This window comes from Paenibacillus sp. FSL H7-0350 (genome assembly GCF_038593195.1).
GTDB lineage: Bacteria > Bacillota > Bacilli > Paenibacillales > Paenibacillaceae > Paenibacillus_AQ.
The window spans coordinates 7149808-7263551 of record NZ_CP151972.1 but is presented as its reverse complement, the minus strand read 5'-3'; the positions used below and the strand labels follow the sequence as shown (position 1 = coordinate 7263551).

At 53.7% G+C, this 113744-nt stretch carries 116 protein-coding genes, 1 tRNA gene and 1 other RNA gene (1 of these 118 running past the window's edge); 36 read left to right on the top strand and 82 right to left on the bottom strand.

All coding sequences use genetic code 11. From position 1 onward, the window contains the following. On the top strand, positions 1-934 hold the 3' portion of the coding sequence (locus NYE24_RS32570; RefSeq protein ID WP_342479337.1) for a YqhG family protein. Its footprint begins 137 nt before the window's first position; only the last 934 of its 1071 coding nucleotides appear in the window; the start codon falls outside the window, past its left edge; it ends in the stop codon at positions 932-934. Positions 935-1086: 152 nt separating this feature from the next. Then, on the top strand, positions 1087-2163 hold the full coding sequence (locus tag NYE24_RS32565; RefSeq protein WP_051493597.1) for a hypothetical protein: 1077 nt from the start codon (positions 1087-1089) through the stop codon (positions 2161-2163). A gap of 333 nt (positions 2164-2496) precedes the next feature. Here the strand turns inward: NYE24_RS32565 and NYE24_RS32560 are convergent, their stop codons facing one another. Continuing rightward, positions 2497-2691 (bottom strand): YqzE family protein, encoded by a 195-nt coding sequence (locus tag NYE24_RS32560; RefSeq protein ID WP_036695653.1) that lies wholly within the window; start codon positions 2689-2691, stop codon positions 2497-2499. Positions 2692-2897: 206 nt separating this feature from the next. Between NYE24_RS32560 and NYE24_RS32555 the strand changes: the two genes are divergently transcribed. Then, positions 2898-3701: an N-acetylmuramoyl-L-alanine amidase gene (locus NYE24_RS32555; RefSeq protein WP_342477616.1), complete on the top strand. Its 804-nt coding sequence runs from the start codon at positions 2898-2900 to the stop codon at positions 3699-3701. On the opposite strand, the gene NYE24_RS32550 is transcribed toward NYE24_RS32555, so the two are convergent. From NYE24_RS32550 to NYE24_RS32540, 3 genes are all read right to left on the bottom strand, one after another. After that, positions 3688-4599: a divergent polysaccharide deacetylase family protein gene (locus NYE24_RS32550; protein ID WP_084648951.1), complete on the bottom strand. Its 912-nt coding sequence runs from the start codon at positions 4597-4599 to the stop codon at positions 3688-3690. The genes NYE24_RS32555 and NYE24_RS32550 overlap by 14 nt on opposite strands. Positions 4600-4728: 129 nt before the next feature. After that, positions 4729-5829 carry a glycerol dehydrogenase gene (locus tag NYE24_RS32545; RefSeq protein ID WP_342477615.1) on the bottom strand — a complete coding sequence of 367 codons (1101 nt, stop codon included), beginning with the start codon at positions 5827-5829 and terminating at the stop codon, positions 4729-4731. 30 nt (positions 5830-5859) lie between these two features. Next, positions 5860-6312 carry a MerR family transcriptional regulator gene (locus NYE24_RS32540; RefSeq protein ID WP_341024271.1) on the bottom strand — a complete coding sequence of 151 codons (453 nt, stop codon included), beginning with the start codon at positions 6310-6312 and terminating at the stop codon, positions 5860-5862. A gap of 161 nt (positions 6313-6473) precedes the next feature. On the opposite strand from NYE24_RS32540, the gene NYE24_RS32535 reads away from it, so the two are divergent. Then, positions 6474-7331: an SDR family NAD(P)-dependent oxidoreductase gene (locus NYE24_RS32535; RefSeq protein WP_342477614.1), complete on the top strand. Its 858-nt coding sequence runs from the start codon at positions 6474-6476 to the stop codon at positions 7329-7331. Positions 7332-7460: 129 nt separating this feature from the next. Here NYE24_RS32535 and NYE24_RS32530 read toward each other — a convergent pair whose 3' ends face one another. Together NYE24_RS32530 and NYE24_RS32525 are read right to left on the bottom strand one after the other, a co-directional pair. Beyond that, complete coding sequence (locus NYE24_RS32530; protein ID WP_051493606.1) at positions 7461-8396, bottom strand: hypothetical protein; 936 nt, start codon at positions 8394-8396, stop codon at positions 7461-7463. A gap of 75 nt (positions 8397-8471) precedes the next feature. Beyond that, positions 8472-9350 carry a PhzF family phenazine biosynthesis protein gene (locus tag NYE24_RS32525; protein WP_342477613.1) on the bottom strand — a complete coding sequence of 293 codons (879 nt, stop codon included), beginning with the start codon at positions 9348-9350 and terminating at the stop codon, positions 8472-8474. A 246-nt stretch (positions 9351-9596) separates the two neighbouring features. On the opposite strand from NYE24_RS32525, the gene NYE24_RS32520 reads away from it, so the two are divergent. The 5 genes from NYE24_RS32520 (at position 9597) to NYE24_RS32500 (ending at position 13300) form a co-directional block, all read left to right on the top strand. Then, positions 9597-9926, top strand: a complete 330-nt coding sequence (locus NYE24_RS32520; protein WP_342477612.1) for an HIT domain-containing protein — start codon at positions 9597-9599, stop codon at positions 9924-9926. Between the two features lie 219 nt (positions 9927-10145). After that, positions 10146-11024 carry a YihY/virulence factor BrkB family protein gene (locus NYE24_RS32515; RefSeq protein ID WP_076157514.1) on the top strand — a complete coding sequence of 293 codons (879 nt, stop codon included), beginning with the start codon at positions 10146-10148 and terminating at the stop codon, positions 11022-11024. Continuing rightward, positions 11021-11707 (top strand): hypothetical protein, encoded by a 687-nt coding sequence (locus NYE24_RS32510; RefSeq protein WP_036695659.1) that lies wholly within the window; start codon positions 11021-11023, stop codon positions 11705-11707. Before NYE24_RS32515 ends, NYE24_RS32510 begins: the two co-directional genes overlap by 4 nt. A gap of 76 nt (positions 11708-11783) precedes the next feature. Beyond that, positions 11784-12155 (top strand): PadR family transcriptional regulator, encoded by a 372-nt coding sequence (locus tag NYE24_RS32505; RefSeq protein WP_051493611.1) that lies wholly within the window; start codon positions 11784-11786, stop codon positions 12153-12155. After that, positions 12152-13300, top strand: a complete 1149-nt coding sequence (locus NYE24_RS32500) for a DUF2812 domain-containing protein (RefSeq protein ID WP_342477611.1) — start codon at positions 12152-12154, stop codon at positions 13298-13300. Before NYE24_RS32505 ends, NYE24_RS32500 begins: the two co-directional genes overlap by 4 nt. 103 nt (positions 13301-13403) lie before the next feature. Here the strand turns inward: NYE24_RS32500 and NYE24_RS32495 are convergent, their stop codons facing one another. The 3 genes from NYE24_RS32495 to NYE24_RS32485 all read right to left on the bottom strand — a co-directional run bounded on the left by NYE24_RS32495 (position 13404) and on the right by NYE24_RS32485 (position 15086). Next, on the bottom strand, positions 13404-13613 hold the full coding sequence (locus tag NYE24_RS32495) for a hypothetical protein (RefSeq protein ID WP_342477610.1): 210 nt from the start codon (positions 13611-13613) through the stop codon (positions 13404-13406). 28 nt (positions 13614-13641) lie between these two features. Next, positions 13642-14049: a hypothetical protein gene (locus tag NYE24_RS32490; protein WP_342477609.1), complete on the bottom strand. Its 408-nt coding sequence runs from the start codon at positions 14047-14049 to the stop codon at positions 13642-13644. Between the two features lie 134 nt (positions 14050-14183). Continuing rightward, the gene (locus NYE24_RS32485; RefSeq protein WP_342477608.1) at positions 14184-15086 is read right to left on the bottom strand and encodes a 2-dehydropantoate 2-reductase N-terminal domain-containing protein; all 903 of its coding nucleotides are present in this window, start codon (positions 15084-15086) and stop codon (positions 14184-14186) included. Positions 15087-15233: 147 nt separating this feature from the next. On the opposite strand from NYE24_RS32485, the gene NYE24_RS32480 reads away from it, so the two are divergent. Beyond that, entirely contained in the window at positions 15234-15776 is a 543-nt protein-coding gene (locus tag NYE24_RS32480) for a TetR/AcrR family transcriptional regulator (RefSeq protein ID WP_342477607.1), read from the top strand. A gap of 100 nt (positions 15777-15876) precedes the next feature. Here the strand turns inward: NYE24_RS32480 and NYE24_RS32475 are convergent. Continuing rightward, positions 15877-15960 (bottom strand) — tRNA-Leu (locus tag NYE24_RS32475). Positions 15961-16140: 180 nt separating this feature from the next. On the opposite strand from NYE24_RS32475, the gene NYE24_RS32470 reads away from it, so the two are divergent. Next, entirely contained in the window at positions 16141-16599 is a 459-nt protein-coding gene (locus NYE24_RS32470; RefSeq protein ID WP_342477606.1) for a hypothetical protein, read from the top strand. A 101-nt stretch (positions 16600-16700) separates the two neighbouring features. Here the strand turns inward: NYE24_RS32470 and NYE24_RS32465 are convergent, their stop codons facing one another. From NYE24_RS32465 to NYE24_RS32420, 10 genes are all read right to left on the bottom strand, one after another. Further along, complete coding sequence (locus NYE24_RS32465) at positions 16701-17351, bottom strand: lysozyme inhibitor LprI family protein (RefSeq protein ID WP_342477605.1); 651 nt, start codon at positions 17349-17351, stop codon at positions 16701-16703. A gap of 48 nt (positions 17352-17399) precedes the next feature. Beyond that, positions 17400-18521: a YARHG domain-containing protein gene (locus NYE24_RS32460; RefSeq protein WP_342477604.1), complete on the bottom strand. Its 1122-nt coding sequence runs from the start codon at positions 18519-18521 to the stop codon at positions 17400-17402. A 399-nt stretch (positions 18522-18920) separates the two neighbouring features. Beyond that, on the bottom strand, positions 18921-19598 hold the full coding sequence (locus tag NYE24_RS32455; protein ID WP_342477603.1) for a hypothetical protein: 678 nt from the start codon (positions 19596-19598) through the stop codon (positions 18921-18923). Continuing rightward, a complete protein-coding gene (locus NYE24_RS32450) occupies positions 19595-20194 on the bottom strand; it encodes an SDR family oxidoreductase (RefSeq protein WP_342477602.1) in 600 nt (199 codons plus the stop codon). The genes NYE24_RS32455 and NYE24_RS32450 overlap by 4 nt, the downstream gene beginning before the upstream one ends. Continuing rightward, the gene (locus NYE24_RS32445; protein ID WP_342477601.1) at positions 20191-21054 is read right to left on the bottom strand and encodes an IS3 family transposase; all 864 of its coding nucleotides are present in this window, start codon (positions 21052-21054) and stop codon (positions 20191-20193) included. The genes NYE24_RS32450 and NYE24_RS32445 overlap by 4 nt, the downstream gene beginning before the upstream one ends. 11 nt (positions 21055-21065) lie before the next feature. After that, entirely contained in the window at positions 21066-21383 is a 318-nt protein-coding gene (locus NYE24_RS32440; protein ID WP_342477600.1) for a transposase, read from the bottom strand. 62 nt (positions 21384-21445) lie between these two features. Next, positions 21446-21679 (bottom strand): SDR family NAD(P)-dependent oxidoreductase, encoded by a 234-nt coding sequence (locus NYE24_RS32435; protein ID WP_342477599.1) that lies wholly within the window; start codon positions 21677-21679, stop codon positions 21446-21448. 19 nt (positions 21680-21698) lie between these two features. Further along, the gene (locus NYE24_RS32430; RefSeq protein WP_036695680.1) at positions 21699-21920 is read right to left on the bottom strand and encodes a hypothetical protein; all 222 of its coding nucleotides are present in this window, start codon (positions 21918-21920) and stop codon (positions 21699-21701) included. A gap of 131 nt (positions 21921-22051) precedes the next feature. After that, positions 22052-22369, bottom strand: coding sequence for a hypothetical protein (locus NYE24_RS32425; RefSeq protein WP_036695681.1), 318 nt, complete (start codon positions 22367-22369; stop codon positions 22052-22054). 108 nt (positions 22370-22477) lie between these two features. Then, positions 22478-23047, bottom strand: coding sequence for a xanthine phosphoribosyltransferase (locus NYE24_RS32420; protein WP_036695682.1), 570 nt, complete (start codon positions 23045-23047; stop codon positions 22478-22480). 182 nt (positions 23048-23229) lie between these two features. Here NYE24_RS32420 and NYE24_RS32415 point away from each other — a divergent pair, with 182 nt between their 5' ends. After that, entirely contained in the window at positions 23230-24363 is a 1134-nt protein-coding gene (locus tag NYE24_RS32415) for a membrane protein (RefSeq protein ID WP_036695683.1), read from the top strand. On the opposite strand, the gene NYE24_RS32410 is transcribed toward NYE24_RS32415, so the two are convergent. Genes NYE24_RS32410 through NYE24_RS32400 form a run of 3 tightly spaced genes read right to left on the bottom strand, consistent with a single transcriptional unit; the run spans position 24350 to position 30244 of the window. Next, on the bottom strand, positions 24350-27622 hold the full coding sequence (locus NYE24_RS32410; RefSeq protein ID WP_342477598.1) for an AAA family ATPase: 3273 nt from the start codon (positions 27620-27622) through the stop codon (positions 24350-24352). The genes NYE24_RS32415 and NYE24_RS32410 overlap by 14 nt on opposite strands. Next, on the bottom strand, positions 27619-29103 hold the full coding sequence (locus NYE24_RS32405; protein WP_342477597.1) for a DNA repair exonuclease: 1485 nt from the start codon (positions 29101-29103) through the stop codon (positions 27619-27621). The genes NYE24_RS32410 and NYE24_RS32405 overlap by 4 nt, the downstream gene beginning before the upstream one ends. 4 nt (positions 29104-29107) lie before the next feature. Next, positions 29108-30244 carry a glycosyltransferase family 4 protein gene (locus NYE24_RS32400; RefSeq protein ID WP_076157606.1) on the bottom strand — a complete coding sequence of 379 codons (1137 nt, stop codon included), beginning with the start codon at positions 30242-30244 and terminating at the stop codon, positions 29108-29110. A gap of 210 nt (positions 30245-30454) precedes the next feature. Here NYE24_RS32400 and NYE24_RS32395 point away from each other — a divergent pair, with 210 nt between their 5' ends. The 4 genes from NYE24_RS32395 to NYE24_RS32380 all read left to right on the top strand — a co-directional run bounded on the left by NYE24_RS32395 (position 30455) and on the right by NYE24_RS32380 (position 34283). Next, positions 30455-31861, top strand: coding sequence for an RsmB/NOP family class I SAM-dependent RNA methyltransferase (locus tag NYE24_RS32395; protein ID WP_342477596.1), 1407 nt, complete (start codon positions 30455-30457; stop codon positions 31859-31861). Positions 31862-31977: 116 nt separating this feature from the next. Continuing rightward, the gene (locus NYE24_RS32390) at positions 31978-32067 is read left to right on the top strand and encodes a sporulation protein YjcZ (protein WP_143803672.1); all 90 of its coding nucleotides are present in this window, start codon (positions 31978-31980) and stop codon (positions 32065-32067) included. Positions 32068-32374: 307 nt separating this feature from the next. Next, entirely contained in the window at positions 32375-33040 is a 666-nt protein-coding gene (locus NYE24_RS32385; protein ID WP_342477595.1) for a hypothetical protein, read from the top strand. Between the two features lie 16 nt (positions 33041-33056). Then, positions 33057-34283 carry a hypothetical protein gene (locus NYE24_RS32380; protein ID WP_076157611.1) on the top strand — a complete coding sequence of 409 codons (1227 nt, stop codon included), beginning with the start codon at positions 33057-33059 and terminating at the stop codon, positions 34281-34283. Positions 34284-34438: 155 nt separating this feature from the next. Here the strand turns inward: NYE24_RS32380 and NYE24_RS32375 are convergent, their stop codons facing one another. From NYE24_RS32375 to NYE24_RS32345, 7 genes are all read right to left on the bottom strand, one after another. Continuing rightward, complete coding sequence (locus NYE24_RS32375) at positions 34439-35242, bottom strand: Cof-type HAD-IIB family hydrolase (RefSeq protein WP_076157614.1); 804 nt, start codon at positions 35240-35242, stop codon at positions 34439-34441. 32 nt (positions 35243-35274) lie between these two features. Beyond that, positions 35275-36039, bottom strand: a complete 765-nt coding sequence (locus NYE24_RS32370) for a pseudouridine synthase (RefSeq protein ID WP_342477594.1) — start codon at positions 36037-36039, stop codon at positions 35275-35277. A gap of 3 nt (positions 36040-36042) precedes the next feature. Continuing rightward, positions 36043-37659 (bottom strand): RsmB/NOP family class I SAM-dependent RNA methyltransferase, encoded by a 1617-nt coding sequence (locus tag NYE24_RS32365; RefSeq protein ID WP_076157620.1) that lies wholly within the window; start codon positions 37657-37659, stop codon positions 36043-36045. A 68-nt stretch (positions 37660-37727) separates the two neighbouring features. Further along, the gene (locus NYE24_RS32360) at positions 37728-38192 is read right to left on the bottom strand and encodes a DUF309 domain-containing protein (protein ID WP_036702178.1); all 465 of its coding nucleotides are present in this window, start codon (positions 38190-38192) and stop codon (positions 37728-37730) included. Continuing rightward, on the bottom strand, positions 38182-38994 hold the full coding sequence (locus NYE24_RS32355) for a GTP pyrophosphokinase family protein (RefSeq protein WP_036702180.1): 813 nt from the start codon (positions 38992-38994) through the stop codon (positions 38182-38184). The genes NYE24_RS32360 and NYE24_RS32355 overlap by 11 nt, the downstream gene beginning before the upstream one ends. A 27-nt stretch (positions 38995-39021) precedes the next feature. Further along, complete coding sequence (locus NYE24_RS32350) at positions 39022-40116, bottom strand: quinone-dependent dihydroorotate dehydrogenase (protein ID WP_342477593.1); 1095 nt, start codon at positions 40114-40116, stop codon at positions 39022-39024. 153 nt (positions 40117-40269) lie between these two features. Beyond that, positions 40270-40791 carry a hypothetical protein gene (locus NYE24_RS32345; RefSeq protein ID WP_342477592.1) on the bottom strand — a complete coding sequence of 174 codons (522 nt, stop codon included), beginning with the start codon at positions 40789-40791 and terminating at the stop codon, positions 40270-40272. 127 nt (positions 40792-40918) lie between these two features. Between NYE24_RS32345 and NYE24_RS32340 the strand changes: the two genes are divergently transcribed. Beyond that, complete coding sequence (locus tag NYE24_RS32340; RefSeq protein ID WP_179090444.1) at positions 40919-41056, top strand: hypothetical protein; 138 nt, start codon at positions 40919-40921, stop codon at positions 41054-41056. Here the strand turns inward: NYE24_RS32340 and NYE24_RS32335 are convergent. From NYE24_RS32335 to NYE24_RS32325, 3 genes are all read right to left on the bottom strand, one after another. Next, complete coding sequence (locus NYE24_RS32335; RefSeq protein WP_327196404.1) at positions 41053-42510, bottom strand: L,D-transpeptidase family protein; 1458 nt, start codon at positions 42508-42510, stop codon at positions 41053-41055. The genes NYE24_RS32340 and NYE24_RS32335 overlap by 4 nt on opposite strands. A 197-nt stretch (positions 42511-42707) precedes the next feature. After that, the gene (locus tag NYE24_RS32330; protein ID WP_036702186.1) at positions 42708-42950 is read right to left on the bottom strand and encodes a ferredoxin; all 243 of its coding nucleotides are present in this window, start codon (positions 42948-42950) and stop codon (positions 42708-42710) included. 159 nt (positions 42951-43109) lie between these two features. Next, positions 43110-44402, bottom strand: coding sequence for a DNA polymerase IV (locus NYE24_RS32325; protein WP_342477591.1), 1293 nt, complete (start codon positions 44400-44402; stop codon positions 43110-43112). Between the two features lie 194 nt (positions 44403-44596). On the opposite strand from NYE24_RS32325, the gene cimA reads away from it, so the two are divergent. After that, on the top strand, positions 44597-46216 hold the full coding sequence (cimA, locus tag NYE24_RS32320; protein WP_342477590.1) for a citramalate synthase: 1620 nt from the start codon (positions 44597-44599) through the stop codon (positions 46214-46216). Positions 46217-46311: 95 nt separating this feature from the next. On the opposite strand, the gene NYE24_RS32315 is transcribed toward cimA, so the two are convergent. From NYE24_RS32315 to NYE24_RS32300, 4 genes are all read right to left on the bottom strand, one after another. Then, a complete protein-coding gene (locus NYE24_RS32315) occupies positions 46312-46872 on the bottom strand; it encodes a TlpA disulfide reductase family protein (protein ID WP_076157630.1) in 561 nt (186 codons plus the stop codon). Positions 46873-47246: 374 nt separating this feature from the next. After that, positions 47247-47996: an exonuclease domain-containing protein gene (locus NYE24_RS32310; RefSeq protein ID WP_076157633.1), complete on the bottom strand. Its 750-nt coding sequence runs from the start codon at positions 47994-47996 to the stop codon at positions 47247-47249. After that, positions 47993-49066 carry a DUF294 nucleotidyltransferase-like domain-containing protein gene (locus NYE24_RS32305; RefSeq protein ID WP_342479336.1) on the bottom strand — a complete coding sequence of 358 codons (1074 nt, stop codon included), beginning with the start codon at positions 49064-49066 and terminating at the stop codon, positions 47993-47995. Before NYE24_RS32305 ends, NYE24_RS32310 begins: the two co-directional genes overlap by 4 nt. Positions 49067-49105: 39 nt before the next feature. After that, the gene (locus NYE24_RS32300; RefSeq protein ID WP_036702197.1) at positions 49106-50500 is read right to left on the bottom strand and encodes an ammonium transporter; all 1395 of its coding nucleotides are present in this window, start codon (positions 50498-50500) and stop codon (positions 49106-49108) included. 560 nt (positions 50501-51060) lie between these two features. Here NYE24_RS32300 and NYE24_RS32295 point away from each other — a divergent pair. Next, positions 51061-51492, top strand: a complete 432-nt coding sequence (locus tag NYE24_RS32295) for a MerR family transcriptional regulator (protein ID WP_036702199.1) — start codon at positions 51061-51063, stop codon at positions 51490-51492. Between the two features lie 37 nt (positions 51493-51529). Next, on the top strand, positions 51530-52204 hold the full coding sequence (locus NYE24_RS32290; RefSeq protein WP_342479335.1) for a zinc metallopeptidase: 675 nt from the start codon (positions 51530-51532) through the stop codon (positions 52202-52204). A gap of 35 nt (positions 52205-52239) precedes the next feature. Here the strand turns inward: NYE24_RS32290 and NYE24_RS32285 are convergent, their stop codons facing one another. Then, the gene (locus NYE24_RS32285; protein WP_341024196.1) at positions 52240-53157 is read right to left on the bottom strand and encodes a LysR family transcriptional regulator; all 918 of its coding nucleotides are present in this window, start codon (positions 53155-53157) and stop codon (positions 52240-52242) included. Positions 53158-53174: 17 nt separating this feature from the next. Continuing rightward, a complete protein-coding gene (locus tag NYE24_RS32280; protein WP_341024195.1) occupies positions 53175-53798 on the bottom strand; it encodes a rhomboid family intramembrane serine protease in 624 nt (207 codons plus the stop codon). Between the two features lie 113 nt (positions 53799-53911). Between NYE24_RS32280 and tpx the strand changes: the two genes are divergently transcribed. Next, positions 53912-54430, top strand: a complete 519-nt coding sequence (gene tpx / locus NYE24_RS32275) for a thiol peroxidase (RefSeq protein WP_341024192.1) — start codon at positions 53912-53914, stop codon at positions 54428-54430. A 193-nt stretch (positions 54431-54623) separates the two neighbouring features. On the opposite strand, the gene NYE24_RS32270 is transcribed toward tpx, so the two are convergent. The 3 genes from NYE24_RS32270 to NYE24_RS32260 form a co-directional block, all read right to left on the bottom strand. Beyond that, the gene (locus NYE24_RS32270; protein WP_036702206.1) at positions 54624-55013 is read right to left on the bottom strand and encodes a DUF1499 domain-containing protein; all 390 of its coding nucleotides are present in this window, start codon (positions 55011-55013) and stop codon (positions 54624-54626) included. Between the two features lie 148 nt (positions 55014-55161). After that, positions 55162-55353, bottom strand: a non-coding RNA gene (gene ssrS, locus NYE24_RS32265) — 6S RNA. Between the two features lie 104 nt (positions 55354-55457). Further along, positions 55458-56312 carry a DUF624 domain-containing protein gene (locus NYE24_RS32260; RefSeq protein WP_076157641.1) on the bottom strand — a complete coding sequence of 285 codons (855 nt, stop codon included), beginning with the start codon at positions 56310-56312 and terminating at the stop codon, positions 55458-55460. Positions 56313-56491: 179 nt separating this feature from the next. Between NYE24_RS32260 and NYE24_RS32255 the strand changes: the two genes are divergently transcribed. After that, entirely contained in the window at positions 56492-56587 is a 96-nt protein-coding gene (locus NYE24_RS32255; protein WP_036702210.1) for a hypothetical protein, read from the top strand. A gap of 73 nt (positions 56588-56660) precedes the next feature. On the opposite strand, the gene NYE24_RS32250 is transcribed toward NYE24_RS32255, so the two are convergent. Then, positions 56661-58334 (bottom strand): DEAD/DEAH box helicase, encoded by a 1674-nt coding sequence (locus NYE24_RS32250; RefSeq protein ID WP_036702212.1) that lies wholly within the window; start codon positions 58332-58334, stop codon positions 56661-56663. Between the two features lie 327 nt (positions 58335-58661). Here NYE24_RS32250 and NYE24_RS32245 point away from each other — a divergent pair, with 327 nt between their 5' ends. The 4 genes from NYE24_RS32245 (at position 58662) to NYE24_RS32230 (ending at position 62800) form a co-directional block, all read left to right on the top strand. Continuing rightward, positions 58662-59489, top strand: coding sequence for a YitT family protein (locus NYE24_RS32245; protein ID WP_342477589.1), 828 nt, complete (start codon positions 58662-58664; stop codon positions 59487-59489). Between the two features lie 176 nt (positions 59490-59665). Continuing rightward, complete coding sequence (locus NYE24_RS32240) at positions 59666-59854, top strand: hypothetical protein (protein ID WP_171718441.1); 189 nt, start codon at positions 59666-59668, stop codon at positions 59852-59854. A gap of 241 nt (positions 59855-60095) precedes the next feature. After that, complete coding sequence (locus tag NYE24_RS32235; RefSeq protein WP_036702216.1) at positions 60096-61325, top strand: putative glycoside hydrolase; 1230 nt, start codon at positions 60096-60098, stop codon at positions 61323-61325. A gap of 119 nt (positions 61326-61444) precedes the next feature. Then, positions 61445-62800: an MATE family efflux transporter gene (locus NYE24_RS32230; RefSeq protein ID WP_036702368.1), complete on the top strand. Its 1356-nt coding sequence runs from the start codon at positions 61445-61447 to the stop codon at positions 62798-62800. A gap of 110 nt (positions 62801-62910) precedes the next feature. On the opposite strand, the gene NYE24_RS32225 is transcribed toward NYE24_RS32230, so the two are convergent. The 4 genes from NYE24_RS32225 to NYE24_RS32210 all read right to left on the bottom strand — a co-directional run bounded on the left by NYE24_RS32225 (position 62911) and on the right by NYE24_RS32210 (position 67943). After that, positions 62911-63171, bottom strand: coding sequence for a metal-sensitive transcriptional regulator (locus NYE24_RS32225; RefSeq protein ID WP_036702218.1), 261 nt, complete (start codon positions 63169-63171; stop codon positions 62911-62913). A gap of 16 nt (positions 63172-63187) precedes the next feature. Beyond that, positions 63188-65674, bottom strand: coding sequence for a CoA-disulfide reductase (locus NYE24_RS32220; protein WP_342477588.1), 2487 nt, complete (start codon positions 65672-65674; stop codon positions 63188-63190). Between the two features lie 150 nt (positions 65675-65824). After that, complete coding sequence (gene pfkA, locus NYE24_RS32215; RefSeq protein ID WP_036702222.1) at positions 65825-66796, bottom strand: 6-phosphofructokinase; 972 nt, start codon at positions 66794-66796, stop codon at positions 65825-65827. Positions 66797-66860: 64 nt separating this feature from the next. Next, positions 66861-67943: a tetraprenyl-beta-curcumene synthase family protein gene (locus tag NYE24_RS32210; protein WP_342477587.1), complete on the bottom strand. Its 1083-nt coding sequence runs from the start codon at positions 67941-67943 to the stop codon at positions 66861-66863. 193 nt (positions 67944-68136) lie between these two features. On the opposite strand from NYE24_RS32210, the gene NYE24_RS32205 reads away from it, so the two are divergent. After that, the gene (locus NYE24_RS32205; RefSeq protein ID WP_051494119.1) at positions 68137-69381 is read left to right on the top strand and encodes an MFS transporter; all 1245 of its coding nucleotides are present in this window, start codon (positions 68137-68139) and stop codon (positions 69379-69381) included. Between the two features lie 301 nt (positions 69382-69682). Here NYE24_RS32205 and NYE24_RS32200 read toward each other — a convergent pair whose 3' ends face one another. Then, entirely contained in the window at positions 69683-69880 is a 198-nt protein-coding gene (locus NYE24_RS32200; protein ID WP_036702223.1) for a cold shock domain-containing protein, read from the bottom strand. A 172-nt stretch (positions 69881-70052) separates the two neighbouring features. On the opposite strand from NYE24_RS32200, the gene NYE24_RS32195 reads away from it, so the two are divergent. From NYE24_RS32195 to NYE24_RS32170, 6 genes are all read left to right on the top strand, one after another. Continuing rightward, complete coding sequence (locus NYE24_RS32195) at positions 70053-70286, top strand: hypothetical protein (protein ID WP_036702226.1); 234 nt, start codon at positions 70053-70055, stop codon at positions 70284-70286. 6 nt (positions 70287-70292) lie between these two features. Beyond that, on the top strand, positions 70293-70463 hold the full coding sequence (locus NYE24_RS32190) for a hypothetical protein (RefSeq protein ID WP_341024181.1): 171 nt from the start codon (positions 70293-70295) through the stop codon (positions 70461-70463). 209 nt (positions 70464-70672) lie between these two features. Further along, positions 70673-72463 (top strand): oligoendopeptidase F, encoded by a 1791-nt coding sequence (gene pepF / locus NYE24_RS32185; protein ID WP_076157925.1) that lies wholly within the window; start codon positions 70673-70675, stop codon positions 72461-72463. An 84-nt stretch (positions 72464-72547) separates the two neighbouring features. After that, a complete protein-coding gene (locus NYE24_RS32180; RefSeq protein ID WP_051494120.1) occupies positions 72548-72871 on the top strand; it encodes a lipopolysaccharide assembly protein LapA domain-containing protein in 324 nt (107 codons plus the stop codon). Positions 72872-72898: 27 nt separating this feature from the next. Continuing rightward, on the top strand, positions 72899-73942 hold the full coding sequence (locus NYE24_RS32175; RefSeq protein ID WP_036702228.1) for a M42 family metallopeptidase: 1044 nt from the start codon (positions 72899-72901) through the stop codon (positions 73940-73942). Positions 73943-73985: 43 nt separating this feature from the next. Further along, complete coding sequence (locus NYE24_RS32170) at positions 73986-74729, top strand: hypothetical protein (protein ID WP_256706764.1); 744 nt, start codon at positions 73986-73988, stop codon at positions 74727-74729. A gap of 835 nt (positions 74730-75564) precedes the next feature. Here NYE24_RS32170 and NYE24_RS32165 read toward each other — a convergent pair. The 10 genes from NYE24_RS32165 to hemE form a co-directional block, all read right to left on the bottom strand. Next, the gene (locus NYE24_RS32165) at positions 75565-76059 is read right to left on the bottom strand and encodes a tetratricopeptide repeat protein (RefSeq protein ID WP_342477586.1); all 495 of its coding nucleotides are present in this window, start codon (positions 76057-76059) and stop codon (positions 75565-75567) included. 46 nt (positions 76060-76105) lie between these two features. Continuing rightward, positions 76106-78055, bottom strand: a complete 1950-nt coding sequence (locus NYE24_RS32160) for an ABC-F family ATP-binding cassette domain-containing protein (RefSeq protein ID WP_342477585.1) — start codon at positions 78053-78055, stop codon at positions 76106-76108. 51 nt (positions 78056-78106) lie between these two features. After that, positions 78107-78718, bottom strand: coding sequence for a TetR/AcrR family transcriptional regulator (locus NYE24_RS32155; protein WP_036702235.1), 612 nt, complete (start codon positions 78716-78718; stop codon positions 78107-78109). Between the two features lie 76 nt (positions 78719-78794). Beyond that, the gene (locus NYE24_RS32150; protein WP_342479334.1) at positions 78795-79607 is read right to left on the bottom strand and encodes a DUF92 domain-containing protein; all 813 of its coding nucleotides are present in this window, start codon (positions 79605-79607) and stop codon (positions 78795-78797) included. Positions 79608-79632: 25 nt separating this feature from the next. Then, positions 79633-80256, bottom strand: coding sequence for a fumarylacetoacetate hydrolase family protein (locus tag NYE24_RS32145; protein ID WP_342477584.1), 624 nt, complete (start codon positions 80254-80256; stop codon positions 79633-79635). Positions 80257-80307: 51 nt separating this feature from the next. After that, on the bottom strand, positions 80308-81039 hold the full coding sequence (locus NYE24_RS32140; protein ID WP_342479333.1) for a glycerophosphodiester phosphodiesterase family protein: 732 nt from the start codon (positions 81037-81039) through the stop codon (positions 80308-80310). Between the two features lie 18 nt (positions 81040-81057). Continuing rightward, positions 81058-82464: a CapA family protein gene (locus tag NYE24_RS32135; protein ID WP_342477583.1), complete on the bottom strand. Its 1407-nt coding sequence runs from the start codon at positions 82462-82464 to the stop codon at positions 81058-81060. Between the two features lie 199 nt (positions 82465-82663). Further along, positions 82664-84124: a protoporphyrinogen oxidase gene (gene hemG / locus NYE24_RS32130; RefSeq protein ID WP_342477582.1), complete on the bottom strand. Its 1461-nt coding sequence runs from the start codon at positions 84122-84124 to the stop codon at positions 82664-82666. Continuing rightward, complete coding sequence (gene hemH, locus NYE24_RS32125; protein ID WP_036702241.1) at positions 84121-85065, bottom strand: ferrochelatase; 945 nt, start codon at positions 85063-85065, stop codon at positions 84121-84123. Before hemH ends, hemG begins: the two co-directional genes overlap by 4 nt. An 89-nt stretch (positions 85066-85154) precedes the next feature. Further along, positions 85155-86216 carry a uroporphyrinogen decarboxylase gene (gene hemE / locus NYE24_RS32120; RefSeq protein WP_036702243.1) on the bottom strand — a complete coding sequence of 354 codons (1062 nt, stop codon included), beginning with the start codon at positions 86214-86216 and terminating at the stop codon, positions 85155-85157. A 228-nt stretch (positions 86217-86444) separates the two neighbouring features. Here hemE and NYE24_RS32115 point away from each other — a divergent pair, with 228 nt between their 5' ends. Continuing rightward, entirely contained in the window at positions 86445-87665 is a 1221-nt protein-coding gene (locus NYE24_RS32115) for an MFS transporter (RefSeq protein ID WP_036702244.1), read from the top strand. Positions 87666-87684: 19 nt separating this feature from the next. On the opposite strand, the gene NYE24_RS32110 is transcribed toward NYE24_RS32115, so the two are convergent. Beyond that, positions 87685-88314: an O-methyltransferase gene (locus NYE24_RS32110; RefSeq protein ID WP_076157670.1), complete on the bottom strand. Its 630-nt coding sequence runs from the start codon at positions 88312-88314 to the stop codon at positions 87685-87687. Positions 88315-88484: 170 nt separating this feature from the next. Here NYE24_RS32110 and NYE24_RS32105 point away from each other — a divergent pair, with 170 nt between their 5' ends. Next, positions 88485-89618: a class I SAM-dependent RNA methyltransferase gene (locus NYE24_RS32105; RefSeq protein ID WP_036702248.1), complete on the top strand. Its 1134-nt coding sequence runs from the start codon at positions 88485-88487 to the stop codon at positions 89616-89618. A 700-nt stretch (positions 89619-90318) separates the two neighbouring features. On the opposite strand, the gene NYE24_RS32100 is transcribed toward NYE24_RS32105, so the two are convergent. The 17 genes from NYE24_RS32100 to NYE24_RS32020 form a co-directional block, all read right to left on the bottom strand. Beyond that, on the bottom strand, positions 90319-90558 hold the full coding sequence (locus tag NYE24_RS32100) for a DUF1450 domain-containing protein (RefSeq protein ID WP_036702250.1): 240 nt from the start codon (positions 90556-90558) through the stop codon (positions 90319-90321). Positions 90559-90600: 42 nt separating this feature from the next. Further along, on the bottom strand, positions 90601-90903 hold the full coding sequence (locus tag NYE24_RS32095; RefSeq protein ID WP_036702251.1) for a heme biosynthesis protein HemY: 303 nt from the start codon (positions 90901-90903) through the stop codon (positions 90601-90603). Between the two features lie 125 nt (positions 90904-91028). Further along, positions 91029-91280, bottom strand: a complete 252-nt coding sequence (locus tag NYE24_RS32090) for a hypothetical protein (protein WP_036702253.1) — start codon at positions 91278-91280, stop codon at positions 91029-91031. Between the two features lie 151 nt (positions 91281-91431). Continuing rightward, positions 91432-93573 carry a family 16 glycoside hydrolase gene (locus NYE24_RS32085; RefSeq protein WP_342477581.1) on the bottom strand — a complete coding sequence of 714 codons (2142 nt, stop codon included), beginning with the start codon at positions 93571-93573 and terminating at the stop codon, positions 91432-91434. A 24-nt stretch (positions 93574-93597) separates the two neighbouring features. Continuing rightward, complete coding sequence (locus NYE24_RS32080) at positions 93598-94950, bottom strand: FAD-dependent oxidoreductase (RefSeq protein WP_342477580.1); 1353 nt, start codon at positions 94948-94950, stop codon at positions 93598-93600. A 154-nt stretch (positions 94951-95104) separates the two neighbouring features. Next, on the bottom strand, positions 95105-96709 hold the full coding sequence (locus NYE24_RS32075; protein WP_342479332.1) for a helix-turn-helix domain-containing protein: 1605 nt from the start codon (positions 96707-96709) through the stop codon (positions 95105-95107). Continuing rightward, a complete protein-coding gene (locus NYE24_RS32070; RefSeq protein ID WP_342477579.1) occupies positions 96690-98438 on the bottom strand; it encodes a histidine kinase in 1749 nt (582 codons plus the stop codon). The genes NYE24_RS32075 and NYE24_RS32070 overlap by 20 nt, the downstream gene beginning before the upstream one ends. Positions 98439-98520: 82 nt before the next feature. Continuing rightward, a complete protein-coding gene (locus tag NYE24_RS32065) occupies positions 98521-99900 on the bottom strand; it encodes an extracellular solute-binding protein (protein ID WP_342477578.1) in 1380 nt (459 codons plus the stop codon). Positions 99901-100002: 102 nt separating this feature from the next. Beyond that, the gene (locus NYE24_RS32060; RefSeq protein WP_036702263.1) at positions 100003-100839 is read right to left on the bottom strand and encodes a carbohydrate ABC transporter permease; all 837 of its coding nucleotides are present in this window, start codon (positions 100837-100839) and stop codon (positions 100003-100005) included. Between the two features lie 25 nt (positions 100840-100864). Beyond that, positions 100865-101803 carry a sugar ABC transporter permease gene (locus NYE24_RS32055; protein ID WP_342477577.1) on the bottom strand — a complete coding sequence of 313 codons (939 nt, stop codon included), beginning with the start codon at positions 101801-101803 and terminating at the stop codon, positions 100865-100867. Then, the gene (locus NYE24_RS32050; protein ID WP_342477576.1) at positions 101800-103176 is read right to left on the bottom strand and encodes an FAD-dependent oxidoreductase; all 1377 of its coding nucleotides are present in this window, start codon (positions 103174-103176) and stop codon (positions 101800-101802) included. The genes NYE24_RS32055 and NYE24_RS32050 overlap by 4 nt, the downstream gene beginning before the upstream one ends. Before the next feature lie 466 nt (positions 103177-103642). Beyond that, positions 103643-104851, bottom strand: a complete 1209-nt coding sequence (locus NYE24_RS32045) for a M14 family zinc carboxypeptidase (RefSeq protein ID WP_342477575.1) — start codon at positions 104849-104851, stop codon at positions 103643-103645. 214 nt (positions 104852-105065) lie between these two features. Next, positions 105066-105872 carry a glutamate racemase gene (gene racE, locus NYE24_RS32040; protein ID WP_036702270.1) on the bottom strand — a complete coding sequence of 269 codons (807 nt, stop codon included), beginning with the start codon at positions 105870-105872 and terminating at the stop codon, positions 105066-105068. Positions 105873-106096: 224 nt separating this feature from the next. Further along, positions 106097-106576, bottom strand: a complete 480-nt coding sequence (locus NYE24_RS32035) for a YtxH domain-containing protein (RefSeq protein WP_084649125.1) — start codon at positions 106574-106576, stop codon at positions 106097-106099. A gap of 99 nt (positions 106577-106675) precedes the next feature. After that, positions 106676-107341, bottom strand: a complete 666-nt coding sequence (locus NYE24_RS32030; protein WP_342477574.1) for a metalloregulator ArsR/SmtB family transcription factor — start codon at positions 107339-107341, stop codon at positions 106676-106678. Between the two features lie 44 nt (positions 107342-107385). Further along, positions 107386-107826, bottom strand: a complete 441-nt coding sequence (locus NYE24_RS32025; protein ID WP_036702273.1) for a HepT-like ribonuclease domain-containing protein — start codon at positions 107824-107826, stop codon at positions 107386-107388. 219 nt (positions 107827-108045) lie between these two features. Continuing rightward, positions 108046-108333, bottom strand: coding sequence for a Dabb family protein (locus tag NYE24_RS32020; protein ID WP_036702274.1), 288 nt, complete (start codon positions 108331-108333; stop codon positions 108046-108048). A 199-nt stretch (positions 108334-108532) separates the two neighbouring features. On the opposite strand from NYE24_RS32020, the gene NYE24_RS32015 reads away from it, so the two are divergent. Further along, complete coding sequence (locus tag NYE24_RS32015; RefSeq protein ID WP_036702276.1) at positions 108533-109117, top strand: helix-turn-helix transcriptional regulator; 585 nt, start codon at positions 108533-108535, stop codon at positions 109115-109117. A 115-nt stretch (positions 109118-109232) separates the two neighbouring features. On the opposite strand, the gene NYE24_RS32010 is transcribed toward NYE24_RS32015, so the two are convergent. From NYE24_RS32010 to NYE24_RS31985, 6 genes are all read right to left on the bottom strand, one after another. After that, positions 109233-109856 carry a class I SAM-dependent methyltransferase gene (locus NYE24_RS32010; RefSeq protein WP_342477573.1) on the bottom strand — a complete coding sequence of 208 codons (624 nt, stop codon included), beginning with the start codon at positions 109854-109856 and terminating at the stop codon, positions 109233-109235. Between the two features lie 50 nt (positions 109857-109906). Continuing rightward, entirely contained in the window at positions 109907-110326 is a 420-nt protein-coding gene (locus tag NYE24_RS32005; RefSeq protein WP_342477572.1) for a DUF6157 family protein, read from the bottom strand. Positions 110327-110478: 152 nt separating this feature from the next. Further along, complete coding sequence (gene rpsN / locus NYE24_RS32000; protein WP_036702280.1) at positions 110479-110748, bottom strand: 30S ribosomal protein S14; 270 nt, start codon at positions 110746-110748, stop codon at positions 110479-110481. A 21-nt stretch (positions 110749-110769) separates the two neighbouring features. Next, positions 110770-111954 (bottom strand): metal ABC transporter substrate-binding protein, encoded by a 1185-nt coding sequence (locus NYE24_RS31995; RefSeq protein WP_342477571.1) that lies wholly within the window; start codon positions 111952-111954, stop codon positions 110770-110772. Continuing rightward, positions 111951-112811 (bottom strand): metal ABC transporter permease, encoded by an 861-nt coding sequence (locus NYE24_RS31990; RefSeq protein WP_036702281.1) that lies wholly within the window; start codon positions 112809-112811, stop codon positions 111951-111953. Before NYE24_RS31990 ends, NYE24_RS31995 begins: the two co-directional genes overlap by 4 nt. Then, positions 112757-113464 (bottom strand): metal ABC transporter ATP-binding protein, encoded by a 708-nt coding sequence (locus NYE24_RS31985; protein WP_342477570.1) that lies wholly within the window; start codon positions 113462-113464, stop codon positions 112757-112759. The genes NYE24_RS31990 and NYE24_RS31985 overlap by 55 nt, the downstream gene beginning before the upstream one ends. Positions 113465-113744 lie beyond the last annotated feature (280 nt).

The window sequence follows — 113744 nt, the reverse complement described above, 5'->3', positions numbered from 1 at the left end:
CCCTTATTATTGGGGCTTCGTGGAGCGCACCGGCGTAGATCCCGAGACCCTGAGCTTCAGCTTCGTCTTCGACCCGCAGAAGTACGATGAACTGGCCGCGCAGACCGCTGCGCCAGCGGCCCGCCCGCGCGGCGGGGCCAGCCGCCCGGCAGGGGCGGGAGCACCGCCGGGCCCGGCCGGCGCAGCGGATGCCGAAGCTGCTGCGGAGCCGCTCGGCACAGCGCAGGTGCCGGGAGCGGCGCTGCCGCCCGGGGTCTCGGCTGCCCCGGAGGACAGCATCCTAGCGCGGTACTTCGGCATCGTTCCGGTGCTGCCGCGACTCGGACCGGGGATGATCCGCCGCGAGGATGTAACCTACGGCAGCAAGCGCCTGCGGCAGATCTGGTCGGCGGCGCGGGACGAAGGCCGGTGCCTCCAGCTGTTCGAGGACCCTGGCCTTAGGCAGCGGACGACCTTGTTCTCGGCCGCCTACGAGCCGTGGCTGGCGGTCTGCTACAAGGTCGAGATGACCTGTGACCTGAAGCGCGAGGAGCTGCATTTCATCGCAGTCTCTTTAACCTCCGGGCTGATCGTCCCGGACTTCGAGGCCCGGCTGAGCGGCAAGGAGCTGACGCCACGGTTGCCGGAGAACATTCATGTCCAGCCGTTCGAGCTGGGGATTACGGACGGGGCCGACCGGCTGGAGGGATATCTGACATCGAAGCTGGCACTGCTGGATTACACCTGGGCGGAAGAAGCCCGCACACGGCTGGAGCTGGAGCTTAGCATCGTGGACATCTACTACGCGGAGCTGCTGAAGGAACCGGAAGAAGAGAAGCGGCTAGCCACCCTTGAGCAGTATAACCGCCGCCGCCAGGAGACCTCGTGGCAGTATGAGCCGCAGATTGCAGTTTCTGCCGTAACGTACGGATTGTTTCATCTGCGCAGCACATAGAATGCGACCTGGTCCGCTAAAAGCAGGCAAAAAAACAGCGAAACTCGCGCCGCTGGCCGCGACAGCAAGCAACAGCCTTTTCAGGGCTTGTCCCCTACAATGAACAGTAAGAAGCGTAAATTCCCTCAAGAACAGGAAAGGTGACTGAACCTATGAATATCACTGCAAGGCAGAAGAGCTCCCGGCGGCGCGGCCGCCTGCTCCTCTGTCTGATTCTCGGACTGACTCTGCTGGCTGCGAGCGCCTCTTCTCCTCAGGCATTAGCGTCACAAGCCAGCCGGACGACCGTGACGCAGGCCGTCACGCAGGAGGTTCTTCCGGGACTTGAAATGAAGCCGATTCCAGCGCCGGAAACGCTGCAGGCCTTCACCCGGCAGACGATTAATCAGCTCTCAGCGAATGCTCCTTTTAAGGAATGGAAGGATGCCGGCACGGAGGTCTACCCTCTTGGTCCGGGAACGCGCAGCTGGCTGGTCAATGTGATGCACAGCGGTCAGCGGATCGGCTATCTCGTTATCTCCGCTGCGGATCAGGGCGGCTATCTGCTTAGCGAATACGGAGCTGGAACCGATGGCCTCCCTTATAGTATGACTGAACTGCGCCAGTATCTGGTGCAGCAAGGACTGATACCCTCTAATTCTTCAGGTGCCATCGGGGTTACGGCGCTCTATGCTCCAATGCTGCCTGTCTGGAGAATCACTACGGAGAACAGAACGCTGTATCTGAATGCTGCTGTCCTGGAGACACTGCCCTGGAGTCAGACCCAGGCTGAGCATATTCTTAATGCTGCACCGGAAGCCTCTGCCATGCTGTCCTCCGGTCCGGGCCAGGCGCACACTCCCCAGCCCGCTCTACGTAGCGGCGGAGAGGATGACCCTTATGCCGATCTCCTGTGGCTGACTGCACCCGGGCTGAAGACGCTGAACGGAGCAAGCCTGAGCGCTCTGCTTCAGGAGCGGGGCAGTCTCGCCTTCCAGTCCCCGGGGCACAACGACACGCTGGGAGCGCCATTCATGATCACAGGCAGCCAGAGCTGGCTGAAGCCAGGCGCTTCCCGTGACCAAGGGAGCACCGAAGCAGCCGTAGTCTATGCTGCCTCGGGTCCTGGTGGCATTCGTTACCTCCCGCTTAGCGCCCTACAGAAGGCCGGAACCCTCCACAAGCTGCCGGTACCGCTGCCCGGGGGAGCCACGCTGGGCTCTGCTGTTCTGCCCGGTTCAAGCCGATAGACTGGTACTGACATAATTCCTGCTCCATACTGAAACAGCCTTCCCGGGTGCCGTCTGAACGGCTCCACTTGGGAAGGCTGTTTGCTTATACATCTGAATTTAACTCAACCTCCGCTTTCTCTGAATTCAGGTGCATTTGTACACCTGATTCACACTCAACGCACGATTTCTGCTGATTCAGGTGCATTTATACACCTGTTTTCCACTCAACGCCCTATTTTTCCGAATTCAGGGGCATTAATACACCTGATTCACGCTAAGAGCTCGATTTCCACGAATCCAGGTGCATTTATGCACCTCATGCCCACACAGCGCCCGCTCACTGTTGAAGCGCTACTCCTTACCTGCCCCGCCCCTGCTCCATTTGCTGCGCCAGACAGACCAAGCGAGCGGCAGCGTGCCGAACCATTTTTCCGCCCACGGCTGCTTTTCTGCCTTCCGCCGGGCATGGACAGCGCCCGGATTCTCAATGTAGACAACTACCTTTTCCGTAATATACTTCACCAGATCATCTCCGCCGGATGCCATCTCTTACACCTCCCAGGTGAGTGCTTGGCGGGTTCCCGCCCCTTAATCTTATACTTATAGTGTGCTCCAATCCTCTGATCTCTAAACCGGAATCCGAAGCTTCGTATAGGTTAGGCTGTTAAGGCACAATCTAACAAGACTACACCTGTATAAACCGTCATTAAGTACATGAAGCTGTTGATTATTCCGGCAGGGAGGTTACTCACATGAGACAATCGAATGTATTGGAGCCCTATAGCACTACACAGTACCACCGTTCAAAAGAGCAGCCCCGGCTGAGATCCGGGCGGGGGCTTAAGCGGATCATAACCGCAGCATGCGTTCTGCTCCTGCTTACGGCAGGCAGCACCGCAGAGATCCACGCGGCTGCACCTAGCACTAATCCACAGGCAGAACAGCCCGGACAGCGCCAGCATATGCTCGGCCATGATCAGCGGATCATTCTGATCGATGCCGGCCATGGGGGGATTGACGGCGGAACCTCTTACGGCAGCATTTTGGAGAAGGACATCACCCTCGCCATCTCGCGCCGCCTCTTTCTCCTGCTGCGTGCGGACGGCTTCGATACGATTCTGAACCGTATCGGCGATTATGCGCCCAGCGATGAGAATCTGTGGCTGCGCAGCAGATCCCGGCATTTGCGCGATCTGGCCCAGCGCAAGGAGCTGGCAGAGACCCTTCCGGCCAATGTTGTGGTCAGCATCCATATTAACTGGGCGAAATCCCCGTCCAAGCATGGTCCGCTCGTCCTGTACCGCCAGGAAGGACGCAGCTTTCTGCTGGCCCGGACCATACAGGATCAGCTCAACTGGCTCTACGGGATGAAGAATGATCCTGTCCGGGGCAAGCCCTTCTACCTGCTCAACAAAATAACCGCCACAACGGTGATCGTTGAGGCGGGATTTGTCAGCAGTCCGGCTGACCGCGAGAAGCTCTGTACACCGAAGGGCCAGGAAGAGATCGCCGAAGCCATTGCGAACGGGATCGCTGCCTACCTTATGGAAGTGTAAGCCGGGAATTCCATTTCCATTCCTCACGGACCAGATCGGAGATGCCGACGAATTGCACCTTGTCCTTCATTCCGGCAATGCCGCTGCGGATGCCCGCGGCGGTCTCTTTGCCCTGGATGCCGACATGACCGATGGTGACGCAGAACTTTTGGCTCAAGGCCCGCTCCTGCACAAGCTTCATCTGCTTTATTACATGGCTTGCCGAATGCACATCATCCAGGAAGATATGATTCTCCACCGGCGGCATTCCCAGCTCCCGGGCCATCCGTCCCGCAACTGAACGATAGTTGGTATGGCTGTCTACGAAGAATAGACCGCGCTCCTTGCAGACCGCAAGCACAATACCCATTACCCGTTCATCTCCGGTCACCTTGGAGCCCATATGATTGTTGATGCCGATCGCGTAAGGCACATTATCGAGTGCAGCCTCCACCCGCCCCCGGACCTCGGCGTCATTCATGCTGGTCAGCACGGCCCCCGGTCCCAGCCATTCCGGCTTGCCCTGACGCGGCTCCATCGGCAAATGAACCAGCACATCGAAGCCCAGCTCATGGGCGCGCCGGGCATCCTGTTCGCTGGAGCGCAGGAACGGCATGACCGCAACGGTGATTTTGACGGGCAGCTTGAACATTTCCTCTGTCCCGCGCATGCTGTTGCCGAAATCATCGATAATGACCGCTACACGGCTGAGCGCCTGCTGCTGCTGATCTCCAGTTGTCCGGTTGCCCGATACGCTGCTCCCTCTGCTATCTGCAGGTGCGGGTGCTGTTGCTGAAGCTGTCTTGTCTGCTGATGCAACAGACATTCCATGCGGCGGGATCAGCGCCGCAGACATAATCACCGCTGCGGCCAAGGGATACAGAAGGACACGCTTTACTCTGTGATTGCTTATATTCATACTGGAACACCTCCTTCGTGATTCAACAATTGTTCTCATTGTTTGGCTCACGAAGGCTAAATATGTACGGAGCGCTTACGCAATTATTAACAATGGGATGCGGGTACAGCACGGGCGGCCTGTCAGCATCTATGCCCTTCCTCCAGCTCCGCGTCTGTCAGCGTCAAGCATAGCCTTCAGTACCTGCTGCGGTGTCACGGCAAACGGCATATTGCCCATCGGACTATTCTCCAGGTTACAGCTGGCCTCGGCAGCCAGCAGCAGCCGGCCCTGCTCCACACCAGCCAGTCCCATTGCTGCCAGGGTCACAGGCAGACCAGCCATCCGGCAGAATTCCACAACTCCGGCAATCTCTGGCTCTTCCGCACCCTCCAGGATCAGCTGCACCAGTGTAGCAAAAGCCACCTTTTCACCGTGCAGTACATGCCTGCACTCTTCCAGCAGCGTCAATCCGTTATGAATGGCATGGGCGGCGGCTAAGCCTCCGCTCTCGAATCCGATCCCGCTGAGATAGATATTCGCTTCAACGATGTGATGAACGGCAGCCGTGACACGGCCCTCACTGGCATCCTTCAGCGCCTGCTGCCCATCCGCAAGCAGCGTATCCAGGCAGGTACGGGCCAGGGCGAGAGCCGCCAGTGTCCCGGTCCCTCCGGTGCTGGTTACTGCTCCCGACCGGCTGCAAGCCCGGGCTTCATAGTAGGTGGACAAGGCGTCGCCCATTCCGGCGGCCAGCAATCTTACGGGAGCACCTGCAATGATCGCCACATCTGCAACTACCAGATCCGGGCTGCGGCGCAGCGGAAGATACCGGTCGAACTCTCCAGAGTCGCTATATAGAACCGCCAAGGCGCTACAAGGTGCATCTGTTGAAGCGACTGTCGGCACCAGCAGCACCGGCAGATTAGCGAAATGGCTGACGGCCTTAGCTGTATCCAGCGTTTTGCCGCCGCCAATCCCTACGATGGTCCCCACCTGTCCCCTGTTCAGCTCAGCTACCATCTGCTCCACCTGCACCAGGCTGCACTCCCCTTGGAATTCACGCAACATCAAGGGAAGCTGCTCAGCCAAGAAGCCGGCCTTAATCTCTTGCCCATACATTGAAAGGATATAAGGATCAACTATGGCATACGCTCCTTTATCCCCCATTTGCAGACAGTAACTGCCCAGTCTGGCAATCTCCCCGTTGCCCTGAATATATTTTGACGGTGAATAAATAATCTGCGGCATCAATGAATCCCCTCCTGCTCTACTTATCCCTCATACTTTGGCTTTGGCTTTGCGTCCGCTTGGCATCTGCTTGCGGTCTCCGGTCAGCTTGCAGGTCTGCGGGCCCAGATTACCCTGATCGATTTTGACATCAATGAAGTCTACAATCTGTTGCAGCGATGCGATCTGCTCGACAATCTTACGCCTGTGATCCATAATCATCACTTGCAGCTCGGGATAGTCCGACAGATCTGCATCCAGAGACAGATGAAGATAGGGCCGCATGTCGTCCAGCGACATTCCTGTTTTTTTGAGGCATGTCACCAGTTGCATCCGGTTCAGGTCCGAATCGCTATAGATGCGATGGCTGTTCCCCCTGCGCTTCGCCCGGGGCAGCAGCCCAATCTTCTCGTAGTACCTTATCGTATCCTCAGACATTCCTGTCCGCTCCGCTGTTTCCTTAATCGAATATCCCTGCACAAGATCCGCTTCTGCCAGACTCATAGAATCACTCCCTCTCTACTTGCTCTAAAAGTGCCTTCGTACCATTGTATAACCTGGAGTCAGCTCCAAGTCAACGGTTAATTTCGGTACTTGACTTGGATTCGGCTCCAAGTTATAGAATGAGCACCATTCACCCACTCACATTCAAAGGAGCAATCATAATGAACATAACACACGACTCCCGCACAGCGCTGATCACCGGGGCAAATCATGGCATCGGGCTGGCCCTAACCCGCCGAATGCTGGATGAAGGCTGGGAGGTAATCGCGCTGATCCGCTCAGCATTTGCTGAAGATGACTCCCTGATCCGTGAGGCGCTTGCCCGCAGACAACTTCGAATCTATAAGGCAGACCTGAGTGATTTCACCCAACTGCGGAGTGCCCTGCAGAGCATCAATCATCATGAGAAGCAGATTGATCTGCTGTTCAATAATGCCGGCGGCAGCTTCCCGGAGTTAACCTTCTCCAAGCAAGGGCGTGAGCTGCATTATGAGCTGCAGACGGTCGTTCCGTATATCATTACAATGGAGCTGAAGCCGCTCTTGCTGAAAGGCAAGCTCCGCACGGTCGTGAATACATCCTCCAACGCTTTCATGATGAAACGCAGCTTCGATCCTGCCGCCCTGAAGCACCCGGCCAAATTTCAGATGCTGACCGGCCCTTATGCCGACACCAAGCGCGCCTTGTCCTTGTGGACAGAAGCGGTGGCCCCGGCGCTTGCGGCGGAGGGCATCCTGATCCGAAGTAGCGATCCCGGAGGCAACAATACCCTTCGCAGCGGCAAAAAATCCGGCATCCCGCTATGGTTAAAACCCATTACGCGGCTGTTTTTCCCCGAACCTACCCATGGGGCAGGCCTGCTGTATCAGGCGGCTCTGGGTGAACACAGCGGCAAGTCCGGTGTCTTCCTGATCAAGAATCAGGTAAAACCGCTGAAATTCATAGAGCATAGCAGCCGTATCCTTAAGGATGTCCGGGCCATTTACGAGCAGGAATTCCTTCAATCCGGCGGTGCATGATTGCTATTACTTGTGACAAGGCAGCAATTGGCACGCGACGCGATCAAGCCACAGCTCCCGTACGGAGGGCTGTGGCTTGACGATGCGCTGCATTTTTTTAATTTATGCCAAGCTGCATTCCAATTCTGTTCATAGCAGCTCCGACATTCGTCCGAATTCCCGCAGCAGCCGCAAATTCTCAATCACGATATGTCCCTTCCACCAGTTCTCACTAATCGCATACTCGCGTTCATATCCTTCCCAGCCCCAGGTCAGCTCCCAGACACCTGCGGCATTTCGGGTCTCCAGCAGATAATCAAGCTCCTGGTGCAACAGTCCGCCCAGTTCAGCGTATCCGGGACTATGCAGCGAATGGATGAACGCTGACGGTCTGCAGCCATACCCGTTCCAATTCCCCTCATCGCGGCTGATTAGCCGTGCGCTCTGTACTTTGAAGGCTTCTTGCAGCTCCACATAGGGGAAGTGCTCCTGCAGCCCCGCCCAGGTGATGCAATGCAGCAGCGTGTCCACGCATTTCAGCGGGTGCATCTCAATATTAGGTTCACGCAGGAAAAGCTCCGTCAGCTCACGGGCAATCTCCAGTCCGGTGGCATACAGCCCGCAATCCCGCGGAGCAGCCTTCAGAATGAATCCCGCCAGAATAGCGGTCGGGTTAAACATACTGTGGGAAGTACTGTTTGAGCTTGTATGCCACCAGGGGGCATGAGGATAATCATTATTAGAAGCTACGACATTCCTCCAGGTGCGGCCATCCATATCCACACCGCTGTCCAGGTATTTCAGAATTCCCTGCACCAGCGGATGCCCGCTATCTGCAAATTCAAGCTCCAGCAGCCGTTCCACCGCCGTAGCGGTCTGGATCGGGGTGGAATGCGGATTCCAGGCATCCGCCTCCAAGGCATGGCCGAAGCCCCCATCCTCATTCTGATAGGCGGATAGCGCTTCCAGTACCGGCGGAACCGCGCCGTCCCCGAAGTGAAATCTCCATCTCGCCAGGTCCAGCGGACGGGCATTGCGGTACATCCAACGTCTGATTCCCTCGTAATCCTCCAGCAGCAGCTTCATGCGCAATCTCCTTATAATAGGTTTGATAAAACTGTGAAAAACACAGATTTATTACTAACAAACTTTTGATTCCGTTTATATCATGATATGTCTTCGTTCAATTCGAGCCACTGCACCGCCGACCCGAACCTGATTGATTTCACCGCTCTCGCTCAGGCGCAATCCAGCCTTAATTTCAGAAGGACAATCCATCGAATACCCTTGCCTGAACATAACATTCTCCACTTCCTGCAAAGATCGTTGGCCGTATCGGTACAAATAGCTGAGTAAGGCACCATTGGATGTTCCTGTCGCGCTCTCCTCGGGAATATCGTACAGCGGCGCAAAATTCCGGCATTCCGCAGCAGAATCATCTGGAGTATCCATCGTGAACAGATGATATCCAACCACATCATATTTTTCGCTGATAGCGATTATGGCATCAAAATTTGGCTGAATCTCATTCAAGAGCTTCCTGCTCCGGATTGGAATCATAATGTCCCGCAAGCCTGTCGAAACAATCTGGATGGGCAACTCTGTCTGCAGTTCTTCGGCATCCATCCTCAAAGATGGGGCGATTTCCTCACAGGATATCCTTTCAAAAAATTGTGGTACAACCTGTGACAAGTAAACAAGACCCTCCGAGCTAATATCGACATCAAGAATCCCTGCCTTGGTTTCTATTGAATAGGAGGTCGCTTCCTTTGACAAACCCAATGAATGCATTAGTCCAAACGCAGCAATCGTGGCGTGTCCGCACAGATCAACTTCGCTGGCGGGGGTGAAATAGCGGATTTTGTAATCCGCAAGCAGGGATTTTTCCATAAAGGCCGTCTCCGAAAAGCCCAATTCCTTCGCTATGAGCTGCATTTGGGCAGCATCTAGAGAAAGAGCTTGCTCCAAGACAACGCCTGCCGGATTACCGCCACGCTCCCCTTCCGCAAATGCATTTAACGTATACACTTCCACATTCATGTTCCACTCGCCCTCTCTTTATTTTCAAAAACCGCCCGGTCTGCGCAACCGCACGTCCCCCGCCATCCTCCATTATTTTCCTTTTATCGATATGTTAGCTTAATATACCATGGTCAGTCTATGACAATTATTCTCTCCTGTCACTTTCCTTGAGAAATCCCTGAATGATTCTTTCAGATTGCTCTATTGGCTCACTCTATTTTCCAGTATAATACAAGTTAAAAAACACCATTTAGGAGGATATATATGACAGAAGATTTCTATTGTGACGAAGTATTGAGCGGCAAAACAGTAATTAACAAGGTCATCGAAACGGATAATATTTTAGCGTACCACCATACCAAACCCTATTACCCTGTTCATATTGTAGCCATTCCCAAACAGCACATCTCCTCCCTATTAACCATTCAGGTGGAAGAGCATGAGCTGCTGCTTGAGCTTATCGGAGTAATCCAGGAGGTTGCCGCCCAGGTAACTGAAGAATACGGAGCATGCAGAGTGATTACCAATCTCGGTAATTATCAGGACTCGAAGCATCTGCACTGGCATATCTGCTATGGGGAACCACTAAGATAGTTAATTCCCGCTCTTGGCAACAAACAATTGGATAAACGTATCTAAATTTCCTGTAAGGGGCGTCCGTTCATCAGCACGTGTATTTAATGGAGCTAATCCCGTTATGCTACAATAAAAACGACCCCGTCGGACTAAAGGATATTTCACCGGGGTATACATATATATGGAACGATTTGGCTACCAGGTTAGCCTATCCGGGAATTCATGAAGGAGGGCCCTATGAACAGCACTTCCGGCAGTAGAAGAGGCACTTTCAAGTTCATCAAGCAGCTATGGGTGAAAATAGGCGCCGATGATGTCCAGGGCATCGCTGCGCAGCTGACCTATTATTTAATCCTGTCCCTGTTTCCTTTTCTGATCTTCATCATGACCCTGATCGGGTATGCGAATATCTCGCTGGAGAAAAATATAGGGCAGCTGGAGCAGATCATGCCCGCCGAAGCCATCTCTATTATAGAAGAGATTCTGCAGGATGTATCTGCCGGACGCAGCCAGACACTGTTGTCCTTCGGGATGCTGGCTACCTTGTGGGCCGCCTCCAAAGGAATCAATGCTATCATCAAGGGGCTTAACCGTGCCTACGAGATTGACGAGAGCAGAGTGTTCTGGAAAATCCGGGGGATCGCCCTGCTCGCTACCTTGACAATCGGATTCGTCGTACTGCTCAGCATTCTGCTACTGGTCCTTGGCAGCTGGCTTAAGACGCAAGTCTTCCTGCTGGTTGATCTTCCCTACGGATTCCAAAAGCTCTGGGATCTGCTGCAATACGCGATTCCGCTGTTCGTGATGTTCATCGTCTTCACCCTGCTGTACTGGATCGCTCCCAGCCGGAGATTGGCGCTGCGGGAGGTCATGCCTGGGGCGTTGTTCACCACCATCGGCTGGATTACGACCTCGATTCTGTTCTCGGTATACGTCAATCAATTCAGTGATTTCTCCAAAACCTACGGCAGTCTCGGGGGCGTAACAGTGCTGCTAATCTGGCTCTATATCAGCTCATTCATTATCCTGGCCGGAGGCGAGATCAACGCGGTCCTGCTGAACCGCAGGGTGAATAGTATGCCCTTCAGCTCCTTCAAAGGACAGAAGCTCCCATGAACCCCTCCCTGATTGACGCCATTACCAAAAGCCCGCTCCGTACCTCCTTCTATCATTTCACCCGGGCAGTGAATCTGCCCGCCATGGCTGCCCTTGACGCCATTTATTCCTCTGCGGTGCTGAGCCCCGCTCATGCAGCCGGAGAGCGGCGGACTGCGGCGCACCGGGTAAGCTATACCGGGCAAGCCGCGACGCTGAATGCCCATCTGCGCATTACGCCTGAGGCGATGGCTCCGGGGACAACGGCGGAAGAGTTCCGCCGCTGCCTGGACCGCCATGTGTTCCTGTGGGCGACCTGGCGCGATTGCCTCGCAATGGCTGCAATGTATTCGCGCAGAGAGCCGGGCGAGGTCTTCGCTGTGCTGAAGCTCGATGCCCGCAGCGTCCTGGCGGGTCACTACGCCCGCATCAAGCTGTCTAAATACGATTCCGGCAGCTCCCCCAGGTTCCCGCACCGCATGTCATACCGCAAGAGCTGCGCTATGCTGCTTCCCCTAGCCGAGTTCATGTCCTCTAACGGACAAGCTATCCCCGTCAAGCCGTCCGAGATCAAGGAGGTGCTGGCCCAGGATAAGCTGGCCCCGATCAGCCAGTATTTACAGACGGTCTACTGTTCACAGTCCCAGCTTGTACCTGAGCTCTGGCAGCCATTGTGCCAGCCTCTGCTTCTTTCGCCACTGTAGCTCTGCTTGAATTATATGTCGCATCGTGATATAGTCACATTATGACATAGTCACAACATGACATATTTTCTTAGCCATGACTAGGCACAATGAATTGACGAAGCAGGTGAACGCGGTGTCCGCAACGCAAAAGGTTCTAAAAAAGTACGTGCCCATGACAGAGACGGCCTTCTATATTCTATTGTCCTTAACCAAGCCGCGCCATGGATATGGAATTATTAAGCATGTGGAGGAATTGTCGGAAGGACGGCTCCGGCTGGGCTCCGGTACGGTATATGGAACCTTGACCAAAATGAACAAGGATGGACTGATTACCGTATTTGCCGATGAAGAGAGAAAGACGGTGTACGAGGTGTCTGAGCTGGGGAAGGAAGTCATGCGCGCTGAAATCGGCAGGTTAAAGGAACTTCACCGCAACGCCGTCACCAGTGAGGAGGAATTCAATTGAGAACTGTATTTCGGCCCTTTTGGAGCTATGATTTGCCGGGGACAGAAGCCTGGTTGGCCGATATGGCCGGCAAGGGATGGCGTGTGGAAGAATGGAGCTTACTGCGGCGGCGCTTTACCTTCCGGCAGGCTGAGCCTATCCGGCTAACTTATCAGCTGGCTTATCATTCATCCAAGCATTCATCCATGTCTCCTTATCTTGCCGCAGAGGGATGGAGCAGGCGGCTGCAGCAAGGCAAATGGAGCCTGTACGAGAATGACCGGCTGCCGTCACAGATTAGCGCCTATCCTTCACGTAAGGATGTCCTGAGGCGTAACCGCATCATCTCCTATCTTTTCATGGGGATCCTGGTGTATTTGCTGCTCATTGCACTTATTCCACTGCTTGTACTAGGACTCACCTTCAATCAGGATACTCCAGTCCGCATTCAGCCAAGTCCGCTGTGGGCCGTTACCTGGGCCGCAGCAGCGGGAGCCCTGGCCCTGCTTGTTCTTGCAATTTACTCAATAGTGAAGCTCCAGGCTGCCAGTAAGGTATTTCTGCTAAACCATCAGGACCTGAAGAAGCCTCCCGGACCGCAGAAGCCTGCCGGCACTACGATGGCGCGGATGAAGCCCAGCTGGATGTACGCCCCTGACCGGCTGGAGCAATGGCTGGAGGACAAAGAGAAGCACGGATGGAATCTCTATAAAGTAGGCTTCGGAGGAACGCTGTTCCATTTCAGCAAGGGCCGTCCGCGCCGCATGACCTATCACGCCGACTATCAGGTCATGGCCGATGAAGGGTATTTCGAGCTGCACCAGGAGGCTGGCTGGACGAGGCTCTACAGCTCTCCCTTCTCTCTGCAGAAATGGACCCTCTGGAGCCGGGAGGAGCAGAACGCTGCGGAGCAGCAGGAAATCTATAGTGATCCGGTCCACCGCCTGAAGCAGGCACGTACAATCGCCATCAGCTATACCCTGCTGTTCCTGCCTATGATCCTGCTCTACAGCTTTAATCTGTCGGCCTTCATTGATGGCATGCTGCGGGACGGGATCACTGCTTCCCAAGCGTGGAACACTTCAATTATGTTCCTTTCCATTCTGCTCTTCGGCTCGTTCGCGGGCAGAACCTGGCTATATTACCGGCGGCTCAAGCAGCAATAGGAGCTATATCATTTCTTATATTTCAACAAAAGGCGTATACCGGAAGTCCCGCTCCATGCGGAGAAGACTTCAGTATACGCCTTTAAGCTTATCACTTGTATGATCAGAAGAATTGCGGGTATTCCTTGGACATGCTCTGGACCCGGTCCAGCAGCGTATTGGAATGCTCCATCACGACCTTGCGCATCCCTTCCGCATCCCGCTTGCGGGTAGCGGCAACCATCTTCACATGCTTATCAATATCGGACGGCTGCACACTGACATCCATTCCCGGCTCGAGCGTCATATTCATGATGGCGTCTTTTATTTCCATCCTGCGCCTCTGTTCATCTTAAAAATCTTCAGTTGTCCTGGTTAATCACTTGGTCACGATACTTCTGAAATTGCTCCCAGGATTGCTCCGCTTGCTCAGGCTGCTCAAAGTCGATATAGCCGGAATCCGATGTATCCAGCGCAAAAGCCTCCAGTGTCTCACAGACCAACCGGATCGTCTCCATCACCGCTCCCCCGCCCCGGACATGCAGCATGATGGAATTCACGAGCTCCTCATCGCCTGTATTGAACTCGATCGAAAACCCTTCGCCATTGAGGATACCCCAAGCCTTATCCCGGTAATCCAGGTTCGGAAGGCGGCGGGTCAGCTTCTCAATGATTTCATCACGTTGCCCCAAGGGAGGCACCGGGGGCTGCTGATCCTCCGGTGTCTCGAAATCATACTTCTCTTTCATGACAAATACATCCCAGCTCATGGTTGCTCACTCCTTGCTTTGATTGAAGCAGAATTAGTTGTACAGACAGTAGTTATGTAATACACTTAACCTTTTTTTACAGGTTTTAATTGTACAGCCTGCGACTTTCCTGTAGCGACCAGTTTATACTTTCATCAGCCGTTCTGCATAGATAGAAATTTTGTCAGATCCTTCTCCAGCTGCACAACCTCCTGATTCGCAGCATCCGCATAATCCGGCAGCATCATATCCTTTACCATTTTCGTGCGCAGCCATGCAATGAAGAGAACATCCAGCATGAAGCTTGGGAGTCTAGGAACTATTTTAAAGACGGGCGGATCAACAGCAACACCTGCTTTGCGGATTGCCCTTAGATACGCTTTTAAAGTAACTGTTATGTTGCGTGCCGTCTTTCTGGTTCCCGGTGTTATAGGGTCACTCTCCTGATTGCCGGAATACAACCCGCCCAGCAGAGCAATGTCTGATACAGAATGGGTGATTAGATAAGCCTTCATATCCTTTTTTATAACATAAGGAAGCTTTGCTGCTTGGAATATCCTTACGAGACTTTCGATCCGCTGCGTCACTGTACCATTCATTTCTCCAAATGCAGTAGCCATGAGAAGCTTGGGCGCAAACCGGGCATACAGGACTCCATCTTTAATCTGTCCACCGAAGCCGGGAAAAGCTGGTAACAGTCTATCCCCTACAATCCCCCGCCACGAAGAAAATCCAATTGAACTATTGGTCATCGTAACGATATTCGGACTTTGATTATCCTTTAGCGCCAACAACGCGGATTCAGCCCGGTCATAACGAACGGTAACGAAAATAAAATCGTACACATCATCATTTTCGAGCGTATCGATGACCTTCACCGGAATCGTTCTGACTGTACCTTTGTCATTATATTGCAGGCCTTTTTCTTGTAAAAGTCTGAACCTGTCCGAACGTGCAAACAGACTAACGTCATATCCTGCTTCCATAAACTTTATTGCGTAAATACTCCCGATGACACCTGCACCGAAAATTAAAATTCTGTTTTGCTCTGCTGACATTACAATCCCCCCTGCCCTTTAATATCCCCATTTGATTATGCGACAGCATGTTGTATGATGTGATCATAAAGCTTTAGGATTTCTTGATCAATCATCAGTTTTTTAATATCTGTCGGATGATATCTTATGCGCAGACAGGAGGGAAACATGAACAAGCAGCCCCAAATTACGGAGAAAACAAGACAAAGGTTTATAGAAGTTTTTTGTGAGCTATACAGCCAAAAGCCGATTGAGAAAATTTCGGTTCAGGAAATTGCAAATAAATCCGGTTATAACCGCAGCACCTTTTATCAATACTTTACTGACATTTACGAATTAGTGGACTCTGTGGAAAATGACTTGCTGAATGAGATGAAACAGGAATTAACGAATAAGGAGCTATCTGTGCATACGGTTCAAGACACGCTCTCTTGTCTAGGCAAAAGAGAACATCTCCAGGTTCTGAATGCCCTTTTGGGTGATTATGGAAGTGTCCGTTTTTTAAAACGTTTAAAACAAGAATTCATTTTGGATCAATACTTAAACATTCCGCAAAACCACTCCTTAACGCCGTACTTCATTGAGTTCTATCTGACGACGACCCTTTCTTTATTTCGTCTTTGGCTCCAGCGTGGAAAAGATATACCGCCTGAAGAATTTATCCGGTTAGCGGAGAACTTATATTCAAGAGGGATTACGACTTATACTTAAAATGAGGATGCCACACCAGCCAAGACGGAAGGAAAAGAAACACAACAAAAGCCCGTACATTCCCACTAGGGTAAATGAACGGGCCTTCTGTAATCTGTGATGCGGTCAAGAGGACTCGAACCTCCACGATATTGCTACCACTGGCACCTGAAGCCAGCGCGTCTGCCAATTCCGCCATGACCGCATATTCAGTTGGCTAACTTTCGCAGCCACAAGATAGATCTTACCATGCCAGGATTATGGAGTCAAGTTTATTTTATTGTAAATTGCTATCCATAAATTGCAAGTAAAATATTGCTTTTATTTGCGGGTTCGGTGTATAATGAGAACAAAGGTTCGCATACTATAAATGAGGTGATTTATAATGGCGATTACCAAGAGACACCCCCTAAATACACCAACAATCCCTGAGAATATAACCAAAGATGAATTGTCCCTGGTCAGAAGCTATCTGTTGCTAACGTTTATTCATAAAGTATTTGAACGGGACTGCCGCGCCATCGGCAAGAGCGGCCTGTTCAAGACTCCCCAGCTCTACATGGAGCTGGTATCCAGCGCTACCAAGAAGACATCCCTGATGCTGCAGGAGGTTACCCGCGAGCTTACCGCGAGCCAGCTCAAGATCAGCACTGTGCGCCAGGATCAGCGTGGAGTTACCGCCGAGTATAACTGCCGGGGCTATGTTGGCGAGATCCATATTCTATGGCCCGGCTTCCGTAATGAGATGATGCAGCGTATGCGCGCCTACCTCGGACTGGGTGCCGAGCTTGCCTCCATTCTTCCCCGGGAAGAACAAATCGAACAGTTAGCCATGACCATCTAAGCCGCACGGCAGTATTGGTTTTGATTAACGCAAAGAGCCTCGCCTTAATTGGGACGAGGTTCTTCTATTTTAGGAAGTAACCTTTGATAACGATTTCAACTTTATTTTTTGCTATGATATAGAAACTCAACTTCACCATCTAGCAAATAACGATATTCGAATAATTGCATTGTTCTTTCCTTAATTCTCTCCCTTATAACTGTATCTAGACTTACTAAACCTTGTGATCCAAGGTAACCATTACGAATAAATGTTTTCTCTACAAATTCTGATTCACTCATGTGATACTTTAACCATTCTTTCTGCGATTCCATTAATGCTTCTTTTGATTCTCTATCCAACTTAGAAAGAAGATTTTTATATATTTGATTCAACTCTTTATCCCAATACTCTGTATATTTACTTTCCAACGCTCTCCATCCAAATGTTGTAAATTTTTCGGAATTTTGAAATTCATTAAATTCCACTTCATAATCATGATCTATAGGATTCCCAAGCATTTCATCATAAAATTCCCCAGTCAAATCATAGGTTCCAATGCCCATGGGTAACACTTCATTATTGTTAGGATCTGATTGCCCTTCAGTTATTTCTTCCGATTCTGTTCCATTACCTGTACTCACTACATCAGGAGGCAATTCAGAGTTCATTATTGATTTAGCTTCGCTGTTCAAAGCAGTCGACTGACTATTATTTTGACAAGCTGAGAGCACTATCATTAAATAAAACAATAAAAGTATCTTACCTTTCATAAATTATCTCCTTACTTTAGTAATGGCTTCCATACCGTCATTCTCCGTCTAATCATATAGTATAAGCCCGTCAAAAAAACTACTATAGTCGACATATTCATCGCCCAAGGTAAACACAACTTCCTTACCCATGTTAGTCTGGAGCTTGATATGACCATGCTTATCGTCTCCCAGGAATTTCACGTTGTCTCCGGGTTCCAGCGAAAAGGCTTCGTCGGATCCATCTTTATCAAACTGCACGGCAATTTCCTTTTTGATCGTTAAAAGCGTTGGTGGCTCCATCGGATAAAAATCCTGTTGCTCTTCATGGAGAACGTGTTTGGCATCCAGGCGGAATACCAAATCACGAAACCAGGTTTGAAAGTCCTTGCTTTCTTTTGCACCGACCACTCGTCCATGGCCGTCAAGCATTGAACTGTGTGCCGAGAAATTGGGAAGTTCACCTATTTGCTTGAGGCTATCGCCGTCATAAGTATAGAAAGTTGTTGATCGCAGAAAGACCATCTGCGAATCCATTTGAAGTGCAATCTCGAAATATGGATCGTCAATATCTATATCTACAATATCCAGATAAGGAAGCAGTTCACTACTCACCTCCATCGTGATGTTATTCACCTTCAACTTGAAGGCCCCTGATTCCGTTTCCGGCGGTATTAACTGGATCTCTTCTTCACGGCCATCTCCGTTCAGGTCCACGTTCATCTTCTTCTGTTTAAAGCTTGAATCGCCTGTGTAGCCCCGTAAATGGACGTCATCTGTATGAGAAGGTTCAAGCTTATAGTCAGCGTATTTAGCTTCGTATTTACGAAGTAGCGCAACGTTCTGTTTCTCCGTCAGGCTAAGATGCTCCTTGTAGGTAGAGTCTGCATGATACCAAGGCTTAGCAGCAAAGTAGTCCTGTAATTCCTTCTGTTTAAATACATACCCATGCCTTGCAAATATCTCATTGCGCGCAAGCATTAGAATACGGTTGTCCAAACTGCCGATCTTTTCCGGGGACAGCACCGTATTCGAGCTGTCTTTCAAAATATCCTCTCTTATTGCCCTTGCCGTAACTAGATTACCGGCCGCTACCCCCATTGCTTTCTCTTTTTCCCTATAAGTACAGCCAGAAACGATTAATGTCATGGCAAGCATCCCAAATATAAGCCGATATTTCCGTAAATCCATTTTGTTGGCACGCCTTTCTCATTTAGCAGTCCATCAGGGCAAACTCTTCTAAACCTGGATAAACAATAACCCGTTTTATTTTTTCTTCTTCATTCAATTCATTACTGCTTGAATCTCCTCCCTTTTTGCAAATTCACCTTCTTGATATCTATCTTCGTCATCAGTTTCACGCACTAGATTCTTCTCCTTTGCTATCGTGGCCCGTCAGCTCAGTTATGCAAGCTGGAGATTTTCCCATACTAGAAAAATACATACAGCAGTCAGTACAAAGAAAATAATAGAAATTTGACGATTCCTCCGCAGTTTGATTCCGTATGAGCCAAAAAAGATAGCGGCAGCTAACTTGGCAATGCTTTTATAATAGCCATGACTAGGAAACCATGAACTGTTCAGTACGCTCTACTTTATAACCTTTTCCAGTTGCTTCGATCCTGCCTCCGGGAACAGCTTGGCCGTATGCTCCATGATCCGCTCCCTGGATGCCTCGGGCTGATCGCTGTAACGTGAAGTCACATAGTCAGCTCCGAATACATGCTCGCTCACGGCATAACGCCCGATTCCCCAGCCGTAGGGACGGCCATGCTTGTCCTGCTTATACTCGAATTTGCTGGCTGTAATGTAGGTCTGCATCTGGAGCAGCGTCATGGCTGTGTCGAAGCCTTTGGCACCTTTGACCGCGAAGCCGGACAGCGCTTTAAGATCGCTGGAGAGTAGTCCTGCCTCATACTCTAGCAGCACATCCATGATTCGTTTGCTGGCCATGGAGGCCAGTCCGTCATCATATCTGGCATCGAAATCATAACCGTCCCGGCGGTAATTGGCGAAGTCCGGATACCATTCTCTGCTGATGAACCCGGCCTTCTTGTTAAAAAGCTTCGCATAAGCGATCTCGCCCCCGGCCGCAATCTCCTCGCGCCATTCCCACGGGCCGATTACATCCTTCACGAACCAGTAGCCCGCAGGTGTGCATTCCTCCAGAGAGAAGCCTGCGATCTCACAGCGGAACAAGGGCAGGTACCCGATCTCCCGCACCAGCACGGCCAGTTCCCCGGCGTTCTTAATAACCGGCAGCTTCATGATTGCCCTCCTGGGCGGAAGGTCCAGCCCCCGTCTCCGTGGTAGATCATCTGCTTGCCCATCCCGCCATCGATTGTAATGTTCTCGCCCGTGATGAATCCCGCAGCCTCACTGCACAGGAACAGCATCATAGCCGCGATATCTGCCGGAGTTCCGACCCGTCCCGCAGGATGCTGCAGCCGGTCCGGCTCTGTATGAACCGGTTCCGGCGTTTCCTCCGTACCGTGATAAGCCGTAGTGTCAATCCAGCCCGGGCTGATGGCATTCACCCTAGCCTTACCGGCTAGACTTACACTAAGGGCGTGGGTCAAAGCACCAATCCCACCTTTGGCGGCAGTATAGCTCTCGGTATCCGGCTGCGACATCCGCTCCCGGCTGGAGGAGATATTCACAATAGAGGCTCCTTGGGCTAAATACGGCTTAAGCCGCAGCGTCAGATAATAAGGCGCTGTCACTCCGATCCGCTGCACATACTCGAAATCCTCATAGCTGCACTCGGACAACAAGCCTTTTTTGCTGATACAGGCATTATTAATAAGGTAATCCACCTGTCCGTAGCGGCTGATTGGACCTCTGTCAAGAAAGTAGACACTCACGCAACAGATTTTGTAGTGAATTGTTTTGCAAAACGAGCGGGGGAAAGATACCCCAGCGCGCTGTGCATTCGCTTGCGGTTGTAATAAAACTCAATGTATTGAAAAATGGCTGTGTATGCTTGCTCCGGATCTTTGAAACGCGGGTTACAGTAAATGAGTTCCTTCTTTAAAAGACTATGCCAAGACTCAATACATGCGTTATCGTAGCAGTTTCCTCTGCGGCTCATGCTGGACTCCATATGGTACGTCTTTAACTGGTCGACATATTCTTTAGAGGTATATTGAGACCCACGGTCCGAGTGGTGCAGCAGCCCCTTGCCAGGTTGCTTTGCAGTGTATGCTGCCTGTAAGGCGTCCAGAACCAGACGGGTTTCCATGTGGTTGTACAACCGCCACCCTACGATTTCACGCGTGCATAGATCCATCACGCTGGCCAGGTACAAGCGCCCTCCCCGGCAAGGGATATACGTGATGTCGGTCACCCATACGGTATTGGGTTTCAGTACTTTAAAGTTTTGATTCAGCGTGTTCGGTGCAATAGGGTTGTTATGCTTAGAGTCGGTGGTTTGTACACGGTAGGGCTTAGACACGACCGAGCGCAGCTGCATTTCTCTCATGTACACACTCACGGTACGTTCCGTGACCGTATAGCCTTCCTGATGCAACAGACGGGTGATTTTCGGACTCCCATACCGCTTTTGGTGGTCGTCAAAATGATATTGGATTCGCTTCTGCACCGCAGCCTTGTGGAGTTCTTGTGGGCTGGGTTTGGCGTTATACCACTTGTAATATCCGCTCCTGGACACCTGTAGAATGATGCACATCTTCTCCAAGCGAAACTCGGAGCGATGCTTCTTCATGAACTGGAATCTTAATTCCTTGGTTTGCTGAAGATGTGCACTGCTTTTTTTATGATCGCTAATTCTTCCTTTGTATCGGCAAGTTGGACGTCTTTTTCCTGGAGCTGGCGGCGCATCTCTTGGAGCTCTGCTTCAAGTTCCCGTACCCGATCCTTACTCGCGGCCGGTTCATTCTTTAGCTCCCGATATTGCCCCATCCATTGATGCAGTGTACTTTTCGGAATATCAAGCTCTTCCGCGATGTCACCAATGCTCTTCGTCTGTTCTTGAATGAACTTTACCGTTTGCTTCTTGTATTCTTCGTTGTAGCGTTGTCGTTGTTCTCCCACGTGAACACACCTCCGTTGCCCCTATTATCGCTCCGTCCGTTAACGGGTGTCCACTTTCTATTCTAGCTCCAGATTACCTGTGCGGTGAAATCATCCAGCACGGACTGCTGCGCAATATCGCCCGCATAGAAGAACAGCCGCTCTGTGCCATACCGCTCCTCCAGCCAGTGTCCGGCTGCTGAATCTGTATCGATGCAGGCAACCACTGCTCCGGCCTTCAGTAATTCCTCGGTGATACAGCGCCCGATTCCGCCCGTCCCGCCGGTGACGATCGCTATTTTATTATGATGACTCATCGTGGCCTCCGTTCTCCGCTCATTCTGAGGTATAGGCTTCTGGTCTGGGCTCGCTCACCGGCTGATACAAGTATCTCCGGTCCAGCTTCACCACATGCTTGTTCGGACGCCGGATCATCACCTGGGTCTCGTCCCAGGCCAGCACGATCCCTCTGATATCATTGCTCGCCAGCCCGTCGCGCACGACTCTTACCCGCTCACCGGAAATCCGGTAGGCATCCAGTTGTTCATCACTGATCATAGTATTCTTGCTCCCCTCTCTGTGCTTAGCTTGTCCAATTCAACTCTGAATCCGGTCATGAAAAAGACCCAAATGAGAATCATCCGGGTCTAGTTATCTTTCAAAAGCAATCTGTATGTCTTATGAAGTTCCTATATCAGCGCTTCATTCTTCTCAAACCAGAAGTCAAGAACTTTAGCGGACATCACACGTTGTTCCAGATATTCGACCTGATGCTCTGTGAATGTCTGTCTCCAATTGAACGACAGCTCTTCACACAAACTTGTGATTGTCAACAGCTCTGACCAAGCAACATAACGTTTGTACCAGAAAAACTGAGGATGTTCGATCATATAGGGATACAAATCGTCGAACTCCGTGTGTTTGCAATCCAGCGCACGTTCGAAGTGATCCTTAGCCTCGGTTAGCTTATCAATGAAAAATTGCTCTGTCACCGGTTCTTTCCCCATTGTGACGCCTCCCCTCTCATGTCTAATTTTTATTATAAAGGAAAACTTATAGGGTGGAAAGCAGATGTTTCAAAAATAGGCTATGTTCCTGTTATTGTCACTTCCACCTTATCCAAAAACGATGGTCCCGTCATTAAGGGAGGTAATATCAACAAGGGATTCCAGACGGATTCCCTGTTCCCGGATTGTGCGCGCGCCGGCCTGAAAGCTTTTTTCGACCACTATGCCAAGGCCCACCAGCTCGGCTCCTGAACGCTGGATAATCTTAATCAGGCCGCGGGCCGCGTCGCCGTTGGCGATAATATCGTCGATGAAGAGGATTTTGTCATCCTCCGAGATGAACTGGCGGGACAGCATAATGTCCGTAACAATCCCTTTGGTAAAAGATGGAACCCGTTCGCAAAGTGCGTCTGGATCAGCCAACAGCGTTTTTTTGCGGCGGGCAAACACCAGCGGCACCTTCATCTCATAAGCGGTGGCAAATGCCACGGCAATCCCCGAGGATTCCACAGTCACTACGCGAGTAACTCCAGCCTCAGCAAATCTGCGGGCAAATTCCCGTCCCATTTCCATCGTCAGCATCGGATCGACCTGGTGGTTGAGCAGCCCGTCCAGCTTCAGCACCTGATCCGAGACGACTACGCCTTCCTCCAAAATCCGCTGTTTCAATAATTCCATAATTGTAAACCTCCATTACCCTTTATAATCGCAGACGTTCCACCGAAATCGCACCTGTTCGTCCAGGCGGAAGTCATGTCCCTCTGTTCCTCATCATAACCTGTACTATGCGGACTACACAAGGCTATATCCTTGCAGGCCCCGCGATTATAAACTTCGCAGCATTCATAAGGAGGCTAAGCATGAAGTCACATGTCCGCACATTACAGATCGCTTTCACTTATATCGGCACCATTGTCGGCGCCGGATTCGCTACCGGCCAGGAAATCCTCCGTTTTTTCACCAGATACGGCCACTGGGCGCTGCTGACGATTCTATTCTCTGCCGCTCTCTTTATCTGGCTGGGCACCAAAATGATGATCATCGCCCGGAAAATCTCTGCGGACTCGTATGAGGATTTCAACCGCCACCTGTTCGGAGCCAAGGCCGGGACCATCATCAGCCTGTTCACCATGATTATTCTAATCGGGGTGAACAGCATCATGCTGGCAGGCGCCGGGGCGATCTTCAAGGAGCATCTCGGCCTTCCCTATCAGGCGGGGCTGCTTCTGACTATCCTCGGATCTTACTTGCTGCTGAAGCGCGGCATTTCTGGCATTCTGCAGATCAACAGCCTGGTGGTGCCCCTGATGCTTACTTTGTCGCTGATCCTTGTCTGTAATACACTGGGTGTTGCGGGAGCCGAACGCTTCCTCTTCCTGCCCACGGATTACAGCAGCATCAATGCCTGGATCTCTCCGCTGCTCTATACCTCGTTCAACCTTGGCATGGCCCAGGCTGTGCTGGTTCCGCTAGCCCGTCATACGGATGATGAACATGCGCTGGTGCGCGGCGGTATCTTGGGCGGAGCGGGCATCGGTTTCATGCTGCTGGCGGCCCATTTTGCCATGAGCTCGCAGATGCCGGGCATCCTGCAGTTCGAGATTCCAATGGGAAGCATCGCCATCCGGCTGGGTCCAGTGGTGCAGATGATTTTTCTGCTGCTGATCTTCATGGAAATCTTCAGCACCTTCGTTGCGGGGATCTACGGTGTAAGCGTACAGCTCCAGCAGCGTCTCCCGGTTGCCCCTGCGCTGGTCGCCCCGCTGCTAATGCTGATCTGCTATGTGTTCAGCCAATTCGGCTTCAGCTCGCTGCTGGGCATCTTCTACCCGATCTTCGGCGCGCTGTGTCTGATATGGGTGGTCATGCTCGTGCGTTCCCCCATATCTCCGCCGCCAGGGCAGGGCAAGCCCCCAACAGGAGGTGCGGGCGGCAAAAAGCAGGGGATCACGATTGTCAGCATCAAGCCTGCCATCCGGACTACACGGAAATAACTGCTGCAGCAGGAATGATACCCGCCACAGCTTCGGCGACGTGGCGGTGGCAGGTCATCATAACGATCTGCCGGGAAGCCGATAGCTCACCAAGCAGAGCCAGGGCCGCGTGAAGCCGGTGTTCATCGAAATTAACGAAGAGATCATCGAAGAACAGCGGCAGATTCACCTTGCTGCTCATTGTTTCTGCCAGTGCCAGCCGGATCGCCAGATACAACTGCTCCGCGGTTCCCCGGCTGAGCAGCCCGCTGTCCAGCAGTCCGGCATCCTTGTGTTCAGCCTTCAGCTCCTTATGCCCCAGCGTCATCACGATCCGGCGGTATTCCCCGTGCGTGAGCTTCGAGAAATACACGGAGGCCAGCTGCAGCACCTGAGGCTGCTTCTCCTGCTCATAGATCCGGCGCGTCCGGCCCATCAGCTCGGCCGCCAGTGCCGTTACCGCATATTGCCCCGCCAGATTACGCAGTGACGCCCGTTGCTCCTCCAGCTGCTGGAGGGCAGTGTCTTCCTTGCCGCGCTCTGTCAACGCTTCCCGTTCCTGCAGCAGCTTGCCGCGCTGCTCAAGCAGTGCGCTCCGCTCCTCTTCAAGCTCGGCCGCCGCTTCTTCCGCAGCCTGACGCTCCTGTGCAAGCCGCCTGGCGTCCAGATGCTCCAGCAGACTCAGCAGCTCTGCCCGGCCTTTGTCATCCCATCCGCTGAACATCGCCAGCTCCGATTGACGCACAGACCGCGTGACCTCTATCCGTCTCAACCACGCTGAGGAACGGCGCAGGAACTGTTCTCCGTTCTCAGCACCGCCTTCCTCCAGCAGCTTCGAGCACCGCAGGTTCAATTCCGCCTGCTCCCTGTGATTCGCTGCCAGCTCCTCCCGGACTTCAGCCAGCCGTGCCTCCACACTCTCTGCGCGCAGCAGCTCAGCCTTCAGCTGATCCCACTCCCGCTTCCGTAGCTCCAGCCAGGTTAAGAGGGCGGCTGGGGTAAGGTGGTGAGGAGCAGATAGAATAGCGGGTGTGAGGGGAGTAGGATTGGTGACGGGGAGCGGGTGCTGCTCAGCTATAAAGGGAATATAATCTAGCCGTCCGGTCCCAGCAGCCGCCAGCAGCTTCAACCCTTCCTGCTCATAGAGCGCACATTCCGCCGCCAAGCCGCTCAGCCGCGCAGACCATTTGGCCTCCTGGCGCAGCAGCTCATGGCCCTGCTCTGCCAGGGCGAAGATATCCGGCAGGCCGTCCGGCGACAGCCCTTCGGGGAGTCTCCGCTGACGCAGCCATTCTTCGTAGCGTACCGCCAGCTCCGTGAAGCGGGCCTCCGCTTCCTCCAGCTCGCCGGTCAGCACCTGCTCCTGTCCGCTCAGCTGCGCAAGCTCCGTCCGGCAGGCCTCGGCCTCAGCCGCCTGCCGGTCTACGCGCTGGCGCCAGGTGCCCCAGGCCTCCATCAGCCGGCGCAGCTCGCGCATCCCGGCCTCCAGCCCGCCTGCGTCAGGGCTGGACGCCTTCCCGCTCTCCCGCTCCGCGCCGGAGAGCAACAGCCCGCGCAGCCGCAGCATCTCCGCTGCGGCATTGCCCGCCTCCCCGCCGCCGGGCTCCGGCGGGGACCCCGCCGCCCCCGCTGCGCGCAGGGCGGCCCAGAGCCACAGGTCCGCTGCGGCCAGCAGGCCGAGCGCGGACCATACGCTGACCGGCGGTGCGCCGGTCAGCCACAGCGCAGGCGGCAGCAGCAGCGTAAGCGCTGCGCCCGCCTGCAGGAAGCGCCGGTAGCGTGCCGCCCGGCGCCCGTTATCGCCGGGGCGGCTGCCCCCGGCGGTGTCCTGGCGGCGCGGAGCTGACGCGCCGCCTTCCGGGCCGAGCTGCGCTTCGCGCCAGCGCTCGGCGGCCTGCTGCAGCTCGTCCCAGAGCTGCACCAGTTCACGCGGGCTGCGCGCAGCTAGGCCCGCGAAGTCCGCTGCGCCGCTGGCGTGCTCCTGCGCCAGCAGGCGCTCGGCCGCCTGCAGCGCAGCAGCGGCGGCGGCCTTGCGGGCGCGGAGGCTCAGCAGCTCCGCGCCCCGGGTCTCCATTTGCCGGTCATATCCGGCAAAGGAGGCGGCGTAACGCCGCGCGGCCTCGCGGTCCGCGGCGGCCGGGGTGAAGCCCGCAAGCTCTGCGGTATCCCAGCCTGCGCCAATGCTGCGCAGCAGGCGTTCAAGCTGCTCCCGCAGGGCCGTCAGCTCCGCCTGAATCCGCTGCTGCTCCGCCCGCTTGTCCTCATAGCTGCTGCGGCTGCGGTCCAGCGCTTCGAGCGCAGGCCCCTGCTCCGCAAGCAGAGGATCAGGCGGCTTCGCCGCAAGCTCTGCGGTAAGCTCTGCTGTAAGCCGTTCCAGCCGGAACCCTGCACCCTGCAAGCTGCGCAGATCGGCTGTAAGCGACCTCCAGCGTTCCGCCCCGTTGTCCGGGAATGAAGCAATCACAGGAAGCTCCTCCAGCTCCAGCCGGCCTTCGCTCCATTTCAGCCACAGCTCCCGGATGTCTTGCGCCTTGCGCAGCTTCATCAGCCTTGCTCCGGCGAGCTCGCGGTCCAGCTTCATCTGCTCCAGCTGCTGCTCCGCAGCTTCCAGGGCCAGCGTGTTCCCGTTATATCTCGGCAGATAAGAGCGGCTCTCCGCTACCTCCTGCTCCAGCTTCCCGATAGACTGTAGAATCCTGGCCGCCTCCTGGACCTTGCCGCGCGGCTTGTAAAGCTTCTCGGCCTCCTGGACCAGACGCTTCTCGGCCCGCATAATCTCCCCGCCGCCGCCCATCCCGGCATGGAACAGGTAGCTGCTCATCTCCCCCGACTGCAAGGCACTCAGCTCCTGCAGCTCGTCAAGCGAGACAGCGAACAGCTGGCGGAACATGCTGCGGGAGATGCCGCCAAGCAGACGCCGCTCCAGCTCCGCCTGATTCAGCTCCTCCGTGCGGCCATCCGGATGGAGGAGTGCAATATGCAGCTTCTCCGCTCTGCCCGGCCCTGCGCCGCCGGAAGCATACCGGCGGATGGTCCATAATGCACCGGACTCATCCCTTGCTTCCAGCACTCCGCCGTGCGTCCCTCCTTGCAGCGGCTCGTACCGTTCAGCCGGATTCCCCCGGCTGGGGATGCCGTACAGCATGGCACGGATGAACTGCAGGGTCGTGCTTTTACCAGCCTCGTTGCGTCCGAACAGAACCGTAACCCCTTCATTCAGTCCGATGTCCCGCTGAGCCAGCCTTCCGTAGCCGCCGATCCGCAATGAATCGATCTTCATTCCTCTACCTCCCGGTCTTGCTGTCCATCACTATCTCCGGTATCCCCGGCAGTGTTCTTACTCATCACCCATCCGCCAGCATCCGCCGGCGCATTTTCCCGCGCCCGTCCAGTGCCTTCCAGCCCTGCTTCACTGCCCTCAGCAGAATACGCCTTGCCAGCCTCCTCAGCATTCAGCAGCGTCCCGCCGGGCTCTTCCAGTCCGCTCAGCAGGGTGATTCCCAGCTCCGCTGCACCTCTCAGCCATTCCTGCTTCTCTTCGGCTCCTACGGATAATAGCAGCCTGCGCAGCTCCTGATTCTCCATCAGCGGTTTCAGCGCAGTAGCAACCAGCTCGTCCAGCTCTGCGGCATTCCCGCCACTGCGCCCGGCAAGCCGCAGCATTTCACCCAGAAAGCTGTCCTCCAGAAGCAAGTGCTCCCGGTCAACCGCAAGTCCTGTTTCGATGGAGAAGCCCTCTGTCCAGACCAAACCCGCATATTCCTTACGTACCGCGCGCACAGTTTCCCGCCGCTGCAGCTCGGTCAGCAGATCATCCGCCGCCCCCTTCTCAGCCAGCACCTTATGTATATCGCCCCGCCCGGTCAGGCGGAACCTGACCACAGACATCATCTGCGGAGTCTCTCTACGGATATCCTCCACTGCATTCTCTACAGCCAGGGTCCACTCTGCCTCGTCAGTGAGCCCTTCAATCGAGAGCTCGCGGACCTGCCAGCGTACACTGTCCAGTTCATGGAAATCCAGCCGGACTGCACCCTCTGCACTGACATCAACCGTATAACAGCCCTTTGGCCCGGTCTCCTTAATGCTTCTTCCTTGAATGTTGCCCGGATAGACGATAGGCGGATGCTCATGCAGAATACTCCGCTTATGAATATGCCCCAGCGCCCAATAGTCATAGCCCCTGCCAATCAGATCCTTCCGGGTACACGGGGAGTAAGTCTCATGCTGGAGATCTCCCTCCACATTACCGTGCAGCAGAGCGATGTGGAACAGGCTGCTGCCCGGCTGACGGCTGAAACGCAGAGCGGTATTCTCAGTAACTTTGGAGGTCGGGTAAGAGATGCCGCTGATCACCGCTACCTCCTTCCCGTCTTCCCGGCGGCGGGCGGTAACACGCTCCGGCTCACTGCCGCCGAATACCGTAACATGGGCAGGCGGCGCCGAGCTAAGACGCGGGCCGTCCAGCGGATCATGGTTACCATGGATCAGGAATACCTGAATTCCGTGGCGTCCGAGTTCCTCCAGAGCCTCCCGGAACCGGAGCTGCCCCTGAAGCGAAGCATCCGAGACATCGTAGACATCGCCGCTAATGACCACGAAATCTACCTTTTGCAGCGTGGCTACGCCAACAAGCCGCCCGAGGGCGGCGAAGGTGGACTCCCGGAGATAGGAGCGGATATCCTGCGGGAGATGGGACAGACCGGCGAACCGGCTGTCCAGATGCAGATCCGCTGCATGCAGGAAACGAAAAGGAATCATAGCCTCACCCCTTCATTCCCGGCTGAAACTGCAGATAGGTTTTCTTCAGCTCATTGGCTACACGGGTCAGGGAATAGAGGCTCTTTGCTTTATCCCAAGCCGAGCGTGACAGCTCATAGCGGTAGCCGGGGTCAGAGATTACTTTTTCCAGAGCATCTGCCAGTCCTAACTCATCATCCGGATTCACCAGCAGCCCGTTCACCCCGTCCTCAATCTGCTCGGGAATGCCGCCCACATTAGTCCCGACCAGCGCCAGACAGCTCAGCGCAGCCTCGGCAAATACCGAACCGAACGCCTCCGCCCGCGAAGGCAATACGAAGATATCGAAGAACGGCATGAATTCCTCAGGATGCAGCGTATAGCCGTAAAAAATAGTCTCATTATATATACCCAGCTCCTGCGCAAGCTTCTCCAGCTCCGCCCGGCTCGGTCCGTCACCGATAATATGCAGCACATATTCATGCCCCCGCTTCTTCAGCTCAGCACAGGCCTTGAACAGAATATCGATGCCTTTGGCCGGCACCAGACGGGTAACCGTGACCAGCTGCGGAATCTCATTCTCATGCGGGACAGGCTTGAACCGCTTCTCGTCGAATCCGTTCGGGATCACTCCGATGCTGTCCGGCCGCTCAATATAAGGAGTCATATAATCGGCAAAAGCACGCGAAACCGTCATCAGCCGGTCACTCACATGCTCCAGCTCCCGGTAAATGGCGACCAGGAACTGATGCTCAGGTCCCCCCTCGCGGATCAACCCGTTCAGAATCAATTCACGCTCATAGCTGGAGTGCAGCGTCTGAATCAAGGGAACATCAGGATAGATTCTCTTCATCGCCAGCCCCGCAATCGGATGATGGGCATGGATCAGATCATAATTTTTGCTCATGCGCAGCTTGGTCCACCAGATGTAATCCCGGTAGGTCTGAATGTATTTTTGTACAACCGGACTATCAAAGTACACGGTCCAGTCGAAGGTCTCGAAGACGATGTCTTCGCGTCCCTTGCCCCGGATGCGCTTCGGCAGCCAGAACAAATCCATCTCCCAGCGGCTCGAGCGGAAACGTTCCTGCAGATAAGGGATCATAGAAGATACACCACCGGGCTGCTCCGGCGGGAAGAATAGCGCTTGCAGCAAGTTCATATAGGTACATCTCCCTTTACAATTGCCCTATTTACGGTGAAGGCCGGCAATTATGATATAGTTGTGTATATGTACAATAATAAATACGGGTACAATTACAGGTGTAGGTACGCTAAGGTTCCATATCTTAATTTTATCGGTATCCACCCGAAACAGCAACTAAGATGACAGCTTTACTTATCTTGGATTTTGACTAGAGGAGAATGAAAGATGAATGAAGAACAGCTGCCTGCCGCTTACACCGCTAACATTAGAGAGATGCTGGGGGATACGGCGGACGCTTTTCTGGAGAGCTATCTTGCTAAGCGGACCCAGGGTCTGCGGTTCAATACGTTAAAAAGCAGTGCACCTTCCGGCCACGCCGCAGCGGAGAAGGCAATCTCACAATTCGGCCTGTCACAGATAGCATGGTGTCCGTCAGGCTTCTACTATGAGGACCCGGTTCGGCCGGGAAGACATCCTTATCATACCGCCGGACTATATTATATTCAGGAGCCCTCCGCAATGTCCGCAGCCGAGCTGCTGAAGCCGCTTCCCGGAGAGATCGTTCTCGACCTGGCGGCCGCTCCCGGCGGCAAAACCACTCATATCGCCTCACTGATGCAAGGTCAAGGGCTGCTCATCTCCAATGAAATCCACCCGGAGCGGGCCAAAATCCTGGCCGAAAACGTAGAGCGGCTCGGCATAAGCAACACGCTGGTTACCTCCGCAGCTCCCGGTGATCTCTCCCGAAGATTCCCTGAGGTGTTCGACCGCATTATGCTGGACGCACCTTGCTCCGGTGAAGGGATGTTCCGCAAAGACCCTGCGGCGATAGACGAATGGTCCCCGAAGCATGTGGAGATCTGTGTAGCCAGACAGTGGGATATTCTGCAGGATGCGTATTTGATGCTGAAGCCTGGCGGTCATATGGTCTATTCGACCTGTACCTTCAACCGCAAGGAGAATGAGGAGACAATGGAGCGCTTCGTGCAGACCTATCCCGATATGGAGCTGATCGTTACGAAGCGGCTGTGGCCGCACCTGGAGCGGGGTGAAGGGCATTTCGTGGCCCTGCTGCACAAGGCTGCTTCCGCTGACCAGACAGATTCTGCTCCACGTAAAAGCAAAGACAAGCGCGGTGAACGCGGCAGTAATGGTCCGAAGACAAATGCTACGCTTAGGGAGGCCTATCAACAATTCATGAGCTGGGCAGAGGCAGAGCTACCCGGATTCGCCGATCGCGGCGTTCCGCTTCTATTCGGCGAATCCCTGTATCTGCTGCCTGAGGTGTTCAGCGAGCGGCTGCATACCGGGATACTGGACGGACTCAAGGTACCGCGTGCCGGACTGCATATTGCCCATCTTAAGAAGAACCGGATCGAGCCTGCCCACGCTCTGGCCATGGCACTCCAGCCGGATCAGGCGGCGCGCAGCTATGATATGCCTGCGGAAGGCCCGGAGATCCAGGCCTGGCTGCGCGGGGAGAGTCTGCCGGTTCCGCCAAGCCTGCATGGCTGGACCCTGGTGACCGTAGACGGCTTGCCCGTAGGCTGGGGCAAAGCCAGCTCAGGCCAGCTCAAGAATCATTTGCCCAAGGGCCTGCGGATTCTAAAAGCCCATCTTGACGAGGTTTAGGCAGTTGACCAGTTCATGAAGCCTCCCTACGCATATGATGTCATTATCCCATGGAGATCCGCCGGACTTAAGTGCCGGCAAATGGGAACAGACATGAATCAAGGGAGGAATCAGACATGGGTGCAGGTGTAGGCTTCACTTCGACCGGTGCGATTTTGGTACTCTTCATATTGCTCGTAATCATTTCCCGTTCGTTGTTCGTCTAATTCCGCTGTAAGCAGCACAGCACACGGACCTCAAGCAGCCCGCTCCCTTAATGGGGGCAGGCTGCTTTTTCGATTTTCCTGATCGTGCGTGATAAAAATTATAAAACCGTTTTTTTATAACTAGGAGCCTCATGGCACCGAATCATGCTCTATGTTTTCGCCATCTAGCTCCGCTATATTCCTGCTGTTCCCTACTTATACCTCTTCATTCCTCGAAATTCGACAATTGTTGGTATTAAATACCTATATTTCTCAAATTTAAACAATGATAAAATATGGAATATCCACTTAGGCCCTACCTGTTACAATGCAGGTGATTATTTATATTTGTAGTATCGGAGGGATCATTCTGAAATCGTCTAAAAACAAGATTTTGGTTGTGTGCTCTGCGGTTGTAGTTGTCGTGGCTATCATAATATTGCAACGTTTTTTTACTCACGAGAAGCTCTCTGATTATACCGTAGTAAATAATGGGGTTGTGGCCACTAAGCAATTTAGCATCAGATCCAAAACTGCACAGCAAAACACATCAGCAACAGGATCGATTTTTGTGTGGGGCGAAAAAGCAGTGGCCAAACACATGCGAATTGTTGCGTCGTTTGAAATTGATCCTAAAGATTTCGGTGGAATGACTATCTACATTCCGAAGAAATGGTACATCACCAATATTCTAAGCGATTACCCCGAGAATCAAAAAACTTCATTACAACCATTTGCATCTGAAACTGACATGAACCTAGGCAATGAATGGAGAAATAAGGTTGAAGTCGGTGTTACAAATCTACAAAACCCGGCAGGCGGTGGAAGTGGAATGATAATTATTGATCTAGTATCCGATAGCAAAACAATTTTACCTTCGGAGAATTTCAATATTATGGTTTCCGTTGGCTCCGATACAAAAGACGGCGTAAGGTCGATAGGCGTCAATTCAATTAAAATCCCAATCTCTGTGAAAGCTGAGAGCAAGGATTAATGAGGAGAGATGTTAGATGATTAAATTCAGAATGTCAGCACGCAAATCCATTCGTGTAGCACTCGTTTTATCTCTAACTCTAGTACCCACAGGAATGGCTTACGCATATGATACTCCCGTAAGTCATGTAGACGCTAGTAATTCAATTAATTGGCCTTACACTACTGGTGCTAACAAAATTGCTGCTTCTTCGTCAATTGGATTTATGGGGGCAACATGGCTTGGTACAATAAATAGATGGCATTTCGATTTCAGATTCGCGGGCACAGGGGCCAGCAGAGCTACCACAAGCCCTCCCATACCTATAAATAATAGGATCCAAATAGCAAGAATGGAGATAAAAAACACACAAAACCCAAGTAATATGGCACTTAATTCATATACAGACCCAGCATTTATCGGTTCTGCTCCCGAATCTTCAGGATCTAACCTACCAGGATATTACAATGCAGCCTATGCAGTATTAAATTTTTCTACATTCCTCCTTACTCCCATGAGCGGTTTTCTTTATAACACTGGTAGTCTCATTGCTTCATTACGCAATGTTTCTGACAGTAATACAACTAGTGCTTCAGCATTAACTCGTCAGTGGAATTGGTCAACCGACATTGCTGATACTGGCCAATTTTTTTGGTTTAGTGCTGATGTCCCTGCAAATACAACCTCGCAACTTTCTGCTGAATATATGCTATTGGGCACTGGATACGAGGTGTTATCCGCGGGGAAACGTTATTATAACCTGACTGCTGGTACAGCAAGAAGTAGTAATAGTTTAGCTAAGTCTGCTGCGATACAAGACAAAGACTGGAACCCAGGAATGATGACTCCTGAGGAAAAAGCTGAATGTGGGATCATAGAAATACCAAGAGATGAAATAGACCAACAAGCAAGTAATCTGAATATCGCTCCATCTGTGGTCACGAGTTTAAAGGCTTCTGACGATCAAGTATTCTATTATGCAACAAAATTTCCAGTCACTGAATCTATCCGTCCTACAAATGAAGAGCTGACCCCTAAAGAAAAATCAATACAGGATATTAATGACCAACTGGATAGAAGCGAAACCATTATTGATGCCTTCCAACGATACGATACTAAGAATGCAGAGCAAGAACTAATTATCAAAGACCATAAATCCCAAGAAATAATTCTTCAGGGACTTCTTCAACGTGCAAATCAGACTGATGAGAACGACCTCAGAAGCTTCAGCGAAATTCAATTATCATTGTCGGACTTGAAGTAAAGTAGCTTCTTAAAAGCTTTAAGCGGCAAAAAAGGGGCGATTCTCCGTTATTCGAGGATCGCCCTTTTGCATTTTTGGTCGTTCGCTACTTAGCCGAGAAGATTAGATACGCTGAATGTTCATCCTGGTAAAGAACAACGGGCTGCGGACAGCAGTTAGGAAGACAAACAATACTTCACCAGCGCATCGCGCACACCGTTGTCATTATTGGTGCCGGTGATTACATCTGCGGCTGCTTTGACCTCCACCGGAGAGTTATCCATCGCCACACCCAGACCGGCATAAGTCAGCATGGAGATATCATTGTAATAGTTGCCGATCGACAGCACCTGCTCTTGCGGGATGCCAAGCTCAGCTGCCAGATGCTTCAGGGCATTGCCTTTGGAGGATTCCGGGTGCATCAAATCGACGAAGAACTCTCCGCTGCGCAGAATGTTGTATTGCTCTCCCCAAGTAGCCCACTCCCGCTGCGCTTCATCCAGAATATCGGACTGTGTAAACACAGTGAATTTCACAATCGGTTCGCGGAAGTCCTCCCAGGCTGGAAGAGATGCAGGCATAATCCGGAAATGCTCATACATATAGTGGGCTTCCTTCGTCAGGTTCTCCACATTGTCCACATACATCTCAAACGCTGTGTTCACATCGAAATGGATATCACGCTCGCGGCAATAGGCGATATACGGGTCCAGCCCTCTGGCGTCCAGCCCATACTGGTGCAGTACCTTACGGTCCTTGACACTCACCGTAGCCGCTCCGTTATGGCCCAGCACATACCCTGACAAGCCCATCTCCTCCATAAAAGGAATCGAATTCTGCGGACTGCGCCCTGTGCAGAGTACAATCTGCCCGCCCTGGCGCGTGACCTCGGCAATCGCCGCTTTGTTCTCTTCACTGAGCTGATGATCATCATTCAGCAATGTTCCGTCTACATCCAGTGCAATCAGTTTGTATTTCATACCCCATCATCCTATCTCTGTATAGTATACCTCTATTCCGCAGCCCCGCCGCCGCGCAGCAGCGTAAGCTCACGGGCCGTGAGCTCCCGGCAAGCTCCCTCGGGCAGCGTCTCGTCCAGCTTCAGTTCGCCCATCGACACCCGTTTCAGGAACACTACCTTTTTCCCGACAGCCACGAACATCCGCTTCACCTGATGGAATTTGCCTTCCGTAATGGTGAGTGAGATATACGACAGCACGCGGCTGCCCCGTTCTCTGCTTAGAATGCTAAGCTGCGCAGGCAGGGTCACATAACCATCCTCCAATTCCACACCCTCGGCAAAAGCAGCCACATCCGCTGCATCGACCTCACCCTCGACAGTGGCCTCGTAGGTTTTGGGGACATGCTTACGCGGGGACAGCAACTCATGTGCCAGCTTGCCGTCATTCGTGAGCAGCAGCAGACCCACGGTATCCTTATCCAGCCGCCCGACCGGGAACGGCTCGAACAGCGCATACTCCTGCTTCAGCAGATCCAGAACCGTGCGGTCCCGTTTATCCTCGGTAGCGGATAATACACCCGGCGGTTTATTCATCATCAGATAAATGAATTCCCGGTAGAGGACCGGCTCCCCGCCAACCTCTATGCGATCATGCTGCGTGTCTACGTGGAATCCGCTGTCTTTGACGACAGCTCCATTTACTGTGATCAGGCCCTGCTTGGCCTGCTTGCGGATATCACTGCGCGAGCCGATCCCCATGTGGGACAGCACCTTGTCAATCCGTTGCTTCTTATTCGCAGTTCCTCCTGTAGCCATATTCTAAGTCCACCTCCACCCTGCGGGATATTCGTTCTTCAGTAGCCCTTCCTGCCATTTGCCCCAGCCTGCGCTGAAGCCATCGATGCAGACGAGGGTATAACCTTTGTAAGCATGTCCTTCCTTAATCGACAAGCGCTCTACGGGGATTGACAAGGTCTCCCCCTTCAGGTAGGAGACTGCTTCCCCGCCGGCGCTGGATAGCGATACCCAGCGGCTGCATTCCTCAGGACGCAGTGCTGTAGCGAGCGGATGACCGGGAACGAATCTTCCGCTCTTGATCTGCCCCACATACCAGCCCGGCCGAACTGTCTTCAGACCGTCCAGCGCTTCACGCGGCAACGGGGATATATATAGATGGTCGCCGAACCATATGGCATGTCCGGGCGGTTGTGTCCCCAGCAGCTCTTGAATAAAGTCCGCATAGACCGCGAACGCTATCGCTTCCCCGCCAGTTCGCTGTGACTGCGGACCTGGACCCGTTCCGGCTCTACCAGAGCCGGAGCCGTGTCCAGATCCGCGTCCTCCCTTGCCGCCCCGGCCGTGATCTGCCTTACCGGGAACTGCCTTACTATGAAAGTCTGTTTTGCCAGCCTTGCTCCGGGGCGCAGCGGACAGACTTCTCTCGTTAAGATCATTTCCTGCTTTTACGTTCTCTAAAGTGTCTGTCACCGTAGCTCCATTCTCTGCTGCACCGGCCTCAAATGCCTCACTCTCCGCTCCGCCACTTCCATCATGGCGCAGTACCGCCATGAAATGCCCTTCCCCCTTGACCTTATGCGGCCACAGCCGCGCCGCACCCAGCAATGGACTGAGGCCCGCAGCGAACGGGCCGGTTCCGCCTACGGGAACCAGCGAGAACTGCGGATGCCCGGACAGGAACCTGGCCACCAACTCCTCGTCCTCTTCCGGCGCGAAGGTGCATGTCGAGTAGACCATCGTTCCGCCCGGTTTCAGCGCCGTCGCTGCGGCCCGCAAAATCTCCCGCTGCATCTCCGCATATTTGTCCGGGGTTCCCGGCTCCCACTGTCTGACCATATCCTCGTCCTTGCGGAACATGCCTTCACCGGAACACGGCGCGTCGATCAGAATCCGGTCGAAGAAGCGGGGAAAGGCCGCCGCAATCCGCTCCGGGCGCTCGTTCAGTACAATGCCGTTCCGTACGCCGTACAGCTCCAAATTCTTCGCGAGCGCCTTCGTCCGTTCAGGATGCAGGTCATTCGAAATCAGCAGGCCTTCGCCCTGCAGCTTGGCAGCAATCTGGGTAGACTTGCCGCCCGGGGCTGCGCACAGATCAAGCACACGGTCCCCCGGCTGAACGTCCAGCAGTTCAACCGGGGCCATGGCACTCGGCTCTTGAATATAGTACAGCCCCGCATGATAATAGGGGTGCTTGCCGGGTCTGGCTCCCTCTCCGGTATAGAACCCCGAAGGGCACCAGGGAATCGGCTCCAGGGTGAAGGGGGAACGCTCCCGCAGCCCGTCCACCGTTATTTTCAGTGTATTGGCCCGAATTCCCCCGTAAGGTGACTGCTGATAGGTATCTACAAATTGCTCATATTCCGGTCCCAGCAGCTCTTTCATACGCTCTGCGAAAGCTCCGGGCAGTTGTGCTGTCATGATGCCTTCCTCCCGCTCAAATAATCAGGAACACCCCTGCGGGTGCTCCTGTTGTAACCTTGCTATGGTCAAGCGCCATCCGGCCTATGCCTGGGTCTATCCGGCCGCTGCGGCCCACGCCGCTGGGGCAGCACAGGCGGAGTAGACTCAGCCGCCAGCCTGACTTCTTCCTCCAGCAGGGGGTCTAAGATGCTAATCGTCAAATCATAATAATCAAAGGGCTGATCGTCGTAAGCCTCCAGACGGGCAACATACTCCCCAGCTTCCCGGACCAGCTTCCCCAAATCAATCCCCAGCGTCACCGCCGGATATCTGCCCAGTACTTCATGAGACTGCTTCAGCAGAATCAGACCGCCGCGCACATTGGCATTACGGAAATGGTACAGCCCGACTGCCACCTGCAGCAGAGCTTTGTATAACGGATCACGCTGCTTTTCCAGCCATAATTCCTCAAGCACCTCATGACATTCGAAATAATCCCTGTCCCGGTTGAAGTAGATGAGGTAGGCCAGATACAGCGGTTCATAAGCCATCCGGCTCGCTGCCCTTCTTGGCATTCGAGAGCAGCTCGCGCACATGATCCAGCAGGTCCTTCATTGCATCCATATCCTGAGCCTGCCAGATCGCATTGAACCGCTCCTGGCTCTCAATCGCTTCATTCACAAGATGATAGAAATACAGTTGATGAATGGCCTTCAGCAATTGGGTCGTCATGTTCGAGTTCTCCTCGAAGGTCTTCTGGGCCTCCAGAATCTCTTCCCGGATGCTGGACATCTCGCTGTCCAGAATGGAAGCCGCTTCTGCTGCCGTCTTCAGGCGCACCCGCATTTCATCGGGCAGGCTCTCCCGGTATTTATAATTCAGCGAATGCTCAATGGTTGCCCAGAAGTTCATCGCCAGTGTACGGATTTGAATTTCAGCCAGTACAATCTTTTGACCCAGTGCAGTCTGTACCGGATACCTTATTATCATATGGAAGCTGCGGTAGCCGCTCTCCTTATAATTGGTAATGTAGTCCTTCTCATATAACACTTCAAGGTCCTTGCGGGCGCGGATGTATTCCGCCACTCTGCGGATATCCTCGACGAACTGGCACATAATGCGAATGCCGGCGATATCCTCGATGCCCGTTTCCAGATCCTCCATTTTTACGTTTAACCGTTTGGCCTTCTCAAGTATGCTAGACAGCCGCTTCACACGGCCGGTAACGAATTCAATTGGAGTATATTCTTCCCTTTTCTTGAGTTCGGAGCGCATCGTCTTGAATTTAACCTTCAATTCCTCCACCGTTTGTTCATAAGGAAGCAGAAAAGTTCCCCAGTCCCTGACGTCCATCGCCTTGTCCTCCTGTCCATTCATCCTTCAGTGATGATCAGCGCCTACCGCATCAAGGAGCCTCTGGAAGCCGTCCCGCCGCAGCAGCTGCCGTAGTCCGGCATGCACTCTACGGTTAACCTCCGGCCCTTCATAGATGAGTGCTGTATAAATTTCGACCAGACTGGCGCCCGCCCGTATCTTATCGTAAGCATCCTGGGCTGTAAAGATCCCGCCCGACCCGATAATCGGCAGCTTGCCGCCCGTCTGGCTATAGATTCTGCGGATAATCTCTGTAGAACGTTCGCGCAGCGGCTGGCCGCTCAGCCCGCCTGTCTCACCGGCTTTGTCGCTCTGCAGCCCTTCACGGGAGAGTGTCGTATTGGTCGCAATGATGCCGTCCATTCCGGCTTCCGTGATGGTATGTACCATATATTCCAGCTCAGCGTCACCGACATCGGGAGCGATCTTGACCAGCAGCCCCTTCGTGATGCCCGTCTTGACCCGCTGCAGCTCCATCTCTTCCTTAACCTCGCTAAGCAGGTTCGAGAGCTCGCTGCCATGCTGAAGACTCCGGAGATCCGGGGTATTCGGCGAGCTGATATTGACCACAAAAAAATCACCGTACGGATACAGCGTACGGATACACTTGCGGTAATCCTCATGCGCCAATTCATTCGGGGTGGCCTTGTTTCGTCCGATATTGACCGCCACCGGAATTCTGCGCTTCTTCAGCTTCTTGAGACGTTCAGCCATAGCCTCAGCGCCTTCATTATTGAAGCCCATCCGGTTAATAAGCGCCTTGTCAGGCAGCAGCCGGAACAGCCGGGGACTGTCATTGCCGGGCTGGCCTACCGGAGTTACCGTGCCTACCTCCATAAATCCGAAGCCGATCGAAGAGAATCCTCCTACCGCTTCCGCATTCTTATCCAGTCCTGCCGCTAAGCCTACTGGGGTCGGGAAATGTACCCCGAACAGGTCCACTGCAAGATCAGCTGTCTCAGGAACCCCGTACATCAAGCGCATAGCTGCGCTCCCGCCGGGAACCAGATCAGCTTTATTCAGTCCCCCGATGACGAGATGATGCGCCGTCTCCGGATCCATTTTAAAGAAAATTGGCTTGCCAAAATGTCGATACAGCACCGTTCTCGCTCCTTCAAGGGAACCACAATTGACATGACGACTCCCGTATCTATAGATTTCTTCTTAATTTTATCCGTTTCCGGGGGAAAAGAAAAGTTTTTTGCCGCAGCAATTGTCCCCGCCTTGCCGCACTTCCTTGACGCCGCCGCCAATTCACAGATTCCCCGTAATTTCAATTCCGTCCGCAGTCCGCAGGTGATTCCTTGCCCAGCTTATGAACTGGTTCAGGAAATCCTGTAGTTCAGAGTCTCTAACCCGCTGCTGCTCAAGCTCAGACAAGATGGACTCCCACAAGCTCTTTGGAATAGGATTCTCCCAGCACGGGTCCAGCGATGTCTGCTCTTCTCCAGTGAAGGGATTGGCTACAGGGAACACCCTGGCCACCGCAGGCTTAAGATACTCGAAGTCCTCTTCATAGATAAACAGCATCTCTTCAGGTGCACTCCCGCCCTCTTCCATGTTCAAATTATACCGGGAAAAGGTGAACCCTATATTCCTCCGGGGACCTGCATAGCGGTATAGCAGCACCGGAATTCCGCTTTTGGATCTGCTTGCCATGGCAGCATCACTCCTGCTTCTGTGTTCTTCAGGCTCCAGCATGAAACCTTCCTTATGATACTCCAGCCGGTATTCCTCTGTATAGACTAAGGCTTCGGCAATCCAGTCCTGCCGCAAGAGATTGCAGCTAGACTTGTCTTTTCATCCAGACTAGAATAGAGGAGCGGGCACAAGTTCAATACACCGCCGCCAATCCTCACATGTAAGGGTTATCACAGACTAAGAGAGAAAGAAGCGTGACATAATGTCAACCAAACGTAAGCCTCCTACACTCCAGCAGAAAAAAGAAGAAGTGAACCGCAAAGCCATTCTGTGGATCAGCGCCAGTCTGGTACTGCTGATTGCGCTTATCGCCGTTTTATTTATCTTAGTCGGGAATTAGTTCAGCCAATGGTACACTTTGTGGGGGTTGGTCTGATTGCGGGGCGAATCCGAAGGGAAACGTTCCTCCGGTACGACCAGCTCCTCAGGCAGAACCCCTTGACTGATCTGAACCTTCGTGCCCATCGGCACCATCGCGAACAGCTCCTCCACATCCTTCCGGCTCATCCGGATACACCCCAGCGACTCATCCTTGCCGATGCTATCCGGCTCATTCGTCCCATGAATTGCATAATTACTGTCCGAGAGCTGCATACCGCGGCTGCCGAATTCCCCGTTATCGCGCCCGTTCGGGTTCACGACCTTATCCTTAATGAAGAACTCTCCTTCAGGTGTCTTATCTCCGCCGAGTCCCACAGGATAATTCCGTACAATCACATTTCCGCTGGTGACCGCCAGACGGTAGTTTTGCTTATCAACAATGATAGCAAGCGGTTGTTTGAAAAAAAGCTTCTCCCCCGGCCCCGCCGCCGGACGTCCGCCTGTCTGCTCTTGCCCCGGAGTACCTGCCTCTTGGCCTCCTGACGGCTGTGGAGATGCAGAGAGCAGCGGCGCCTCTCCCCGTGCGGCACTGCGCAGCGGTGCGAAGGCTTCCTTCATCAGCGGGGTGATGCCGCCCAGCACGTTCGCCGGGAACGGCTTCACTAATTCCTGTACCACTTCGGGGTATGCTCCCTTGCTGTTCTTGTACGCACGCAGCGCACTCCAGAGCACAGCAAGCTCCTCCTGCTGCTTCTGCCAGTTCAGCCCCTGCTGCTTAAGCTCCGCCGGATCCGGCGGCTGGCAAGCGCACGCTGCCTGATTATAGGACTGATAGACTATACGCCCTTCACCGCTCTTAGCAAGGGTAGCCTCCAGCGGCAGCCCTTTCTTCCACAGCAGCCATTTGCCCGAGCGCTTCATACTGAGCAGTGCGGTGGCGGAAGGCGTCTTGGCAGACTTCAGGATGGCTGCCAGCCCCCCGCCTCCCGTAGCAGCATCCGCCGCGACAGCCGTGAAATCCAGACTTGCCGGTTCTCGCGGACTCACCTGTGTCTCTTCGGCGCTCTCCGGCGGCAGCACGGCTGAAATATTCGCGGCTGGCGCAGCGGTACCCGCTCTCTCCGGCTGAATTCCCGGTGCGACGGCAGCCGGAATAAGCATGAGCAGCAGCAGCATTAGAGCAAGCAGCACCCGGCGCTTCCTGAGCCTCGCGGTCTGCCGTTCCCGGGCCGATTCCAGTAGCCCTTCCTCGTACTGCTGCAGCATTTCCGCCGGCACCTTGCTGCGTTCAAAAGCCTCATACACTTCCCCGGCCTGATTGTAACAGTAATTCGCTTTTCCATACTGGCCGTTCTTATAGTATTCCTTACCAAGCAAGTACCATGCCATCTTATTATCCGGATGCATCTGTACATAGGCTTTTAGATGCTGAGCATTCTTCATGTTGGCCTCCACTTTAAGCTCAGTCGTCACTGCGGGGAACCCCTCTCACCTCCGGCCGCTTACGCTCCAGCCGATCCTTAAGTCCCCCTCCGATCCTTCCCGCTTTTGGTTATATGGTTATGTATGCGTATGTATCTTCTATTTTATATCGGCAAGGAATGCAAAAAAAGACACCTCAAGCCGCATTTATTGCGGACCGGAGATGTCTTTATGTAGACGGCAGAAGCTTAGCCCTCTTTGTTGAAAGGTGCATCTGCAATCTTAATGGAATCTGTAGGGCATCCGTCAGCTGAATCCTGCAGGTCATCGAACAAGTCGTCCGGAATCACTACATTACCGTGGTTGCCGTCGTTCTCATAGATCACTTCTGCCAAACCTTCATCATCGTAATCAAAAATATCAGGGGCCGTCGCGCCACAAGCACCACAAGCGATGCATGTGTCCTTCTCGACCCAAGTGTACTTAGCCATTTTTTCTCTGCCTCCCGCTTAACTATACAGCCTGCAGTCGCAGCCTGTTATTTTTCTCATATTAATATAAATAGGATACAATTTCAATGAATTTTCAATGTGTTGACATTATTGCCTCATTCTCTGCGGTGCTCCAGGCGGCTGATGGCGGGCCTTAACTCAGTCTATATCCTTGTCTGCGCCGCCCAGATTGTCCTTCTGCAGCGAGGTGCCCCGCTCCTTATGATTACGCAGCCGCGCCGAGTGGCTGTCGCTCAGCATCCCTGCGGTCAGCACCGCATTCTCGCCGAACTTGTTGCGCAGCATATCCATCGCCTTATTGAGCGATTCCTTCTTCGGCTGCCGTTCGTAGTCGAACAGATCCAGCTGAATGGCCGACTCCTCTTTGGGTATCAGCCCCTGGAGCGTTACCCCCAGCAGCCGCACCGGCTTATCGCCCTTCCAGTTGCGCGCGAACTGGTCGCATGCCACCTTATAGATGTCCTCGGCGCTCTCCGTGGGAGCCTCTAGCTGGCGGGAGCGGGTAATCGTCCTCATATCCGGCGTGCGGATCGTCAGCTGTACCCCCGCTGCGACCAGCCCCTGCTTCCTCAGCCTCCGCGCGACCTGATCGCTTAGGTTCAGCAGAATCGGGCGCGCCTCAGCCAGCCCCACTACATCATGCGGCAGCGTGGTTGTATGGCCGATGGATTTGCTCTGCTCCCGCTGCGGATTCACGATCCCGTGATCAATCCCGTTCCCCGCCCGCTTCAGCCAGGCACCCATGACGCCGAAATGGCCGACCAGCATCGCCTCGTCCGCGGCCGCCAGCTGTCCGATGCTGTAGATGCCAAGCTTACGCAGCTTCTCGGCCGTCTTGCTGCCAATGCCGAACATCTCATTGCACGGCTTGTCCCACAGCACGGACGGCACATCGCGCAGCCGCAGCACGGAGATGCCGCTGGGCTTCTTCAGATCGGAAGCGATCTTCGCCAGCAGCTTGTTGGGGGCAATCCCGATGGAGCAGGGCAGACCAAGCTCCTCCATAATCCGGCGCTGTATCGCCTCGGCAATCTCCGGCGGCGTTCCGAATTGGCGGGAGCCGGTGATATCGAGATAGCATTCGTCGATCGAGACCGCTTCAAGCAGCGGAGTATAGCTGTAGGCAATCTGCATGAATGCATTGGAGTATTTGCGGTATAGATGGAAATCCGGCTTAATAAGCATTAAAGACGGGCAAATCCGCAGCGCCTTCTGCACCTGCATGCCGGTGGAGATGCCTAGCCTCCGCGCAGCGTAAGAGCAGGTGACGATAATTCCCCTTCTAGCCTCCACGCTGCCCGCCACCGCTGTCGCCTTGCCTTTATATTGCTCCGGATCTTCCGCCTCATGCACAGAGCAGTAAAAGGCATTCATGTCCACATGCAGAATAACCCTGCCGCTTGCCGGATAATATTGATCCACACTCTGCATGGTATCCACCTTCTTATCTTCGGGGTTCCATTGTTATTGTCAGCATACCTCTACCCCGGCGGGAGGTCAACTTGCTATAGAGCCGCTTGAGACAGCGGGGTGAAAAGTTCTTTGTTACTTTCCCGCGTAAAAATGCTATAATATAAAAATTAATTTCCTATGCGAAGGCTAATAACACTTTTAGGAGGACACTCATGTCTAAGTCTATCTCCATCTTCGATACTACCCTGCGCGACGGAACACAAGGCGAGGGGATCAGTCTGTCGGCGGATGACAAGCTGAAGATTGCCAGGAAACTCGACGATCTGGGTGTCCATTATATTGAAGGCGGCAATCCGGGCAGCAACAATAAGGATATCGAATTTTTCAAAAGAGTCCAGGAGCTTCATCTGAATGCCAAGATTACCGCATTCGGCAGCACCCGGCGAAAGAACACGGTAACCGAGCAGGACGAGGGGCTGCAGCGGATGATTAACGCTGGCGTTCCGGCGGCTACCCTGGTGGGCAAATCGTGGGATTTCCATGTTCATACTGCCCTGCAGACCACTCTGGAAGAGAACCTGGCCATGATCGGCGATTCCATCTCTTATTTGAAGCACAAGGGGCTTGAGGTCATTTTCGATGCAGAGCATTTCTTCGACGGCTTCAAGAACAACCCTGATTACGCTGCCGCTGTTCTCACCCGTGCCCGCGAGGCCGGAGCAGACTGGCTGGTGATGTGCGATACGAACGGCGGCACTCTGCCGCATGAGATTCATGATATTGTGACAAGCATTGGTGTGTTGCTCCCGGAAGCATCGCTCGGTATTCATACACACAACGATTGTGAGCTTGCGGTTGCCAACACCCTGAGCGCAATCGGCGCCGGTGTCCGGCAGGTCCAGGGGACCATTAACGGCTATGGCGAGCGCTGCGGCAATGCCAATCTGTGTTCCATCATTCCAACACTGCAGCTGAAGATGGGCTATCACTGTATCCCTGGCGATTCCCTGCCGCAGTTAACCAACACAGCCCGGTTCATCAGCGAGGTCGCCAATGTGAACATGCCGGTGAATCAGCCTTATGTCGGCACAGCTGCCTTCGCCCACAAGGGCGGCATTCACGTATCCGCCATATTACGCGATTCACGAACGTACGAGCATATCGCCCCTGAGCTGGTCGGCAATAAGCAGCGTGTCCTCGTCTCCGAGCTTGCGGGACAGAGCAATGTGCTGTCCAAGGCTCAGGAAATGGGACTCAGCCTTGATCCAAGCAGCGAGCAGGCGCGCAAGGTGATTGACAAGATCAAGGATCTTGAACATCAGGGGTATCAGTTCGAAGGCGCGGATGCTTCGCTTGAATTGCTGCTCCGGGAAGCGACCGGTGAGATGAACGAGCTGTTCACCTTCGAATCGTTCAAGATGCTGGTTGAGAAAACCGCCGGCCGCCCTGTCGTCTCCGAAGCCTTCGTCAAGCTGAAGGTCGGCGGCGAGAGCCTGTACACGGCCGCCGAAGGCAACGGACCGGTCAACGCACTGGATAATGCGCTGCGCAAGGCGCTGCAGACCTACTTCCCGCAGCTTAAAGACATGCACCTCTCCGACTATAAAGTCCGCGTGCTGGATGAGCAGGATCAGACAGCCGCGAAGGTACGCGTACTGATTGAATCCAAGGACTATAGCGACACCTGGAGCACCGTAGGCGTATCCAGCAACGTAATCGAAGCGAGCTGGGAGGCTCTGGTCGATTCCATGCGCTATGCCCTTCTGGGACAGATCTCACTGGACCAGGGCATTCCTGCCAGCAGTGAACCGAGAGGTTTGGTCAATCACTGACCTCTATGGCTTCGCTCTATTTACTCCAAAAAGCCCTCCGATGCGGAACTTTTTCCGCGCAGGAGGGCTTTTCACTATGGGGCTGATCGCCTGTGCTAAGAGCCGGTCAGCGCGATAATCTTTTTCTCCAATTCCTCTGCGCTCAGGACCCCCAGAATAATCTCGCTGATTATCCCATTCTTATCAATCAATACATTGGTCGGGAACACCGCCCCGTTATACTTGTCGAAGATCTGGCCCTTCAGATCATACATCACCGGGAAGGTCAGCATGTACTTCTTGACGAAGCGTTCCGCATTAGGCTTGTAATCCTGGCTGGCCACGTTAATTCCGTAGACATCCAGCACCTTGCTGTATTTCATAGCCAGCTTATTCAGCTCAGGAGCCTCCTGTTGGCAAGGATCGCACCAGGAGGCCCAAAAGTTAAGAATGACCGGCTTCTCCCTTGCCCCATCGACCCCATATTGCTTATCCCCTTCCTGCACTGTAAAAGGAGGCGCTTTAAGTCCGGCGGAGGCACCAATCTCCGGTTCCGCCGTCTGCTGCAGGACTGCAACCGCCTTAGGCTCCGATTTCATTTTATGTTCTATGGCAAGAACGGCCAGAAAAACAATCAAGGCCAGAATCGTTACATTCCGTTTATGGACTGCTTTCATAGAGTTCAGATCCTTTTCATGGAGGATTTTTCTCTATTGTACCCCCACTTGCTCCAGTTTCAAACGTAATTCATAAAAAAGAGGATTCCGTCAAAGACGAAATCCCATGAAGAGAGAGGGGTAAAGCTGACAGCGGCCAAGGAAGCCTCCGGCTGTTCAGACCGGACTCTTCCGTACAGCAAAGGCTGGGGAAGCTTCTGCTGCCCGGCTGCCACAGGAGACCTGCGGACAGCTGCTGGCGCTGCCGCAGCGGGTGGCATGTGTATTGGCCCTAAGGCCGATACGCAACGTAGCGCCGGACCCGCCGCCTTCCTGCTATACCTTAATGAGTCCCCGCTTTGCACTGCAATCCGGATAGTCTTATACAATAGCCCTCAGGTCCTGCTTAGATAGGCGTACAAGTCGCCTAGCGTATCTACCTGATTCTTTTGTAAGATCTGGCGGATGTAAGCTACCCACAGCTTCGCCGTCATCTTGGCATCCTCCAGCGCATGATGGCGGCCCTCAATAGGAATCTCATGGATCGCCAGCAGCTCATCCAGCGTGTAATTGCTGCGGTGCGGCTCCAGCCAGCGGGCCAGCATCATCGTATCCAGCACCCGGTGGGTTAACTGGACCTTGGAGGTCTTCCATAAGGCAGCGTTCAGGAATGCCTTATCATGGGCACTTCCGTGCGCCACCAGCACCCGCTGCCCGACGAAGGACATGAAGTTATGCAGGCCATCCATCAGCGGCGGAGCAGAGGAGGTCATCTCGGCTGAAATTCCGGTCAGTCTCGTAATATTGTCAGGAATCGTTGCCCCGCAGTTCACCAGTGTATAGAAACATTCCTCTGACTTGATCTCTTCCCCTACTACCCGGATCGCCCCGATGGACATAATCTCGTCCCCTCCCTGATGGGAGAAGCCCGTAGTCTCCAGATCGAATATTACCGTCTCCAGTTCAGACAGCGGAGTATGCAGCACCTCGGGACGCCGCTTCTCGCGCATCAGGGAACGGATAAAGGCCATTTGCTGGGCTGTCTGCTGCGCCGATTCTCCGCCCCTCATGGAAGCGATGGCTGAGGGCATTCCGCCTTGCCGCAGATTATTCCAGAATCCTCCGCCTTTGCTCGGCTCCTTCATAGCTGTCTCCTTTCCGCTGACCGGAGCTGCCGCTGCAGCGCTTTATGCAGGCGTCTGATCAGCAGCAGGCTTTCCCGCAGCTCCGCCCGGAGCTGCTTATTCTTCAAATCATTCTCGGCATAATAATCACTGCTCACGAGCAGGCCGTCCTTCACCGTAAACGGCGTATTCACCCGCATCCTGAGCGCTGTCAGACAAGCCCGCCTGATTTCTTCCAGATGTTGATACTGATCCAGCTTAGCCAGCTCATCCAGCCGCTTCAGTGTCGAAGATGCTTCGATTCCATGCAGCAGCGACAAGTGCCTGACGATATTGACCAGCGGAATGTAGAGGCCATATTTGACATCGAAGCCACCGGCATTATCACCGAACCGTTCCGTCAGCACCTGTCCCAGCAGATTCAGTGTTGCCTTATGGCGCACCGTATTGCGCAATACCGCCATCGTCAATTTGCTGTTATCCGTGAATCCTGTGTGCAGGGCTTCCCGCCACTGCGCAGACAGCGCCTCACTCCCCGCAACATGGCGCATATCCGAAGCTATAATCAGGTACCGGACAGGCTCCCATTCGAGCTGCTCCATCCAGTCTGCCAGCTGGCGCTTCCAGTCAGCCAGTGACTTCCGCCAGAGCGGCTCAGAGCACATGACCCTGCCCTCACACTTCTCATAGCCAATGGCCTCAAGCACATCCGACAGCATACTGCCAAAAGCTTCGAAATACCTTTTCCGTTCACCCTCCAGCGCTTCCTCCACAATCAAGCCGTTATCCTGATCGCTCCACAGCGTAGCCTCCTGCCGGCCCGCACTGCCGAATACAATAAAGGAATAGGCGCAGGGAGGCAGGCCGTAGCCCGCCTCCTTCATCTGCGCCTCACATATCCGTACCGCTGTCCCGGCAAGCTGGTCATGCATCGCATTGACCCGGTGCATCCATTCCTGAACGGGAATCACGTTAAGCTGCTCCAGCAGCATTCGCTGACATGCGGTACGCCTCGCCTTAAGCTCCTCCGGCGAACCGGCTGTTACGATGGACAAGTAACTTTCTTCTTCGTTCCAATCTGCTGCCTCCATCGAAGCCACTCGGTCCGCCTCCCTGCCTGAGTATAAATATTAGTGTTTGAGGGTTTTGGATTCTGATTCACTGATCAGCTTCATTTGCTCAGGATAACCGTACGTACCGTGCTCACTGATATCCAGACCCATCAATTCTTCTTCTTCCGTTACACGGATACCCATAACCATCTTCATTACATACAGGATAACGAAGGACATCACGGCTACGAACACGAAGGTTCCGACTACACCCAGCGCCTGCACGCCTAGCTGATGGAAGCCGCCGCCGTAGAACAGACCGGCTTTACCTACAAGTGCGCCTTTTTCAATCAGATCTGGTGCTGCGAAGAGGCCTGTAGACAACGCACCCCACATACCTGCGATACCATGTACAGAGAAAGCATAGATCGGATCATCCAGTCCTGCACGCTCCAGCCACTGCGAAGTCATGAAGGTGAAGGCTCCGGCAATGAGACCGATAACGATGGCTGCCCAAGGCTCTACGAAGGCACAGGCACCGGTGATGGCAACCAGGGCTGCCAGTACGCCGTTAAGCATGGCCGGAATATCTGATTTGCCGAAGTACAGCCAGGAAGCTGCCAGTGCTGCCAGACCGCCTGCCGCCGCTGCAATGTTAGTAGTCAGTGCTACGTGTCCGAAGAATCCGCCCATAGGAGACAACGCACTGCCCGGGTTGAAGCCGAACCAGCCGAACCAGAGAATGATTACACCAAGTACAGTGAATACCTGGTTATGTCCCGGAATAATGACCGGCTTGCCTTCTTTGTTGAATTTGCCAAGACGGGGCTTAAGGAGAATGGTCGCCACTACAGCCGCCGTTGCACCTGTAAGATGGACTACTGTAGAACCTGCATAATCCTGCATGCTCAGCTCTGCCAGCCAGCCGCCGCCCCATACCCAGTGAGCTACAACCGGATAAATCACAACTGAGAAGAGAATTCCGAAGATAATATATACGCTAAGCTTAGCACGTTCAGCCATACCGCCGGATACAATGGCCAGGGAGACTGCCGCAAATGCCATTTGGAACAGGAATTTCGTATTTAGGGTAACATCGGAGAAGGCCAAAGATTCGAATGCAGAGGCTGTTGAATCGCCGCCGTAGAAGAAGCCTGTAGTTCCGAAGAAGCTGTTACCGTTACCAAAGCCAAGGCCAAAGCCCAGTGCCCAGAAGCACAAGCTTGCAATCGCCAATGTCAGTACCGTCTTACCGGCCACGTGACCGGCATTCTTCATCCGGACCGAACCAGCCTCAAGTAGTGCGAATCCTGATTGCATGAAGAATACAAGGATAAATGCCAGGAACGTAAATGCAGTGTCAAGTCCAATCTGCAGATCCGGTGCTGCCGGACCCTCAGCTGCGAAGGCGCTGACCGGATAGATCATCAGTGTAATCATACCCAGGAACATCATCAACATCTTTTTTTTCATATTGTACCCCACTCCCCAATGTTATATTTTCTAACAAAGCGTGAAACTCTTAGTGTCATTATAATCAGAAGTCAGGTAAATTGACAAGACTATTTTTTTGAATGTTTTAATTTAATTTTGGAAGCTGTGCCATTCTTCATTCAAGGCCTCCTCCCGAGCACGATTACCGGCAACCTAACAGGATTAGCGCACTTCCTTACGCACCAACTATGCAAACGCATACAGATAACATAGTATTTCCCTTGGCATCATATTGTATTTTTATTAATGTCTATTAGTAAACATGCCTTTTATTATCCCTTGATTGCTCCCCGCACCACTCTCTGCCTACTGTAATCCTGATGATTTACCGTTGACCTATCCACTCAATATATAACACACCATGTCATGTTAAGCACAACTTCATCCCCCTAAGGATCACTCCGGGTTCTATTGCCTCCCGAGCATCTTTATGAAAAGTCAGCATATACTTTAAAGTAAGCGTCACGTTTGACTGTACGGTTTCCAATTTGATATGATTATTTTACGCAGTAGATAGTGAGGTGAGATAACTTGGAGATATGACCCTTTACCGGATCGGAGAGCTGGCCAAGGCGGCCGGTATCAGTGAACGTACCATTGATTATTATACGAAGCTTGGACTGATTACACCTGAATCCAGGAGCATGAAGAATTACCGGCTCTACAGTCATGAAACCTTAGTCATTCTGCAACGTATTAATCAGCTTAAGCAAGAGAAATATACATTGGAAGAAATCAAATCCCTGATGGGCAAGTGGAATGCAGCCACACCTGAGGCTGAGGTCTCCGGCAAGCTGGTCCAGCTTGAGCTTCAGATGCAGCAACTTGAACGGGAAGTGAAGGCCCTGGAGCCCGTGATAAGCGGTTTGAAGCCCGGTCAAGCCAACCGTGCACTGGCCGCACTGATTCCTCAGGGCGTCGCCTGTATGGAAGCGATCCGGCTTCTGCTGACGCAGGGGCCGCCAATGTAACAGCTTGTAATTTATAATGGAGGAATGAGCACCTATGATGCCACTAATGTATCTATTGTTAGCTGTCGCTTTTATCTTCTCGCTATGGGCCCAGTTCAGGGTCAAGGGCAATTTCAAGAAATGGGCCAAGGTGCCTAACATGAACGGCTTAACGGGTTACGAAGCTGCCCGGCGTATGCTGGATGCCAATGGACTCTACGATGTTCCCATTGAACCGGTTCAGGGAACCCTTACAGACCACTACGACCCGATTAACCGCGTTGTGCGGCTGTCGGAGCCTGTATATTATGAAAGCTCCATCGCAGCGGTCTCTGTCGCTTGTCACGAGATTGGCCATGCGATTCAGCACAAGGAGCATTATCCAATGCTGGCGCTTCGCCACCGGATGTTCCCGGTCGTGAACTTTGCCTCCGGGGTCGCCCCCTTCATGCTGCTGGCGGGCTTCATCTTCAGCTCATTCAATCTTATTGGTCTAGGTATTATCTTCTTCTCCGCCGCAGTAGCTTTCCAGCTGGTCACACTGCCTGTCGAATTCAACGCCAGCAGCCGTGCGCGCACGATTATGTTACAGCAGGGCTTCATCCGCAACGATGAAGAGCGCGGCGTAGCCAAGGTCCTGAATGCCGCAGCGCTCACCTATGTTGCAGCAGCGCTGGTATCCCTGATCGAACTGATCCGCTTGATCCTGATGTTCCTCGGCAACCGCGATTAAGATCTATATGACTAGACAGACAATACCCCGGTAGGCTATGAGCCGACCGGGGTATTGTCTGTGTGTCTGTCTTTGAAATAGGTAAGCAGGAAGTTACGGAAGGACTGGGCGACCAGCGGGAGCTTACCTTCTGCCCGGTGAATCAGCCCCACGGTTCTGGTAATCGTAGGCTCCACCACCCGGACCTGCGCAGGCTGCATCGGGTTGGTCTGGTAGAGCGCCATCTCCGGCAGCAGACTTACCCCCATCCCGGCGGCTACAAGACCGCGGATCGTATCGGTCTCCCCGCCCTCAAAAGCAATCTGCGGCTTAAACCCTGCCGCAAGGCAGGCCTGCCACACAATCGGCCGCAGCGAGTAGCCTTGGCTGAATAATACGAACTTCTCTTCCCGCAGCTGCTCCAGCCGGATCACTTTTTCGCTGGCAAGCGGATGATTCTGCGGCAGAATGGCGAACAATTCCTCGGTCATGACGACATCTCCGGCCACATGCCCCACATTCTCGGGGAACGGCGAGATGAATGCCAGATCCACCTCTCCAGAGATAACATCCTTGATTAAGGAAGGATAGGCCCCCTGCTTGAAGCGGAATTTCACATGAGGATAATGTCGGCGGAATGCCGCCACAATCGAAGGAATCAGATGGGTCCCGAGGCTATGCGGGAAGCCGATGCGGATCTCGCCGCGTTCCGGGTCAAGGAATTCATGCACCTCCGCCACAGACCGGTCGAGTTCATTCAGCACCGACTCCACTCTTTTGCAAAAGAGCTGCCCGACAGGCGTAAGCTGCAGGTTTCTCCCCTTCTGCATGAACAGATCCACCCCCAGCTCCTGCTCCAGCTGATGAATCTGGCGGCTCACTGCAGATTGTGCGACATGCAGCTCCTCCGCCGCTCTGGTGACATGTTCCTTCTGGGCAACCTTCAGAAAATACTGCAGCTGTCTAAGCTCCACGATTACACCCTTCCTTATTACCGGTTTCGTTTGAATACACGGATGATTAGCCCATAGATGAAGAATCCGGCGATCAGGCCGCCGATATGAGCAATATAGTTGATACTTGGAGCAGCAAAGGACATGATAATCCCCATCACCAGAAGTCCGTAGAGCGTCTTGCGCGAGCCCTCATCCATCATTGCTCTCTGAAGCACCGCAATATAGAGGAATGCGCCATAGACGGCGTAGATCGCCCCCGAGGCCCCTACAGAGACAATTCCGATCTCCACATTCCCGCGGCTGCTTATAAGAACCCACAGCAGATTAGCAATAAAGCCGCCGCCCAGATACAGCAGCGCATAACGCCACCATCCCATCAGCCGCTCCAGCGGCGGGGCGAACACAAGCAGCGAGAAGCTGTTGAAGAACAAATGGGCGAAGCCGTTGTGCAGGAACATCGCCGTCACGCAGCGCCACAGCTCATCCGTTTCAGCGCCCACATTGACCGTAGCCCCATACTTCACAAGCGTGTACAGGTTGGTAGAGCCGCCATTCAGGGACAGCACGATGAACATAACCACGTTGGCCAGAATCAGCGCACAGGTTACAGGGTAATACCGGAGATAACTTCTCCACTTCTCATACCTTATAAAAATCATAACACCCATCCTTTTATGTATGTTGTCCAAGCTCGACATCCAGCTTCTAAAAAGATTATAATTTATTCTGGCAGGTACATGCCAATAATGCAATTCAAGGAGGAAACAAGGACATGACGCAAGAAAGAACAGGCGTAGCCACATTTAAGGGCAACCCCATCACTCTGGTAGGCCCGCAGCTGAAAGCCGGAGATCCCGCGCCGCAATTCACGGTTAGCAAGAATCTTCTGGAAGATGTTACTCTCACAGATTACGCTGGCAAAATCAAGCTGATCAGCGTTGTACCTTCCCTGGATACCGGTGTGTGCGATGCGCAGACCCGCCGCTTCAACAGCGAGGCTGCCGGTCTTGGCGATGATGTAGTCATCCTCACCATCAGCACTGACCTTCCTTTTGCCCAGGCCCGCTGGTGCGGCGCCGCAGGCATCGACAGTGTAATCACCCTGTCCGACCACAAAGAGACTTCCTTCGGACAAGCCTATGGCGTCCTGATCAAGGAATTCCGACTCGATATGCGCTCCATCTTCGTTGTAGACAAGCAAGGCACTTTGGCTTATGTCGAGTATCTCGGTGAAATGTCTGAGCACCCGGACTACGAAGCGGCAATTTCCGCAGTTAAGGCTCTACTGTAAGCTGGAACGGACAGCACTGTTATGTTATACAGCATTCCAAGCTAAAGATGTACATTTGTGAAAAAAAGCGGCAGAAGGTCATCCTTCTCCGCTTTTTGCGTATGATGATCAATAAGGATATCCGTGCCCCAAGGGCTGTCCCGCTCCCGGAAACCGCATACAATCCCGGCAATACATGCCTGGATAATTGTCCTTAATCTACCTTATATTTGCCTAGCTTCTTATCCAGAGACTGATACAAACGTTGAATGACACGGTAATTGGCACCCAGATCTCCAAGCGACCCTCTGGATGCTGAATATATATCTACGGCACAGCGTACGGGCGTGGTGCTTAGCACAGATACGGTAATATCCAGCGAGCGGCCTAACGCCGTTCTTTTCTCTAGGGTAATCTCCCCTACAGATTGTACTTCATGCAAGACCTTATATCCAGGAATTTTCTTCAGCGTTGCGGATACTTCATCCCACGCCTTGTCTCTTGAAAGATTGTAATAACGCGTTTTAAGTGTCGGATCTTTGGCACGGTCGCTTGTTCCGTCATGACTGCGAAATAAACCGACCAAGGTTCTTTTCAACGACAAAATTCTTCCCCCTCTTCAAATCCCAAGTTCATTACTCTAAGTGTAACACTCTTGTCCGCGGAACAAAAGGGCATTGCTCACTTTAACCTTGAAAAAAGCACCCTCTACCCGCAGAAAGCAGGTAACAGGGTGCCTTGTCAATTGCATTAGAAAACCCGCCTATGCCGTCCGGCTGCAGTGTCTTCTGAACCTGCTAGAGCAGGTGGGTGACCGCAGAAGTCGTTTTTGAATTCCCCAGGTCATATAGACAGGGCTGTTCAGCCGCGCTTCATGTAGATCTCCCAAGACATTATCATTGGTTCAAAACAACGAGCAACCATAACGTACATCGCAGGATTTATAATCATTATATTGCCTTTTGACGAAAAAGTAAACCTGTATGCGCTTTATTTAACACCGGGATCATTTACCGTTGACATTACTGCCCGGATGATCAATGGAATGTTAAGTCCGCTTGAAATCCTTACCGGTATTCTTGTCTCTGTCGTCTTCATCCTCGTCTTCGTCTTCATCGTCATCATCCTCGTCGTCGGACGCAAGACCTTCATTCTCTGCCGCTTCCAGCGCGGCCTGCTCTTCAGCCAGCTTCTTCTTCTCCACTTGCAGTTGCAGCTTATTGTATGTAGCGAAGAAATTAAAGAAGGCGAGCATAGCAATCAGTGTAGGAATACAAATCACGTAGAGAACCGGATACCGCAGACCTATATAGAGAAGAACGCCAGAACCAATCAACGTCGAGAACACACGGATCGGCCGGGCGATCGTGAGCAGAATCGAATTGGTTACCACTTCCTTGAACGTCATCTGGTAGTGAACCACGATGGAGAAGAAGTTAAACATCGATACGAACAAAATAATCATCAGCACCAGCATCAGGATACCGACGATCTTGAAATTCGGCATTTGCGTCATGTATACGGTCACATCAACGTACATCACGACAAACAGCAGGGTGTAGATAAGCCCTCCCAGCATGCTTTTCAGATAATTCTCTTTGTACCCCTGAAAAAAAGTGCGGAATGTACTTACATCAGTATTGCCCATTACCCATTTGCGCACCACTGTAAATAACGCCGACGTCGCCGGAAATACAGTGAATGGCGCGAATACACCAAGTACCCAGTTCAGCATAATCTGCTCATTCGGCCCGCCTGCTTCTGAACCCAGCATGAGGATCTTCATAATTCCTGCGAACAGGAACGGTATCGAACACAATGCCCATAAAATATTGCTGAAGGCGATGCGTGAGATCCATTCCGTGATGCGGTATATACCGCCCATTGCTCCTTTAAACTCCAATTCCCTTCCTCCTGTCTATCTTGTGCGTACTGCGTATCTTAACTATACCTGTTTGTACAGGACTTTTCCAGCGCCCAAGTTTACAAGTTCTAGGTATGTGTCTAAGCAAGCTCTGTAATACGTCCATATATTACATTGTAACCACAACAAATCCCCCATGCTCAAAGGAGGTTGACCTCATGTCCGCACCTGGCTGCTGCAATCCCTGGACTTCCACTGGAACGATTCTCGTACTCTTCATCCTGCTGGTCATCATTAGCCGTACCTTCATCTAAGCGAGTCCACAGTAAAAAAGAAGACGGGAACCGGTAACGGTTGCTCGTCTTCTTCAAGGTGTGCTGTTACGACTTAAGCGTCAAAATCCTGCTTGGCCGGGCGGGTGCTTGTGCTGCTCGGACGCGAGGATGGTCTTGCGTCTGTGTTACGGCTCGCTCCATCACGGTTGCCTTTGTAGCCGCCGCCGTAGCTGCTGCCGCTTCCGCTGTTGCCGCCATAGCCGCTGCTGTAGCCGCCACGGGTGCTTCCGCCGCTGCTGGCGTTGTCACGATTTCCGCGATAGCCGCCGCCGCTTGCATTGTCCCGGTTGCCGCGATAGCCGCCACCGGAGCTAGAACCGGAACCTGTACGGTTACCGCCATAGCCGCCGCCGTTAGGCTTGCGTCCGCTGCGGATATCGTTTTTGCCGCCGCGACGTTTGGCACGAATCGGATCTTCCGGAGTCAACTCAATTTGCGCATCCTTGTTATCGCCGGTAAGAAGCTTCATTGCTGCGGACAGCAGCTGTACAGAATCGTATTGCTCCAGCAATTGAATGGCAATTCCTTTGTATTCGTTCAGTTCGCCGCCATCCTCAACCATTGCAAGCAAACGTTCTGCTGTAATGCGTTGTTTGCCTTCAATAGCCTCAGCCATTGTAGGAAGCGGTTTGCGGGTAATGCGGTGACGGGTCACGCGTTCGATCAGGTGCAGGTGATCCATTTCGCGCGGAGTTACGAAGGACCAGGCAGTTCCTTCTTTACCGGCGCGGCCTGTACGGCCGATACGGTGTACATAGCTCTCAGGGTCCTGCGGAAGGTCGAAGTTGATTACATGCGTTACGCCGGATACGTCCAGGCCGCGTGCAGCTACGTCTGTAGCAACCAATACATCAATGCTGCCGTCACGGAATTTGCGCATTACAGCATCGCGCTGGTTCTGCGACAAGTCGCCATGCAGGCCGTCAGCGGAATAGCCGCGTTTCTGCAAGCCTTCAGCAAGCTCGTCTACCCGGCGCTTGGTGCGGCCGAATACAATTGCCAGATCTGGCGATTCCATGTCAATCAAGCGGCTAAGCGCTTCGAATTTCTGGCGTTCAGGCACTTCAACATAAGCCTGGTCGATAAGCGGTGCGCTAATCTGCTTAGGAATTACGGATACATGCTGCGGGTTCTTCAGGAACTGCTGGGCAAGGCGTTGAATGTTAGGAGGCATAGTAGCCGAGAAGAGCATGGTCTGACGTTCTTCAGGAACGAGCTTGAGGATGGTCTGGATATCCTCCATGAAGCCCATATCGAGCATTTCATCGGCTTCATCCAGTACGATCGTCTGAACATCATCCAGGCGGATGGTCTTGCGGTTGATATGGTCCAGGAGGCGTCCCGGTGTACCAATGATAATCTGTGGTTTTCTCTTCAGTCCGCGGATCTGGCGGCCGATATCCTGCCCGCCGTAGATAGCCAGTGAACGAAGTCCTTTGAAGCGGGTCAACTTACCGATTTCTTCAGCAACCTGGATGGCAAGTTCACGTGTTGGCGTCATTATCAGTGCCAGAATCTTCTCTTCTTCTCTTGCGATCTTGGAGATGAGGGGAATCCCGAAGGCTGCGGTCTTACCTGTACCCGTCTGTGCCTGGCCAATTAGATCCGATCCGGCCATTGCAAGCGGAATAGCCTGCTCCTGGATGGGTGTTGCTTCCTCAAATCCTAGCTCTGTGATTGCTTGAAGTACTTTTGGCTCCAAGCCGAATTCTGCGAATGTTTTCAAATTATTCATGCTCCTTCTATACAGTGGACATTCCACATGCTTGTCTGTATTCTTAAGTAGCGGTAAACACATTTATAGGCTGTCCAATCATGCCGTATTTCCTGCATGGTTTAGCGCGTATTGGGACAAAAAAATGTCCTATGATCAGGCCACTACTTACACCTGACAATTGCAGCTTCGCATTCTAAAGCAATGCAAAAATACCATTGTAACGTCCTACTCAAGAATATCCTATACATTATATCACAAACCCAATCAGGAATACCAGTGTATTCCTTACTTTCATTACTTACATGACACTCACACTACATTCAGAGGTGAATTTGCTTGGTTAAACTAAGATTATTCGGGAGCTTTCTTGCCGTTCTCTTCGGGTCAGCGATGATCTCGAGCGGCTTTAATCTGTTCCTGATCCCCCACAGACTGCTCAGCGGAGGCGTATCCGGCCTAGCGATGCTGGCCGGTTATTTCACTCCTTTTAACATCAGCTTACTGTATTTACTCTTCAATATCCCGCTGCTTGCTGCCGGATGGTTCCAGCTGGGCCGGAGATTTATCATTCTGAGCATTGTCTCTGTAGGGGCAACAACCTGGTTAATGACAGTCGTGCCTGTCGTTCAGGTATCCTCGGATATGCTGCTCGCCTCTGTATTCGGAGGGGTGCTTGTAGGTGTAGGGGCTGGTGTATCCTTCCGCGTAGGAGGCTCCTCGGGCGGCTTCGATATTCTGGGCTCCATTATAACACGGTACCGGGATTTCCCGGTAGGCAGTGTGCTGGTTGGCCTCAATGGTCTCGTCATTCTTGCTGCGGCTTATTTTGACGACAACTGGAATCTGGCGCTTGCATCCATGGTCTCCATTTACGTCACTGGCAAGGTAGTCGACCTAATTCATATCAGTCACATCAAAGTCACCGTATACATCATCACCAACCGGACTGACGAGCTGCTGCAGCAATTGCTGGGCCTTCAGCGCGGAGTTACAAAATTCAAGACAGAAGGTGCTTATTCTCATGTAGAACGGGACATGCTAATGACAGTGACCACACGGTATGAGCTTGCAGAGCTGAAGCGTATTATCAAAACAAGCGACCCGCAGGCTTTTGTTAATATTGTTGAGACTGTCGGTGTGATGGGCTCTTTCCGCAAACGGTAATTTATAAGAAAATGCTTATCCTTTCAAATTTATGTTATATTATAGCTACGCAGGACCTTAACAATTTCATGAAGATTGTGATTTACCCTCTTTTTTCCAGGCACTTCGTTTTTCCGGGTGGACCCTGAATTCTGATTCAGTTCGATTCGAAAAAGGAAAGGGTGATTGTTGTGGAAATGGAAACGGTAAAACTGTCAGCAATCGTCATGAGGTGGTATCCGGATATGATACCGTTCCTGAAGCAGGACGAACTCAATTCTGTAATCGTACTGCGTGACGGTCTGAGTATTCTGGAACCGGCAGATGCCATGGATATCATCCATTACAGCATTTGCGAGCATCAGAATTCTGCGTATCTTCATTAAGCAAGCTGCCCTAAAGAGCAAGTTGTAATAGTTGCCGCCCTGGTCATTGGCCTTCGTGCCAGTCCGGGGCGGCATTTACTTTTATATTCAGCGGTTCAAAATCTGTACATCCCGTTTATAAACAACAAGAGCGGAAAGATGACATCAAAAAATTACGGGTATTGTTACAAGTCTGTTCTTTTTGGGTGCATCCGTTACCTTATACTTTATAAGGAATGTACATAAAGGGAGCGAATAAGAAATGAATATCACCTGGGCTTTACTGATGATGGCACTGGGAGGCGTGGGTGTCCCGAATCAAGGACATGAAGCCGATGTGGCAGCAGTACTGCAGGGCGCCATGAATCCCCCCATCGTCGCAGAACACACAACGAATCCTGACGCAGCAGCATCACCGAACGGAGGCGGCACTGCCTCTCCTGCACCTTCACCAAGCGCATCGCCGGAGACAGCACGTATTGCTGATCCGCAGCCGGATGCTCCCAAGGTTAAGGGGATATACGTGACTGCCTACAGCGCCGGGGGCGCACGGATGGAGACTCTGCTTGCCCTGTTGGACAAGACTGAGCTGAACTCTATGGTTATCGATATTAAGGATGATGCCGGATATATCACCTACAAGACAGACAATGCTGAGCTTCAGCAAATGGGACATCCCCAGCCGTTCATAGGGGATATCAACAAGCTGATGACCCGCCTGAAGGAGCATAATGTCTACCCGATTGCGCGGATTGTAGTCTTCAAGGATTCAGTGCTCGCCAAAAAGAACAAGGAATTATCATTCGTTAACAAAGACGGCTCTGTCTGGGCCAACAAAGGCGGAGACAGCTTCGTCAATCCTTATAACGAAAATGTGTGGAAGTATAACGTAGATATTGCCAAGGAGGCCGTTAAGCTCGGGTTCAAGGAAATCCAGTTTGACTATGTACGCTTCCCTGAAGGCTTCGAGAAGCGTGCGGACACTCTGAAATACACGAAGAGCGACAGACCGCGCGTGGAAATCATCGCCGACTTTGTCAAGTATGCCAAAGCTGAGCTGGCACCGCTGGGAGTTCGGATCTCTGTAGATATCTTCGGTTATGCCGCCTCGGTACCTGCCGCAGAAGGCATCGGCCAGGATTTCGTGAAGATCTCCAAGAATGTCGATGTTATCAGCCCAATGGTCTATCCGAGCCATTATTCCACCGGCTGGTTCGATGTGAAGGACCCGGACAAAGACCCTTATGCTACCATTAAGGGCTCAATGGTTGATACGCACAAGAAGCTGAATCCGCTAGGCAGCTACAAACCGGTGATCCGCCCATGGATTCAGGATTTCACCGCCAGCTGGCTGGGCAGCGGGCATTATGTCAAATACGGCAAGAAGCAGGTTGAAGATCAGATTCGTGCCTTGAAGGATCAGAATATCGACGAATTCCTGCTCTGGAATGCCAACAACCGCTATACTGCCGATGTGAAGTACGACCAATAAGCTTTCTGCAATTATCCGGATGTATCCATAGCCGCACTATATTAGAGAGCCCGGCAGCTGCCGGGCTTTTTACTGGGAATATAAGTATTCAAAATAAAGATAACGGGGCATTGATGATTATGAAACAGACTTCTTCCATTAAGCAAAAGGCCGGGCAATTCCTGCATATATTGCTTCCGATTCTGATTACTCAGATTGCATTGTCGGCCATTACCTTCTTCGACACCAATATGTCCGGCAAATTCGGCACGAATGATCTGGCCGGCGTAGCCATCGGCACAAGCCTGTGGATTCCGATCCAGACAGGCCTCAGCGGTATTCTTATGGGGATCACACCCATTGTGTCTCATCTCCTCGGCAGCAAGCGGGACAAGGATGTGGCCAACCAGGTGATGCAGGGCATTTGGCTCTCCCTGATCGTATCGGTGCTCGTGCTGATTCTTGGCAGCCTCGCTCTAACACCGATCCTGAATTTCATGAATCTGGAGCCTGCGGTACGCGATATTGCCTTCCGCTTCCTCGGTGCCATCTCCTTCGGCGTTATCCCGCTGTTCGGCTATACCGTTGTCCGTAGCTGTATTGATGCCCTGGGTCAGACCCGCGTCTCCATGTTCATCACCCTGATTGCCTTGCCGATCAATGTGGGGCTTAACTATCTGCTGATCTTCGGCAACTTTGGCTTCCCCCGCCTTGGCGGAGTAGGCGCAGGCGTAGCCTCTGCAATCACGTACTGGGTCATCTTTCTGATTGCCCTAATCTTCGTCTACCGGGCCGAGCCTTTCCGTAACCTGCAGATTTTCCGTAAATTTCACGCGCTGTCCCTGGTAAGCCTCAAGGAGCTGCTGAAGATTGGTGTGCCTATCGGCTTTTCGATCTTTTTCGAGACGGCGGTGTTCTCGGCTGTAACTCTGCTGATGAGCCGCTTCGATACGATTACAATCGCTGCCCATCAGGCCGCCATTAACTTCGCCTCCACCCTCTATATGATTCCGCTGAGCATCTGTATGAGTCTGACGATTCTCGTCGGCTTCGAGAACGGCTCCGGCCGGCTGAAGGACGCGCGCCAGTATGGCATTATGGGCATTGGTACGGCGGCTGTCCTCTCCCTGCTCACAGCACTGGTGCTGATCTTCGCCGGGAATCATGTCGCCGGACTGTATTCGGATGACCAAGAGGTTATCTCGCTGATCCAGCATTTCCTGATCTACGCGATCTTCTTCCAGATCTCCGATGCCATCGCAACCCCCACCCAAGGCGTGCTGCGGGGATATAAGGATGTTAATCCAGCGTTCGTCATCTGCTTCATTGCTTATTGGGTGATCGGCCTGCCCGTCGGATACCTGCTCGCCACTTATACTGAGCTTGGGGCCTACGGCTACTGGATTGGACTCATTACCGGCCTTGGAATCGGCGCAATTCTGCTGCTGGCCCGGCTCGTCAGGGTGCAGCGCAGATTCGCCCCGGAGAAGGCATAAGTCCCCCCGCAAAGTGCAGCTACAGCTTGAATGTATACTTCAATTCTTATATTTGAATAAAAACAGCCACAGACATTCGGGAGATCCCCTTCGTCTGTGGCTGTTCTTCATCACCGGCTTTTTACAAGCAGATCTACCGCTTCCTTAATCACGTGTTCAGGAGAATTCCCCTTCGCCAGCTCTTCCTGGATACAGTGCTCCAGATTGTCTCCGATCACTGCACCAATAGAGCGGTCTACGGCTGTCCGGATCGCAGTCAGTTGATTGACAATCTCACGGCAATCCTTGCCTTCCTCCAGCATCCCCAGCACTCCTCTTACCTGACCTTCGATACGCTTCAACCGGTTGGTAATAGCTTTATCATATTCCACTGTCAATCAGCCCCCTCTAGATGAATAAATTCACGCCGGAGTCCTCGGCAGCTCCAAGATAGCTGGCAACACCGCCGAAGTCTACACCTTCGATCAGTTCTTCCTGCTTAATCCCCATGATGTCCATACTCATCGTACAGGCCATTAGCTTCACCCCGGCATTCATAGCCGCCTGCATAAGCTGTTCCAGGGAATCTACATTTTTGTGGCGCATCGTATACCGGATCATTTTGGCACCGAGCCCGCCCATATTCATTCTGGATAAAGGAAGCTTGCGTGTCCCCTTAGGCATCATCATGCCAAACATGGTCTCAAGACCCGACTTCTTCACCTGCGGAGACTGCGCGCGCCGAAGAACATTCAGCCCCCAGAAGGTAAAGAACATGGTGACCTGCTTGCCCATCGATGCGGCACCTATAGCAATAATGAACGAGGCAATGGATTTGTCCAGATCGCCGCTGAATACAACCATCGTTGTCCCTTCGTCGACCGCTGTCTGCGCGGCCTGAACGCCGGTGCTGTCCGACAGGTCTTGTCCTTTGCGTACCAGTGCCCTCACCTTGCCGCCGGAGACATCCACCGATTCCAGAGTGTTGTGAGTCTTGCTGCACCACTGCCCTATATCAGCAGCGAATCCAAAATCTGTAGCAAGAATCTCTACCTGCTGGCCTTCCTCCATTGCATTCACGGTTTCATATACTTTAAGTATAGGTCCTGGGCACTGTAGTCCGCGAGCATCCAGCACAAGACGCGGTTTACTGCTAAGTTGTTCCTGCTCGCGGACTATACTTGCTTGGGGCTGTTCCTTCAACTTCAAGGCTGGCACCTCTGGCTTTCCCGGATTGCCAGTCTGATTCCCCCTTACCATGGCTGCATATGTTTTGTAGCCTCCGTCAACGTTTCGTACTGCAAATCCATATTGGGTTAACATCCGGGCAGCAATGTAGCCGCGCAGCCCTACCTGACAGGATACGGCGATCTCCTGATCCCCCGGAATCTCTGTAAGCCGTTCTCTCAGCTCAGCCAGCGGAATATTGATAGAACCGGGGATATAACCGGCTACCCGCTCTATTTCGTCTCTGACATCAATGATAAGGCCGCCAGTGCGGGTGAATTCATCCACTTCATGCCATTGCAGATTGCGGACGAGTCCTTCCATCAGATTGGAGGCCACATAGCCCGCCATATTGACCGGATCTTTGGCTGAGGAATACGGCGGCGCATACGCCAGCTCCAGATCCGCCAGCTCATCAGCCTTAAGCTTGCTGCGGATAGCGGTGGCAATGACATCTATTCTTTTATCGACACCGGCACTGCCGACCGCCTGCGCTCCATATATCTCTCCGGACTGCGGGTTGAACAGCAGCTTGAGCGCTATCGGTGCAGCACCGGGGTAGTAGCCGGCGTGGGAATTCGGATGGATATGCACAGCTTCAAAGGGAACGCCCAGTGAACTAAGCGTCTTCTCATTATTTCCGGTCAGTGCAGCAGTCATATCGAAGAGCTTGATAATCGCAGTACCTAATGCTCCTGTATACGAGGCTTCCCGGCCATTGATATGATCAGCGGCCAAACGCCCCTGACGGTTGGCACCCCAGGCAAGGGACACCATAGTATCGAACCCCTGAACACGGTCCTTCACTTCAATGACATCTCCAACAGCATAGATAGCCGGATCACTCGTCTGCAGTGAAGCATTCACCTTAACCGCCCCGCGGATGCCCAGCTCAAGTCCACAGCCTCGTGCCAGGTCATTCTCAGGACTGACCCCAATCGCCAGAATAACCATATCCGTGCTAAGCTCCCCGCCTGAGGAGAGACGAACCAGACGGCCTTGTTGTTCAAAAGCCTCTACGCCCTCATTCAGCCGCAGCTCTACCCCATGCAGACGCATATGCTCCTCCAGCGGACGAACCATCTCCAGGTCAAGCGGGTTCAGAATCTGCTGTCCCCGGTCAATTACGGTTACGGCAAGCCCCCGTTCCCGGAGATTCTCAGCCATTTCAAGACCGATAAAACCTGCTCCAATTACAGTGGCATGCCGGGGGTGACGGCTGTCCACATATGCCTTGATACGGTCTGTATCCGGAATATTCCTTAGTGTAAACAGGTTATCCGCCTCAGCGATTCCGGGAAACGGCGGAACGATAGGCTTAGCCCCCGGAGAGAGCACTACAATATCATATGGAATGTGCAGCGTTTCACCTGTTGTAACATTGCGGCAATGTACCTGCTTGCGTTCACGGTCAATCGCCGTTGCCTCGGTGAAGATTCTCACATCGATATTAAAGCGCGCCTGTATACCAGCCGGTGTCTGCAGGAACAGCTTATCTCTTGAATCAATAGTCTCTCCAATATAATAAGGCAAGCCGCAGTTGGCAAAAGAAACATGCTCTCCCCGCTCTAAAATTATAATTTTGTCTTCTTCGTTCAGTCTTCTTAAGCGTGCTGCAGCGGATGCCCCTCCGGCAACTCCGCCGATAATGACTATAGTTCTGCTCATATTATTTTCCTCCCATTTGTATACCCCTATGGGTATTATAATATACGGGTGGGGGTATATAGTCAAGCCGAAAAACGGAGCAGTCTCTTCCGGTAATGGAAGGATGACTGCTCCGCTAAGAAATGGAGATTGGATGAATTCTTGGAGTTGTTACTGGGATAGACGGGAAGCCAATTCATACAGCTCGATATTGAAATCTTTCTTCGTGTTCACTACCTTGTCGATATCAGTAAGAACCAGTTCCCCTTTAATAATCCCGCATGCCTTGTCTGATTCGCCTTCAATCAGCTTGCGGACCGCGAAATCAGCCAGACGGCTGGCAAGGTTACGGTCTCCCGGAGTTGGAGTACCCCCGCGCTGAATATGTCCCAGAACCGTAACACGGGCATCCAGGGAAGCATGGCGGTCTTTGAGCGCCTGAGCAACATCCTCACCCTTGCCGACGCCTTCAGCCACAATGACAATACTGTGACGTTTGCCGCGTGCGAAATTATCCTTCATCCGGTCTGCTACCTCATTCAGATCATAAGGCATTTCCGGCACCAGAATCGTCTCCGCCCCGGAAGCAAGACCCGCATGCAGAGCGATGTCCCCGCAGTGACGGCCCATAACCTCCACGATGGATGAACGTTCATGGGAGGACATGGTGTCGCGCAGTTTATTGATCGCATCCACGACCACGCCTACGGCCGTATCGAATCCAATCGTGTAATCCGTGAAAGAGATATCATTATCAATGGTTCCCGGAAGAGCCATCGTCTTGATTCCCAGCTTGCTGAGCTTGTTGGCGCCATGATAAGAGCCGTCTCCGCCGATAACAACCAGACCGTCGATGCCGAGCTCATTCAGAATGTCAGCACCCTTCTGCTGGCCTTCCGGCTTCATGAATTCCAGACAACGTGCAGACTGAAGAACGGTACCTCCGCGCTGGATGATATCTCCGACACTGCGCAGATCCATCGGGAAAATGTCACGGTTCAAGAGGCCCTGATACCCGCGCTGAATGCCGAATACCTCAATTCCAAAGTAGATCGCGCTGCGGACAACCGCACGCACTGCGGCGTTCATCCCCTGGGAGTCTCCACCGCTGGTTAATACTGCGATTTTTTTTACGTTTGACATTCTGTTAGTTCCTCCTTAAATTTGTGCCGGTTTCTCCCCTTACCCGAAGAAGACCCAGCAGCATCTAATACATGTGTTTGCGTATCCAGCGGCTGTTGACGAAGAAGAAGAGTCTGGTCAGCGGACTATTCTTCATCAGCCTCCGGGATACCGAGCGGACCTCCCGCTGCTCACTAACCTTGGGATCGGATAAATACAGTGCCAGCAGTCCTTCGATGATCATACGGTGCATGGAGTTCTCGGGAAGACTCCGGACATCCTTGCGGGCCCACTCCACAATGGAAGCGATCCGGTTCAGCATCATATCCGTACTCTCATAATAATTGCAGAAATTGAGATCACCGCCGGCCCGGTCTTCATCCTGGTCAATCAGATAATCCAGCATGATATGCAGACCGCACACATGCGGAAAATAAGCAGCACGAATGGATGATGATGCCACTGTACTTAGCTTAGGATCACAGGACGCCAGAAAAAGCATAAATACGCCCAGAGTTGAACCGGTTGCGGCCGCGAATTCATTCCACTGGAGATGAGGCGCCCGGTGCCCCTCCTTCTCCCACCATTCCTTGAGGGCAGCTTCCCGGAGCTCCGGGTGAATGTGCTTATATACCTGAAGATCGGTATACAATACAGCCAGATTATAGACCTCTTCAGCAGCAGCGCCGTACCCGGGTAGCCGGGAGGTCATCTCCTGGCATTTGCGGACCAGTTTGTGCAGGTATCCTCCGTCATTCTGTTCCGTCCGCAGCGCGTAGTAGTTCACAGGCTCTGCGCCGGGGGTAACAGCATCCAGCATGGACTTATGCAGCAGACGGAAATCAGCCGGGTCCAGCGAAGTACTGCGGTCACACAGGTTGTCCAAATAATCACTGATCGTCTGATAAGCAACAATTAGCGGAATCAGTATATGTCTCATCGACAAATTGCCGGCGGCATAAATTCCGCCGCCTTCACAATGAAACTGCTTCGTTTCAATGCTGGCAAGCGCTTGCTTGCGGAGCTCGGGATCGGGAATTCCTTCTGCATCCTTGCGCCAGAAATCGAGACATGATCGCACTTCCGGCAGCACGTACTTATAGACCCTCTTCATGAGTCCAATAGGACCGCGCGGACTACGGTTACGGCCTTGCTCAAATTCATTCAATGACAGTGCCTCCACATTGTTGTCTCCTTATCCAAATCATGATTATTATAATATGCAGAGCGGATTTGTACAAACAACAAAATCACTTTCGCAAACTCTTGAAAGATTCAGAAAATCGATATTTTACGAAACCCCCGGCCTCTCCGCTTTATGCTATACTATACTTTTCTATATTCCAAAGGAGTGCACAATCATGAATGCGAGGCGGAGCGGCGGCCAATACAGTGATCAAAACTGGCTGCGATCCTTTATGTTTACGCTGTACGGCACCAGTGTGCTGGTTGTTTCTTATTTCCCGTTATTTTATGCCCACCTGGGCTTCAGCAGTCCGCAAATGGGTCTACTCTACTCCGTAGGCCCGCTAATCTCGATTCTCTCTAATCTGTTTTGGAGTATGATAAGCGACCGGCTGGGTACCGTCCGTAAGATTATGGCCCTCCTGCTTGGAGGCCAGCTGATTACCGCCATTATTCTGGCCAGAGCCACCGATTTTTCTAGTGTCATGCTTATTTTGTCCTTTTTCTATTTCTTCTATTACCCTGTTTTTCCACTGGCAGATACGATGGCTATCAAAATTGCCCAGCGCCACGGACGGAATTTCATCACCATCCGTGTATTCGGTTCGCTCGGATACTCCTTCTTCGCCCTTACAATCGGCTATGTACTCAGAACACTGGGACCTCAGTACAGCGTAGCGATTTGTATTGTGATTGTCGTAACTGCGCTTCTGATTACGATTGGGCTGAAGGATGTGAAGCGAACCGAAGCGGCACCACTCTCTGTAGACAAGGAGTCTATGGACAAACCGCTGAAGGGCTCCGGACTCCGGGAGATTCTGCTGCAAAAGGAAGTGCTGTGGTTCTTCGGCTCTGTCTTCCTGCTTGCCATCGGCTACCGGATGAACGAGGCCTTCCTGACGATCAGCCTCAAGGGCATGAATGCAGGAGATGAGATCGTGGGCTGGGCGCTGCTGGCTTCCGCGCTCAGTGAGATCCCCATCTTCTTCCTGCTCAGCAGATATGGCGACAAGTTCAAAGAGCTGCCGCTGCTCGCCTTTGCCAGCCTGATGTTCACGCTGCGCTTTCTGTTCATGTCGCTGGCCCAGGAGCCGGGTACCGTGGTTGCCATTCAGGCCATGCACAGTATTTCGTTCGGCATCTATTATGTAACCGCCGTCCGCTACATCACACGGATCATCCCTGATCATCTGCGGGCAACCGGAATGGCACTCTTCACCGTTGTATGGTCCAGCGGCGCAGGTCTGCTTAGCGGTACCTTCGGCGGGCTGATCTACCAGGACGCCGGCCGGAATATCTTCTATCTGGTCGCTACCGGCTTCTCGATTCTGGCCTTCATCGGCTTCCTGTCCAAGCATCTGTTGGACCTCGGGGGCGGCGCAGACCGTCCTCTAAGAAACAAAAGTAAGACCCCGCTCTGAGTGATTATGGGCGGGGGGAGGGTTCTAAAAAAAGAACAAAATCACCCTAACGGATCGGATGAACAAGATTACCTTCACACGAACACAATGTATGCTGTTTTTGACATACATTCGGGCCGTGTGCCGCTGTACCAGCCAATTTACACACACCTCAGTAGCAGGAAACTATAATTTTCTAAACTAAAAAAACACAGCCCCCGAAGGAACTGTGCTGCTCAAGCTGCCTGATATTACTCATGCCAGTGCGTGCTAGATCAAATATATATATTGCGGCTGACAGAAGCTCTGTCTTGGCCGTATTTTATAATTTAACTACGTTCGCTGCCTGTGGGCCACGGTTACCGTCAGTAACATCGAATTCTACCGCTTGGCCTTCATCCAAAGTCTTGAATCCGTCGCCTTGAATCGATGAGAAATGAACGAATACATCTTCGCCGCCTTCAACTTGAAGGAAACCATAACCTTTTTCTGCGTTAAACCATTTTACTGTACCTTTCAAATGAACAACCTCCTAAAAATACCGCCATATATGGCGTATGCTTACATTATACTCTTTCTATGCTTGTAAAGCAATCCATCTTTTCCCTGATTTCATGATTTAATTTGCTTTTCCCTTCTTCGGTGCGTTATCATTGACCCAAAAGCCAAAAATCGCCAGGGTGGTAATGATAATGATCAAAAAACATGAAATATACAAAACAGACAAGTGGAACATGATGACGGTGGAGGTTCAGGGACGTTATATTATCCTTCGTGAAATCTCCGACCAATGGGGGGAAGAAACACATACCTTCATGAGCCGTCCGGCTATGATGCAGTGGGTGAACAACCGCTTCAACAAAGAGTCTTACAAGGATAATGAAGAAGAGTACAAGAATATCATCGCAGCCTTCAAACAGGTGTAGTCCGGCATGAATAATGAGAGTCTTGTCACTTATGTCATTGTCGTCCTGTGTCTGGGTGCTGTACTGATTATGAGCAAGGACAAAATGCCCCCGCGCATGAAGCGCGGGATGGCATTGACCGCAGTCATTATGATTGCGCTGGCTTTTGTCTTCATTATTTATAGCCTGCTCACATAACTTCATCTGTAAGCACACTTATTTAATAAACATGAATTGGCAGGGCATACTAAGCAGACTTTGAGAATCAGGAGGCTGCCGTCATGTCCGTTACCGCCAAATCACTCCCGCTCCTGCTTGCGCTCAGCCTGCTGCAAGGAAATCTGTCGTCAGCGCTCCCGCAGGCGGAGAGCAGCCCAGCCGCATCCCAACTACCGAGGAGGATTTCTATGGAACAATTACCTAAGAGAAGTGAAGTGCCCGCCGAGAACCGCTGGAAGCTTGAAGATATGTTTGCTTCAGAGGAGCAATGGGATGCCGAATATAAGGAAGTGAAGGCACTGATCACAAGCGCTGCCGCCTTCCAAGGGAAGCTGGATTCTCCCGATGCCTTGAAGAAATGCTTCGAGCTGGACGATAAGCTGTCCTTGCTGACTGAACGCCTCTATGTCTATGCACATATGCGCCAGGATGAGGATACAGCAGCTCCGAAGTACCAGGCTCTCTCCTCTAAGGCCAAGAAGCTTGGCGTTGAAGCGGGTGAAGCTCTTTCTTTTGTCACACCTGAGATTCTGGCCCTGCCTGACGCGACGCTGAACCAGTTCATCGCCGACCCTTCGCTCTCCGACTACACCTTCACCTTGACTGAAATGAAGCGCGAGAAGGCCCATGTCCTGTCCAAAGCGGAAGAAGCCCTGCTGGCTCAGGTTAGCACGATCGCCCAAGCCCCGCAAACTGTATTCAGCATGCTGAATAATGCGGATCTGAAGTTCCCGAAGGTTAAGAACGAAGAAGGCAAGGAAGTCGAGCTAACCCACGGAAGCTATATTCAATTTCTCGAAAGCCCAGACCGTGAGGTACGCAAAAACGCATTCAAAGCGGTCTATGAAACTTACGGCAAGCAAAAGAACACTATTGCCGCCACGCTGAGCGCAAATGTGAATAAGAATGTCTTTTACTCCCGTGCGCGCAAATACCCTTCCGTGCTGGAGATGTCGCTCTACGGCGACAATATTCCGAAGGAAGTCTACACGAATCTGATCGATACGATTCACGAGAGTCTGCCGCTGATGCACCGTTATATGAAGCTGCGCCAGAAGCTGCTCGGGGTAGATGAGCTACATATGTATGACTTGTTCGCTCCGCTCGTGGACGAATATAAGCTGGATATTACTTTTGACGAGGCTAAGAAGATTACCAAGGAAGGCCTGAAGCCGCTTGGCGAGGACTACCTGAGTGTTCTGCAGGAAGGCTATGACAAAGGCTGGATCGATGTCTACGAGAACGAGAACAAACGCTCCGGCGCATACAGCTGGGGGGCTTACGGCACCCATCCTTTCGTGCTGCTGAACCATAACGATAATCTGAACAGCATGTTCACACTGGCGCATGAGATGGGTCACGCCCTGCATTCCTACTATTCGGACACGGCGCTGAAATACCGGGACGCGCAGTACACTATTTTCCTGGCGGAGGTTGCTTCTACTACCAATGAGGCGCTGCTGATGGATTACCTGCTGAACAAATCCACAGACCCGAAGGAAAAAATGTACCTGCTTACCTATTATGCCGACCAGTTCCGCACGACGGTATTCCGGCAGACGATGTTCGCTGAATTTGAGAAAATCATTCACCAGCGCGCCGAAGAAGGCGAATCGCTCACACCGCAGGATCTCTCTTCCATCTACTACGATCTGAATGTAAAGTATTACGGCAAGGATATGGTGATCGATCAGGATATTGAGATGGAGTGGGCACGGATTCCGCATTTCTATAACAGCTTCTATGTCTATAAATATGCTACCGGCTTCTCGGCAGCGACGAGCTTCGCCAAACAGATCCTGGATGAAGGCAAACCGGCGGTTGACCGTTACCTCGGCTTCCTGAAGAGCGGCGGCAGCGATTATTCCATCAATATCCTGAGCAAAGCCGGGGTGGATATGTCGTCTCCTGAACCGATCCGTGAAGCCATGAGCGTATTTGAGAGCGTGATTGAGCAGATGGAGCAGTTGACCAAATGAGGCAGAAAGCTTAGTATTACAGTAATCCCTTGCCCTCTGCGGGCAGGGGATTTGTATTGTCATAGATCCTGAGGAGGAAGATATATGAAATTTCAATGGTCACTTATATTAGGTTTATTTTTTGCACTGCTGACAGCTGTATTCGCAGTAATGAATGTCGATACGGTTCCGGTGAATTTCGGCTTTGACGTGGTCAGCATCCCGCTAATTCTCGTCATCCTTGGCTGTGCGCTGATTGGCGGTGTGGTGGTGGGTTCGTACGGGATTTTCCGCCAGTATAAGCTGCAGAAGCAGATCAAGAGCCTGAATGCCGAGCTTGCCAAGCTGCGTGACGCGGGAAGTATTAATATGGAGCCTATCCCTGCTGAGAGTGCCCCTTTTACTCCAGAAGGATCATCCCAGCTGTAATTCATAGACGAATAGGAGGAACTATCCTTGCTTAACATCCAGCCCAATGAAGAATATATCCTGAATCTGCTCAAAAAACTGCTCGACACCCCAAGCCCCAGCGGCTTCACCGCCCAGGTGATGGCTCTGGTGGCCGAAGAAGCGGCAGCGCTGGGTATTCCGCTTACCTGGAATGAAAAAGGCGGCGCGATGCTGAGTGTACCCGGACTTGATCCTTCGCGCACGATCGGCATCAGCGCCCATGTGGATACGCTCGGTGCCATGGTCCGCTCCATTAAGTCTAATGGTACCCTCCGTTTAACCTCTGTAGGCGGATTCAGTATGAACAGCATTGAGAATGAATATTGCATCATCCATACCCGCAGCGGCTTAACTTATACCGGTACAATCCTGACCAGTCATCCATCTGTGCATGTATATGCTGATGCCCGTGATTTCAAGCGTGCGGAAGAGAACATGGAGATCCGGATTGATGAGCTGGTCTCCACCAAGGATGATGTGCTGAAGCTGGGGATTTCGGTCGGTGATTTTATTTCGTTCGATGCAAGGGCGGTGCTTACCCCCAGCGGATATATCAAATCCCGTCATTTGGACGACAAAGCCAGCGTAGCTGCCTTATTCGGGCTGCTGGAGAGCATCCGGCGCGAAGGCTGGAAGCCGCTTCATAACCTGTCCCTGCTCATCTCCAACTATGAAGAGGTTGGTCATGGTGCTGCCTGGATTCCGGGTGAGATCAATGAGATGATCGCTGTGGACATGGGCGCGATGGGCGATGACCTCAGCTGCAAGGAGACGGATGTCTCCATCTGCGCCAAGGACTCCTCCGGCCCGTACGACTATGCTATGACCAGCCGCATGATCGAGCTGGCGAACGGTCTGGCTATACCCTTCGCGGTCGATATCTATCCGCAATACGGCTCCGATGCCTCTGCTGCGCTGCGTGGCGGAAATAACATCCGGGCCGCACTGATCGGACCGGGCGTACACGCCTCCCACTCCATGGAACGTACCCACAAGCAAGCTGTGCTGAATACGGCTAAGCTGCTGGCGGCTTATGTTGGGGCGAACTGATAGGGCGGCGCAGTTAAGGATTCTAGCTATAGGAGCGCTGCTGATGCTAAGCGCGCTCCTCTTTGCTGTGTTCCCGCTTACAGGTACAAGTCAGCGCGAGGTCTTCTCTGGCCTTCCGCATAACTACACCTATCGGGAAGCTGCAGGTCCGGGCGGGGTTCAACTGCATATGCTATCGCTGAACCCGGAGGATGTGGTGCTGCGGCGCGCTGGCTTACCGCTGCGTCAGATTGCCGCCTATGGGATCAATGGCGGCTTCTTTTACGGCGATGACCTGTTGTCCATCGCCATCATGAACGACCAGCCCGTGAACGATGAAGCCCGCAGCTACGGTTCTGGCTGGTTCAACGCGAAGTATGCGCGTGGAACGCTGGTCTGGGACGGTGCTGCGGGAGCCCTCAGCGTACAGGTCGCCGCCTCTGGCGATGACCTGGCGGTGAGCGACCGCAGCAATTACTGGGCGCAGGGCGGGATCAGCATGAACCTGCAGCAGGAAGAGCTGTGGGAGGCGGCTGCGACCGCAGAGCATTTGCCTTATGAGGGTGAGCGGCGCCTGCGCTCCGGGCTGGTCTATGACCAGTCCGGGAAGCTCTGGCTGCTCGTCACGAATTCGCTCTGCACGGCGGCGGAATTCCGCGCCGCCGTGCAGGAGACCGTCCCGGGCGAGGGACGGGAAGGGATTTTCCTCGACGGAGACGGCTCATCGCAGATGAACGCAGACGAGGCGGTACTGACCGGCGATTCACGGCCGGTCGTACAGATGCTTGCGGTGGCAGGCGGCAAATAGCCATGGCAGGTCACGCTCTACAGCAGTAGCCGCTGGAGTGAGTCGCTAAAGTTGGACGGGGACAGCCACTCACCTATTCGCTTCACAGCCGAATTGTCTCAATCAAGGCGGCGTAAAGAACTAGGGGGACTAGTAGCTAATCAGATTTAAACATGTGAGAATTACTTTAACTAATGGCTTGCTGAGGGTTTACCTCGCCCCGATTAAGGTGCAAGAGGTAGGCTAAATTGTAATTTGTACAACTAAATCGCCGGAGGTGCCGCCGAATCTCTGTTTAGCTGTATTTGGTGCAATTAAAATGCCTCTAGTTCTGGATTTTCACCAATCCGGACAAATTTAGTTGTACAGACTACAATTAGACGAGGAAGTCCAGCCGTTTCACTGTTTCTAGTTGCACAGAATACACTTATCCCTGTTTTTTCGCTAAGAACGCAGCTTCACCCCTTACCGCATTTATGGAATGAAATCACTTATTTTAATCTGATTGTCTACTAGGAGATACACTCACAGTACCCAAAAGGCAGCACCGGCTCATTTAGATAGCTGGTGCTGCCTTTTGGGTTGAGTATATTTGGTCCTACCAGACCGAAATGTTGCAACTATTGCAACCCAGTTGCATGAATTCTTGGACATTAGCATGGATTCCTGCATGAAATACAACAATTATCCTGCTAATCCGCTCTAGAATCGGGTGATGCTGCTTTTTGTACAACAATAGCGGATTAGCGCTTTGTTGACGATTGAGATGTTGCATTTTGGGCAGGATTTCCGCTTCCCCATCTGACTCTGCGTCTCATTCTGGGCCGGCTCCGGCTCACCTTCCCCTATTCTCCGGTTAAGGCCATACCTGCTCCAGCTTGTCCGCATAATACTTAATAGCCTTGCGGTAATCCTGGATACCGGGATCATTGGATGTATCCGCAAGCAGGGTAAGCAGCAGTTCCATGGCTTCGGTGTGTGCACCGAGATTATGCAGCGTCATGGCTAGAAAAGCCTTGAATTCCGCACGCTGCGGGAATTCAAGCGCACCCTGCTCCAGCAGCACACGGGACTCTGTATACTCCCCCAGCGTCCGGAACGTGCTGCCCAGGCCCAGCATCGCGCCTGCCTTCTGCTCCGCATCTGGAAGCCCCAGGGCAAGACTCTGCTCGTAATAGGATACCGCCTCGCGTTCCAAGCCCAGCACATCATGCGTCCATGCCAGCTGATAATGCAGTTCGGCATTGCTCCCGTCTGCTGACAGTAGCTCTAGCAGCATGGTCCTTGCTTCTTCTGCCCGGCCAGAGGACCGGAGTTGCACGGCAGCATCTATCGAATGAGTCGCAGTCATTGGGTCACTGGCTCCTCTCTGAGCGTTACTACTTACCTACTCTAACCTACTTACCCGTGATCTTCTCCGCTAATTCATTCAGATACGTCCAGCGCTCCATCAGGCGCTCCAGCTCTGCCTCGGCCTGCCGCTGCTTCTCCACCAGCTCCTGGAGTCTGCCGGAGTCGGCAAAGGCCGCTTCCATCTGTGCCGAGAGGTCTGTCAGATGCTGCTCCGCCTGTTCAATGGCCTCGTCGATGCCCTCGTACTCGCGCTGCTCCTTGAAGGTGAATTTCAGCTTCTCGCGCGGCGCTGACCCGGCCTGTGCATTCCCGCCCTGCTCAGCAGCGGCACCAGCACCGCTGGCGCTGCGGCCAGAGCCGCCTTCTGCCTTGCCGGAGTTCCCGCTGCCGGAAGGGACGTTCTTCGCCAGCCACTCTTCATATTCACTATAGTCGCCGACATGCAGGCGGATTCCCCCATCCTCGAAGGCAATCAGCTTATCCACAGTACGGTCCAGGAAGTAGCGGTCATGCGATACGGTGAAGACTACACCGGGGAATTCATCAAGGTAATCCTCCAGCACAGCAAGTGTGCCGATATCCAGATCATTCGTCGGCTCATCGAGCAGCAGCACGTTCGGGGCTCCCATAAGGACACGCAGCAGGTAGAGCCGTCTTTTCTCGCCGCCGGATAGCTTAGAGATTGGCGTCCACTGCATCGCGGGCGGAAACAGGAAGCGCTCTAGCATTTGCCCGGCGGTGATGACACTACCGTCTGCGGTCTTGATGATCTCGGCTTCTTCCTTCACATACTCGATCGCCCGCAGGCTGAGATCCATGTCCTGATGCTCCTGGGTGAAATAGCCCAGCTTCACGGTCGTCCCAAGCTGTACCTCGCCGCTGTCTGGTGTAAGCTTACCGGCAATCAGGTTAAGCAGCGTAGACTTGCCGCTGCCGTTCTTGCCGACAATCCCCACGCGGTCCTGCGGCACAGCAATATAATTCAGATCCTTGATTAAGGTCCGGCCGTCCAGCGATTTGGTGAGATCCTGAATCTCAATGATTTTGCGGCCAAGTCTTGTAGAGGCTACGGAGATATCCATAGCTGACGCCGATGCGCCTCCCGTGCTCTCCTTGAGCTTCTCGAAGCGGTCGATCCGCGCCTTCTGCTTCGTGGAGCGGGCCTTAGCCCCGCGGCGAATCCAGGCCAGCTCGGTGCGCAGCAGATTCTTGCGCTTCTGCTCGGCCGAAGCCTCCCGTTCCTCACGGTCTGCCTTCAGCTCCAGGAACCGCGAATAGTTCGCTTCATACCGGTACAGATTCCCGCCGTCCAGCTCCAGCATTACACTGGCTACCCGTTCCAGGAAATAGCGGTCATGCGTTACCATCAGCAGCGCCCCGCGCCGCTTCTGCAGATACTGCTCCAGCCAGGCTACGGAATCCGTGTCAATATGGTTGGTAGGCTCATCTAGAATCAGCAGCTCCGACGGCGTAATCAACGCCGCAGCCAGCGCGACACGCTTGCGCTGTCCGCCGGACAGGCTCTCCATCCGGGCATCGAACCGGGTAATGCCCAGCTTCGTAAGGACCGTCTTAGCCTCACTCTCCAGCTGCCAAGTGCCGGCGGCGTCGATGGCCTGCCCAATCCGGACAAGCCTGCTCTCCAGCCCTGAATCTCCCGGATTCTGCTCCAGAAGAGACATCACCTCCATATATTCCCGCATCGTTGCAAGCTCCGGGTCTTCTCCGGCAAATACCTGCTGCAAGACCGTATTTCCAGGCTCATATGGCGGATTCTGTGCCAGGAACTGCACCCGCACATCATTGCCGATACTTATCTGCCCTGCATCTGCTGTATCGAGCCCGGCGATAATCTTCAGAAAGGTTGATTTTCCCGTGCCGTTGACGCCAATTACGCCTATCTTATCCCTGTCGTCCATGCCAAAGGAGGCATCACGGAACAGGGTTTTCTCCCCATAGCTCTTGGAGAGATGTTCCACCGTCATAATATTCATCAGTTGTCCTCGCTTGCCTTATATTTTGAAACCGGAATTGGCTGTATTCCCTTAGGATTCAGCTTCAGCAGGGAAATCCCCCAGCGCCGAATCCAAGCTGCCCAGTGCCCCGGTGATAAAGAGCCTCGCCGCAAACTTCGCCCGCTTATCCGCATCTGCCTCGGCAAACTCAGGGTCGAACAGGATGTCCATCTTCAGACGGTCCAGAATCCCGATATACGACTGCGCCATCAGCTCGGGCTCGGTAGCCCCGCCTTCCAGCAGCACTTTCACCACAGCCTGCATATAGGCTTCCATGAACTGTGCCATATAAGCCACCAGCTCAGGGTTATTGTTAGGCGCACGGAAGAACAGCTTCGTATGCTGCTTGCGCTCATAGTAATAGAACAGATGATGCTCCGCAATAACGGAGAGCTTGTCTGTCAATGTGGAGCGGGTCCTCAGCTTGCCCTCAAGCTGCTCAAGGAAGCCATCGCAATCGCGGCGGGTAACCGCCATGAAGAGCTCCTCTTTGCTTTTAAAATATAAATAAACCGTACCCTTGGCAATGCCAGCACGTTCGGCCACTTCCGACATCTTCGTCTCATAAAAGCCGCCTGAACCGAAAAGCTCATAAGCGGCATCCAGAATAGCTGCATGTTTGTCTACGGATGCACTGCTCAACGGTTCACCTCCCAACCCATAAAATCCAGCATGTTACCGGATAACGCAACGGCAGGCTTAACCCTCAGGTCCGTCCTTATCCTATGTAACTTATATAACTGACCAGCAGCGCTACAGCACCGCCTATTATAGAACTTACAGCATTTACAGTATCATTGTCCATCCAGCGCCAGCCCCGGGCGTATACCGTAGGCTTCCCGCAGTGCTTAGAGGCTTCGACCTCGCGGCCGCAGACCGTGCAGCGGTTCATCCGTTGCACAGTAGCACCCAAGAGCGAGTCGGCAAAAGCTCCCGCAAGCCCGCCCAGGAGTCCGGCCAGCACCAGCAGCCAGAAGGCATGGGGCGTCATGCCGGAGGCCGCCCGCAGCACCCAGGAGGCTGCGCCGATGAGCGCCCCTCCCGCCGCTGCAGCAAGCGTCCCGGGCAGGGATACGCCGCCGGAGGTGCCTGCCTGGAGCACCTTACCGGTCAGCACCGACCGGGGAGGCTTCCGGGCCAGCGTGCCGATCTCTGTCGCCCATGTATCCGAGGTCACGGTAGCCATCACCCCGATGAATAGGAAGCTCCAGAGCTCCAGCGGATAGATCGCGTTCAGTAGAACGGCCAGCATTCCGAGTCCGCCGTTGGCGAAGACCTGGCCCGCGTCGCGGCGTCCGGTTTTATCATACGTGGCCTCCAGCTCTGCCTTATTCTCATGATGCAGCTTCGACAGCAGCGTGGAGGAGATGAAGAACACGAGCAGGATACCGAACCAGAACAGATTCCCTGCACCGAAATAGATCGTCCCCATCACCACTGCCGCCACCATCCCTGAGAAGCTAAGCGACTGCTTCCAGTAGGCGGCCCCGGCAACCAGCAGCGCACCGCAGGCCCCGATCAGCCATTGCAGTAGTTCAAGTCCTGAGAACATCGCCTTAACCGATCAGGCAGGTGCCCATGAGGGTGTCGCCCCAGAACAGCTCGAACGAATCGCCCGCCACTACCGGACCTACCCCGGCGGGGGTTCCGGTGAAGATAATATCATCTTTGCCCAGACCGTAGCGGGCGGCGATGAAGTCAACGATTTTTTGCAGGGAAAAAATCATGTTCTTCACGTTCCCGCGCTGAACCTCAATTCCGTTCTTGCGGACGGTGAAGTCAGTGGCCTCCATTTCCTCTTCCTCGGGCAATGCCATGTACGGGGTCAGCGGAGCCGCGTTCTTGAAGCCCTTGGCAGCAGTCCACGGCAGACCCTTGCGCTGCAGATCATTATGCACATCACGGAGCGTGAAGTCGAGGCCCAGCGCCATCACATCCACCAGCTCCTGCACACTCATCCCCGGCACGTAATCACGTGCAATACGCAGCACCAGCTCACCCTCATAATGAATCAGTCCGGCGTCCTTGGGCAGGTGGATGATCGCTTTATCCAGGGCCACAGCAGCATGAGACGGCTTCAGGAAGATCAGCGGCTCAGCAGGCACCTTGTTGCCCAGCTCCTCCGCATGTAATTGATAGTTACGTCCTACACAGTATACATTATTGATCGCACTGCTCATTGTTCCTTCAGCTCTCTTCCTCTATGAATTGGTGTGCTTACAGCTGCCTGATCAAGCCTTCAAAAAGAGTTCGCCCCAAATATCCGGACGGTTGGTACAGATCATAATATCGGAATGAATCTCCGACAGACGGCGCATTTCCTTGCCCTTGTTCAAGGTCCAGGCCATCACCTGCACCCCGCGTTCAATCAGGGATTTGGCCAGAACCGGGCTAAGCCGGTCGAAGCTTATAGATAAGAAGGAACAGCCCAGCTCATCTAGCTTACCCCCAGGATCACCGGATCTGGAGTCATAGATAAGCCCCGTATGAAACCTCGCGTCCAATTCCTTGATCCGCCGCAATACACTGGCATCGAACGAGGTCAGCACCACTTCCTCGCGCATTCCTCTGGCATTCACCAGATCAATGACCGCCTGTGCAAGACCGGGATACATCTCCCCCACCGTCTTCAGTTCAATATTCAGCCGCAGCCGGCCTGACGCCAGAGCAAGCACCTCTTCCAATGAAGGCACCCGCTCTCCGCGAAAAGCACGCCCCTTCCAGCTCCCTGCATCCAGCCGCCGCATGTGTTCATACTCCATATTCTTCACCTTACCGTGTCCATTGGTCGTGCGGTCCAGGGAATAATCATGGATGACTACAGGCACCCCGTCCTTCGTCAGCTGCACATCAATCTCTATCCAGCGTACATAAGGCAACGCAATCGCCATCCGTACGGCAGCCAGTGTATTCTCAGGCGCTTTACCGGAAAAACCGCGGTGGGCTACACACATATTCTTCATCATTATAAGCACCTCCGGCTATTTCACCGCTTGGGTCACAGTGCCGTCATTGCGGACCTTGATCAGGCCGGAAGAAATAGACTGTATTCTGTGCAGCAGCAGCTGCCCGTCGGCATCATTCATCGGCACCGGCTGCGCCAGCTCGGCATCCATCGGCTTCAGCTTAAGAGAGCATTGCCCCTGCTTGCTGCATTCCGCCTGGAATACCGCCGTCTCCCAAGTAGCCGGGATAGAACCGCGTGTGAAAATAAAGTTGCCTGTGCTGTAGGCGATCCATTTGCCATTATATGGTTCAATTCCCTGTAGCACATGCGGATGGCCGCCCATCACAAGATCCGCTCCGGCATCAATGAAGCTATGTCCGAGCGCCTGCTGGGTCTTGTCATACTGCTCCATCCGCTCCCGTCCCCAATGGACGACGACAACGACGACATCGGCCTTTTGCTTGGCTGCGGTAATCGCCTTGAGCGCTTCCGCACTGTCATACACCGAGGCAAGGCCAGGCTTGCCCGCTTCCGCCTTCCATTCAATCACCGGCATCACCCGTGTGAAGCCAAGCAGGGCAATCTTAATTCCATTACGTTCAAAATACTGCGCCGAATACGCCTCCTGGCTGTTCCGCCCTGCACCCACATGAGGGATTCCGCGCTCACCCAGATGCTTCAGGGTGTCCAGCAGACCTTCCTCCCCCTGGTCGAGCGTGTGGTTGTTAGCCAGATTGACGGCATCCACACCGGCGGCTTTAAGCGCATCCAGTGCTTTCGGCGGACCCTTGAACACAAACTGCTTGTTCTTGGCCCCAACCCCGCGTGTAGTAATCGGAGTTTCCAGATTGACTACCGTCAGGTCATCCTTCTTGAACATTCCATCCAGCGCGCTGTAGGAATAATCGTAGCCCTTCTGCTCCAGCAGCGCGCCTGCTTTTCCGCTGAAGATGATATCTCCGGCAAAGCTCAGCTTCACCGTCCCGCCGGAGGTGTTCTCCGGCAAGCCTGCGACCCGCCCGCTGCTGCTTCCCGTTGTGGCCTTCGGCGCATCCGTAGGGGTTGCCTGATCCGCTGGTCTAGGGGTAGGAGCTGCCGTAATGGTTGCCGCCGTAGCCGTAGGTTCTGGAGAAGCCTCCGGTGTCTCCTCCGGAGCAAGTTCAGCAGTAGCTGTAGCCTCTGTCCCAGGCGGTTCCTCTGTAGGAACGGCTTCCGTAGGGGCAGCAGCAGCCGTTGCAGCATCTTCCGGCGAAGGCGAGGTAACGAGCGCCGCTGGCGGAGCAGCAGAGCCCTGCGGGTCCTTGTCGTCCATGAATGAATAAGCGAGCGCAGCGGTAATCATCAGCAGCAACGCCACATTGACCCAAGCCCATATCCTTCTGCGCCGCCGCCTGCTATGTCGTCTCTTGCCTTGTCTATTGCCTGATCTCGGCGGATACATGAGTGCAAGTAATCTCCTTTACCCTTAAAGTGTTTCTATTATAGCATATCTATCAGCTGCCGCTCCAAGCCGGGAACGGAGCCATTTACTAAATAACCCAGCAAAGTAGGGATTTAGCTTCGATGATGACTCAGGTACTTTGCGGGAGCCTCATATCTAAAAACGGTGGAGCGCCACTGCTCAGCTCCACCGCTTCTTTTTAGATTGTAGCTCCCGCCGGCTCCGGCAGCTTCGGGAGGCTGGCTGCGGCAGTCTCAGCCGTAAGCTTCGCCTGCTTGATGCAGTCCGGCATCCCGATGCCGTCATAGCCTGCACCAAAGGCGTAGACGCCGGGCAGCTTCTGCGCCAGCTCGCTGCGCAGGCCGGCAATCCGGCCGGGATGGCCGACCGGATACTGCGGCATGGACGACCTCAGCCGGGTGATCTCTGTGAACAGCGGTGCTGCGGTGATCCCCATGATTTCCTTCAAATCCTTGCGGACCAGCTCCGCCAGCGCATCATCCGGCAGCTCCACATTCTGTTCATCCCCCGACCGTCCCACGTAACAACGCAGCAGGACCTTATCATCAGGGCTGGTATGCAGCCATTTGGTAGAGGTCCAGGTGCAGGCGGTAATGTTCCGCCCTTCCTTACGCGGAACAAGGAAGCCCGATCCGTCGTATTCGGTAACGATATCTTGCCGGGTGAACGCCAGAACAACATTAGCTACCGATACATAGTTCACTGCATCCAGCGCCGACACATCCACATGGGGACGCAGCAGCTCTGCGGCTGCGAAGTTCTGCACCGTAACATAGATGTCGTCTGCTTCCAGCAGCTCACCGCTCTCAAGCTCCACCTCATAACGGGAAGCGCCGGAAGAACCGGCACCTCCCAATACACGGATGGATTTCGCTCCTGTCCCCGTAATTTGCCGCACATCCTGCAGCTCATGGATGAGCGCGTGCACGAGACTTTGCAGCCCTTGACGGAAGGTGAGGAAGGCGCTTTTCTTCGTCCCGGTATGGGTCTCCACCGGCTTCCTGCCGGTCGTCATTCCACGGATCAGGCTGCCGTACTGGCGCTCGACCTCACCGAACTGCGGAAAGGTCGCCTGAAGGCTGATCTTGCGCATATCGCCTGCATAGATTCCTGCCAGCAGCGGCTCCGTCATATTCTCCAGCACCTCTGTACCCAGACGGCGCTCAATCAGATCGCCAAGCGACTCATCCTCAGCGCTGCGGCGGGGCGGGAGTACGAAATCCATCATCGCCCGCATTTTGCCGCCGAAGGAGACCAGTCCGCTCTTCAGGAAGGGCTTCAACTCTGTCGGAATGCCCAGCACAAGACCGGCAGGCATCGGATGAAGCTTGCCCCGCTGCAGGATGTAGGTCTTCTTGGCGTTCGGATTGGTGCTTACCAGTTCGTGGTCCAACTCCAGCTCTCTGGCCAGATCGACCATAGCTATCTTGCGGGCCAGGAAGGAATCCGGTCCCTTCTCAATCACGAAGCCGTCACGGTGCAACGTTTCGATTTTGCCGCCAAGGACCTTGTCCTTCTCGATTAAGGTAATCTGCGGCTCTACTGCCGCCTCACGGTAGAACTTTCGGATATAGAACGCGGCGCTGAGACCGCTGAGGCCTCCGCCGATGATGACCACCTTGCGCGGTGAATCTGTCATGACAGATTCACCTTCAACTGGTTCGCCTTCGTACGCACCACATCGCTGAGCACCGCCATATAAGCCGGATCACTGTTCAGCGAGTCAATCCGCAGAAGACGCATATCCAGCTCGGAGGCAAGCTGCTGCGCTTCAATATCCAGATCGTACAGCACCTCCAGATGGTCGGACACGAAGCCGATCGGGGCTGACAGCACGTATTTTACCTGACTCTCGGCCAGCTCACGCAGTGTATCAAGAATATCCGGTCCCAGCCAAGGCTCCGCTGTCCGGCCCGCACTCTGCCAAGTGAACTGCCAGGATTCAACCCCTGCCTGTGCAGCAATCGCCTTAGAGGTCTCCAGCAGCTGGTCACGGTACGGATCGCCCATCGCCAGAATACGTTCAGGAAGACTATGTGCACTGAACAGCACGCGCACTTCTTCCCGCGACGCGCCCGTTTCTTCGAACTCGTCCAGCTTGGCAGTCACTCTCCGGCTTAGTACATCGATCAGCTCGGGGTGCATATGGTAGCTCTCAACGAACTCCATTTGAATACCGCAGGCTTCGGCTTTTTCCTTGGCGCGCTTGATATAGGTTCCTACACTCATCACAGAGTAATGCGGAGCCAGCACGATGCCTATCGCCTGGGTAATTCCGTCCCGGACCATTGCCTCGACACCATCCTCTATGAACGGTCTGGCATGCTTCAGCCCCTGGTAGCAGACATACTGGATCTGCCCGCTGTTCAGCTTGGCCTGCAAGGCTTCCACCTGACGGTCGGTATTCTCTCTAAGCGGAAAAACCCCGCCGACAATCGCCTTATAGCGGTCTGTCAATTCTTTGAGCTGCTCAGCAGAAGGAGCGTTCCCCCGGCGGATATGCGTATAATAAGCCTCTACATCCTCAAGACTCTCAGGCGTGCCGTACGACATCACGAGTACTCCAATTTTGTTGGCCACGGTTTCCATCCCCTTTTTACGAATAATTAACGTCCTATACAGCAAAGAGAGCAGCAAAGGCTGCTGCCATCTTGATGCTATTTCTTCAGCTATGCCAGCGGCGGTGCCGCCTGTTTCATTGCTGCTGCTGAATACTCATGCACGTAATCCGTTAATTCCTTGAGCGTATCGAGTGAAGCTTCAGGGAACAATCCATGTCCCAGGTTAAAAATATATCCCTGCTGCGTGATGCCTTCATCAATCAGTTCCTTGGCCCGGGCTTTGAGCAACTCCATCGGAGCGGTCAGCAGGTATGGATCAAGATTGCCTTGAACCGCATAGCCTCCGCCCAGTCTGCGTCGTCCTTCGGTGATGCTTACCCGCCAGTCCAGTCCGATCACATCGGCCTGCAGCTTGGTCAAGCTGGGGAGCAGCTCCCCTGAGCTAACACCGGGGAAGTAAATCTTCGGAACCTCCAGATCGGATAATTCAGCAAAAATCCGGGTGATCGTCGGCAGCACATACTGCTCGAAATCACGCGGAGCCAGCGCCCCGACCCAGCTGTCGAACAGCTGAAACGCCTTCCCGCCGCTGGCGACATGGGCGCGCAGATAGGCGATAACCATATCGCCCAGCTTCTCCATCAGCTTCTCCCACACCTGAGGCTGGCTGAACATCAGCTCCTTGGTGCGGTGATAAGTCTTGGACGGTCTGCCTTCGATCAAATAACTGGCGATGGTGAACGGCGCTCCGGCAAAGGTAATCAGCGGAACGTCCAGCTCCTTGTCCAGTATAGCGATGGTCTCCAGAATATGGCCCAGATCGCCTTCCACATCAATCGGCTTCAGCCTGTCCACATCGCTTGCAGAGCGGATCGGATTCTCGATAACCGGCCCGATGTTCTTCACAATGTCAAAATCTACACCGAGGGAGGCCACCGGATTCATGATGTCAGAATACAGAATCGCTGCGTCCACGCCCAGCTTGCGCACAGGCATCAGGGTCACCTCAGCCGCAAGCTCGGGCTGCCTGCAGATCTCAAGCAACGAATATTTCTCCTTGATTGTACGGTAGTCGGGATCATACCGGCCAGCCTGCCGCATGTACCATACCGGGGTGTACTCCGTGTTCTGCTGTCTGCAGGCACGGATAAAAGTGTCGTTGTAGGTCATGATAAGATCTCCATTAGATTTGATAGAATACTGTGATTAAACACATATCATTATTATGCCCCTTTTGTAAGCGGCTAACAACTCCCGGGCGCTGCAGGGAATGACAATCCAATGACATAACTATGACGAGTGTTGCATTAACCTGCTGAAAAAATGTGATATACTGATATAATGTCGTCTTTTCGTGATTGTTGTTGCAAGAAATTTCAGAAAGGAAGTGAAAGCACTTTGAAGAATTGGGAGACCTGGAAAATCAACCTCATGGTGCTTTGGTTTGGCCAATTCCTGGTAAATGCCGGAATGACAATGATTACCCCGTTTTTATCTCTTTATCTCGCCAAAGATTTGGGGGTGACCGGTGACCGGGAGATCGGGATGTGGGCCGGGCTTATTTTTGCCGCCAACTTCCTGACCTCGTTCATCTTTCAGCCGCTCTGGGGCAAGCTCGCCGACAAATACGGACGCAAAATAATGCTCCTGCGCTCCAGCTTCGGCATGGCGATTGTTATTGTCCTGATGGGCTTCGCCCAGTCCCCGATGCAGCTGCTGCTGCTCCGCCTGCTGAACGGAACCATCTCCGGCTTCAATCCCGCCTCTGTCGCGCTGGTTTCAGGCACCACACCGAAACCGAAGATGGGCTTCGCGATGGGCCTGATGCAGTCGGGCGCGGTAGCCGGAACGATTCTCGGGCCGCTGATGGGCGGCTTACTGGCGGACTGGATCGGGTTCCGCCCGATTTTCTATGTGGTTGGTGCGCTTCTGTTCATTGCTTCACTGCTGGCGTTATTCCTGGTCAAAGAGAAATTCGACCGCGTAGAAGCAGCACAGGTGCCTCAAGTATCCGTGCTGGAAGGCTTGAAGGAACTGGCGAAGGTGCCGCAGCTTCCCGCCCTGTTCGGCGTGACCTTCCTGCTGCAGTTCGCCATGGTCAGCCCAATGTCGCTGCTGCCGCTCTATGTAGAGAAGCTGCACGGCTCCGCTGTGAATATCGCTTTCTGGGCAGGTATGGTCAGCGCCGTCACCGGTATCTCGAATATGCTCGCTTCACCGCTGCTCGGCAAGCTCAGCGACAAGGTGGGAGCGCACCGCATACTGACCTTTGCGCTGATCGGCGCTGCTCTATTCCTGATTCCGCAAGCGTTCGTGACCAGCGTCTGGCAGCTGATTCTCGTCCGCTTCCTGATGGGCGTCTTCATGGGCGGGCTGCTGCCGAGCGTCAATGCCCTGATCCGCTCCTATACGCCTGACGGCAAGGAGAGCCGGGCGTTTGGCTTCAACAGCAGTACACTCGCGCTCGGCAATATGCTCGGTGCGGTGATCGGCGGATTCCTGTCCGGTTATATCGGAATTGAAGGCCTGTTCATTGTCTCCGGCGCCTTCCTGCTGATCAATACGGTTTGGGTCCGAATCAAGCTGTACAAGAAGACTGAACCCCGGCTATTCCGTTAACAGGCTGGTGTGTCACAAGCTATTTCACCATCGCCAGCGCCAGGCCGTCATAGGCAGGCAGCAGCGTGCTGGTCAGGCGGGGATCGCCCGCAATCATCTCATTGAAGCGGCGCATGGCCTGGACGGCCGGTCCGTTCTTCTCCGTATTGAGCGTGCGGCCGCGCAGAAAAATATTGTCCCCGGCAATAATCGCCCCCGGCGAAGCAAGCCGGATCGCATATTCCAGATAATTCGGATAGTTCTCCTTATCGGCATCGATGAAGAAGAAATCGTACCTGTGCCCCTGTGCTTCGAGCAGCTTCAGGCTGTCCAGCGCAGGGCCGATCCGGTATTCCACCCGGTCCCCGAAGCCCGCCTGCTGCAGATGGCTCTGTGCCAGCTCTGCATAGTCGGCCTTAAGCTCCAGAGAGGTCAGACGGCCTTCCTGCGCCAATCCCCGGCACAGACAGATTCCGCTGTAACCGCCAAGCGCTCCGATCTCCAGCAGGTTAGCTGAGCGGGAGAGGGTCACCAGCATCGTCAGCAATCTGCCGTAGCCCGGGGCAATCGACACCTCCGGCATGCCGCCCGCCGCGATGGCTGCTTTGACTTGGAGCAATAATTCATCTTCTGTATATAGCTGTTCGCTGTACTCTTCCTGATTCTGCATATGTATTCTCCTCTTGAATGGGTGTGTGCGCCTGCGGACAGGCATTGTGCAGAACTCTTCCTTACCCTATACTGTAAGCTGAACGTTCTACAGGTTCAGATGACAAACCAGTTACTCTTATTGTACTGGCTATACGTATTTATCCACAAGTTAAACGGAGTTGAGCGCACTTGGGCAAATTACAATTGATCGCCACCGCCCCCATGGGGCTGGAGGCTGTAGTAGCACGCGAATTAAACGAGCTGGGTTATGAGACCACGATCGAGAACGGACGGGTCCTGTTCAGCGGGGATTACATCGACATCTGCCGCTGCAATCTGTGGCTGCGTACCTCGGACCGTGTACTGGTTAAGATGGGCCAGTTCCCGGCCCGGACCTTCGATGAGCTGTTCGAAGGAGTCAAGGCGATAAATTGGGAAGACTGGATTCCCGAGAACGGCGAATTCCCGGTAGAGGGCCGCTCGCATAAATCTCAGCTGACCAGCGTACCTGCCTGCCAAGGGATCGTTAAGAAAGCCATTGTCGAGAAGCTGAAGCTGTCGTACCACACCGAATGGTTCCCGGAAAACGGACCCCGGTATGTGGTAGAAGTGATCCTGCTGAATGATATCGCGCTGATCACCCTGGACACCACCGGCCCGGCCCTGCACAAACGCGGCTACCGCCGACAGGCTACGGAAGCGCCGCTGAAGGAGACGATGGCTGCGGCGCTGATCCAGCTCAGCCGCTGGAACGGCCATCGTCCGCTCTATGATCCTTGCTGCGGATCAGGTACAATTCTGATCGAAGCCGCGATGATCGCCTGGAACATCGCGCCAGGCCTGCGCCGCTCCTTCCCGTCCGAGCACTGGCCGGAGATTCCCCGGCGCCTATGGGAAGAAGCCCGCGAAGAAGCCTTCGATGCGGTGCGTGATGATTACCCGCTTCAGCTGACCGGAACGGATATCGATCCGGCAGCGATTGAGATCGCCGAAGCGGCGGCGAAGAGCGCCGGACTCTCCGGTGAGATCACGTTCAAGCATATGGCGGCTGCGAAGGCCCGTCCGGAAGGCGAATACGGCTGCATCATCACCAACCCGCCTTACGGCGAGCGGATAAGTAATGACAAGGAAGTGGAGAAGCTGACCCGCCAGTTCGGCGAGATGATGCTCTATCTGCCCACCTGGTCCTTCTTCGCCATAAGCCCGTACAAGGAGTTCGAGCAATACTACGGCCGCAAGGCGGACAAGCGCCGCAAGCTCTACAACGGCCGGATCGAATGCCAATACTATCAATACCTGGGGCCGCTGCCTCCACGGAAATAGGACGAGCGGAGGTATTGGAATAGCAACGTAGGCTGAGATTTCCGATTGCATCTGCCTGCTGAAGCAAAGTTTAAAACTAACTTACCCTCAACAAGCCTTAAGTCCCGCAGACGATTATACTGCGGACTTAAGGCTTGTTTGGGTTGGGTGCAGGATTGCGGATTGTTGCACAAAATGTATAATCCCCCAGTTAAAGAGGTAGCGGTGAGACCGATTGTTGCATATTTTGCAGAATTTTTGCCGAAATGACGCCGCAGTAACTTGGAATGTTGCATTTTAGACAGGATTTCAGCTAAAAGCTTCTTTGAAGAGTACAATTGTTGCATATTATGCAGGAATACAGCAAGCCGGGGCAGGTGACGGACAGCAGCAGAATAGCGGAAGGTTCGACAACGCCGGTGCCTGGAAGCCGTAGAGGTACCCGAAGGCCCAAGTGTAGATGATCGCATGGGATGGTAAGCGAAGTTGATGAGCGGAGTTTGGCGGGAGCATATCACGACACGACAGCGCATCGCTGGTAAGCAATTGGACAAAATCCACCTATTACTAACCATCGTCAGCTACTCTAACAATCCCATGTACTCTAACATCCTTCTTTCTCAGAATCATCCTCCGGGTGTCCGGGGCCTTCAAAAAAAAATAAACAACCCCCGCAATTCACGCGGGGGCTGCACGATGCTGCAGGCGCAGCAGATCTGAATTACTTCTTTTCCGCCGGCCGTTTGACGAAGGCTTCCGCTTTGGCCAGCACCTCGTCTTCCGTCGGTCCGCTGATATAGCGGCCGTTAATGTAGACGAACGGGCGTTTTCCGCACGGTCCGCAGTAGGAGATGCAGCCTGTCTTGATCTCGGCATCCGGTGCCATCTTCAGCAGCTTGGGCACGATGCTTTTCATTTTGATATGATTGCACTCGTCACATAATCTTATATCGTTAGCCATGAAGCAACCCTTCTTTATGTCCGTAAAATACGGGCGGATCAATTAGTGATCGCCATGATTTCCTTTAGACGGATTAGTAATCACAAAGCCTTCTTCCGGCAGGTAGAGATAATCAATCTTCACACCGTCCAGCAGCGGCTGGTTCGGATCAAGAATCACATCGATATCCTTGTCAGTGGAGACTACTACATCGTTCTCCTTGGGCGTGTCCAGATCCAGTCCGTAGTGGGCATGGTCGCCATGGGCATGTGTAATCGCTACACGAAGTTTAAGCTCGCTGTTGCCTTCAAGTTCCATGGTCTTCTTTATCACTTTAGCCGCGTTGCGGGTAATTTTGACGTTCATTCGATTCCATCTCCCAGGCCTCTATATTTTAAATACTCAATAATTCATTTTAAGGAATATGGGAGGATAAAGCAACCATTAGGAGATGGACATCCACAGTTAAAGGTGTAATCGTCGCTAAAATGTCATCTTCCGCTGTGCAGCGCCGCGTATTTACGGTCCATCCGCGAGACGAACCAGCCCATCAACAGCATCGTTACGCCAATATCGTCAATTGGTACAAACGGCATGAAATCGGGCAGCACCCAGTACAGCAGTGCCGGAATAGTGAACAGCAGCTTGTCAGCCATAGCCACATTAGGCGAAACGATATAATGCCAGGAGCTGCGGAATATATGAGACCATTGTTTGAGCGACAACAGTTTTCTGAATTTCATGAGTTATGCCTCCTTTAGAAAAGGGCACCGCCGCTAATCACCTGTAAAAGGATTGCGGCTGTGCCCTTTGCTGTTATCTTACGCGAATGCGCAGGATTCGTTTCACTTTTAAGTAAAATTTAATCGAATCCTCCCGAACCATACCCTATGTTTACTCCGTCACCTTAATATCGTCGATCCGTGCGGTGCTGGAATGCATCCGCAGACCGATCTTCCCTCCGGCCGGCTGTGCCGCCGTATCCGTCCACTGAAGCAGCTGGACACCTCCAGCGTAGGCGGTAACCGTGCTGCCGCTGACCGTTACCTTCAGCTCCGTCCACTGGCCGGGCGTAACGGAAGTAGTCGTGCTGCTGACCATGGTGAGCGTGCCGGCAGTTTTTTTGAACAGCTCCGCCTTGTCGCCTGAATCATTCAGCCGGAACATATAGTAATTGGAAGCGTCAGCATAACGGAACAGCAAGCCCACGTTGCCAAAAGCATTCAGCAGCTTGACTCTGGCCGAATAGGTGTAATTCCTCCAGGCAGCATCGCCTGTATAGGCAAGCGCTTCGCCTGTCCCGGAGTTCTGCGACAACGCCTTGGTCCCGTCATCGGCCACACTCCATGCTCCCCCGGAGGTAGTCCAGCCGGCGTAATCATTATCCTCGAAATCCTCCTGGAACAGCACCGCAGGCGGTGTAACCGTACCCTGGAATTCAAACGCCCCTACATCCGGCGCACCGTTATAGAGCGGATTCCCGAAGTAGTCGAGACCCCCATTGTCCGGCACAGCTATACCTGCATGGATCAGCGGAGAGGACGGGAGCAGCTTATAGCCGTCTGCCGAATCGCGTCCGGTTGCGGTGCCGGGGCTGACGAGCCCGGGGTTGCCGGTGATCGAGTAAGGATCGCTTGGGACATTGGCATTCGCGCCGTAGAAGCTGTTATGGCTGTACGTCATTCTTGGACTGTTCGTGTATTGGCCTGCGGCTGTATTATAAAAAATATTATTCGTATAATTAACCATACCCGTATTGCTCGCATGAGTCAGCGCCCGGTTCTGTGTACCGGAACGGTAGATGATATTGTTGTAGATTTGCAGGTTACCCCCGCCGCTCACCAGATGGAACGCCCCGTTGCCGTCCAGATCATCCTGACTGATGTTATAGCGGAAAATATTATTGTTCGTGTCATTCATAACGAGCAGCGTGCCGCCCTGATTATTATAGCTGTAATTGTACTGGTAGATGCTGTCATGCACCTCAACGTCGAAGTCCCAGGGCTGACCGTCCCCCTCCAGCATCCGGGTATCCGAGGCCTCATTGTACTGGAAAACGGCGCCGGTTGTATAATAGGCCCACTGCGCCGCTACGACAGCGATGTTGTCCAGATAGTTCACCACAGCCGTGTCAATATCACAGGCTTTGCCGATGGACTTCGTCTTGTTGTATTCGATCAGCGGCGACACCCCGGCTCTGACCAGGATGCCGTCCCGGTGGATTCGCTCCACGGTATTCCCCCGGATGACCACACCCCGGAAGGCGTCGAACTTATGGGTCCAGGCACTATTCAGAAAAGCATCCGTCATCGTCTGAATCCCCGTATCCGCCACATTCGTAATAGTGTTATTCTCGATCAGGATGCCATCCCAGGTACTCTCTGGTGCGGAACCCGCCCCGCGCGCATGAATGTTAATGCCCCCTGTACGGCGGTCCGTGCCGAAAATATCATGAATATCGAGATTGCGGATGGTGATATGCCGGAAATCCCCGGCTCCTGAGCCTTCACCGACCACCAGCACTCCACTTCTGCGCATATCTGTGGCATGCTGCCCGCTCGTGATCTCCAGATTATTAATCTCCCAATAGGAGACATTGCGCAGCCGGACCCCGAAGCCTTCCCCGCCCACAGCTGTATTGCCGAAGTGGATCAATGGCTTGGCCCCGCTACCGTAGCGGTCCACGGTTATCGGATTCCCCTCCGTCCCGGAGCCATGCAGGTCCAGATACTGATCATTCCATACACTGCCTGCCTTCAAAAGAATCCGGTCTCCCGGGCTGAAGGTCATGCTGTTCACCTTGCCCAGCGTCTTCCAGGCTGCCGTTTCTCCAGTGCCTGGGTTGGTGTCGCTGCCCTGGGCAGCATCGACGTAATAGGTGGTTCCAGCCGCGTCAGCCACCGGAGCTGACATGCCTGCAAGCAAACTGAACAGCAGCAAGCCAATTAGCCCCGGCATACAGAAACGGTATAGCCACCTGCGCGGCTTGCCTTGTGCCGGATTCATAGCTCCACTGCGATACCCTCTTGTTGTCATTCGGATCACGCTCCCGCAGAATATTTATAAAGCAGCTAAGGATTCCCCAAGCCAGGCTCCCTGCTGCACCAGCTCCTTCTGCAGCTTAGCAAGATCCACGCTCCGGCTCTGCCCCTCCGCTCCGGCTGCCATCGCCGCCGCCATACCCGCCGCCTGGCCCATGGCGAAGCAGTTGGGCATCACCCGCAGGGAGCCTTGCACGACACGGTCCGAGGAGGCGGCGCGCCCCGCCACCCACACATTGTCCAGGCCCACCGGCAGCATGCAGCGGTAAGGGACACCGTGCGACTTCCCGGGCGGAAGATGGTGGATATGCATCGCCCCGCTGCTGCGGGCCATATGGATATCGATGAAGTAGCTATTACGGGCAATATCATCCGGGAAGGAAGCCATATTCATGAAGTCCTCCTGGGTCAGCACGTAATCGCCGACAATCCGGCGCGTCTCGCGGATACCGATCTGTTCGCCGGTGGATACCAGATGGGCCTGTTCGAATCCGGGCACATAAGCCTTGAAGAATTCCAGCTGGCGGTGAACCAGCTGGCGTCCCTCTATGGCGCCCCGGGTCAGATCCTCTGCGCGGGAGCCGTCAATGCCGAACACGTGGCCGAAATTCACACCGACCAGATAATCGGCAATCCAAGCGAGGCCCGAGACGGAGTCCCGGCCCTGCGGCAGCTTCCCGTCCGCCTGCGCCTGCTGGACGGCTTGGTGAATCTGATCGGTGTCACCGCTTTCATTCCGGTATTCTTCAAAACGCTGCCGGTCCACATTCGCCAGCAGGTAGCACATGGTCGCGGCCTGAAGCTCGCCGGATTCTCCGCCCTTATGGAACGGTGCACCCGCCAGGGCGGCCAGATCGGCGTCGCCAGTCGTATCAATAACCGTTCGGGCGCGGACCAGACTCCGGCCTGACTTGTTGACGATCACCACGCCCTCAATGCTTCGGCCGGTCTCGTCCATCACCGTCTGGCTCGCCACGGTATGGAGCAATACTTCCGCCCCGCTCTCCAGAGCCGCCTCATCGTAGACACGCTTCAACACCTCCGGGTCGATCGGCACCCAGTCCAGCTCCGCCCCGAAGCGCTCGCGGAACTCCGGCTCACATCCGGCCTTCATCCGGTCAAGCAGCTCCAGGCCGATGCCGCGTACCACGGCCTTCTCCCCGTCGCTGTAAGGGCAGAAGGCGGGCACAAGGGCAACCGTGCCCATGCCGCCCAGGAAGCCGCGCTGCTCAATCAGCAGCGTCCGCGCCCCGCTGCGGGCCGCAGCTATTGCCGCTGCGACGCCCGCAGGCCCGCCGCCCGCAACCAGCACATCCACCTCACGGGATACCGTGATCTCCTCCGCAGGCAAGGTAAATACAGTTCTATTCATCGTTGTTCCTCCTTGAAGCTATACTTAGACTCCTCACCATTATAGTGAGACGGGGGCTGCAACAGCGTGCAGACTGATTGCCTGTTACGGTGGACAGTTTTGACTTATAGGGCTTCGTGCCGTTCTATTAGATCATGTATGAAGTTTCGTTCGATTACGGCTCTCTGCCGTCCTCCTCCACCGGCCCGGCCTTATACTCGCTGGGATTCCGGCCGCTGTATTTCTTGAACACCTTGGAGAAATAAGCCCGGTCCGAGAAGCCGAGGGTGTAGGCGACATTCTCGACGGTCTCGTGCGGGCGGGCCAGCATGGTGATGGCCATATTCATTTTGTACTGGTTTACGTAATCGGTGAAGTTCACGCCGGACAGCTTCTTGAAATAGCGGGAGAAGTAGCTGGCATTCAGATGCAGATGCTCTGCCATATCGGTAGAGGTGACCATCCGGTCCACATGCTCCTCCAGATACTTATCCACCGCCTGAAGCCGGACATCCTTCTCCTCAGCAGCTGCGGGGGCCAGAGTATGCTGCCGCCACAGACTCCGCAGCTCCCGTTTGGTCAAGCTGGCAGCCTCCCCGATATGCACCGTCTGCTCCAGCTGCGTGAAGAAGTCCTCCTCGGCCAGCCCTCCGGCTTCGAAGGCCAGCTGGCGCACCAAATCCCCGCAGGTCTCCTTCACCAGCCGCGGCAGCAACCGCTCCGCCATAGCCTGCTGTGTCCACTGATTCACGGCCAGATCAATCCAGGCGGCCTGTTGATCAAGAAGTGCCAAGGACAGCATGCCGCGTTCCTTTTCCCCGCGCCGTTCTAATGTCTGCCCGAAATTTGCATGCTCCTCAAGCAGAGATACAGGCGTCACTGACTGATAGAAGTTATTTTCACGGCAATCCGTCAGTGTCTTGTATAACACATCGAAGCTGCGGACCGGTGCGCAGGACTCCGAATAGAACCCCCTCAGGGTAATCTTCAGATACTGCTCCACCTTATCCTGTACCGCCTGCATGAATTCAGCCAGCTTGTTCTCTGTAAGGCGGGGGTCCGCCACATTCCAGACCAGATAAATATCGGCGTCCCGGCTCATAATCGGTGTAATGGAAGCCTCAGCAGCAGCAGACAGCTCCAGTGCAATATTGTTCACGGCTGAATGGATTAGCGGGATATCCTTGTACCGGTAACGCTCGGTGACAGATGCGGCATCCATATGAAGGAATCCATGACGCAGAAAGGGGTGCTTCCAGGAGATACCCAACCGTTCGCCGAACTCCAGCGTGTTCTCCTGGCCCGCTGTACCCGACAACAGCTGCTTCAGGAAGCTCTGCTTCAGCACTTCCTTGTTGCGCTCAATCGCCTGACGGAAAGAGTAGCGCTCCAGCAGTTCCTCCCGGCTCTTGAAGCGGCTCATCGCTTTGGCGAGACTGCTCTTAAGCTGCTCAGGCGACAGCTCATCCTTGATCAGATAATCATCTGCCTCCAGCTGAATCGCCCTCTTCGAGTAATGGAAATCCTCATAGCAGGTCAGGAAAATCAGGCGCACCTCCGGCTTCGTGATCCTGAAGGCATCCGCCAGCTCCAGCCCGTCCATCCCCGGCAGGCCGATATCCACAATCACTATATCCGGCAGTGCTGTATGGAACTGCTCCAGCGCGTCTTCACTGCTAAACGCCGAAGCCACCAGCTTCAGATCCAGCCCCAAGGACCCGAGCAGATATTCCACATATTCCAGCATCGGGACATCATCGTCAATCAGCATCAGGGTCATCAAGGGGAACCGCCTCCTTCTCCCGGGTCACGGGGATATATAGGGTGAACGTCATGCCATCTTCGTCTTCTCTTGCCTGTGCGCTCAGCCGTGCGCGATATCCGTACAACACCTGTAGACGGCGTGCTGTGTTGACCAGCCCGACTCCTTTTTCCGGCCAGAGCGCCGGGTCTTCACTTCCTTGCAGACGCCGATTCAGGCGCTGGAGCTTGTCCTCCGGCATTCCGCGGCCGTTATCGCTGATGCTGATCCGCAGCAGATCTGACTCGAACGCTGCTTCGAGCCGGATCGCCGGATGGTCCGGACGGGCGGAGAAGCCGTGGCTGATCGCATTCTCAACAATGGGCTGGAGCAGCAGCCGGGGCAGCATCACCGCACCTTCCTCCTCGCCCACCTCGCATTCCCAGGCGATATCCAGACGGTTGCGGATCTGCATCACCTGGACATAGCTGCCCAGCACCCTGCATTCCTCCGCCAGCTCCAGCGGCTTATCCACATGCACATACACCCGCAGCAGCTTCATCAGCGCATCGATCATGGCCCCGTGCCCAGGATCACCGCTTAAGAGCAGATCCACCTTGATCGAATTGAGCGTATTCAGCAGAAAATGAGGCCGGATCTGCGCCGCCAGCGCCTGAAGCTCCAGCCGCCTTTTCTCCTCCTGCTCACTCTCGACCTGCTGCAGCAGCCCGTTCATATCCTCCAGCATCTGATTGAAGGCTGCCGACAGCACCGCCACCTCATCCTTGCCCTTGACGGGTATCCGCACCGCGCGGTTGCCGCCGACATACTGCTTGACGCTGGCCCGCAGCAGGCTGATCGGCTTGTTCATATATCCGGCCCACAGCATTGACAGGACCAGAAACGCCAGGAAGAACAGTCCAATCAGCGAGATTGACACCAGGAACTCCCGGTTGATATGGCTGTCGATGGAGCTGCGGGGCGTCTTGCTGGTCAGCAGCCAGCCGACCTTGGGAATACGGACCTCACTGACCAGCAGCGGGCCTTCATCCGCATTAGCCGCTTCTCCGGTGACAGCAATGCTCCGACCCTTCTGATCAATCAGCGTGAGCCTGCTCACCGCATTGCCCGTGTCCAGCAGGCTGCGGAAGTAATGGCTCGGAATGCCCACGTACAGCGTGGCCAGCTTGTCCTGATTCAGCGGGTCGGTAATGAAGCGTACAGCATAATAATAATCCGGTGCAGCGGGGGTGCCGCCGTAGGGGAACCATTGCAGCGACACTTTTTCCCGCTCATCCAGCCTGCTGCTCTCCTGAAGAAGAGTCTCCGGCAGCACAGAGAACACTGGAATATTCTGATTGCCGATCAGTATCCGGTTCTCCCGGTTGACCAGCATGATCTGCAGATCGGCATCCAGCGACTGCACCGACAGGATATTGGCCGTGGTCTTAAGCTTGTTGTAATGGGTATACACTCCGTAATTTCCGAAGTTCCCGGTATTTTTGAGATAACGCAGACTCTCCAGCACGGCCGGATCATATGCCTCAGAGAAATACACCGAGACAAACGAGATGCTGTCCACCGTTTTTTCCATTTGACTGCCGATGACCTTCAGGGTCTCCTCATTGGAACGCGTGATCTTCTCGCTCACATTCTCCCGCACAGAGGTATAGGACCAGAACGTAACGACAACAAAAGGCAGCAGGATCAGGATCAGGAACGTGTATTGCAGTCTGCGATGGAAGGAAAAACGGCTTAACCATTTCATAAGAATTCCACCCCGCACTGTAATGAAAGCTTCAACGTCCCTATTATAATCCAAAATCACTGCTGCCTTTGCACTTCATCCGTTATTTCTGATTGGCAGAAACTACCTTCTCGACTTCCGCTGTCATCTCATTCTTGACCTCATCGAAGCTTCGGTTATCCAGAATGAAGCTGGCGAAGCCGTTCTCCACAATCGCTTTCAGTTCGCTGCCGTACGGCACGCTGAAGGAGTCAGGCATTTTAATATTCGGATCGAACAGCGTTTTGGTGAGGGAGGCGGTATCGATCAGGTCTGTATTTTCCCCGAAAAAGCTGTTGATCAGCTCCGCTCCGTCCACGCCCTTGAACGAAGGAATCTCCTTGGTGAACTTGTAGGATTCCTTCGACATCCAGCGGATGAAGTCGTACGAGGCTTCCTTGTTCGCTGATTTCGCGCCCATGGCCAGGCCGCCGCCGGAAATATTCGTCATGCCCAGCTCCTTACTGTCCACCGAACGCGGCAGCGGGGCGTACATGCTCTGGAACTCGTGCGGGAATTTCTCCAGGTTCAGCGCCGCCCGGACAGCATAGCTTGGCACCGCAAGCATACTGGCATTACCGGCAAAAAATTGCTGCAGCACATGGTAGTTCGAGGCCAGCACATCGGCATACGGCTCCGCGCTCTTATCTTCCTTCTCCATCGTGCGGCGGAGGTTGAAGAAGTATTCGAAGGACGGATCGTCAAAAATCGGCTTCAAGTCGGCGCTAAGCTGCGGATGCGGCTTCTCGGTGTATGCGATAATGTTCGGATATTCGCCCCAAGTGTGGAAGTACGTTCCGTAATGCTCCGGAGTGGTCAGCTTCTTGGCATAGTCGCGGAAATCATCCCAGGTCCAGCCCATCTCAGGCAGGGTCAGCCCTGCGGCCTCCAGATGATCCTTATTGAAGACCGTCAGCCACTGCGTGGAGCTGGGCAGAATGCCGTAGACCTTGTCGTCCAGCTTCAGCAGCTTGGAATATTCATCCTCGGGTTTAATACTCTCCTGTTCAAAAAAGGAGTTAAGCGGTTCCACAACTCCCCGCGAAGCACGCTCCAGCAGCTCATCCTCATTGCCGGTCATGAACACATCGACCACTTCACCGCCTGCGACCAGAATATCCAGCTTCTTCATGAAATCCGTGCTGTCGCTGTTCTGGACTAGGGATTCATACTCCACTTCCACTTTATCCTGAGCTTCGTTATATGCCTGAACGGCCTGGTAGATGGGCTCCTCCGGCTTATCGGCTTTGAAGGTGTAGAATTTGATCTTGGCTTTGCCAGCCGTCCCGTCTGTGCCGCTGCTTCCAGTACCCGGTTCAGCTGACGCAGACCCCGGCGCATCCGTGGCCGCTGAGCTGCCCGCCCCGTTCCCGCCATTTCCGCCGCACGCAGTGACCGAGAGCATAAGCATCACACTGGCGAGCATGATTGATAGTTTCTTCACAGCAATTCCCCCTAGATTTATGTTTTGCAAGCTCATTATACAATTGAAGGCCCGCGCACACCGTGTACAGCTATGCGGTATGCGCGTACACTTTTTTGACCTTTATCCTTTGACGCCTCCAATGGCAATCCCGTTAATGACCTGCTTCTGGAGGATCAGGAACAGGACCAGCAGCGGCAGAATTGCAGCCACGGAGGCCATCATCATGACGGAGATCTGCGTGCCGAATTCCTCTTTGAAAAATTGCATCCCCAGCGGAATCGTATACAGCTTGGTCGAATTCAGCATGATCAGCGGCCCCTGGTAATCATTCCAGGTCCAGATGAACTTGATGATCCCTACGGTCGCCAGAATCGGGCGGCTCAGCGGCAGCACGACACTCCAGAAGATGCGCAAGAACCCGGCGCCGTCCAGCTCGGCCGCTTCCAGCATATCATTATGAATGCCGATCATGAACTGGCGCAGCAGGAAGGTGAAGTAGCTGGAGAACATCCCCATCAGAATCAGCGCGGCATGAGAGTCGTAGAGGCCGAGCTCCTTAATCATAATATAGCGCGGAACAAGCGTGGCCTGCTCGGGAATCATCATGAATGCCAGCATCAGGGTGAAGATCAGCGCTCTGCCTTTGAAATCCAGCTTGGCGAGCGCATACCCGGCCATAGCCGAGATGACGATGGTCGCCAGGGTGGAGATCAGGGCGATTTTGAGCGAGTTCATATAGAATAATCCAAATGCCACATCACCCATCCAGACTGCCTTGAAGTTGGCGATTAGATTCCAGTCCGTAGGAATCCACTGAATCGGGAAGGTCCAGACCTCCTTCTCCGTCTTCGAGGCGGCCGACAGCATCCACACCAGCGGCATCAGGAAGAATACCGAGCACAGAGCGAACAGGACCGTGAAGATCAGATTGCCGGGCTTAAGTTTTTTCATTGTCATTGCCTTTCGTTCCTTTCGCCTTGGGCTAGTAATGGACTTTACGGTTCTGGGTCATCCAGGTAATGGAGGTCACCAGCATAATGATCAGGAACAGCACCCAGGACATTGCCGAGGCATAGCCCATTTTGAAGCGCTCGAAGCCTTCCTCATAGATCTGGTACACGATAACAGTACTGGAATAGTTGGGACCGCCGCTGGTCAGGAACTTGATCATATCGAAGATTTTGAAGGAAGAGATCGTGCTCGTGATCGCCAGGAAAAAGGTAGTCGGCCCCAGCAGCGGCAGCGTAATCCGCCGGAACTGTCCGATCCCGCTGGCCCCGTCAATTGTCGCCGCCTCATACAGCTCCTCGGGAATATTCGTCATTCCCGCCAGGAAAATAATCATCTGATAGCCCAGCAGCTGCCAGACATAGATAATCATAATGGCAATCAGCGAGAAGCTGGTATCGACCAGCCAGCGCGGCGGTTCGGAGACCCCAAGCTGCATCAGAATCTGATTGACCGGCCCTTTGGACGGATGGTAGAGTGCCTGCCAAACTGCGGCGATGGCTACCGTGGAACAGATATACGGTACAAAAAAAGCGACCTTGAAAAACGTCTTGGCATACAGCTTCTTATGAATCAGCGCTGAGAGCACTACGCCCAACAGCATCGTGACCGGCACGGTGCCCACGGTAAACAGTACGTTATTCTTCAGGGCCAGCAGGAAGCGGTTGTCCCTGAACAGCTCAATGAAGTTATCGAGGCCAACGAAGTGGATCGCCGACAAGCCGCCGACCAGATTCCACTCCGTCAGACTGAGGAACAGGCTGAACAGCAGCGGGAACACCGCGATGACCAGCATCCCGATGACCTCCGGCGCAATGAACAGCCATCCGGCGAGCTGCTCCCGTCTCTTGCGCGTCCAATAGGTGCCGGCTGTGGGCTTGGCCGTTTTTCGCGTAACCGCAGATTCACTCATCGTATTCTCTCCCCTGCAGTTTCTGCTTCCATATCCGGCAGATAGCCGCCCTCTTCCCTCAGACGGCTGCGCAGCCGGGAGACATCCACGGCATGCACATCGCCGCCGCCATGAGCGGCAGCCAGGGCTGCAGCGAGTCCGGCAGCTTCGCCCATCGCCAGACAGACTGGCATCACCCGGACGCTGCCGAGCACCCTGCGGTCGCAGGAGATCGAGCGGCCGGCGACCAGCACATTGCGCAGCCCGCGCGGCGTAAGGCAGCGGTACGGTATGCCGTGTGATTCTCCGGGCCCGTAGAGCGTAATGGCTTGGCTCGACCCGACGCCGCTCTGCTGCTCCTTCTGTGTGCCGTGCACATCGATGAAGTAGCTGTTACGGCAGATCTCATCTTCAAAGCTCCGGCGGGAGATGTAATCCTCCGCCGTCAGAACGTAATCGCCAGTAATCCGCCGGGATTCCCGTGTTCCGATCAGTGTACCCGTGCTCATGACAACCGCATTGCTGAAGGCTGCGGGGTGCACAGCGGCCAGCATATCCCGATAGGCAGCTGCCAGCTTACGCCCCTCTACCAGTGCCCCGGATACGGAGAAGGGATTCGTATTATCGACTCCCCAGAGATGCCCGGCATTGAAGCCTACGGCACGCGGAGCAACCAGATTGTTGCACAAATGGGTGTCCGGAATTGCCGGATATTCCCCCGACCGGACAGCCTCATGGATCGGGCTGTGCGGGTTCTCCGCATGCAGCTTCGGCCCATTCTGATAAGCGTAATCATCCACGTTGCCAAGGATGAAGCAGTGGGTCGCCGGCTGAAGCTCGCCGGTCGCTTCGTCCCCCATCTGGTACTCGGCTCCGGCCCATGCGGCGACATCACCGTCCCCCGTGCAATCGACATAGACAGCCGCGCGGAAGGCCTGCAGACCTCCTTTGTTCAGGAGGAGGAGGGTGGTGATGTTGCCGTTGTCGTCTCTGTCCACATCCGCAAGGGTGGTCAGGAACAGGATATGCGCACCGGACTCCGTGACAAGATCGTCATAGACCCGCTTGAGCTTCTCCGGCTCGATCGGCACCCAGTCCATCGCTTCCTCCGGCACGTGCGGCATTTGTGCTTTCAGATTATTGAACACCTTGGCCGCCAGACCCCGGTAGACCATCTTCTCTTTATCTGAGAAGGGGCACCAGGCCGGTACCAGGCCTGAGGTTCCCATTCCGCCCAGGCTGCCGGTCGCTTCAACCAGCAGGGTCCGCGCCCCTTCTCTTGCCGCCGCCGCTGCGGCGGCGCAGCCCGCCGGACCGCCTCCGACAACAATGACGTCGTAGGCGGTATTCAGCGGGATGGGTTTACTTTTAAGTGTATATGTTCCGTTCTCCATAAGGCCCTCACTTTCCCGGCAGACATCCCTCTTGTGCTGAAGCCGTCTGCCACTCTTCTATGTACTAATTTTAGCAAGAGACTTTTGTGAGTACGGTATAGCTTTCATACGGGTTGATGTGTATTATTTTGACTCTTTGGGGGTGATGTGGGCGGGCTGATGGGGCTGAGTTGGATGATCAGCCGATTCAGAGGGATTTATACACTTCATTTGCTCACCTGGCCCACTTTTGAGGAATTCAGGGGGATTTATACCCCTGAATCCGCAGAAAATCGGCGCGAGGCGGGAATCAGGGGCACTTCTGCTCTTCATTTGCTCACCTAGCCCACTTTTGCCGATATCAGGGGCATTTGTGCTCTTCATTCCCACGCAAAAAAAGGATACAGCCGCAAAGCATCAGTTGGTCAGGATTGCGGCCGTGCCCTTTGCTGTTATCTTACGCAAATTTGCAGAGATTGTTTCATTTTTATTTCAAATTTGACAGAATCGCACTGAGAATAAGGCCGGTGTCCAGCGCCATATCCTCAAAATCAGCCACGGGCAGCGGATTCTTGCCCACTCCCAGCTCGACGGTGAAGCCCGGCTTGCGGAAGCGCTCGATGAACCAGTCCTTGTAGCCGGCGTCGCTGCCGGTCAACTCCACCGCACGGTATCCGCTGGCTGCTGCCATCTTAACCGACCAATCCTTACTCTCCGGCGGCTCATAGCCCCGGTAGTTCCAGTAGATCTCAGCCCCCTGGCTGTGCAGCGAGACGGCCGCATCGCCCGGAACACGCTCAGCCAGCGCCACCAGCGCCGCCGCCTCCGGCTCACTAAGCGGCGCAAGGCCGCTGTAATCGCGCGGAGCCGGGCCGGGCACCTGCCGCCGGGCACGTTCCTCCTCCCAGTGTGCGGGGAACTGGTCCCCCAGATCGACGCCGCGGATGTTCGCCTTCCAGTGCCGGAAGCTGCGCCTGCCGCTGTTCCACCTCATCAGCTGCGCATAATGAGGATGGTCCGGCATCGCCCCTTCCTGCACCAGTTCGACGCCGTCGGGATTCGCCATCGGCACAGCCCAGAGCGTCCAGTCCCGGTGCCAGTCCGCAGGCTGACGTCCGTGCCAGTCCTTGCCTGATTCATACGCGGCAGCATATTCTTCTATGAAGCGCATCAGACATGGGGCCGTCAGCCATTCGTTGGCATGCAGCGCGGCATTCACATGCAGGTGGCGCGGGCCGCTGCCGATCCGCAGCAGGCGGAGCGGCTTGCCGAGTACACTGTGGCCTATAACTTCGCTGCCGACACAAGAATAGCGGGCCGCAAGCCTTGCAGCATCCGCCTCTACCTCAGCCGGGCCGTATTCCCCGCGCAGATAGACCGCTGTCCCCCGGGTGACTGCCGGAATTACCAGCACCTTACCCGGCAGGCAGACGCGTCCCGAGCTTACCCCGGGATTCAGCATCTCCAGCTCATCTACGCCCACCCCGAACAAGGACGCGATGCTCTGCGCATCGTCCCCCGTCTGCACCGCATACCGCTTGCGCGGTGCAGACGGCAGGAACAGCACCTGGCCCGGATATAAGTAGGGCTGGCTTCCAGCCCATGGATTTCCTTGTATGACATGCTCCGGTGTCAATCCGTGTCTTGCGGCGATACGGCTTACGGTGTCTCCCCTGCGGGCAATGTATTGCTGCATAGGTCTCATCCTCCTGGCCCTCTTGTGCCTGCGTCCCTTACATCCTGCGTGATGACATGCGGGAACCGGCCCTCACGCCTAGTATATGAGCAGCAGCAACGTGTCATGTGGAAATGTAACAGCAAAAGACCGGGAAGCCCTCCCGGTCTCATCTTCCGGACATTCCCTGCAAGGGGTTTGTCCCTATTCAGTTCGCCGCTGTAATGCTCTCATCCTACAGAGTGGATACTTGCCATACAACAGGTGTCCGGCTGATCTGCTCGCCCAGCCAGTCCCGGGCGATCCGCTGGAAGATCTCCGCATCTCCGCTGCAGAAGAACTGGTGAATCGGACTCTCATCCCCGCGCGCCAGCTGGCCTTTATCGTAGAGGATGGTGCTGATCTCCCGTGCCGTCTCATCCGCCGAGCTGATCAGCTTGACGCCGGGTCCCATCACCTTACCGATCGGCTCGACCAGGAACGGATAATGAGTGCAGCCGAGAATCAGCGTGTCAATCGGCTCATACTTGATGCCGTTCAGTGATTCGGCCACCGCCAGATGGCTCTCCTCCGAGCGGAATAACCCCTGCTCTACGAAGGGCACAAGCGCCGGGCAGGCTTGGCTGACCACCTGAACAAAGGGAGACAGCTGCTTCAGCGCCGCCGTATAGGCACCGCTTGTAATCGTACCAATTGTGCCGATCACGCCGACCTGTCCACTCTTGGATGCGCTGATGGCAGCGCGGGCACCGGGGTGAATGACTCCGATCACAGGAATAGCTACCTTGGCGGAGATATAATTAAGAGCTGCTGCTGTTGCTGTGTTGCAAGCAATGACGATCATTTTAGGATTAAATTGAATTAAGTAGTCCACGATTTGTTCAGTGAACAATTTCACTTCCTCAGTGGAACGGGGTCCGTACGGGGCTCTTGCCGTATCGCCGAAATAGATGATTTTCTCCCGGGGGAGCTGTCGCATCACTTCCTTGACAACGGTCAATCCTCCTACACCTGAGTCTAATATTGCTATTGCCTGCTGCACGAACACACCGCATCCTTTAACTCGTTTTGTGTAGCTTATGTAAGGCTGGAATAATGTGTACCAGGATTTCAGCCCCAATTGCAGATAATACTCCATTTACGGGTTCAGTTCAAGTAGGGAGCTAGAGGAGCCATAATACAGACCCACCCGAAGCCTGCCGTAACACGCAAAAGCCGCCTCCCGCCTGTTCAGCGGAAAACGGCTCCATATCTTTTACATCAAGCTTAGGACAGCTTCCCTGCGGTCTTGCCATCCTCGATAGCTTCAGCTACAGCTGTATCTGTACCAGTCACAGCTTCGATCTCAGCGTCAGCCACGGCGGCTTGCTCCGCAGCTTCATAAGCAGCGATCTCATCTTTTACAGCTTCCACTGCATCTGTGACCTCTACAGCCTGCTCAGCAATACCGCTTACTGTGGCTACATCGGCTTCTTCCACCGCACATTTAGCGGACTTGCTCCATTCCTTCACCTCATGCGCCACCGAGACAACCGCTTCTTTAGCCTTACCATAGATTTCTGTAGTCTTCTCGCTGGCTTGGCCGGCAATCACCTGAACCTTATCCACCGCTTCCGTTGTGCCTTCGGCAATATCCTTACGCAGCTCCTTACCCGGCTTAGGGGCGAACAGCAGCGCTGTCACCGATCCTACAATACTGCCGGCAAGTACGCCCCAGAGCAAGCTTTTGCTATCTTTTTTCATCATCAATCTCTCCTTTGGATTCTATTGTGCCTCTGCCCGGCCACCCGGGCGATCGCCTATTTCTGCTATATCATAAGCATAGAGAGGATGTCCTGTGACTGCTCAGCTCTTGATTTCAGAAGTTTTCTGCTTGGAATTCGGCGTGATAGCATACCGGCAGCATTGGCCGCCCTCCGCCATACACTCACTGCGGGTCACCTTCGCCTCCAGCAGCTCCTCGAACAAATGCTGCTCGCACTGGCAGGCCTTGCGGTACTGGGCAGCTACCTGACGGATGGGACAATTATACTCCCGCAGTGTGTACGAGCCGTCCTCTTCCTTGCTCCACTCCGCCATATAGCCCCCGGCATTCTGAATCGTTGACAGCTCCGCAACCCGTTCCTCCAGCTCACGGCTCTGCATCATAGGGCTGTACTGGGCAAGCATCCGCCGCTTACGGCCTTCAAACAGCATATTGACCGCATCCACACCGCTCCCGTGGTCCAACTCCCGCAGCAGCTCCAGCGCCAGATTGTGATAGCTTTTGGGAAAATGATCCTCCGCCCGCTCGGTAAGCGAATATACATGCATCGGACGTCCCATGGCCTGGCGCACGACCTTGGTCCTTACAAGCGACTCCTGCTCCAGCTGAAGCACATGGCGGCGGACACCCATCTCGGTAATTCCCAACTCTTCAGCAAGAGCGCTGATCGTCAGCGGACCTCTCATCTTCAGCAGCGTCATAATCATCCGCCGGGTTGAACCGCTCCCCTGACTCTTCTTCGCCATAAAGGACCTCCTTTCTGTCTGATTGCACACGGCTCCGGCTTCAGCTAGCCCGTGACTCCGCTGCCCAGCTCCTGATCCAGATACCGGCGCACCTCACAGGCGAATTTGTCCAGAATATCCGGCAGCGTCCGGGTCATGGGGTGCAGATTCTTGCGTTCCCACACGAAATAATCCTGAACCAGCGGCTTGCGCAAAGCCACAAGCGAAGTCAAATCCTCGTAGATCCCGCTGTCTCCCAGCACCTTTTCCTCATGAATAATAGATATAATATCTTCGTAGCTTCCTGCATCACGCATAATGAACCCGTCAATCAGACAGCTGCCCACATCCGTCACGACTTCAACGGCCAGATGTAAGCACCGTTCCTGCACTAGACCCAGCAGCGTACTGCCGTCCCAGGAAGAAGCTGCATGTGCTAGACCTTCATTAAGATCAGGGATCTGTTCAAGAATAACTTCTATTTGCTTCCGGTTGACATAATACACAGCTGACCCTCCACCCTGCGGTATTTAGTGACCTTCCCTAACATGAACTGCCGTTATTTCCCCCGCCTGCCCCGGCGCTTCAGCCAGAACACCATCACGACACACGCCGCCATAAAAACAATCAGATACGTCAATGCTTCCATCGGATACTCAAGCTCGCGCATTCCGCTCACCGCTTTCCGTGCTTAATGGGTTCCAGCCTTGCAAGTACATGCAGTCTCAGATCTCGTAATCGACTGCTACCGACAGTTCCTTGACCTCGTTAATATGGGCAATGACTTCCTTGTGGGCCGGATGCACCTGATACGCCTGCAGATCTTCCATCGAGGCCACAACGGTGACCAGGGCGATATCGAACGAACGCTCCGAGTGAATCAGATCGGCTCCGACTTCAATGGACAACAGCTGCGGAATTCTTCCTTCCATATTACGGAGGACTGCAACAGTCTCTGCGACCTTGTCCGGGGACCGGTCCTTTAATTTGAAGAAAACAATATGCTTGATCATCTATCCCGCTCCCAGCCTGTTTAATGTGAAATTGATTACTAAAAATATATCATAAACCGCAGCATTACTGAAACAATCTTGGTTCATGACCAAAACAGGAGCTTTGTACTCTGGACGAATGCCGTGATGAAATGGTAAAGTCATTACAGCTAAACTAGATGATCCGTCACTTCATTAAATCAGTACACCCGGAGGTATTATGGCTAAAAATCAGCAAGAAACACATAAAATTCAGGCCTGGTCTCTGATCAACCGCAAATATCTTGGACAAGGCGTACGGGTCAAAAGATTTCGCCGCCCCAAACGCAGCCAGATCCGCAACCGCGTTCTGCTGGCCATCCTGATGGCCAAGGACATGAAGCTCTCCCGGCTTGCAGAAGAGCTCTCCGTCTCCTCACGCAGCGTAAGCGCATGGGTATATGAAGGACGTATTCCCTCCAGAACCAATCTGGACAAGGTCTGCCGCCATTTAGGCTATCCGCCCCATATCCTGTTCAACGAAGCTCTTCTGCGGCAAAGTCCGATTGTGTGCCAGCCGACCCCATCCCGTTTCATGAAAAGAACGCTCGCCCATTCACCGCAGCATAACGCGATTCTGACCGGACTCTGCATGGTTTATGATTTCTCTGTAACCGATGTCAGCATCTGGATCGGCGTCCATCCCGGCACCTTCCGCAAGTGGCTGCATCATTGTCATCTGCCTACATTGGCCCTGCAAGAGAAAGCCGAGAATTTCTTCCGCATTCCGCGGCATATCCTGTTCGCCGACTGCGAGCTGCATTAACTTCATTAATAGGAAGCCGCAGAATGATTAGGGAACACGCACAGCATCAGTTTCACAGTAAGGTCCTTCTCGCCTCAGAGAGGGGCCATGTTGACGTTTCTTACGCAGAAGGCAGTTACCGTTTGAGCGCAAGGATCGTTCTTAGTATGTATTCATGAGTCCCGCCTTGCGGGCTCTGTAGTGATTCGCTAAAGGAACCTGTCTCCAGAATCTCCGTCCCTGCAAAATGCTCCCGCAAATCGGCATCGCTGAAGAAGTGGGCATATTTATCCTCTTTGTATTCAAAGGTGCCCGGCTCCAACTCTCTTCCGCAGCCGTTATTGGGGTCTTCATCGGAGAAGCTGGTGAAATAGAGCAGTCCTCCGGTCTTGACCTGACTGAGACTGGCCTCAATCAGCCTCCGACGGTCCCCTTCGAGGAATAAATGCAGAACATCGTAGCAGTAGACAGCATCTACTGGCTGCCCAAGCTGCGGCTCCAGTGCCGAGCCTGCAATAAAGCTCGTTCCCGGGTCCCATGCTGTACCCAGCTCAAGCGCCGGCTCACTTAATTCTATGCCGTATACTATAAAATCAGCAGAGAACACCTTGGTGTTCCGCCCATACCCCGCACCCGGAACGAGCACCGTGGATGCTCCTGCTTCCTGGAATTTCCGCTTCGCCCATTCTGCCGACGGACTTGGCTCACTCCCCCAGATCATCCCCTCCTGGGCAAATCTTTTACTCCAATATTCTGTCATGCAGCTCCTTCTTTCTGTGGTTCTGAATATGATCCTGCGTGGTCCAAAGATTAACGCCGCTGATTCCGCATGGCATTCAGCAGCTTCACTCCGGCTTCATCCCCACTTGTGTAATAATCATACTCTGGGGACTCTTTGGCATAGAGTGCGATCTTCCCCTCAGCATCGTAATGGACACCCCAGCCGTATTTCTTGGGCAACATAGAAGCCCGCAGGCACGGATGATTCTTCGAGAACAGCGCTGCCCAGATCTCCTCCCGGCGCGATTCACGCTCTTCTTCGGGAATGGCCTTGTGCCGCACATACACCTGGTACAGCAGTTCTTCATGGTTATAACGGTAAGGTGAGCCGGCCAGCAGATGATACTGGATAACATGAGCAGGCGGGAGCGGACGATCAGAGACAGGGATGGTTCCGGTATCCACCGGGCAATCATCTGCAATCCGGATAAAAGTATCGGTATAGCTCATAGGTAAGCCTCCTTCTGTAGGACAATACTATCCTCCTATCATAGTCCACTCTACCCGATCCGGCAAAGTCTATGGACACAGCAAGACGGCTGGCTCCTGTAGCACAGAGAGATCAGCCGCCTTGCCGTTATAGCATCTATGAAGTTAACAGCCTACCAGCTGGACTTGGTAACGCCCGGAATTTGCCCCTTATGCGCCAGCTCGCGGAAGACGATCCGGGATACCTTGAATGTACTCAGATAGCCGCGCGGTCTGCCGGACACGCTGCATCTGTTCTTTTGGCGGGTGGCTGAGGAATCCCGGGGCAGCTTCTGCAGTGCAATTATATCGCCTGCCGCCTTCAGCTCTCTGCGCTTGTCAGCGTACTTCGCCACCAGCTCCTGCCGCTTCAGTTCCTTCACAACCTTGGATTTCTTGGCCACTATAGATCAGCTCCTTCGTTATTATTCGTTCAATGCCTGGATCAGCGCTTCAAGATTCTGCCGCATCAGACCTAGGTAATCTAGATTACGGGCAGCGTCTTCCTCTGTTAATCCTTCGATTGGATTCAGAACAGCGGTCTTAGCTCCTATTTCCTGGGCAATAGTATCGGCGACACTGGAGGAGACCAAGGTCTCAAAAAAAATCGTAGTCACCTTATTCGCCTTGGCGAACTCCACAATCTTAGCCATCTGTGCAGCAGACGGCTCCTGCTCCGGCGACAGTCCGGCAATCGGCACCTGCGTCAAGCCATATTGCTGTGCCAGATAACCAAAGGCGGCATGCTGGGTAATAAAGTCCTTGCGCTTCGTGTTCTGAAGCCCGGCTCTGAAATCCTGATCCAGCTTCTCCAGCTTGGCGATATAAGCATCGCTGTTAGCGTGGAAGGCCGCTGCATTTCCGGGAAAAGCTGCGGAGAGTGCTGCTTCAATGGTCTTAACCTCCTGGATAGCCAACACCGGGTCCAGCCATACATGAGGATCAAGCCCGCCATGATCGTGGTCATGGTCGTGGCCGTGGTCATGATCGTGGTCTGCTTCGCCGGCAGCGGAATCATTATGGGAATGGCCGTGACCGCTTCCTTCGGCTGTGGATTCATCATGATGGTCATGATCATGGTCCGCTTCACCCGCAGCTTCCTCCTCATGGCTGTGCTCATGTTCATGTTCTGTTCCTTCAGTAATCTGGAGTCCTTTACTCGCCTCTATCGTAATCAGAGCGCCTCCGTCCGCACCGTCCACAACCTGCTGCGCCCAGCCTTCCAAGCCTGCCCCATTATAGACAAGCACATCTGCATCCGAAATATCGGCCATATCCTTCGCGGTTGGTTCCCAGTCATGCGGCTCGACCCCGGGCGGAACCAGTACCTCCACATTGGCAAGATCGCCGGTAATGCTTTTTGTGAATTCATACATCGGGTAAAAGCTGACCTTAATGTTCAATTTATCCGCTGCCGGTATAGACGAAGCTTCGGCCGTAGCCGCTGGTGTTGCCGCCGGACTACTGGTAGAAGCGGACTTAGTCGCAGTATTGTTGCCGCAGCCGGAGATCACCAGCATGGCGGTCAGGGACAAGGCGGCAAGATGACGGATTCTGAATGTGGACGGTGCTGCCGAATTGGACTTTGCTATGGATTTGAAATTCATCATATGTTGTGAGACCCCTTTTCTTCATTAGCTTGAGATGAATACTGGCTGCGGCTGCGCAGCCTGATCAGCTTCTGCACCGCAATGGCCAGCAGCAGAAATAACAGCAGAATAAGTGCAATCGTGCCTCCTGGAGGCGTGTTGATATAGTAGGAAGCTGTAAGTCCGCTGAACACACCGGTCAGCCCCACGCTGACGGAGATTATGATAGCTGCCGTGAAGCCTGAGGCCATCCGCAGCGCAATGGAGGCGGGAAGCACAATCAGAGCCGATACAAGCAGTACTCCCACCACCGGCATGGCTGCGGCAACGGTCATGCCGGTTAGGACAGCGAACGAAAAGGACAACCACCCGGTATGGACACCGCTGATAGCGGCGGTCTCTTCGTCGAAGGTCAGGCTGTACAGCGGGCGGCGCAGAATGATGAAGTAGAGTAGACCGGCTGCGGCCACCACGGCAATCAGCTTAAGCTGAGTATCGCTTACGGCAACGATGGAGCCGAACAGATAAGAGCTGAAGCTCTTGGTCAGATTCTGCTTCAGACTCATCAGCACGACAGCCAGTGCCAGGCCGGAGGTCATAATAATGGCTACTGGAAGTTCGCTGTATGTACGGTAAGAGCGGCGCAGCTGTTCAATAATCAGCCCTCCTGCTACAGCTACAACAAAGCCGCTAAGAGCTGGATTCCATCCCAGTACGGAACCCAGGGCAACTCCGGCAAGGGAGACATGAGACAATGTATCCGCCATCAGCACCTGCCTGCGCAGCATCAGATACACTCCCAGCAAAGGTCCGATTAGTCCGATCAGGCCTCCTGCCCAAAATGCGCGTTGCATGAATTCGTAACCAAGCATGTCCAGCCCTCCTGCTCCTTGCGTTCTAGCGTAATCACGGTATCCAGATAAGAACTTGTCTCTTCCAGGCCGTGTGTAACCATAATGACGGTCCAGCCATGGCGGCTGACATAATGCCGCATCAGCTCGTAGAACCCGATGCGGCTGGCAGCATCCATCCCCGTTACCGGCTCATCAAGCACCAGCACCTGCGGCTGCTGGGCCAGCGCACGGGCGATACAGATCCGCTGCTTCTGTCCGCCGGACAGCTCGCCGATTCTCCGGTTACGGTACTCCCACATCTCCACCTGCCGCAGGCTGCTCTCTACAAGCGCCTCCTGCTCCTTAGTGAAGCGGCGGAACAATCCCAGCCCTGAATAACAGCCGGAACGGACCAGCTCAATCACCTTGCTAGGAAATCCGGCATTGAAGGAGGCTACCTGCTGCGGCACATAGCCGACCTTGAGCCTGCCTCCTCCGGTAATTTCCCGGTTCAGAGTGACCGTTCCACTCCAGGGCTCAAGCAGGCCCAGCATCAGCTTCAGCAGCGTAGTCTTCGCTGCTCCGTTCGGTCCGGTAATCCCTATGAACTGTCCGGCCTCCAGATCCAGCGACAAGCGGTCAATGACCGGCTCATCCCCGTAACCGAACACCACATCCCTGATGGATGACAAAATCATTATTCCTCCCCCTCTCTTGTCGGCCCGCCGTGCGCTGTAATCACGCTCCCGTGCCTGATTCTATTCCTAATTCTGTGCTTGGTTTCGAGCTTGGTCCTACGGCTGCTGCCGTAGTTATTGCTGCGTCTGGTGTTGGACCACTTGTTGGTTTGGTCCAAGTATGTTCCACGGATTAAACAAAGAAATTAGGCATTGATTTTATTCGTAATATTTACGATTATATTTCAACTCCATTGATATTATCGTAATCATTACGATTTGTAAACCCAAATCTTCAAAT

Excerpts from the sequence above, each read along its gene's own strand:
- NYE24_RS32545 (WP_342477615.1), bottom strand. The coding sequence starts at position 5,829 with ATGCCGCAGATTATTTATTCACCGTCAAAATATATTCAGGGCAACGGG.
- pfkA (WP_036702222.1), bottom strand. The coding sequence starts at position 66,796 with ATGTCAAACGTAAAAAAAATCGCAGTATTAACCAGCGGTGGAGACTCC.
- NYE24_RS32385 (WP_342477595.1), top strand. The coding sequence starts at position 32,375 with ATGCAGGTGATTATTTATATTTGTAGTATCGGAGGGATCATTCTGAAA.
- NYE24_RS32535 (WP_342477614.1), top strand. The coding sequence starts at position 6,474 with ATGAACATAACACACGACTCCCGCACAGCGCTGATCACCGGGGCAAAT.
- NYE24_RS32400 (WP_076157606.1), bottom strand. The coding sequence starts at position 30,244 with ATGAACTTGCTGCAAGCGCTATTCTTCCCGCCGGAGCAGCCCGGTGGT.
- NYE24_RS32100 (WP_036702250.1), bottom strand. The coding sequence starts at position 90,558 with ATGGCTAACGATATAAGATTATGTGACGAGTGCAATCATATCAAAATG.
- NYE24_RS32300 (WP_036702197.1), bottom strand. The coding sequence starts at position 50,500 with ATGAAAAAAAAGATGTTGATGATGTTCCTGGGTATGATTACACTGATG.
- NYE24_RS32290 (WP_342479335.1), top strand. The coding sequence starts at position 51,530 with ATGCCACTAATGTATCTATTGTTAGCTGTCGCTTTTATCTTCTCGCTA.
- NYE24_RS32205 (WP_051494119.1), top strand. The coding sequence starts at position 68,137 with ATGAATGCGAGGCGGAGCGGCGGCCAATACAGTGATCAAAACTGGCTG.
- NYE24_RS32045 (WP_342477575.1), bottom strand. The coding sequence starts at position 104,851 with ATGCAGCAATACATTGCCCGCAGGGGAGACACCGTAAGCCGTATCGCC.
- NYE24_RS32515 (WP_076157514.1), top strand. The coding sequence starts at position 10,146 with ATGAACAGCACTTCCGGCAGTAGAAGAGGCACTTTCAAGTTCATCAAG.
- NYE24_RS32470 (WP_342477606.1), top strand. The coding sequence starts at position 16,141 with ATGGCGATTACCAAGAGACACCCCCTAAATACACCAACAATCCCTGAG.
- NYE24_RS32540 (WP_341024271.1), bottom strand. The coding sequence starts at position 6,312 with ATGAGTCTGGCAGAAGCGGATCTTGTGCAGGGATATTCGATTAAGGAA.
- NYE24_RS32295 (WP_036702199.1), top strand. The coding sequence starts at position 51,061 with ATGACCCTTTACCGGATCGGAGAGCTGGCCAAGGCGGCCGGTATCAGT.
- NYE24_RS32555 (WP_342477616.1), top strand. The coding sequence starts at position 2,898 with ATGAGACAATCGAATGTATTGGAGCCCTATAGCACTACACAGTACCAC.
- NYE24_RS32255 (WP_036702210.1), top strand. The coding sequence starts at position 56,492 with ATGTCCGCACCTGGCTGCTGCAATCCCTGGACTTCCACTGGAACGATT.
- NYE24_RS32530 (WP_051493606.1), bottom strand. The coding sequence starts at position 8,396 with ATGAAGCTGCTGCTGGAGGATTACGAGGGAATCAGACGTTGGATGTAC.
- NYE24_RS32445 (WP_342477601.1), bottom strand. The coding sequence starts at position 21,054 with ATGAAGAAGCATCGCTCCGAGTTTCGCTTGGAGAAGATGTGCATCATT.
- NYE24_RS32030 (WP_342477574.1), bottom strand. The coding sequence starts at position 107,341 with ATGGCGAAGAAGAGTCAGGGGAGCGGTTCAACCCGGCGGATGATTATG.
- NYE24_RS32455 (WP_342477603.1), bottom strand. The coding sequence starts at position 19,598 with ATGAAGCTGCCGGTTATTAAGAACGCCGGGGAACTGGCCGTGCTGGTG.
- NYE24_RS32240 (WP_171718441.1), top strand. The coding sequence starts at position 59,666 with ATGGAAACGGTAAAACTGTCAGCAATCGTCATGAGGTGGTATCCGGAT.
- NYE24_RS32020 (WP_036702274.1), bottom strand. The coding sequence starts at position 108,333 with ATGATCAAGCATATTGTTTTCTTCAAATTAAAGGACCGGTCCCCGGAC.
- NYE24_RS32485 (WP_342477608.1), bottom strand. The coding sequence starts at position 15,086 with ATGTCAGCAGAGCAAAACAGAATTTTAATTTTCGGTGCAGGTGTCATC.
- NYE24_RS32565 (WP_051493597.1), top strand. The coding sequence starts at position 1,087 with ATGAATATCACTGCAAGGCAGAAGAGCTCCCGGCGGCGCGGCCGCCTG.
- NYE24_RS32390 (WP_143803672.1), top strand. The coding sequence starts at position 31,978 with ATGGGTGCAGGTGTAGGCTTCACTTCGACCGGTGCGATTTTGGTACTC.
- NYE24_RS32405 (WP_342477597.1), bottom strand. The coding sequence starts at position 29,103 with ATGATTCCTTTTCGTTTCCTGCATGCAGCGGATCTGCATCTGGACAGC.
- NYE24_RS32280 (WP_341024195.1), bottom strand. The coding sequence starts at position 53,798 with ATGATTTTTATAAGGTATGAGAAGTGGAGAAGTTATCTCCGGTATTAC.
- NYE24_RS32230 (WP_036702368.1), top strand. The coding sequence starts at position 61,445 with ATGAAACAGACTTCTTCCATTAAGCAAAAGGCCGGGCAATTCCTGCAT.
- NYE24_RS32165 (WP_342477586.1), bottom strand. The coding sequence starts at position 76,059 with ATGACTGCGACTCATTCGATAGATGCTGCCGTGCAACTCCGGTCCTCT.
- NYE24_RS32075 (WP_342479332.1), bottom strand. The coding sequence starts at position 96,709 with ATGACCCTGATGCTGATTGACGATGATGTCCCGATGCTGGAATATGTG.
- NYE24_RS32365 (WP_076157620.1), bottom strand. The coding sequence starts at position 37,659 with ATGACAGCACAACTGCCCGGAGCTTTCGCAGAGCGTATGAAAGAGCTG.
- NYE24_RS32375 (WP_076157614.1), bottom strand. The coding sequence starts at position 35,242 with ATGAAATACAAACTGATTGCACTGGATGTAGACGGAACATTGCTGAAT.
- NYE24_RS32190 (WP_341024181.1), top strand. The coding sequence starts at position 70,293 with ATGAATAATGAGAGTCTTGTCACTTATGTCATTGTCGTCCTGTGTCTG.
- NYE24_RS32145 (WP_342477584.1), bottom strand. The coding sequence starts at position 80,256 with ATGAGCAGTGCGATCAATAATGTATACTGTGTAGGACGTAACTATCAA.
- NYE24_RS32135 (WP_342477583.1), bottom strand. The coding sequence starts at position 82,464 with ATGTATCCGCCGAGATCAGGCAATAGACAAGGCAAGAGACGACATAGC.
- NYE24_RS32005 (WP_342477572.1), bottom strand. The coding sequence starts at position 110,326 with ATGAGCTATACCGATACTTTTATCCGGATTGCAGATGATTGCCCGGTG.
- NYE24_RS32460 (WP_342477604.1), bottom strand. The coding sequence starts at position 18,521 with ATGGATTTACGGAAATATCGGCTTATATTTGGGATGCTTGCCATGACA.
- NYE24_RS32380 (WP_076157611.1), top strand. The coding sequence starts at position 33,057 with ATGATTAAATTCAGAATGTCAGCACGCAAATCCATTCGTGTAGCACTC.
- NYE24_RS32080 (WP_342477580.1), bottom strand. The coding sequence starts at position 94,950 with ATGAATAGAACTGTATTTACCTTGCCTGCGGAGGAGATCACGGTATCC.
- NYE24_RS32560 (WP_036695653.1), bottom strand. The coding sequence starts at position 2,691 with ATGGCATCCGGCGGAGATGATCTGGTGAAGTATATTACGGAAAAGGTA.
- NYE24_RS32095 (WP_036702251.1), bottom strand. The coding sequence starts at position 90,903 with ATGAACGTCAAAATTACCCGCAACGCGGCTAAAGTGATAAAGAAGACC.
- NYE24_RS32170 (WP_256706764.1), top strand. The coding sequence starts at position 73,986 with ATGCTAAGCGCGCTCCTCTTTGCTGTGTTCCCGCTTACAGGTACAAGT.
- NYE24_RS32510 (WP_036695659.1), top strand. The coding sequence starts at position 11,021 with ATGAACCCCTCCCTGATTGACGCCATTACCAAAAGCCCGCTCCGTACC.
- NYE24_RS32315 (WP_076157630.1), bottom strand. The coding sequence starts at position 46,872 with ATGAAAGCAGTCCATAAACGGAATGTAACGATTCTGGCCTTGATTGTT.
- NYE24_RS32550 (WP_084648951.1), bottom strand. The coding sequence starts at position 4,599 with ATGAATATAAGCAATCACAGAGTAAAGCGTGTCCTTCTGTATCCCTTG.
- NYE24_RS32415 (WP_036695683.1), top strand. The coding sequence starts at position 23,230 with ATGAAGTCACATGTCCGCACATTACAGATCGCTTTCACTTATATCGGC.
- NYE24_RS32235 (WP_036702216.1), top strand. The coding sequence starts at position 60,096 with ATGAATATCACCTGGGCTTTACTGATGATGGCACTGGGAGGCGTGGGT.
- NYE24_RS32430 (WP_036695680.1), bottom strand. The coding sequence starts at position 21,920 with ATGATCAGTGATGAACAACTGGATGCCTACCGGATTTCCGGTGAGCGG.
- NYE24_RS32505 (WP_051493611.1), top strand. The coding sequence starts at position 11,784 with ATGACTAGGCACAATGAATTGACGAAGCAGGTGAACGCGGTGTCCGCA.
- tpx (WP_341024192.1), top strand. The coding sequence starts at position 53,912 with ATGACGCAAGAAAGAACAGGCGTAGCCACATTTAAGGGCAACCCCATC.
- NYE24_RS32050 (WP_342477576.1), bottom strand. The coding sequence starts at position 103,176 with ATGGAGAACGGAACATATACACTTAAAAGTAAACCCATCCCGCTGAAT.
- NYE24_RS32360 (WP_036702178.1), bottom strand. The coding sequence starts at position 38,192 with ATGGCTTATGAACCGCTGTATCTGGCCTACCTCATCTACTTCAACCGG.
- NYE24_RS32085 (WP_342477581.1), bottom strand. The coding sequence starts at position 93,573 with ATGACAACAAGAGGGTATCGCAGTGGAGCTATGAATCCGGCACAAGGC.
- NYE24_RS32070 (WP_342477579.1), bottom strand. The coding sequence starts at position 98,438 with ATGAAATGGTTAAGCCGTTTTTCCTTCCATCGCAGACTGCAATACACG.
- hemG (WP_342477582.1), bottom strand. The coding sequence starts at position 84,124 with ATGACAGATTCACCGCGCAAGGTGGTCATCATCGGCGGAGGCCTCAGC.
- NYE24_RS32140 (WP_342479333.1), bottom strand. The coding sequence starts at position 81,039 with ATGAAGAATATGTGTGTAGCCCACCGCGGTTTTTCCGGTAAAGCGCCT.
- NYE24_RS32055 (WP_342477577.1), bottom strand. The coding sequence starts at position 101,803 with ATGAGTGAATCTGCGGTTACGCGAAAAACGGCCAAGCCCACAGCCGGC.
- NYE24_RS32015 (WP_036702276.1), top strand. The coding sequence starts at position 108,533 with ATGGCTAAAAATCAGCAAGAAACACATAAAATTCAGGCCTGGTCTCTG.
- NYE24_RS32495 (WP_342477610.1), bottom strand. The coding sequence starts at position 13,613 with ATGGAAATAAAAGACGCCATCATGAATATGACGCTCGAGCCGGGAATG.
- NYE24_RS32410 (WP_342477598.1), bottom strand. The coding sequence starts at position 27,622 with ATGAAGATCGATTCATTGCGGATCGGCGGCTACGGAAGGCTGGCTCAG.
- hemE (WP_036702243.1), bottom strand. The coding sequence starts at position 86,216 with ATGACCTACAACGACACTTTTATCCGTGCCTGCAGACAGCAGAACACG.
- NYE24_RS32110 (WP_076157670.1), bottom strand. The coding sequence starts at position 88,314 with ATGCAGAATCAGGAAGAGTACAGCGAACAGCTATATACAGAAGATGAA.
- NYE24_RS32330 (WP_036702186.1), bottom strand. The coding sequence starts at position 42,950 with ATGGCTAAGTACACTTGGGTCGAGAAGGACACATGCATCGCTTGTGGT.
- NYE24_RS32180 (WP_051494120.1), top strand. The coding sequence starts at position 72,548 with ATGAAATTTCAATGGTCACTTATATTAGGTTTATTTTTTGCACTGCTG.
- NYE24_RS32010 (WP_342477573.1), bottom strand. The coding sequence starts at position 109,856 with ATGACAGAATATTGGAGTAAAAGATTTGCCCAGGAGGGGATGATCTGG.
- NYE24_RS32465 (WP_342477605.1), bottom strand. The coding sequence starts at position 17,351 with ATGAAAGGTAAGATACTTTTATTGTTTTATTTAATGATAGTGCTCTCA.
- NYE24_RS32035 (WP_084649125.1), bottom strand. The coding sequence starts at position 106,576 with ATGATGAAAAAAGATAGCAAAAGCTTGCTCTGGGGCGTACTTGCCGGC.
- NYE24_RS32425 (WP_036695681.1), bottom strand. The coding sequence starts at position 22,369 with ATGGGGAAAGAACCGGTGACAGAGCAATTTTTCATTGATAAGCTAACC.
- NYE24_RS32420 (WP_036695682.1), bottom strand. The coding sequence starts at position 23,047 with ATGGAATTATTGAAACAGCGGATTTTGGAGGAAGGCGTAGTCGTCTCG.
- cimA (WP_342477590.1), top strand. The coding sequence starts at position 44,597 with ATGTCTAAGTCTATCTCCATCTTCGATACTACCCTGCGCGACGGAACA.
- NYE24_RS31995 (WP_342477571.1), bottom strand. The coding sequence starts at position 111,954 with ATGATGAATTTCAAATCCATAGCAAAGTCCAATTCGGCAGCACCGTCC.
- NYE24_RS32525 (WP_342477613.1), bottom strand. The coding sequence starts at position 9,350 with ATGAATGTGGAAGTGTATACGTTAAATGCATTTGCGGAAGGGGAGCGT.
- NYE24_RS32520 (WP_342477612.1), top strand. The coding sequence starts at position 9,597 with ATGACAGAAGATTTCTATTGTGACGAAGTATTGAGCGGCAAAACAGTA.
- NYE24_RS32395 (WP_342477596.1), top strand. The coding sequence starts at position 30,455 with ATGAATGAAGAACAGCTGCCTGCCGCTTACACCGCTAACATTAGAGAG.
- NYE24_RS32370 (WP_342477594.1), bottom strand. The coding sequence starts at position 36,039 with ATGGCTACAGGAGGAACTGCGAATAAGAAGCAACGGATTGACAAGGTG.
- NYE24_RS32355 (WP_036702180.1), bottom strand. The coding sequence starts at position 38,994 with ATGGACGTCAGGGACTGGGGAACTTTTCTGCTTCCTTATGAACAAACG.
- NYE24_RS32490 (WP_342477609.1), bottom strand. The coding sequence starts at position 14,049 with ATGAGCTGGGATGTATTTGTCATGAAAGAGAAGTATGATTTCGAGACA.
- NYE24_RS32220 (WP_342477588.1), bottom strand. The coding sequence starts at position 65,674 with ATGAGCAGAACTATAGTCATTATCGGCGGAGTTGCCGGAGGGGCATCC.
- pepF (WP_076157925.1), top strand. The coding sequence starts at position 70,673 with ATGGAACAATTACCTAAGAGAAGTGAAGTGCCCGCCGAGAACCGCTGG.
- NYE24_RS32435 (WP_342477599.1), bottom strand. The coding sequence starts at position 21,679 with ATGAGTCATCATAATAAAATAGCGATCGTCACCGGCGGGACGGGCGGA.
- NYE24_RS31985 (WP_342477570.1), bottom strand. The coding sequence starts at position 113,464 with ATGATTTTGTCATCCATCAGGGATGTGGTGTTCGGTTACGGGGATGAG.
- NYE24_RS32305 (WP_342479336.1), bottom strand. The coding sequence starts at position 49,066 with ATGGAGGCAGCAGATTGGAACGAAGAAGAAAGTTACTTGTCCATCGTA.
- NYE24_RS32160 (WP_342477585.1), bottom strand. The coding sequence starts at position 78,055 with ATGAATATTATGACGGTGGAACATCTCTCCAAGAGCTATGGGGAGAAA.
- NYE24_RS32090 (WP_036702253.1), bottom strand. The coding sequence starts at position 91,280 with ATGAAATTCAGAAAACTGTTGTCGCTCAAACAATGGTCTCATATATTC.
- NYE24_RS32480 (WP_342477607.1), top strand. The coding sequence starts at position 15,234 with ATGAACAAGCAGCCCCAAATTACGGAGAAAACAAGACAAAGGTTTATA.
- NYE24_RS32340 (WP_179090444.1), top strand. The coding sequence starts at position 40,919 with ATGTCAACCAAACGTAAGCCTCCTACACTCCAGCAGAAAAAAGAAGAA.
- NYE24_RS32325 (WP_342477591.1), bottom strand. The coding sequence starts at position 44,402 with ATGCAGAGTGTGGATCAATATTATCCGGCAAGCGGCAGGGTTATTCTG.
- NYE24_RS32060 (WP_036702263.1), bottom strand. The coding sequence starts at position 100,839 with ATGACAATGAAAAAACTTAAGCCCGGCAATCTGATCTTCACGGTCCTG.
- NYE24_RS32195 (WP_036702226.1), top strand. The coding sequence starts at position 70,053 with ATGATCAAAAAACATGAAATATACAAAACAGACAAGTGGAACATGATG.
- NYE24_RS32310 (WP_076157633.1), bottom strand. The coding sequence starts at position 47,996 with ATGAAGGAGCCGAGCAAAGGCGGAGGATTCTGGAATAATCTGCGGCAA.